The organism is Klebsiella sp. GB_Kp047 (assembly GCF_040065235.1).
Lineage (GTDB): Bacteria > Pseudomonadota > Gammaproteobacteria > Enterobacterales > Enterobacteriaceae > Klebsiella > Klebsiella quasipneumoniae.
In genome coordinates, this window is record NZ_JBEAJG010000039.1 from 1 (window position 1) to 112,896 (window position 112,896).

General features: G+C 57.1%; 103 protein-coding genes, 1 tRNA gene, 4 pseudogenes and 1 other annotated feature (1 of these 109 only partly in view). Of the genes and pseudogenes, 47 read left to right on the forward strand and 61 right to left on the reverse strand.

Translation table 11 applies throughout. The annotated features are described in order from the left end of the window. Positions 1-370: 370 nt before the first annotated feature. From ABLV76_RS17390 to ABLV76_RS17400, 3 genes are all read right to left on the reverse strand, one after another. The gene (locus ABLV76_RS17390; protein ID WP_004202435.1) at positions 371-1,324 is read right to left on the reverse strand and encodes an aldo/keto reductase; all 954 of its coding nucleotides are present in this window, start codon (positions 1,322-1,324) and stop codon (positions 371-373) included. A gap of 128 nt (positions 1,325-1,452) precedes the next feature. Continuing rightward, entirely contained in the window at positions 1,453-2,229 is a 777-nt protein-coding gene (locus tag ABLV76_RS17395; protein ID WP_004202434.1) for an ABC transporter substrate-binding protein, read from the reverse strand. A 19-nt stretch (positions 2,230-2,248) separates the two neighbouring features. Then, positions 2,249-3,427 (reverse strand): M20 aminoacylase family protein, encoded by a 1,179-nt coding sequence (locus ABLV76_RS17400; protein WP_043519414.1) that lies wholly within the window; start codon positions 3,425-3,427, stop codon positions 2,249-2,251. Positions 3,428-3,660: 233 nt separating this feature from the next. Between ABLV76_RS17400 and ABLV76_RS17405 the strand changes: the two genes are divergently transcribed. Next, complete coding sequence (locus tag ABLV76_RS17405; protein ID WP_017898792.1) at positions 3,661-4,248, forward strand: YSC84-related protein; 588 nt, start codon at positions 3,661-3,663, stop codon at positions 4,246-4,248. A 60-nt stretch (positions 4,249-4,308) separates the two neighbouring features. Here ABLV76_RS17405 and ABLV76_RS17410 read toward each other — a convergent pair whose 3' ends face one another. Further along, a complete protein-coding gene (locus tag ABLV76_RS17410; protein WP_023319887.1) occupies positions 4,309-4,764 on the reverse strand; it encodes an RcnB family protein in 456 nt (151 codons plus the stop codon). 178 nt (positions 4,765-4,942) lie between these two features. Further along, positions 4,943-5,332: a hypothetical protein gene (locus tag ABLV76_RS17415; protein WP_002892699.1), complete on the reverse strand. Its 390-nt coding sequence runs from the start codon at positions 5,330-5,332 to the stop codon at positions 4,943-4,945. A 269-nt stretch (positions 5,333-5,601) separates the two neighbouring features. Here ABLV76_RS17415 and ABLV76_RS17420 point away from each other — a divergent pair, with 269 nt between their 5' ends. The 3 genes from ABLV76_RS17420 to ABLV76_RS17430 are packed head-to-tail and all read left to right on the forward strand — an operon-like array spanning position 5,602 to position 8,603. Next, positions 5,602-6,720 (forward strand): ABC transporter substrate-binding protein, encoded by a 1,119-nt coding sequence (locus ABLV76_RS17420; protein WP_017898794.1) that lies wholly within the window; start codon positions 5,602-5,604, stop codon positions 6,718-6,720. A 60-nt stretch (positions 6,721-6,780) separates the two neighbouring features. After that, the gene (locus ABLV76_RS17425; protein WP_074194124.1) at positions 6,781-7,809 is read left to right on the forward strand and encodes an iron ABC transporter permease; all 1,029 of its coding nucleotides are present in this window, start codon (positions 6,781-6,783) and stop codon (positions 7,807-7,809) included. Beyond that, entirely contained in the window at positions 7,806-8,603 is a 798-nt protein-coding gene (locus ABLV76_RS17430) for an ABC transporter ATP-binding protein (RefSeq protein WP_348878402.1), read from the forward strand. Before ABLV76_RS17425 ends, ABLV76_RS17430 begins: the two co-directional genes overlap by 4 nt. Positions 8,604-8,644: 41 nt before the next feature. Here ABLV76_RS17430 and ABLV76_RS17435 read toward each other — a convergent pair whose 3' ends face one another. The 3 genes from ABLV76_RS17435 to ABLV76_RS17445 all read right to left on the reverse strand — a co-directional run bounded on the left by ABLV76_RS17435 (position 8,645) and on the right by ABLV76_RS17445 (position 10,910). Beyond that, positions 8,645-9,787, reverse strand: a complete 1,143-nt coding sequence (locus tag ABLV76_RS17435) for an HlyD family secretion protein (RefSeq protein WP_348878403.1) — start codon at positions 9,785-9,787, stop codon at positions 8,645-8,647. Then, on the reverse strand, positions 9,787-10,131 hold the full coding sequence (locus ABLV76_RS17440) for a DUF3302 domain-containing protein (protein ID WP_004202413.1): 345 nt from the start codon (positions 10,129-10,131) through the stop codon (positions 9,787-9,789). Before ABLV76_RS17440 ends, ABLV76_RS17435 begins: the two co-directional genes overlap by 1 nt. Before the next feature lie 137 nt (positions 10,132-10,268). Further along, positions 10,269-10,910 (reverse strand): Crp/Fnr family transcriptional regulator, encoded by a 642-nt coding sequence (locus ABLV76_RS17445; protein ID WP_004202412.1) that lies wholly within the window; start codon positions 10,908-10,910, stop codon positions 10,269-10,271. A gap of 238 nt (positions 10,911-11,148) precedes the next feature. Between ABLV76_RS17445 and ABLV76_RS17450 the strand changes: the two genes are divergently transcribed. The 5 genes from ABLV76_RS17450 (at position 11,149) to ABLV76_RS17470 (ending at position 17,663) form a co-directional block, all read left to right on the forward strand. Further along, positions 11,149-12,072 carry an aminoimidazole riboside kinase gene (locus ABLV76_RS17450; RefSeq protein WP_065696681.1) on the forward strand — a complete coding sequence of 308 codons (924 nt, stop codon included), beginning with the start codon at positions 11,149-11,151 and terminating at the stop codon, positions 12,070-12,072. Positions 12,073-12,236: 164 nt separating this feature from the next. Continuing rightward, the gene (locus tag ABLV76_RS17455; protein WP_004202408.1) at positions 12,237-13,754 is read left to right on the forward strand and encodes a carbohydrate porin; all 1,518 of its coding nucleotides are present in this window, start codon (positions 12,237-12,239) and stop codon (positions 13,752-13,754) included. 104 nt (positions 13,755-13,858) lie between these two features. Next, the gene (locus ABLV76_RS17460; protein ID WP_004202407.1) at positions 13,859-15,229 is read left to right on the forward strand and encodes a sucrose-specific PTS transporter subunit IIBC; all 1,371 of its coding nucleotides are present in this window, start codon (positions 13,859-13,861) and stop codon (positions 15,227-15,229) included. Continuing rightward, entirely contained in the window at positions 15,229-16,629 is a 1,401-nt protein-coding gene (locus ABLV76_RS17465) for a sucrose-6-phosphate hydrolase (RefSeq protein WP_049117075.1), read from the forward strand. The genes ABLV76_RS17460 and ABLV76_RS17465 overlap by 1 nt, the downstream gene beginning before the upstream one ends. A gap of 23 nt (positions 16,630-16,652) precedes the next feature. Continuing rightward, the gene (locus ABLV76_RS17470) at positions 16,653-17,663 is read left to right on the forward strand and encodes a LacI family DNA-binding transcriptional regulator (protein WP_243813541.1); all 1,011 of its coding nucleotides are present in this window, start codon (positions 16,653-16,655) and stop codon (positions 17,661-17,663) included. 53 nt (positions 17,664-17,716) lie between these two features. On the opposite strand, the pseudogene ABLV76_RS17475 reads toward ABLV76_RS17470, so the two are convergent. From ABLV76_RS17475 to ABLV76_RS17495, 5 genes and pseudogenes are all read right to left on the reverse strand, one after another. Beyond that, positions 17,717-18,320 (reverse strand): annotated as a pseudogene (locus tag ABLV76_RS17475) (hypothetical protein). Between the two features lie 184 nt (positions 18,321-18,504). Further along, the gene (locus tag ABLV76_RS17480) at positions 18,505-19,527 is read right to left on the reverse strand and encodes an ABC transporter permease (RefSeq protein ID WP_025999105.1); all 1,023 of its coding nucleotides are present in this window, start codon (positions 19,525-19,527) and stop codon (positions 18,505-18,507) included. 19 nt (positions 19,528-19,546) lie between these two features. Continuing rightward, positions 19,547-21,031: a sugar ABC transporter ATP-binding protein gene (locus ABLV76_RS17485; RefSeq protein WP_004202401.1), complete on the reverse strand. Its 1,485-nt coding sequence runs from the start codon at positions 21,029-21,031 to the stop codon at positions 19,547-19,549. Between the two features lie 32 nt (positions 21,032-21,063). Beyond that, the gene (locus tag ABLV76_RS17490; protein ID WP_002892597.1) at positions 21,064-21,987 is read right to left on the reverse strand and encodes a sugar ABC transporter substrate-binding protein; all 924 of its coding nucleotides are present in this window, start codon (positions 21,985-21,987) and stop codon (positions 21,064-21,066) included. Positions 21,988-22,416: 429 nt separating this feature from the next. Further along, positions 22,417-23,436, reverse strand: a complete 1,020-nt coding sequence (locus tag ABLV76_RS17495; protein WP_048294337.1) for a LacI family DNA-binding transcriptional regulator — start codon at positions 23,434-23,436, stop codon at positions 22,417-22,419. A gap of 103 nt (positions 23,437-23,539) precedes the next feature. On the opposite strand from ABLV76_RS17495, the gene ABLV76_RS17500 reads away from it, so the two are divergent. Further along, entirely contained in the window at positions 23,540-24,547 is a 1,008-nt protein-coding gene (locus ABLV76_RS17500; protein WP_064178028.1) for a Gfo/Idh/MocA family oxidoreductase, read from the forward strand. Positions 24,548-24,789: 242 nt separating this feature from the next. Here ABLV76_RS17500 and ABLV76_RS17505 read toward each other — a convergent pair whose 3' ends face one another. From ABLV76_RS17505 to iolE, 3 genes are read right to left on the reverse strand one after another with little or no spacing between them, the layout of a single operon-like run. Further along, on the reverse strand, positions 24,790-25,821 hold the full coding sequence (locus ABLV76_RS17505; RefSeq protein ID WP_064794518.1) for a Gfo/Idh/MocA family oxidoreductase: 1,032 nt from the start codon (positions 25,819-25,821) through the stop codon (positions 24,790-24,792). Between the two features lie 9 nt (positions 25,822-25,830). Further along, positions 25,831-27,003, reverse strand: coding sequence for a Gfo/Idh/MocA family oxidoreductase (locus ABLV76_RS17510; RefSeq protein ID WP_004202397.1), 1,173 nt, complete (start codon positions 27,001-27,003; stop codon positions 25,831-25,833). Then, positions 27,000-27,920: a myo-inosose-2 dehydratase gene (gene iolE / locus ABLV76_RS17515; protein WP_023319878.1), complete on the reverse strand. Its 921-nt coding sequence runs from the start codon at positions 27,918-27,920 to the stop codon at positions 27,000-27,002. The genes ABLV76_RS17510 and iolE overlap by 4 nt, the downstream gene beginning before the upstream one ends. 573 nt (positions 27,921-28,493) lie before the next feature. On the opposite strand from iolE, the gene ABLV76_RS17520 reads away from it, so the two are divergent. Next, positions 28,494-28,919, forward strand: coding sequence for a hypothetical protein (locus tag ABLV76_RS17520; protein ID WP_025999107.1), 426 nt, complete (start codon positions 28,494-28,496; stop codon positions 28,917-28,919). A gap of 131 nt (positions 28,920-29,050) precedes the next feature. Here the strand turns inward: ABLV76_RS17520 and lysS are convergent, their stop codons facing one another. The 7 genes from lysS to ABLV76_RS17555 form a co-directional block, all read right to left on the reverse strand. Continuing rightward, positions 29,051-30,568, reverse strand: a complete 1,518-nt coding sequence (gene lysS, locus ABLV76_RS17525) for a lysine--tRNA ligase (RefSeq protein ID WP_004202393.1) — start codon at positions 30,566-30,568, stop codon at positions 29,051-29,053. 319 nt (positions 30,569-30,887) lie between these two features. Beyond that, positions 30,888-32,363, reverse strand: a complete 1,476-nt coding sequence (gene dtpD, locus ABLV76_RS17530; RefSeq protein WP_004202391.1) for a dipeptide permease DtpD — start codon at positions 32,361-32,363, stop codon at positions 30,888-30,890. A 59-nt stretch (positions 32,364-32,422) separates the two neighbouring features. After that, positions 32,423-34,570 (reverse strand): lysine decarboxylase CadA, encoded by a 2,148-nt coding sequence (gene cadA / locus ABLV76_RS17535; RefSeq protein ID WP_002892486.1) that lies wholly within the window; start codon positions 34,568-34,570, stop codon positions 32,423-32,425. An 82-nt stretch (positions 34,571-34,652) separates the two neighbouring features. Next, the gene (cadB, locus tag ABLV76_RS17540; protein ID WP_004202389.1) at positions 34,653-35,987 is read right to left on the reverse strand and encodes a cadaverine/lysine antiporter; all 1,335 of its coding nucleotides are present in this window, start codon (positions 35,985-35,987) and stop codon (positions 34,653-34,655) included. A gap of 365 nt (positions 35,988-36,352) precedes the next feature. Beyond that, the gene (gene cadC / locus ABLV76_RS17545) at positions 36,353-37,921 is read right to left on the reverse strand and encodes a lysine decarboxylation/transport transcriptional activator CadC (protein ID WP_017898812.1); all 1,569 of its coding nucleotides are present in this window, start codon (positions 37,919-37,921) and stop codon (positions 36,353-36,355) included. Between the two features lie 289 nt (positions 37,922-38,210). Next, the gene (locus tag ABLV76_RS17550) at positions 38,211-38,483 is read right to left on the reverse strand and encodes a DUF1471 domain-containing protein (RefSeq protein WP_004202387.1); all 273 of its coding nucleotides are present in this window, start codon (positions 38,481-38,483) and stop codon (positions 38,211-38,213) included. A gap of 100 nt (positions 38,484-38,583) precedes the next feature. Continuing rightward, complete coding sequence (locus ABLV76_RS17555; RefSeq protein WP_017898813.1) at positions 38,584-39,504, reverse strand: Kdo(2)-lipid IV(A) acyltransferase; 921 nt, start codon at positions 39,502-39,504, stop codon at positions 38,584-38,586. A gap of 508 nt (positions 39,505-40,012) precedes the next feature. Here ABLV76_RS17555 and ABLV76_RS17560 point away from each other — a divergent pair. After that, complete coding sequence (locus tag ABLV76_RS17560) at positions 40,013-40,879, forward strand: GNAT family N-acetyltransferase (protein WP_064794521.1); 867 nt, start codon at positions 40,013-40,015, stop codon at positions 40,877-40,879. A 72-nt stretch (positions 40,880-40,951) separates the two neighbouring features. Here ABLV76_RS17560 and ABLV76_RS17565 read toward each other — a convergent pair whose 3' ends face one another. Together ABLV76_RS17565 and ABLV76_RS17570 are read right to left on the reverse strand one after the other, a co-directional pair. After that, the gene (locus ABLV76_RS17565) at positions 40,952-42,256 is read right to left on the reverse strand and encodes a citrate synthase (RefSeq protein ID WP_049004659.1); all 1,305 of its coding nucleotides are present in this window, start codon (positions 42,254-42,256) and stop codon (positions 40,952-40,954) included. Between the two features lie 45 nt (positions 42,257-42,301). Continuing rightward, a complete protein-coding gene (locus ABLV76_RS17570; RefSeq protein WP_165453490.1) occupies positions 42,302-42,442 on the reverse strand; it encodes a hypothetical protein in 141 nt (46 codons plus the stop codon). Positions 42,443-42,744: 302 nt separating this feature from the next. On the opposite strand from ABLV76_RS17570, the gene ABLV76_RS17575 reads away from it, so the two are divergent. Further along, positions 42,745-42,915 (forward strand): hypothetical protein, encoded by a 171-nt coding sequence (locus ABLV76_RS17575; RefSeq protein WP_023319874.1) that lies wholly within the window; start codon positions 42,745-42,747, stop codon positions 42,913-42,915. 78 nt (positions 42,916-42,993) lie between these two features. Here the strand turns inward: ABLV76_RS17575 and uraH are convergent, their stop codons facing one another. Both uraH and ABLV76_RS17585 read right to left on the reverse strand, forming a co-directional pair. Further along, the gene (uraH, locus tag ABLV76_RS17580) at positions 42,994-43,395 is read right to left on the reverse strand and encodes a hydroxyisourate hydrolase (RefSeq protein WP_002892366.1); all 402 of its coding nucleotides are present in this window, start codon (positions 43,393-43,395) and stop codon (positions 42,994-42,996) included. 392 nt (positions 43,396-43,787) lie between these two features. Further along, positions 43,788-44,081, reverse strand: a complete 294-nt coding sequence (locus ABLV76_RS17585; protein ID WP_004202381.1) for a hypothetical protein — start codon at positions 44,079-44,081, stop codon at positions 43,788-43,790. Between the two features lie 737 nt (positions 44,082-44,818). Between ABLV76_RS17585 and ABLV76_RS17590 the strand changes: the two genes are divergently transcribed. Beyond that, entirely contained in the window at positions 44,819-45,259 is a 441-nt protein-coding gene (locus tag ABLV76_RS17590; RefSeq protein ID WP_049004660.1) for a hypothetical protein, read from the forward strand. 359 nt (positions 45,260-45,618) lie between these two features. Here the strand turns inward: ABLV76_RS17590 and ABLV76_RS17595 are convergent, their stop codons facing one another. The 3 genes and pseudogenes from ABLV76_RS17595 to ABLV76_RS17605 all read right to left on the reverse strand — a co-directional run bounded on the left by ABLV76_RS17595 (position 45,619) and on the right by ABLV76_RS17605 (position 48,650). Continuing rightward, the gene (locus ABLV76_RS17595; RefSeq protein WP_049004661.1) at positions 45,619-46,800 is read right to left on the reverse strand and encodes a restriction endonuclease; all 1,182 of its coding nucleotides are present in this window, start codon (positions 46,798-46,800) and stop codon (positions 45,619-45,621) included. A 1,049-nt stretch (positions 46,801-47,849) separates the two neighbouring features. Continuing rightward, positions 47,850-48,038: pseudogene (locus ABLV76_RS17600) on the reverse strand (hypothetical protein); the annotation flags it as partial. A gap of 291 nt (positions 48,039-48,329) precedes the next feature. Further along, positions 48,330-48,650, reverse strand: coding sequence for a GrlR family regulatory protein (locus tag ABLV76_RS17605; RefSeq protein WP_040224720.1), 321 nt, complete (start codon positions 48,648-48,650; stop codon positions 48,330-48,332). Positions 48,651-48,852: 202 nt separating this feature from the next. Between ABLV76_RS17605 and ABLV76_RS17610 the strand changes: the two genes are divergently transcribed. The 3 genes and pseudogenes from ABLV76_RS17610 to ABLV76_RS17620 all read left to right on the forward strand — a co-directional run bounded on the left by ABLV76_RS17610 (position 48,853) and on the right by ABLV76_RS17620 (position 50,719). Beyond that, positions 48,853-49,101, forward strand: a complete 249-nt coding sequence (locus ABLV76_RS17610; protein ID WP_075201746.1) for an AlpA family phage regulatory protein — start codon at positions 48,853-48,855, stop codon at positions 49,099-49,101. A 13-nt stretch (positions 49,102-49,114) separates the two neighbouring features. Further along, positions 49,115-49,499, forward strand: a pseudogene (locus tag ABLV76_RS17615) (hypothetical protein); the annotation flags it as partial. A 356-nt stretch (positions 49,500-49,855) separates the two neighbouring features. Then, a complete protein-coding gene (locus ABLV76_RS17620) occupies positions 49,856-50,719 on the forward strand; it encodes a hypothetical protein (protein WP_049004663.1) in 864 nt (287 codons plus the stop codon). 209 nt (positions 50,720-50,928) lie between these two features. Here ABLV76_RS17620 and ABLV76_RS17625 read toward each other — a convergent pair. Both ABLV76_RS17625 and ABLV76_RS17630 read right to left on the reverse strand, forming a co-directional pair. After that, positions 50,929-51,887: pseudogene (locus tag ABLV76_RS17625) on the reverse strand (integrase arm-type DNA-binding domain-containing protein); the annotation flags it as partial. 153 nt (positions 51,888-52,040) lie between these two features. After that, a tRNA-Arg gene (locus tag ABLV76_RS17630) sits at positions 52,041-52,117 on the reverse strand. Between the two features lie 339 nt (positions 52,118-52,456). Between ABLV76_RS17630 and folD the strand changes: the two genes are divergently transcribed. Together folD and ybcJ are read left to right on the forward strand one after the other, a co-directional pair. After that, a complete protein-coding gene (gene folD, locus ABLV76_RS17635; RefSeq protein WP_004143017.1) occupies positions 52,457-53,323 on the forward strand; it encodes a bifunctional methylenetetrahydrofolate dehydrogenase/methenyltetrahydrofolate cyclohydrolase FolD in 867 nt (288 codons plus the stop codon). 1 nt (position 53,324) lies between these two features. After that, a complete protein-coding gene (gene ybcJ / locus ABLV76_RS17640; protein WP_004143016.1) occupies positions 53,325-53,537 on the forward strand; it encodes a ribosome-associated protein YbcJ in 213 nt (70 codons plus the stop codon). Between the two features lie 45 nt (positions 53,538-53,582). On the opposite strand, the gene cysS is transcribed toward ybcJ, so the two are convergent. Continuing rightward, the gene (gene cysS / locus ABLV76_RS17645) at positions 53,583-54,968 is read right to left on the reverse strand and encodes a cysteine--tRNA ligase (RefSeq protein WP_004204706.1); all 1,386 of its coding nucleotides are present in this window, start codon (positions 54,966-54,968) and stop codon (positions 53,583-53,585) included. Between the two features lie 175 nt (positions 54,969-55,143). Between cysS and ppiB the strand changes: the two genes are divergently transcribed. From ppiB to mnmH, 6 genes are all read left to right on the forward strand, one after another. Then, positions 55,144-55,638 (forward strand): peptidylprolyl isomerase B, encoded by a 495-nt coding sequence (gene ppiB, locus ABLV76_RS17650; protein WP_004151319.1) that lies wholly within the window; start codon positions 55,144-55,146, stop codon positions 55,636-55,638. Between the two features lie 3 nt (positions 55,639-55,641). Next, positions 55,642-56,364: a UDP-2,3-diacylglucosamine diphosphatase gene (lpxH, locus tag ABLV76_RS17655; RefSeq protein ID WP_004204708.1), complete on the forward strand. Its 723-nt coding sequence runs from the start codon at positions 55,642-55,644 to the stop codon at positions 56,362-56,364. 107 nt (positions 56,365-56,471) lie between these two features. Then, complete coding sequence (locus ABLV76_RS17660; RefSeq protein ID WP_004204709.1) at positions 56,472-56,810, forward strand: hypothetical protein; 339 nt, start codon at positions 56,472-56,474, stop codon at positions 56,808-56,810. A 96-nt stretch (positions 56,811-56,906) separates the two neighbouring features. Then, positions 56,907-57,416, forward strand: coding sequence for a 5-(carboxyamino)imidazole ribonucleotide mutase (gene purE / locus ABLV76_RS17665; protein WP_004204711.1), 510 nt, complete (start codon positions 56,907-56,909; stop codon positions 57,414-57,416). Beyond that, positions 57,413-58,480 carry a 5-(carboxyamino)imidazole ribonucleotide synthase gene (gene purK, locus ABLV76_RS17670; protein WP_004204712.1) on the forward strand — a complete coding sequence of 356 codons (1,068 nt, stop codon included), beginning with the start codon at positions 57,413-57,415 and terminating at the stop codon, positions 58,478-58,480. Before purE ends, purK begins: the two co-directional genes overlap by 4 nt. A gap of 111 nt (positions 58,481-58,591) precedes the next feature. Next, positions 58,592-59,668, forward strand: a complete 1,077-nt coding sequence (gene mnmH / locus ABLV76_RS17675; RefSeq protein WP_048294276.1) for a tRNA 2-selenouridine(34) synthase MnmH — start codon at positions 58,592-58,594, stop codon at positions 59,666-59,668. Positions 59,669-59,776: 108 nt separating this feature from the next. Here the strand turns inward: mnmH and ABLV76_RS17680 are convergent, their stop codons facing one another. Further along, the gene (locus ABLV76_RS17680) at positions 59,777-60,922 is read right to left on the reverse strand and encodes a porin (RefSeq protein ID WP_348878404.1); all 1,146 of its coding nucleotides are present in this window, start codon (positions 60,920-60,922) and stop codon (positions 59,777-59,779) included. Between the two features lie 91 nt (positions 60,923-61,013). Here ABLV76_RS17680 and ABLV76_RS17685 point away from each other — a divergent pair, with 91 nt between their 5' ends. Further along, positions 61,014-61,142 (forward strand): hypothetical protein, encoded by a 129-nt coding sequence (locus tag ABLV76_RS17685; RefSeq protein WP_032431199.1) that lies wholly within the window; start codon positions 61,014-61,016, stop codon positions 61,140-61,142. On the opposite strand, the gene ybbP is transcribed toward ABLV76_RS17685, so the two are convergent. Together ybbP and ybbA are read right to left on the reverse strand one after the other, a co-directional pair. Beyond that, complete coding sequence (ybbP, locus tag ABLV76_RS17690; RefSeq protein WP_114465105.1) at positions 61,104-63,518, reverse strand: putative ABC transporter permease subunit YbbP; 2,415 nt, start codon at positions 63,516-63,518, stop codon at positions 61,104-61,106. The genes ABLV76_RS17685 and ybbP overlap by 39 nt on opposite strands. Then, positions 63,515-64,201, reverse strand: a complete 687-nt coding sequence (ybbA, locus tag ABLV76_RS17695) for a putative ABC transporter ATP-binding protein YbbA (protein WP_004146399.1) — start codon at positions 64,199-64,201, stop codon at positions 63,515-63,517. Before ybbA ends, ybbP begins: the two co-directional genes overlap by 4 nt. Between ybbA and tesA the strand changes: the two genes are divergently transcribed. Genes tesA through ABLV76_RS17710 form a run of 3 tightly spaced genes read left to right on the forward strand, consistent with a single transcriptional unit; the run spans position 64,172 to position 66,507 of the window. Next, positions 64,172-64,795: a multifunctional acyl-CoA thioesterase I/protease I/lysophospholipase L1 gene (gene tesA, locus ABLV76_RS17700; RefSeq protein WP_025999119.1), complete on the forward strand. Its 624-nt coding sequence runs from the start codon at positions 64,172-64,174 to the stop codon at positions 64,793-64,795. The genes ybbA and tesA overlap by 30 nt on opposite strands. Then, the gene (locus ABLV76_RS17705; protein ID WP_072140396.1) at positions 64,785-65,594 is read left to right on the forward strand and encodes an SDR family oxidoreductase; all 810 of its coding nucleotides are present in this window, start codon (positions 64,785-64,787) and stop codon (positions 65,592-65,594) included. Before tesA ends, ABLV76_RS17705 begins: the two co-directional genes overlap by 11 nt. Positions 65,595-65,652: 58 nt before the next feature. Continuing rightward, entirely contained in the window at positions 65,653-66,507 is an 855-nt protein-coding gene (locus ABLV76_RS17710) for a co-chaperone YbbN (protein WP_004204720.1), read from the forward strand. A gap of 107 nt (positions 66,508-66,614) precedes the next feature. Here the strand turns inward: ABLV76_RS17710 and fetB are convergent, their stop codons facing one another. Beyond that, a complete protein-coding gene (gene fetB / locus ABLV76_RS17715; RefSeq protein ID WP_004204721.1) occupies positions 66,615-67,397 on the reverse strand; it encodes an iron export ABC transporter permease subunit FetB in 783 nt (260 codons plus the stop codon). Beyond that, positions 67,384-68,061: an iron ABC transporter ATP-binding protein FetA gene (gene fetA, locus ABLV76_RS17720; protein ID WP_032455649.1), complete on the reverse strand. Its 678-nt coding sequence runs from the start codon at positions 68,059-68,061 to the stop codon at positions 67,384-67,386. The genes fetB and fetA overlap by 14 nt, the downstream gene beginning before the upstream one ends. 140 nt (positions 68,062-68,201) lie before the next feature. Between fetA and ABLV76_RS17725 the strand changes: the two genes are divergently transcribed. Both ABLV76_RS17725 and ABLV76_RS17730 read left to right on the forward strand, forming a co-directional pair. Next, entirely contained in the window at positions 68,202-69,119 is a 918-nt protein-coding gene (locus tag ABLV76_RS17725; protein WP_004204723.1) for an SPFH domain-containing protein, read from the forward strand. Further along, positions 69,116-69,574 (forward strand): NfeD family protein, encoded by a 459-nt coding sequence (locus ABLV76_RS17730; protein ID WP_017898886.1) that lies wholly within the window; start codon positions 69,116-69,118, stop codon positions 69,572-69,574. Before ABLV76_RS17725 ends, ABLV76_RS17730 begins: the two co-directional genes overlap by 4 nt. Here the strand turns inward: ABLV76_RS17730 and cueR are convergent. Further along, positions 69,571-69,981 (reverse strand): Cu(I)-responsive transcriptional regulator, encoded by a 411-nt coding sequence (gene cueR / locus ABLV76_RS17735; protein WP_004204725.1) that lies wholly within the window; start codon positions 69,979-69,981, stop codon positions 69,571-69,573. The genes ABLV76_RS17730 and cueR overlap by 4 nt on opposite strands. Before the next feature lie 106 nt (positions 69,982-70,087). Here cueR and copA point away from each other — a divergent pair, with 106 nt between their 5' ends. From copA to ybaK, 3 genes are all read left to right on the forward strand, one after another. Beyond that, positions 70,088-72,589 (forward strand): copper-exporting P-type ATPase CopA, encoded by a 2,502-nt coding sequence (copA, locus tag ABLV76_RS17740; protein WP_032455685.1) that lies wholly within the window; start codon positions 70,088-70,090, stop codon positions 72,587-72,589. Between the two features lie 131 nt (positions 72,590-72,720). Next, positions 72,721-73,515: a TraB/GumN family protein gene (locus tag ABLV76_RS17745; RefSeq protein WP_023319864.1), complete on the forward strand. Its 795-nt coding sequence runs from the start codon at positions 72,721-72,723 to the stop codon at positions 73,513-73,515. 201 nt (positions 73,516-73,716) lie between these two features. Continuing rightward, on the forward strand, positions 73,717-74,196 hold the full coding sequence (ybaK, locus tag ABLV76_RS17750; RefSeq protein ID WP_004204728.1) for a Cys-tRNA(Pro)/Cys-tRNA(Cys) deacylase YbaK: 480 nt from the start codon (positions 73,717-73,719) through the stop codon (positions 74,194-74,196). Positions 74,197-74,301: 105 nt separating this feature from the next. Here ybaK and ushA read toward each other — a convergent pair whose 3' ends face one another. Further along, on the reverse strand, positions 74,302-75,954 hold the full coding sequence (gene ushA, locus ABLV76_RS17755; protein WP_004204729.1) for a bifunctional UDP-sugar hydrolase/5'-nucleotidase UshA: 1,653 nt from the start codon (positions 75,952-75,954) through the stop codon (positions 74,302-74,304). 268 nt (positions 75,955-76,222) lie between these two features. On the opposite strand from ushA, the gene ABLV76_RS17760 reads away from it, so the two are divergent. Then, a complete protein-coding gene (locus ABLV76_RS17760) occupies positions 76,223-77,443 on the forward strand; it encodes an MFS transporter (RefSeq protein ID WP_043521436.1) in 1,221 nt (406 codons plus the stop codon). A 225-nt stretch (positions 77,444-77,668) separates the two neighbouring features. Further along, positions 77,669-79,345 (forward strand): YbaL family putative K(+) efflux transporter, encoded by a 1,677-nt coding sequence (ybaL, locus tag ABLV76_RS17765; RefSeq protein WP_004204732.1) that lies wholly within the window; start codon positions 77,669-77,671, stop codon positions 79,343-79,345. Positions 79,346-79,379: 34 nt separating this feature from the next. On the opposite strand, the gene ABLV76_RS17770 is transcribed toward ybaL, so the two are convergent. From ABLV76_RS17770 to ABLV76_RS17810, 9 genes are all read right to left on the reverse strand, one after another. Beyond that, positions 79,380-80,684: an inosine/guanosine kinase gene (locus tag ABLV76_RS17770; protein ID WP_004204733.1), complete on the reverse strand. Its 1,305-nt coding sequence runs from the start codon at positions 80,682-80,684 to the stop codon at positions 79,380-79,382. A gap of 63 nt (positions 80,685-80,747) precedes the next feature. After that, the gene (gene hemH, locus ABLV76_RS17775) at positions 80,748-81,710 is read right to left on the reverse strand and encodes a ferrochelatase (RefSeq protein WP_017898889.1); all 963 of its coding nucleotides are present in this window, start codon (positions 81,708-81,710) and stop codon (positions 80,748-80,750) included. A 128-nt stretch (positions 81,711-81,838) separates the two neighbouring features. Then, positions 81,839-82,483, reverse strand: coding sequence for an adenylate kinase (adk, locus tag ABLV76_RS17780; RefSeq protein WP_002892184.1), 645 nt, complete (start codon positions 82,481-82,483; stop codon positions 81,839-81,841). Positions 82,484-82,705: 222 nt separating this feature from the next. Next, positions 82,706-84,580: a molecular chaperone HtpG gene (htpG, locus tag ABLV76_RS17785; protein ID WP_004177228.1), complete on the reverse strand. Its 1,875-nt coding sequence runs from the start codon at positions 84,578-84,580 to the stop codon at positions 82,706-82,708. 111 nt (positions 84,581-84,691) lie between these two features. Further along, on the reverse strand, positions 84,692-85,297 hold the full coding sequence (gene recR, locus ABLV76_RS17790) for a recombination mediator RecR (RefSeq protein ID WP_002892177.1): 606 nt from the start codon (positions 85,295-85,297) through the stop codon (positions 84,692-84,694). Beyond that, positions 85,297-85,629, reverse strand: a complete 333-nt coding sequence (locus ABLV76_RS17795) for a YbaB/EbfC family nucleoid-associated protein (RefSeq protein WP_002892173.1) — start codon at positions 85,627-85,629, stop codon at positions 85,297-85,299. Before ABLV76_RS17795 ends, recR begins: the two co-directional genes overlap by 1 nt. Positions 85,630-85,686: 57 nt before the next feature. Beyond that, complete coding sequence (dnaX, locus tag ABLV76_RS17800) at positions 85,687-87,594, reverse strand: DNA polymerase III subunit gamma/tau (protein WP_023319861.1); 1,908 nt, start codon at positions 87,592-87,594, stop codon at positions 85,687-85,689. Continuing rightward, positions 86,290-86,354, reverse strand: a sequence feature (DnaX frameshifting element). (Overlaps the previous gene by 65 nt.) A 92-nt stretch (positions 87,595-87,686) precedes the next feature. Further along, on the reverse strand, positions 87,687-88,238 hold the full coding sequence (apt, locus tag ABLV76_RS17805) for an adenine phosphoribosyltransferase (RefSeq protein WP_004204738.1): 552 nt from the start codon (positions 88,236-88,238) through the stop codon (positions 87,687-87,689). A gap of 150 nt (positions 88,239-88,388) precedes the next feature. Further along, entirely contained in the window at positions 88,389-88,766 is a 378-nt protein-coding gene (locus ABLV76_RS17810) for a DUF454 family protein (RefSeq protein WP_004204740.1), read from the reverse strand. A gap of 69 nt (positions 88,767-88,835) precedes the next feature. Between ABLV76_RS17810 and priC the strand changes: the two genes are divergently transcribed. From priC to ABLV76_RS17825, 3 genes are all read left to right on the forward strand, one after another. Beyond that, positions 88,836-89,363 (forward strand): primosomal replication protein N'', encoded by a 528-nt coding sequence (gene priC / locus ABLV76_RS17815; RefSeq protein WP_049093331.1) that lies wholly within the window; start codon positions 88,836-88,838, stop codon positions 89,361-89,363. 12 nt (positions 89,364-89,375) lie between these two features. Next, on the forward strand, positions 89,376-89,549 hold the full coding sequence (gene rsmS, locus ABLV76_RS17820; protein WP_004204742.1) for a pleiotropic regulatory protein RsmS: 174 nt from the start codon (positions 89,376-89,378) through the stop codon (positions 89,547-89,549). A 67-nt stretch (positions 89,550-89,616) separates the two neighbouring features. Then, the gene (locus tag ABLV76_RS17825; RefSeq protein ID WP_049093332.1) at positions 89,617-90,528 is read left to right on the forward strand and encodes an Rpn family recombination-promoting nuclease/putative transposase; all 912 of its coding nucleotides are present in this window, start codon (positions 89,617-89,619) and stop codon (positions 90,526-90,528) included. 35 nt (positions 90,529-90,563) lie between these two features. Here ABLV76_RS17825 and mscK read toward each other — a convergent pair whose 3' ends face one another. Further along, positions 90,564-93,911: a mechanosensitive channel MscK gene (gene mscK / locus ABLV76_RS17830; protein ID WP_004204744.1), complete on the reverse strand. Its 3,348-nt coding sequence runs from the start codon at positions 93,909-93,911 to the stop codon at positions 90,564-90,566. Between the two features lie 128 nt (positions 93,912-94,039). Next, positions 94,040-94,690, reverse strand: coding sequence for a multidrug efflux transporter transcriptional repressor AcrR (acrR, locus tag ABLV76_RS17835; RefSeq protein WP_004204746.1), 651 nt, complete (start codon positions 94,688-94,690; stop codon positions 94,040-94,042). 142 nt (positions 94,691-94,832) lie between these two features. Here acrR and acrA point away from each other — a divergent pair, with 142 nt between their 5' ends. From acrA to maa, 5 genes are all read left to right on the forward strand, one after another. Further along, entirely contained in the window at positions 94,833-96,026 is a 1,194-nt protein-coding gene (acrA, locus tag ABLV76_RS17840; protein WP_004204747.1) for a multidrug efflux RND transporter periplasmic adaptor subunit AcrA, read from the forward strand. Positions 96,027-96,048: 22 nt separating this feature from the next. Next, positions 96,049-99,195: a multidrug efflux RND transporter permease subunit AcrB gene (gene acrB / locus ABLV76_RS17845; RefSeq protein WP_004204748.1), complete on the forward strand. Its 3,147-nt coding sequence runs from the start codon at positions 96,049-96,051 to the stop codon at positions 99,193-99,195. Between the two features lie 484 nt (positions 99,196-99,679). Beyond that, the gene (gene tomB / locus ABLV76_RS17850; protein WP_002892066.1) at positions 99,680-100,054 is read left to right on the forward strand and encodes an Hha toxicity modulator TomB; all 375 of its coding nucleotides are present in this window, start codon (positions 99,680-99,682) and stop codon (positions 100,052-100,054) included. 26 nt (positions 100,055-100,080) lie between these two features. Continuing rightward, the gene (locus tag ABLV76_RS17855) at positions 100,081-100,299 is read left to right on the forward strand and encodes an HHA domain-containing protein (protein WP_002892050.1); all 219 of its coding nucleotides are present in this window, start codon (positions 100,081-100,083) and stop codon (positions 100,297-100,299) included. 158 nt (positions 100,300-100,457) lie between these two features. Further along, positions 100,458-101,024 carry a maltose O-acetyltransferase gene (maa, locus tag ABLV76_RS17860; RefSeq protein ID WP_348878405.1) on the forward strand — a complete coding sequence of 189 codons (567 nt, stop codon included), beginning with the start codon at positions 100,458-100,460 and terminating at the stop codon, positions 101,022-101,024. On the opposite strand, the gene ABLV76_RS17865 is transcribed toward maa, so the two are convergent. Then, positions 100,996-101,118 (reverse strand): hypothetical protein, encoded by a 123-nt coding sequence (locus tag ABLV76_RS17865; RefSeq protein WP_032426076.1) that lies wholly within the window; start codon positions 101,116-101,118, stop codon positions 100,996-100,998. The two genes, maa and ABLV76_RS17865, sit on opposite strands and share 29 nt — an antisense overlap. Before the next feature lie 42 nt (positions 101,119-101,160). On the opposite strand from ABLV76_RS17865, the gene ABLV76_RS17870 reads away from it, so the two are divergent. Beyond that, positions 101,161-101,631: a YlaC family protein gene (locus ABLV76_RS17870; protein WP_004204751.1), complete on the forward strand. Its 471-nt coding sequence runs from the start codon at positions 101,161-101,163 to the stop codon at positions 101,629-101,631. On the opposite strand, the gene ABLV76_RS17875 is transcribed toward ABLV76_RS17870, so the two are convergent. Further along, positions 101,600-103,057, reverse strand: coding sequence for a PLP-dependent aminotransferase family protein (locus tag ABLV76_RS17875; RefSeq protein WP_094309518.1), 1,458 nt, complete (start codon positions 103,055-103,057; stop codon positions 101,600-101,602). The genes ABLV76_RS17870 and ABLV76_RS17875 overlap by 32 nt on opposite strands. 100 nt (positions 103,058-103,157) lie before the next feature. Here ABLV76_RS17875 and ABLV76_RS17880 point away from each other — a divergent pair, with 100 nt between their 5' ends. Further along, positions 103,158-103,856: a GNAT family protein gene (locus tag ABLV76_RS17880; RefSeq protein WP_004204753.1), complete on the forward strand. Its 699-nt coding sequence runs from the start codon at positions 103,158-103,160 to the stop codon at positions 103,854-103,856. On the opposite strand, the gene ykgO is transcribed toward ABLV76_RS17880, so the two are convergent. The 3 genes from ykgO to ABLV76_RS17895 form a co-directional block, all read right to left on the reverse strand. Then, positions 103,853-103,993, reverse strand: coding sequence for a type B 50S ribosomal protein L36 (gene ykgO, locus ABLV76_RS17885; RefSeq protein WP_002892018.1), 141 nt, complete (start codon positions 103,991-103,993; stop codon positions 103,853-103,855). The two genes, ABLV76_RS17880 and ykgO, sit on opposite strands and share 4 nt — an antisense overlap. Then, positions 103,993-104,256 (reverse strand): type B 50S ribosomal protein L31, encoded by a 264-nt coding sequence (locus tag ABLV76_RS17890; RefSeq protein WP_004204754.1) that lies wholly within the window; start codon positions 104,254-104,256, stop codon positions 103,993-103,995. The genes ykgO and ABLV76_RS17890 overlap by 1 nt, the downstream gene beginning before the upstream one ends. Before the next feature lie 116 nt (positions 104,257-104,372). Continuing rightward, a complete protein-coding gene (locus ABLV76_RS17895) occupies positions 104,373-105,443 on the reverse strand; it encodes a LacI family DNA-binding transcriptional regulator (protein WP_004204755.1) in 1,071 nt (356 codons plus the stop codon). A gap of 270 nt (positions 105,444-105,713) precedes the next feature. On the opposite strand from ABLV76_RS17895, the gene ABLV76_RS17900 reads away from it, so the two are divergent. Beyond that, a complete protein-coding gene (locus ABLV76_RS17900; RefSeq protein ID WP_004204756.1) occupies positions 105,714-106,985 on the forward strand; it encodes a maltoporin in 1,272 nt (423 codons plus the stop codon). 136 nt (positions 106,986-107,121) lie between these two features. On the opposite strand, the gene ABLV76_RS17905 is transcribed toward ABLV76_RS17900, so the two are convergent. From ABLV76_RS17905 to ABLV76_RS17925, 5 genes are all read right to left on the reverse strand, one after another. After that, positions 107,122-107,436 carry a glucose PTS transporter subunit EIIB gene (locus tag ABLV76_RS17905; RefSeq protein ID WP_004204757.1) on the reverse strand — a complete coding sequence of 105 codons (315 nt, stop codon included), beginning with the start codon at positions 107,434-107,436 and terminating at the stop codon, positions 107,122-107,124. Between the two features lie 65 nt (positions 107,437-107,501). After that, positions 107,502-109,559 carry a beta-galactosidase gene (locus ABLV76_RS17910; protein WP_049093339.1) on the reverse strand — a complete coding sequence of 686 codons (2,058 nt, stop codon included), beginning with the start codon at positions 109,557-109,559 and terminating at the stop codon, positions 107,502-107,504. 30 nt (positions 109,560-109,589) lie between these two features. After that, positions 109,590-110,792, reverse strand: a complete 1,203-nt coding sequence (locus ABLV76_RS17915; protein WP_156234445.1) for an arabinogalactan endo-beta-1,4-galactanase — start codon at positions 110,790-110,792, stop codon at positions 109,590-109,592. A gap of 4 nt (positions 110,793-110,796) precedes the next feature. After that, a complete protein-coding gene (locus ABLV76_RS17920) occupies positions 110,797-111,648 on the reverse strand; it encodes a sugar ABC transporter permease (protein WP_004204761.1) in 852 nt (283 codons plus the stop codon). A gap of 10 nt (positions 111,649-111,658) precedes the next feature. Continuing rightward, positions 111,659-112,896, reverse strand: the 3' portion of a protein-coding gene (locus ABLV76_RS17925) for a sugar ABC transporter permease (RefSeq protein WP_080841333.1). The gene runs 70 nt beyond the window's last position; only the last 1,238 of its 1,308 coding nucleotides appear in the window; its start codon lies off the right edge, out of view; it ends in the stop codon at positions 111,659-111,661.

Consider the following 112,896-nt stretch of genomic DNA (forward strand, 5'->3'; position numbering starts at 1 on the left):
GCCCGGCAAGCGCAGCGCCGCCGGGCGATGGCAGCGGGTACGGAGCCGCTTTTATTCCGGGTGGCGGCTGGCGCCTTACCCGGCCTACAGGTCCCTGTCACAGGCTGACACATCGTAGGCCCGGTAAGCGCAGCGCCGCCGGGCGATGGCAGCGGGTACGGAGCCGCTTTATGCCGGGTGGCGGCTGCGCCTTACCCGGCCTACAGGTCCCTGTCACAGGCTGACACATCGTAGGCCCGGCAAGCGCAGCGCCGCCGGGCGATGGCAGCGGGTACGGAGCCGCTTTTATGCCGGGTGGCGGCTGGCGCCTTACCCGACCTGCGGTCCGCGCCATTTGTCCACCCTCTCCCCGCCGGGAAGAGGGCGTGACTCAGGCGCTAGCGCTGTCCAGTCGCGCCACCTGCTCCGCGCTCAGGCTCAGCGCCACCGCGCGGGCAAAACTTTCCACCTGGGCCACGCTGGTGGCGCTGGCGATCGGCGCAGTCACCCCTTCGCGGCCGATCAGCCACGCGAGGGCCACTTCCGCCGGCTTCGCCCCCTGCTCATCCGCGACCGCCACCAGGGTATCGATAATCCGCATCCCGCGCGGATTCAGGTACTTACCAATCCCCCCTCCGCGCTGGCTCTGCGCCAGGTCCGACGGCTGACGGTACTTACCGGTTAAGAATCCCGAGGCCAGGCTGTAGTAGGTCACCACCCCGATATCGCGGCTGACGCAGAGATCGCACAGCGCGCCTTCAAACGCGGAGCGGTGATAGAGGTTATATTCCGGCTGCAGCACCTGCCAGGCAGGCAAGCCGCCCTTGCGCGCTACCTCCAGCGCCCCCGCCAGCTGCATTGCATCGAGGTTAGAGGCCCCCATCGCGCGAATTTTCCCCGCCTGTTGCAGGCTGTGGAAAGCCTCCAGCGTTTCCGCTACCGGGGTTTGCGGATCCGGCCAGTGGGAAAAATAGAGGTCGATATAGTCGGTATTGAGGCGGCGCAGGGAGTCGTCTACCGCCTGCTGGATCCAGGCTTTGCTGAGTCCCTTATGGCCGGGAAGGCCGAGATCGGAGCCGACTTTGGTGAAAATTTTGACCTTATCGCGCATGCCGGGACGCGCCTGCAGCCAGCGGCCAATAATGGTTTCGGATTCGCCGCCCTGGTTGCCCTCTGCCCAGCGGGAATAAACATCCGCCGTATCGATAGCGTCAAAGCCGTGGTCAACAAAAGCATCAAGAAGGGCAAAACTGGTTTTTTCATCAATGGTCCAGCCAAAGACGTTACCGCCAAACACTAACGGGGCGATGGAAAATCCGGTTTTGCCCAAGGGACGTGTCATCATGCCGAGTACTCCTTAGCTTATATTCTGCTTCCCTCAGGTAACCACAGGGGTCAGGAGAGGAGGTCGATTGGATAATCAGAAAAGGAATCTTACGGCGGGCGATCCATGCCCGCGGGTACACTCAGACATTATGTCCCGGAATAAACATCAAAGCTAAAATATTTGCTGGCTAATTTTTTATAGGTGCCGTCGGCAAGGATCTTAGCAATCGCGCCGTTTATTTCCTGACGCAGCGCCTCATCGTCTTTACGTAAGCCGATAGCCGCCCCGGCGCCAAACAGCGTATCATCCTGCAGATGGCCGCCGACAAAGGCGAATTCCTTACCCTGCGGCTGCTGCAGGAAGCTGTAGTCGGCCATCATGCCGGAGAGTACCGCGCCGTCGATACGCCCGGACTCCAGATCGCGCACCACGCTATCGGCCCCCTGGTAGGCCACAATGTTGATCCCCTGCGGACGCCAGTGCTGATTAACGTAAGTCTCCTGCGCCGAGCCCTGCTCGACGCCAATGGTTTTGCCCTTCAGCTGCTCCGGCGTATTGCCTTTCAGGGTATTTTTACGCGCCACGAGGAACACCGGCCCGTTATACAGCTTGTCGCTAAAGGCAATCTGCGCTTTACGCTTCTCGGTCATGTACATCCCGGAAAGGATGGCGTCGAATTTCCGCGCCTTCAGCGCCGGGATAATGCCGTCGAAATTGCTTTCCACCCACACGCATTTCGCCTGCAGCTGCTGGCAAATGGCGTTGCCTAAATCGATATCAAACCCCGCCAGCTTGCCCTGCGGATCCTTCCATTCAAACGGCGCGAAGGTCGGGTCGACGCCAAAGCGGATCGCCTTTCCCCCTTCGGCCAGCGCCGACGTCGACGCCATTAACGCCAGCCATAGCAGTAGTGATTTTTTCATTTCAGTTCTTCTCCAGAGGTTAACGGCAGTGCTTTTCCACCAGACGGGCGAACAGCGTCGCGCCGGTGGTGATAATGTCATCGTTGAAGTCGTAGCCGGGGTTATGCACCATGCAGCCGCCTTTCTCCCCCTTCTCGCCGTTGCCCAGCAGGAAGTAGCAGCCCGGACGTTCGCGCAGCATAAAAGCGAAATCCTCACTGGCGTTCATCGGCGAGACCGACTCCAGCACCCCTTCGTGGCCAAACACCTCCAGAGCCAGCGCTCGGGCGAAGTCAGTCTCTTCAGGGCTGTTGGTTAATACCGGGTAGGAGTCGTAAACCTCCACCGCGCTGCTGGCGCCATAGCTTTTAGCGGTAAATTCGCTGAGCTCGTGAATACGTTTGATCAGCAGGTCGCGGATTTCCGGCTTCATCGCCCGCACGCTGAGCTCCATCACCGCGCTCTCCGGAATGACGTTGGAGGCGATACCGGCCTGGAAGGTGCCGACGCTGACCACCGCCGTTTCGCCCGGCGGCACGTTGCGCGCCACGATGCTCTGCAGGGCCATCACCAGCGCCGCGCCGGCGACGATCGGGTCGACGGTGCGCTCCGGATGGGCGCCGTGACCGCCGTAGCCGGTAAGGGTGATTTTGACGGTATCCGCCGAGGCCATAAAGTTGCCGGCGTAGAAGCCCAGCTTGCCCACCGGCAACCCCGGCATGTTGTGCAGACCGAAAATGCGTTCGCAGGGGAACTGCTCAAACAGGCCGTCTTTAATCATTAAATCGGCGCCGCCGATAGCCTCTTCCGCCGGCTGAAAAATCAGATGCACCGTGCCATTGAACTGACAGGCCGGCGAGGCGATGTATTTCGCCGCCGCCAGCAGAATGGTGGTATGGCCGTCATGACCGCAGGCGTGCATTTTCCCCGACACCGTACTGGCCCAGGGTAAACCGGTGGTTTCCTCGATCGGCAGTGCGTCCATATCGGCGCGCAGGCCGATGGTGCGCGGCGAATCGCCTTTGCTCAGGCTGCCGACCACCCCGGTCTTGCCGAGGCCGCGCGTCACCTGATAGCCCCACTCGGTCAGCTTGCTGGCGACCAGTTCGCTGGTATTAAACTCTTCCAGACTTAATTCCGGATTGGCATGTAAATAATGACGCAGAGAAATCATTTCCGCTTCCGTCGCTTTAATTTCTGGAATTACATAATCACTCATGCCGCTCTCCGGGAAATATCGTAAGGACTTAACACGGTATCGTGGTGAAAACTTTATGCAAGCAGGATTTCTAATATCGGAAATGACGGCATCTTATTTAATAATGCGTTCACGGCAGTGTAAAAATCATTCGAAACGGTGAAATTTAAAAATAAATGTTTATTTTATGGAGGATTAACCGTTATTTACCCTACTATTTCCGGCCGTATTCAGATTTAAATAAAAAGACTTCTATGAGATTACAGACGCTTTTCCTCGTCGCCATGACCGCGCTGGCGGGCTGCAGCGCGCAGGGGGATACCGCCAGCCAGCAGCGGGCCAGTATTCAGAAGATGCGCAACGAAACCCTCAATAAACTTTACACCCTGCAGCCCGAGGCCCGCAGCGATATTCAGCATGCGAAGGGTTATGCGGTCTTCGCCAACAACAGCAGCAAGATCCTGCTGTTCGGATTTGGCAGCGGCTACGGCGTGGTGCGGGATAAGGCCACCGGGAAGGACACCTATATGAAAATGGCCCAGGGCGGCGCCGGCCTGGGGATGGGGATTAAACAGCAACGCACGGTGCTGGTTTTCCATGATAAAGCGGCCCTGGAGACCTTTATCCGCCAGGGATATATGGTCGGCGCCGATGCGAACGCCGCGGCGAAATATGATGACAAAGGCATCGCGCCGATCGCCGCCTCCGCGAACGGCGTAGCGAAGGACACCTCCTCGCTGCCGTCAAAAGTGAACGTCTATGAAATCACCGACAAGGGGCTGGCCGCCCAGGCGATGGTCAATGGCTATAAATACTGGCCGGATGACGAACTGAACCCGTAGCCCCGGCGGTGATCCATCGCCGGGTCAGGTGTTCCCTGCCCGGCGTTGGGAGACGTGCATTTAGTGGCCGAGGGCGCCGCTCACCAGAATCGAGGTGATGATCCCGGTCGCCGCGGCGATCAGCACATAGTTACCGTCGATATAGGACCAGTGATGGCCCTCCGGCGGGGGCGGCAGGCCGCGGTCGCTCCAGTCACGGACGCGATACTCATCGCCACGGAACGGCGCCGGAGCCGGGTGGCCTTTGCGGAAATCGTTACCGCGCCAGGCGAAATGGTCCTGCTCATGCCGTGCCTGATCGCGCTTGTCATGCCCGTCACGATCCGGGCCACGCTGGTCATGGTCACCCTGATGATGCGCGTCAGGTCCGCCCTGCGGCGCATGCCCATGATGATCCGAACCGTTCTGCCACACCGTTGGCTGCCCCGGACGATGGCCGTCGTTTGGGCCATCGGCAAAGGCCTGGACGCTCAGCACAGTGGATAATATTACCGCCAGAGAAATCATCTTTTTCATCGTACACCTCCTGATTGAAGTTCTTTGTAACGGGAAAATGTGAAGAAAGAGTGAGTATCCGCTTAACCAGGACGATTCCTGGCATCTGGGGTTTCTGCTGTCGGGGAAGGCATTATGGGGGAGTACGAGTAATAAAAAAGGCCGCTCTCGCGACCTTTATTCAGACTGATATCAGGACTTACTCAGTCACTTTATTTTTTAACTCTTCAGCCCCGGTTTTGGTTTTATCCCAGCCCTTTTCTGCGCCGGATTTGGTGGCGTTCCAGCCTTTTTCGCTGACCTCTTTGGTCTTATCCCAACCTTTCTCAGTCCCTTCTTTGGTCTTGTTCCAGGTCTTCTGCGCGCCTTCGCTCACCTGGCTGCCGACGCTATCCTGTTTGCCTTCGGCCGCATGTTTCGCCTTCAGCTGCTGCTCTTCACCTTCGTGCTGGGCCTGATGCAGCTTCTCTTTGGCGGTGTTGGCATTGGCATTGGCCGCCGCGACGGTATCATCTGTTGCATGTGTTGTCGCAGCAAAAACCGGAGCCGCAACCAGAATAGCCGATAACGCAATCATTGCTTTTTTCATAATATCCTCTCTCACGTGTCGTGTTATGAGTCGTATTCAGGATGGCACAACGAACCGGGGATGACATTAGGAATTAGCCTGAAAAACGTCTTCGACCTGCAACCATGGCAGAAAATGCTGCCGCTGTGCGCCCTGTCGGCGTTGGCATAATTTCCAACATGTTTGTTACATTTCGTGAAATTTGCGCTTGATATACTTGCCGTTGACGTTTACTCGAGAATAATTCTCAGAATCATTATATTTATAAATTGGCAAACGGAACTCATTTTATGGCAAGAAAATCAGTAAGATCGCTGTTGCTTACTGCGCTGATCGCGACTCCCTTCTTCAGCTATGCAACCCAATATCCTCTGACGGTTACTGACCTCGACGGCCGGCAGGTCACCCTGGCTAAAGAGCCGCAGCGTATTATTTTGCAGGATGGCCGCGACATTATGACCCTCGCCCTGCTGGACCGGGACAATCCGTTTAAGCGGCTGGTGGCATGGAATAATCTGGCGAAAAAGCAGGACGTTGCCACCTGGCAGATGCTGAAAACGACGTGGCCGCAGTCGGCTACGATCCTAGACATGGGCTTCAGCGACAAAGGGAACGTCGATCTTGAAAGCGTCATCGCCCGCCAGCCGGATCTGATGATCGCCCAGCTGCGCGCCAGGCCAGCGCTGATGGAGAGCGGCGTCATCGACAAGCTCAGCGCCCTGCACGTTCCGGTGCTGTTTGTCGACTATGAGATCGACCCGGCGAAAGATACCGCTCCCAGCATCGACCTGCTGGGCAAAGTCCTCAACCGCGAGAGCCAGGCCAAAGCCTTTACCGATTACTATCGTCAGCAGCTGCAGTCGATTCGCCAGAAAACCGCGACCATCACGCCGAAGGCCAACGTCTTCGTGGAAGCGCTGGCCGGCAACAGCGACGCCTGCTGCTTTACTCACGGCCACAGCGGCTGGGGCGGGCTGGTGGAGGCGGTCGGGGCGAACAATATCGGTTCGCAGCTGCTGCCGGGCGCCTCCGGGTTCGTCTCGCTGGAGAAAATCATCAGCATGAAGCCCGACGCCTGGATAATGACCGGCTCGAAGCGCGGAAACAGCCAGGTGCTGCCCCTCGGCTATGAGGTTAAGCCGGAGGCGGTGAAAGCCCAGGCGCAGACGCTGCTGGCGCGACCGGGGGTCAGCCAGATCCCGGCGGTGCAGGAAAAGCGGGCCTATGGCGTCTATCACCACTTCTATAACCATCCGTGGAATATTGTCGGCATGGAATATCTGGCGAAAGATATCTATCCGCAGGCCTTCCGCGATCTCAACCCCGATGAGACTTACCATTATATCGTGCGTCACTTCACCGACCTGCCGGACCAGCCGTTCGTCTTTTCCTGGCAGCAGAGCGAGTAATCCGGCATGCGTTTAACCTCCGACTCCGTGCTCGACGAGCTGCCCGCCGGGACTTCTGGCGTGATGGATCATTATCGCCATATCGTGCGTCGCCGCCTGCTGCTGTTGCTGCTGCTGGCGCTGTTGATTGTCGCTTCACTGCTGTTCGATTTTATGCTCGGCCCTTCCGGACTGCCGCTGCAGAGCCTGTGGCAGACGTTAACCGATCCGGCCAGCGCCGATCCGGGCATTCGCGCCATCGTCTGGGATATCCGCCTACCCTATGCGGTGATGGCGATTATCGTCGGTCTGGCGCTGGGACTGGCTGGTGCCGAAATGCAGACCATCCTCAATAACCCGCTGGCCAGCCCGTTTACCCTGGGCGTCTCCTCGGCTGCGGCGTTTGGCGCCGCGCTGGCGATTGTGCTGGGTATTGGTCTGCCCGGTATTCCCGGCCAGTGGTTTATCTCGGCCAACGCCTTTATCTTCGCCCTGCTGGCGGCACTGCTGCTGGATGGCATTACCCGCTGGACCCAGGTGGCTACCTCCGGCGTCATTCTGTTCGGCATCGCGCTGGTCTTTACCTTTAACGCCCTGGTCTCGATGCTGCAGTTCATCGCCAATGAAGACACTCTGCAGGGGCTGGTGTTCTGGACCATGGGCAGCATCGACCGCGCCTCCTGGAGCAAAGTCGCCATCCTGCTGGTCGCCCTGGCGCTGGTGATGCCCCTGTCGCTGCGCAGCGCGTGGGCGCTGACCGCCCTAAGGCTGGGCGAGGACCGGGCCATCAGCTTTGGCATTAACGTTCGCCGTCTGCGCCTGAGCACGCTGCTGCGGATCAGCATTCTGTCGGCGCTTTCGGTGGCCTTTGTCGGGCCAATCGGCTTTATCGGCCTGGTGGCGCCGCATATTGCGCGGATGCTCTTCGGCGAAGATCATCGCTTTTACCTGCCCGCCAGCGCGCTGATCGGCGCCCTGGTGCTCTCCCTGGCCTCCATCGCCTCGAAGAACCTGATACCGGGGGCCATTATTCCGGTGGGGATCGTCACTTCCCTGGTAGGGGTCCCGTTCTTTTTGAGCATTATTTTACGTCACCGGGGGCAAGTATGAGCGACCAGACGTTATCCGGGCTGTCGCTGTCTCACTTCAGCGCTGGCTACCCCAGACGCAAGGTGATCGAGAACCTGACGGTTCCCCATCTGCCGCGGGGGAAAATCACCGCGCTGCTGGGGCCAAACGGCAGCGGTAAATCGACGTTAATGCGAGCGATGGCGGGACTGGGCCCCTGCCGCGGCGAGCTGCGCCTGGAGGGAGAAAATCTGCTGACGCAGCCGTTCTCACGTCGCGCAGAACAGGTGGTCTATCTTCCGCAGACGCTCCCCGCCGGCGTGCATCTGCATGTGCTGGAGTCGATTATCGTGGCCCAGCGCGCCGCCGGGGGATGCCACAGCGCCCAGCAGCAGGAAGAGGTGATGGCGTTGCTGCGACAGCTGGGAATTGCCCACCTGGCGATGAGCTACCTCGATCAGCTCTCCGGCGGGCAAAAACAGTTGGTGGGTCTCGCCCAGTCGCTGATTCGCCAGCCGCGCCTGCTACTACTCGATGAACCGCTCAGCGCGCTTGACCTCAACTACCAGTTTCACGTGATGGATCTGGTGCGCCGGGAGACCCGGCGGCGCAACATCGTGACTCTGGTGGTGGTGCACGACATCAATATTGCCCTGCGTCACGCCGACCACGTGCTGATGCTCAAAGCGGGCCAGTTGCTTGGCGACGGCACCCCGGCCACGGTCATCACCCCTGAGACCCTGGCGGCCGTCTATGGCGTGCGCGGCCGTATTGAACCCTGTTCGCAGGGGGTGCGGCAGGTGATTATTGACGGGCTGGTGGACCGCGAGGCCTGACCGCGGCGCGGGGATGGTTGGTCCTCCCCGCGCCCGCCGGCTTAGTGATCGAGATAGATGTAGTTTTCCCAGCTCTTCATGCGGATCAGGATCTTCCTGATCAGCGACAGCTCTTTCAGGTGATCTGAGTAGACCGCCGCCTCGAGGGTAGCACCCTGCGGCAGGGCGTATTCGGCAAAACGTGGATCGGTCACCTTTAGTACCACCAGCGCCCGGCCATGGGTATTGAGCGCGTCCGTAGTCAGCAGTTTGCCCTGGCCCTGAAACTGACTCTCGCCAATCGCCGGCAGCACATCGGCCACTTCCCCGCGGAAGACGGTGCCCGGGATGGCCGGAAACATCAGCTCCGCGGGCTCGCCTTTGTACAGACGCTGCAGGGCGTTCTGGCGAAATGCCGCGACATACTCCCGCGAGGCGTCGCCCTCCACCGGCACAAAGGTCATCAGCGGCAGCATTCCCAGCGCGGTGGACATGGTACCAGGGCGTAAGCCGACGGTGCTGACATAGCCGTCTTCCGGGACGCGGACGACGGTGTTATCCAGCTGAAACTGCGCCTTCTGCAACTGCGCCAGCAGGGAGGCCACGGTGGTATTTTTGCCCTTCACCACCGAGTCCAGCGCGTTACGCGCCTGAACCACTTTCGCCTGAGCCGCGCTGACGCTGGCTTCATCGGCTTTCCACGTCTGCAGACGGGTATCGACCATTTGATCGGAGAAGGCGCCCTGGGCATGCCCCTCCCGAAAGCGGGCATACTCCCGCCGCGACTGGTCGCGCTGAGCCACCGCTCTGCTCAGCTCGGCCTCCGCCTGGCTTAACGCGGCGTTGAGGGAGAGCGCATCCTGGCTGGCCGCTTTAATCTGCGCCTGCAGATCGTCCACCTTTGCCTGGAACGGCGTCGGGTCGAGAGTAAACAGCACATCGCCCTTATGCAGCCTCTGGTTAGGCCTCACCGGTACGCTCTGCACCCGACCGCGCACCTGCGACACAATCGGTACGGTGCGAAACACCTGATTACCGACGTCGGTATAGGGGAAGTTGTAATTCATCCCGAAAATCACCGCGCCAATCAGGGCGATACCGCCGAGCACCGCCGTCGGCACGGTCCACTTATTGAGCGGGATGCGGAAGACTTTAAACACCACGATGCATAGCGCGGCGTAGGTCAGCAACATTAACGTTTCCATTATTTTGCCTCCTTCGCTTTCAGAAGGTCCACTTCGCGCTGCACCTGCTCCAGCCGCTGGACCACCGTTTCCAGACGCTGATGCAGCACCTGCTGGTCGTCGGCGATGCGGCGCATCCCCCATCCGCGATCTTCGCGCCACAGCGTCGCCCAGATCCACAACAAGGGCCACAGGGCATGCAGGGTAAATAAGCTGACCCAGCCGGCATAATGAATCGCATCCTGATGAGGATGGCGCCGCTCTTTGGCGATTTCATAAGGAATATCGTGAATAACAATCACGCCATAAAAAAGTATTAAGGCCACGGCGATCAGAATCGCCAGCGCCACATAGTCCAGGGTCATAAAATAACTCCAGAGTGCAAGGTTAAATAAATAAAACGGCCAGATTCAGGCGTAGCAGGGCCGGGAGAAAACGCGCGCTTAGCGCTTTCCCCGGGCGGATTTTAGCGACGTTATGTCGGGGAGCCGACGAATCTGAATCAGAATTTCTCAGGAATAGAGCGGTCGATGGAAATCAGTTTGCCTTTTTTCACCGTGATATATCCCCCCTCGCGCAGGGCGGCCAGCACCTGATAAACATAGCTGCGCGAGAGATTGGTCCGTTTAATAATAAATGCCGACAGACTTTCATGTTGCCCGCCATCGATTTCACCGCGATATAAATAGCGCGACAGCATCGACTTAATAGTCTGAAAGCTAGTCTGGCTGCCGCGTTCATAGTGGGCATCAAGGGCAAATATACCCATATAGGCCAGGATCGTGGTCAGCTCTTGCATATAGCCCGGCGACGAATGAAAGAATATCCGTTCAAAATCGCTGGCAGATATTTTCGCCAGCTGGCATTCGCCCAGACACTGATAATAGAGCGCCACCGACGGACAATAATGTTCCAGCAACCCTAACGGCATATGCGCGATAACAATCCCGATCAGGTTCTGCTCGTCACCAAAGGCCAGCGTCATTTGCCCCTGCAGCAAAAAATAGAGATAGCCCGGCTGCGGCAGAAACGGCTGGTCTTTACTCAGGCTCAGGGTTTCACTGCAGGCGATCACCGCCGGCAGGTGCGTGGTCAGCGTCAGCTTCTGGTACCGATCGTAAATATCGCCAAAACTGGGGTTCATCGCGCTACGCACTCCTTCACCTTTTATCACCGCGGCGGGGCTAACCGCGGCCTGTGGAACTATACCTAAGCGGGTCAGGAAGGAAAAGTCCAGATCTGGAGTGGCGAAATATTCCGCCTGGCTCACATTTTTCACCCTCGCCCCGCCCTTTCGTCCGCCGATCGTTCCGCTTGCCGCCAGGCTGTGCTTTAATTAGCTAAAACGGTTTAACAAAGTTTAGCTAAGAGGAACTAGTCCTATGAATGGTAAAATCTGGGTACTCGGCGATGCGGTCGTCGATCTCCTGCCCGACGGAGAGGGCCGCCTGCTGCAATGCCCCGGCGGCGCGCCGGCCAACGTCGCGGTCGGCGTGGCGCGGCTCGGCGGCGATAGCGGGTTTATCGGCCGCGTCGGCGACGATCCCTTCGGCCGCTTTATGCGTCACACCCTGGCGCAGGAGAAGGTGGATGTGAACTATATGCGCCTCGATGCGGCGCAGCGCACCTCCACGGTGGTGGTCGATCTCGATCGCCACGGGGAGCGCACCTTTACCTTTATGGTCCGCCCGAGCGCCGACCTGTTTCTTGCGCCTGAGGATCTTCCGCCGTTTGCCGCCGGTCAGTGGCTGCACGTTTGCTCTATCGCTCTCAGCGCGGAGCCGAGCCGCAGCACGGCATTCGCGGCGATGGAGGCGATAAAGCGCGCCGGGGGCTATGTCAGCTTCGACCCCAATATCCGCAGCGACCTGTGGCAGGATCCGCAGGAACTGCGCGACTGTCTCGACCGGGCGCTGGCCCTCGCCGACGCCATAAAACTCTCGGAAGAGGAGCTGGCTTTTATCAGCGGCAGCGACGACATCGTCAGCGGCATCGCCCGGCTGAACGCCCGCTTGCAGCCGACGCTGTTGCTGGTGACCCAGGGCAAAGCGGGGGTTCAGGCCGCGCTGCGCGGGCAGGTTAGCCACTTCCCTGCCCGCCCGGTGGTCGCCGTCGATACCACCGGCGCCGGCGATGCCTTTGTCGCCGGGCTGCTCGCCGGACTCGCCGCCCATGGTATCCCTGACAACCTCGCCGCCCTGGCTCCCGACCTCACGCTGGCGCAAACCTGCGGCGCGCTGGCCACCACCGCCAAAGGCGCCATGACCGCCCTGCCCTACAGGGACGATCTTCAGCGCTCGCTGTGATCCCGTTGGGCCGGCTAACGGCCCACTTTGCTGGCGACATCACAATTCTTAAACCGGTTTAGCAATTTTTATTTTCACCGCATTACCGACATGTTTACCATATTAACTAAACCGGTTTAGCAAACGTTAGCACACTCACTGATTTACCTTTGGATGTCACCAACATGTATAAAAAACGGAAGTTAGCCATTCTTATTGCTTTGCTAACCGGCGCCGCCGCCGCCCATGGGCAGACAGACCTGAACAGCATTGAAGCGCGTCTCGCCGCCCTGGAAAAACGTCTGCAGGATGCCGAGACTCGCGCCAGCACTGCCGAAAGCCGCGCCGCCTCGGCGGAGCAGAAAGTTCAGCAGCTAACCCAGCAGCAGCAACAAACCCAGGCCACCACCCAGCAGGTGGCCAAACGCACCACCCAACTGGAAGAAAAAGCCGAACGACCCGGCGGCTTTGAGTTCCACGGCTACGCCCGCTCCGGGGTGATCATGAACGACTCCGCCGCCAGCACGAAATCCGGGGCCTATATGACCCCCGCCGGAGAAACCGGCGGCGCCATTGGTCGTCTGGGCAACCAGGCCGACACCTATGTGGAAATGAACCTCGAACATAAGCAGACCCTGGACAACGGGGCGACCACCCGGTTCAAAGTGATGGTGGCCGACGGGCAAACCACCTATAACGACTGGACGGCGAGCAGCAGCGACCTGAACGTGCGCCAGGCGTTCGTCGAGCTGGGCAACCTGCCGACCTTCGAGGGTCCGTTCAAAGGCTCGACCCTGTGGGCCGGGAAGCGCTTTGACCGCGACAACTTCGATATCCACTGGATTGACTCGGATGTGGTGTTCCTCGCCGGGACCGGCGGCGGGATCTACGACGTGAAGTGGAACGACAGCCTGCGCAGCAACTTCTCGTTATACGGCCGCAACTTTGGCGATATCGCCGACAGCAGCAACAGCGTGCAGAACTATATCGTCAGCATGAATAACTTTGCCGGCCCGGTGCAGATGATGGTCAGCGGGATGCGGGCGAAAGATAATGACGACCGCCAGGACGCAAACGGCAATCTGGTGAAAGGCGATGCCGCTAACACCGGGGTTCATGCCCTGCTGGGTCTGCACAATGAGAGCTTCTATGGCCTGCGCGACGGGACCAGCAAAACGGCCCTGCTGTACGGTCACGGCCTGGGCGCCGAGGTCAAAGGCATCGGCTCCGACGGCGCGCTGCGTCCGGGAGCCAACACCTGGCGTTTCGCCAGCTACGGCACCACCCCGCTGAGCGATCGCTGGTTTATTGCCCCGGCCGTGCTGGCGCAGAGCAGTAAAGATCGCTATGTCGATGGCGACAGCTATCAGTGGGCCACTCTCAACCTGCGTCTGATTCAGGAAGTGACGCAGAACTTCGCCCTCGCCTGGGAGGGCAGCTATCAGTACATGGATCTGCAGCCTGAAGGCTACAACGATCGCCATGCGGTCAATGGCAGCTTCTACAAGCTGACCTTCGCCCCAACCTTCAAGGTCGGCAGCATCGGCGACTTCTTCTCGCGCCCGGAGATCCGCTTCTATACATCGTGGATGGACTGGAGCAAAAAGCTGGATAACTACGCCAACGACGACGCGTTAGGCAGCAACGGGTTCAAATCGGGCGGCGAATGGTCGTTCGGTATGCAAATGGAGACCTGGTTCTGACGTGAACCCGGGCGACAGGGTAAGTAAAACATAAATATAAGGTTCGCGGTGCCAGCCATGGCCGGCGCCGCCCACGCCATATCATCATGCATTCAGAGGGTACTATGGATTTTGAACAGATTTCCCGCTCACTGCTTCCCCTGCTGGGCGGCAAGGAAAATATCGCCAGCGCCGCGCACTGCGCCACCCGGCTGCGGCTGGTGCTGGTCGACGACGCGCTCGCCGACCAGCAGGCGATTGGCAAAATCGACGGCGTGAAAGGCTGCTTTCGTAATGCCGGACAGATGCAGATCATCTTCGGCACCGGGGTGGTCAATAAAGTCTATGCTGCCTTTATCCAGGCGGCGGGCATCAGCGAATCGAGCAAATCCGAAGCCGCCGACCTGGCGGCGAAAAAGCTGAACCCGTTCCAGCGCATTGCCCGCCTGCTGTCCAACATCTTTGTGCCGATTATTCCCGCCATCGTCGCCTCCGGCCTGCTGATGGGCCTGCTGGGGATGGTGAAAACCTACGGCTGGGTCGACCCGGGCAACGCTATCTATATCATGCTGGATATGTGCAGCTCGGCGGCGTTTATTATTCTGCCGATCCTGATCGGCTTTACCGCCGCCCGCGAATTTGGCGGCAACCCTTATCTGGGCGCGACCCTCGGCGGGATCCTCACCCACCCGGCGTTGACCAACGCCTGGGGCGTAGCCGCCGGCTTCCACACCATGAATTTCTTCGGCATCGAAGTGGCGATGATCGGCTATCAGGGCACGGTCTTCCCGGTGCTTCTGGCGGTGTGGTTTATGAGCCTTGTCGAAAAACGGCTGCGCCGCGTTATTCCTGACGCGCTGGATCTGATCCTCACGCCGTTCCTGACGGTGATTATCTCTGGCTTTATCGCCCTGCTGCTGATCGGCCCGGCCGGGCGCGCGCTCGGCGACGGCATTTCGTTTATCCTCAGCACGCTTATCAGCCATGCCGGCTGGCTGGCGGGCCTGCTGTTCGGCGGCCTCTATTCGGTGATCGTCATTACCGGTATCCATCACAGCTTCCATGCCATTGAGGCGGGTCTGCTCGGCAATCCGTCGATCGGCGTCAACTTCCTGCTGCCTATCTGGGCGATGGCCAACGTCGCTCAGGGCGGCGCCTGCTTTGCCGTGTGGTTTAAAACCAAAGATGCCAAAATCAAAGCCATTACCTTGCCGTCGGCGTTTTCGGCGATGCTGGGGATCACCGAGGCGGCGATCTTCGGGATTAACCTGCGCTTTGTGAAACCGTTCATCGCCGCACTGGTGGGCGGTGCCGCCGGCGGCGCCTGGGTGGTGTCGATGCACGTCTACATGACCGCGGTGGGCCTGACGGCGATCCCGGGAATGGCCATCGTGCAGGCCAGTTCGCTGCTGAACTACATTATCGGGATGGCGATCGCCTTCGCCGTGGCATTCGTACTCTCTCTGACGCTGAAATACAAAACGGACGCTGAATAATGTCATTACCGTCACGCCTGCCTGCGATCCTGCAGGCCGTTATGCAGGGCCAGCCGCAGGCGCTGGCCGACGACCATTACCCGCAATGGCATCTGGCGCCGGTCAGCGGACTGCTGAACGATCCCAACGGCTTTTGCCAGGTCGCCGGGCGTTATCACCTGTTTTATCAGTGGAACCCGCTCGCCTGCGACCACACCTATAAGTGCTGGGGACACTGGAGCTCAGCCGACCTGCTGCACTGGCGGCATGAACCTATCGCCCTGATGCCGGATGAAGAGTATGACCGCAACGGCTGCTACTCCGGCAGCGCAGTCGAGTTCGAGGGTACCCTGACCCTGTGCTACACCGGCAACGTGAAGTTCCCCGACGGCGGGCGCACCGCCTGGCAATGTCTGGCGACGGAAAATGCCGATGGCACCTTCAGCAAGCTGGGGCCGGTACTGCCGCTGCCGGAAGGCTATACCGGCCATGTACGCGACCCTAAGGTGTGGCGCCAGGACGGGCGCTGGTACATGGTCCTCGGGGCGCAGGATGTGCAACAGCGCGGCAAAGTGCTGCTGTTTACCGCCAGCGACCTGCGGGATTGGCGCCTGGTGGGCGAGATAGCCGGGCATGACGTTAACGGCCTGGCGAACGGTGGCTACATGTGGGAGTGCCCGGACCTGTTTCCGCTGGCGGACACCCACCTGCTGATCTGCTGCCCGCAGGGGCTGGCCCGCGAAGCACAGCGTTTTCTCAATACTTATCCTGCGGTGTGGATGGCAGGCCGTTTCGACGCCGAACGCGGCGCCTTCGACCATGGCCCGCTGCACGAGCTGGACAGCGGATTTGAGTTCTACGCGCCGCAGACCATGCTGGCCGAAGATGGCCGCCGCCTGCTGGTCGGCTGGATGGGCGTCCCGGACGGGGAAGAGATGCATCAGCCCACCCGCGCGCAGGGATGGATCCACCAGATGACCTGCGTGCGCGAACTGGCCTGGCAGTCGGGTGCCCTGTATCAGCGTCCGCTGCGCGAACTGACCGCCCTGCGCGGGGAAGCCCAGGGCTGGCGCGGGCAGACCCTGCCCCTCGCCCCGATGGAGCTGGCCTTTGACATCGCCCCCAACAGCACGCTGGGGCTGGATTTTGCCGGCGCCCTGCAGCTCACCGTCAACCGCGACGGCCTGCGCCTGTCGCGCCGCGGCCTGCAGACGGCGGAGATGCATCATCGCTACTGGCGCGGCGAGGCGCGGCGGCTGCAGATCTTTATCGACCGCTCCAGTGTGGAAATTTTCATCAACGATGGCGAAGGGGTAATGAGCAGCCGCTTCTTCCCGGGCTATCCGGGGCAGCTCATCTTCAGCGGTGCGACGCCGGTGGCATTCTGCCGCTGGCTGCTGCGGCCATGCATGGTAGAATAAGCGTTTTGCTTTCAGGCTCCCGGGTGCTGATGAAAACCAAACGCGTAACTATCAAAGATATCGCCGAACTGGCGGGCGTCTCCAAAGCGACCGCCAGCCTGGTACTCAACGGTCGTGGCAAAGAGCTGCGCGTGGCGCAGGAGACGCGCGAGCGCGTGCTGGCCATCGCCCGCGAGCAGCACTATCAGCCGAGCATTCACGCGCGCTCGCTGCGTGATAACCGCAGCCATACCATTGGCCTGGTGGTGCCGGAAATCACCAACTACGGGTTTGCCGTTTTCTCCCATGAGCTTGAGACGCTCTGCCGGGAAGCCGGCGTGCAGCTGCTTATCTCCTGCACCGACGAAAACCCCGGCCAGGAGAGCGTGGTGGTCAATAACATGATTGCCCGCCAGGTCGACGGCCTGATCGTCGCCTCGTGCATGCACAGCGATGCCGACTACCTGAAGCTCAGCGAACAGCTGCCGGTGGTGCTGTTTGACCGCTCCCCCAGCGACAGCGCCCTGCCGCTGGTGATGACTGACTCGGTCACCCCAACGGCCGAACTGATCTCCCGCATCGCCCCTCAGCATGCGGACGAGTTCTGGTTTCTCGGCGGCCAGCCGCGGCTATCGCCTTCGCGCGACCGGCTGGCGGGATTCACCCAGGGCCTGGCTCAGGCGGGGGTTACGCTGCGTCCCGAATGGGTGATCAACGGCAACTATCACCCCAGCTCCGGCTACGAGATGTTCGCCGCGCTCTGCGCGCGGCTGGGACGGCCGCCGAAGGCGCTGTTCACCGCGGCCTGCGGCCTGCTGGAAGGGGTCCTGCGCTATATGAGCCAGCACCATCTGCTGGACTCCAATATTCATCTCGCCAGCTTCGACGATCACTATCTGTACGATTCACTTTCCCTGCGCATTGATACCGTGCAGCAGGATAATCGCCAGCTGGCCTGGCACTGCTACGATCTGCTCAGCCAGCTGATCGACGGCCAGGCGCCGGAGCCGCTCCAGCGCTATCTGCCCGCTACCCTGCAGTTTCGCCATGTCTGACGACGCCGGCGGCGATTAGCGTTTTCGCCGGGCGCGCGCCGCCTGCCTCAGCGTCAGCAGCACGCTGGCGAGCACCACGCCGAGGCCAATTGTTACCTGCCAGCGGTAAGCCATCAGCAGCGAGGGCAATCCGCCGTCCGGCGCCAGCATCACGAGATTCCAGCCCGCCAGGCCGGCATTGCCGTTCAGCGCCCGGCTTAACATCCGCTGATGCGGGGCGAAGGGCTGAATGGTCTGGTAATGGCTGCCGAACAGCGGCGGCTGCATCTCCCGCGGGAATTGTGCCTGCACCTGGGCCAGCACGCTGGCCGGCAACGCATGCGATGCCGCCAGCAGATGCCCGTCGCCATTCACCAGCAGTAGCCGATAATGCCGCTGCCGGGCCAGGGTATGCAGATCGGCGCGCATCACCGCCAGCGGCCAGGTCGCTTCCCGCTGCGGAGCGGGGGTGTTCATCCGCTGTTCAAGGCGTTCCGCCACCCACCGCGCATCCTCCTCCAGCTGCCGGGTATGCATCTCACGGTAAACCTCTCTGGCCGGCAGGTTCACGCCCCGACTGAGGATCAGGATCGCCAGTCCCGCCAGCAGGCTGACGATAATGCCCTTTCTCCCCGGTCGCGAGAGCGGCGAGGATTTGATTAAGGATGGTGTATTCATACGACTCCAGAAACAGGGGGCAAGGCGTGGCCCCCTGGCGAATGGACAACAAAAGTCGCGAAACTGTACAGGATGCGCAGCGCGGGAAAAATAGACAGCCGGCGCCTGGCGGGACGTATTTTGTTTATTTCTGGACAGGGCTGGCGGCAACGACGCGCTTCGCCGTTGCCGCCAGTTGATAAGATTAGCGTTTTTTCCGGTTGCGGCGCATGTCGATGGTCACCGCCGCGACGATAATGATCCCTTTAATAATATCCTGCACGTAGGCATCGACGCCGACAAAGGTAAAGCCGCTCTTGATCAGGCCAAGGATCATCGCGCCAATCAGGGTGCCAGTAATGCGCCCCACCCCGCCCATTAAGCTGCTGCCGCCGATCACCGCCGCGGCAATCGCGTCCAGCTCGTAGGACATCCCCATGCTGGACTGGCCACTGCTGACGCGCGCCGCCAGCACTACCCCAGCCAGCCCGGAGAGCGCCCCGGCGATGGTGTAGACGATCACCAGGTATTTATTCACGTTGATGCCGGACACTTTGGCCGAGGTCATGTTGCCGCCGATGGCATACACATATTTGCCATACCGGGTATGCTTCAGCGCAATGTGAAACACTGCGGCAATCACGAAGAAGATGATCACCGGCATCGCCCCCTGGCCTATCGCCGTAAAGCTGTCGGAGAGGAAGCTTATCGGATTGCCCTGGGTGTAATACTGCGCCAGACCGCGCGCCGAGACCATCATCCCGAGGGTGGCGATAAATGGCGGGATGCCGGTTCGCGTCACCAGGAAACCGTTGGTCAGCCCGCACAACAGGCCGACGCCGATCCCCGCGCAAATCGGGATCACCGCCGGCAGGTTGACCAGCGCCGGGAACATTGGCGACAGGCTGTCGGAGGTTTGCGCCAGGCTCGCCGCCACCACCGCTGCGAGGGCGATAACCGAGCCGGAGGAGAGGTCAATCCCGGTGGTGATGATCACCTGGGTGACGCCGACGGCGATGATGCCGATGATCGCCACCTGCAGCACAATCAGCACCAGGCGGTTGGTATTGAGCAGGAACGACTGGTCGCGAACATACCAGCCGGCGATTTCAAAGGTCAGGGCAATCACCAGCATCACCACAAAGATGCCGGTATCTTTCGGCATTTTATGCCGCAAATTAGCGAAGAAGGAGGAACCCTCGCTGGCCGGAGCCGCCGTTAATTTCATATTACTCATTCTCTGTGCCTCAATGGGATGCCAACGACAAAATGGTTTCCTGGTCGGCTTCGTCTTTTTCCAGGATGCCGGTGATACGGCCTTCATGCATCACCATGACCCGGTCACTCATGCCAAGGATTTCCGGCAGCTCAGAGGAGACCATAATGACCGCCACCCCCCGGTTCGCCAGTTCACTGATAAGATGATAAATTTCCGCCTTCGCCCCGACGTCGATGCCGCGGGTCGGCTCATCGAGAATTAAGATTTTCGGTTGCGCTAACAGCCAGCGCGCAATCAGAACTTTTTGCTGATTCCCCCCGCTGAGGTTATTAATAATTTGATCCATCGTCGGCGTTTTAATATTGAGCCGACGGATTTGCTCCATGCAGTCTTCGGCCATTTTCACGTGCTGGACAAAACCGCTCTTGCCGATATATTCCGGCATTTTGACGATACTCATATTTTCCAGCACCGACAGCACCAGAAACAGGCCCGACTTTTTACGGTCTTCGGTTAATAACGCCATTCCCTTTTCAATCGCCACGGAGGGGGAATCAATGGTCACCGGCGCCCCGTCGATCAGCACTTCGCCGCTGTCGAAGCGTTCCATGCCAAACAGGCTTTCCATCACCTCGCTGCGCCCGGCGCCCACCAGCCCGGCCACGCCGAGGATCTCACCGCGACGCACGGTAAAGCTGACATCATGGAACACGCCCTGGCGCGTCAGATTGCGTACCGTCAGCACCTCTTCGCCGATGGTGTTATTAAATTTCGGGAACAGCTGGGTTAATTCGCGGCCCACCATCTGGGTAATCAGCGACTGGCGGGTAAATTCGGTGGTGTTTTTGCTCCCCACCCAGGTCCCATCGCGAAAGACGCTGATCTCATCGGTGATAGCGAAGATCTCATCCATTTTATGGCTGATATAGATGATCGCTTTGCCCTGAGCCCGCAGGTCGCGGATGATGGTGAACAGGTGAGCTACCTCGCCTTCGGTCAGCGCCGAAGTGGGCTCATCCATGATCACAATATCCGCGTTCCATGAGACCGCTTTGGCAATCTCCACCATCTGCTGGGCGGCGATGCTCAGGTCGCCCACCAGCCGGTCGGCGGTTAAGCGAATATTCAGCTTATCCAGCAGCGCCTGGGTCTGGCGGGTCAGCTGGCCGTGGTCGACAAAGCCGTACTTCATCGGCTCGCGCCCCAGCCAGATATTCTCCGCCACCGTCATATGCGGCACCAGATTCAGCTCCTGGTGGATCATCGATATCCCCGAGCGCAGCGCATCCATGGTGTCGGTAAACTCCACCGGCTCACCTTTCACGCGAATCGATCCTTTATCCGGGCGATAGATACCGATCAGGCACTTCATCAGCGTGGATTTACCGGCGCCGTTCTCACCCATCAGGGCGTGCACCGTTCCCGGGCGCACGCGTAATGAGACATTATCGAGCGCCTTCACGCCGGGGAAGAACTTACTGATACCTTCGGCTTCAAGGGCAAAAGCGTTCATACATCCACCTCCGTACAGCGGGTTGGCCAGGATTATTTCTGATTACGATTGGTAAATTCAGCCATGTTCTCTTTGGTGATCAGCTGATACGGCACGTCGATGATTTTCTCCACTTTCTCACCGTTCGCCAGCTTGATGGCCGCGTCTACGGCGCCCTCACCCTGGCCTTTCGCATCCTGGAAGATGGTGGCGATCATCTTGCCGCTCTTCAGCATCTGCAGCGCATCCGGGGTGCCATCCACGCCGGCGATAAGAATATGGTTCGGGTTTTTACCCAGCGCCTGCAGGGCGCCGATCGCCATTTCATCGTTGTTGGAGGCGATGGCCTGGATATCCTCGCCGCTGGTCATCCAGTTGCTGACCACGTCCACGGCGTCATTGCGGGTGAATTTCGCGGTCTGCTTCTGCACGATTTTGATGTTCGGGTATTTGGCGACAACCTCTTCCACCCCTTTGGTGCGGTCGCGAGTGGATTCATTCGCCAGGTCGCCGAGCAGGATCGCCACATTGCCCTTACCGTTCATCGCTTTCGCCAGCGCTTCCATCTGCAGACGGCCGGCGAGAATCGAGTCCGACCCCACATAGGCCATCTTGTCGGTCAGCTCCGCCTGCGGGCGACGGTTCACAAATACCAGCGGGATCCCGGCCTTGGTGGCCTGATCCATGATCGGTTTCACCGCATTGGTATCCACCGGGTTAACGATAATGGCGTCCACCCCCTGGCCGATAAAGTTCTGCACCTGCTGCAGCTGCTGGGAGACATCCCCTTTCGCGTCCTCGATCTGCGATTTCACCCCATCTTTTTTCATCTCTTTTTGCATCGAGGTACGCAGGATCGTCAGGAAGTTATCGTCAAACAGCGCCATCGAGACGCCAATGGAGACATCTTTTGCCATAACCACCGCAGGCAGCATGCAGGCTAACAAAGAGGCAACAATCGTTTTCTTAATATTCATAGTTGATCCTTGATTTTGTAGGTACGCCGGTGAATGAAACAAAATGAAAAATTAATTTCAGTCAGGTTGCGACAAATGTCTGTTGTGACGGCGACGGCGCTGCGGGGTTTTCCGCATTTCGTCGTGATCGGAATCACAAATAATGGCTGTTTTATCACCACTTTTTTGAAACATCAGTCCATTTATGCCACACCATGAATTCCAGACCATTTATTTCATTAACAAGACATTTGAAACTTTTATAAGTAAATAACTGAAATGAAAATTTTAAAACTATGCAGTAACAGAATTTTGACAGACATCTAACATTGCTGCATAAATGAGCGAAAAATGAGAGGCAGACAACGCTTTAAAGCGATTGCCCCCGGCGGGGTTGGCATTTACCCGCCGGGGAAATCAGTGTTGTCAGGAAGGGAGGCGCCGCACGCCTTAGTCCACGTTCTCGGCGCTGTAGAGGATAAAGTCGACTTTCCCGTCGGCATAGGTTTGCGGCTGATAGCCGGACTCCAGATGGCGCAGCATCAGGTCGATCGCCAGCTGGGCGTGCTGGCGGGTGTTCTGATCGAGCGTTAACGCCAGGCTGCCCCGGGCCAGCTGCTGGCGGGTGGTATTGTAGCGCTCATGGGTGATCCAGCAGACGTCGCTTTCGCGGCGGTGGCGAGCCAGCGCCTCGGCTATCTGAGTATTGCCAAGCCCGGTGTTATAGATCCCGACAATATGCCGGCTGCGGCACAGAGCCTGCTCCAGCAGGCGGGTGATCTGCTCCCGCCGCTCCTCGCCCGCCAGCACCTCATTAAGCTGCAGGTGGGGAAAGCGCTGGCTCAGCACCTCGCGGAACCCCTGGATGCGCAGGCGATGCGCGCTGTAATCCTCCCGGCCGCTCACCATCAGCACCTCCCCGGGCCGCGGCGTCATTCTCCCCATCATTAACCCCGCGGTGCGGCCAGCCTGCAGCTGATTGATCCCGACGTGGCAGAGCCGGTCGGCGCCGGGCAGATCCGTCGCCAGGGTGATGGCGGGGACGCCCGCTTCCCGGCAGCGGCGCAGCGCGTCATGCACCACAGGGTGGTCATTGCCGAAGACGATGATCCCCTGACGCTGCTGGCAGCTGCGCATAATGCGCCGGGCCAGGGTCGCCGGCTGCGACTCCGGGACAAAGGTGCGGTGCAGGGTCAGACGGCGATAGCCGAGGCTATCCGCGACGGCGGCGAAATCCTGCGCCAGCTGCGGAAAAAAGAACGAGTCATTGCTGCTGAGAAAGAGCTCAATCTGCCACGGAAAGCGGTGCTCCTCCGGCAGGATCCGCTTCAGCCCCGCCTCCCGCGCCGCCTGCAGCACTTTGCGCGTGGTCTGCGGCGATACGCCGCCGCGTTCGTTCAGCACCCGGTCCACAGTGGCCACGCCGACGCCAATCTGTCTGGCCAGCATCGCCAGTGACATGTTTTTCATCGCCCCTCTCTTCAATGATGGAAATACATCAAAACGGCAGTGTCAGTGAGTTTAGCAAACCGATTATGGTGGCACCGTCCCTTCGCCATTCTGGAGAAAAATAATGAATTGCAAACGTTTTGCCCTGGTAGGCAGTGGTTTTATCGGTCAGGTTCATGCCGCCAGCCTCGCCCGTCATGACGGGAGCGAGTTGACGATGGTAGCCGATGTCGCGCCGGAGCGCGCCCAGGCGCTGGCCGCCCGCTATGGCGCCCGGGCGGTGACAGTGAGCGAGGCTCTCCGTAGCGACGCCATCGACGCTGTGCTGATCGCCAGCTCGACCCCGTCGCATGCCGAACTGCTGGAAGCCGCCGCCCGGGCGGGCAAGGCGGTCTATTGCGAAAAACCGATCGACCTCTCCCTGGCGCGCGCCCGCGAGGTGGTGGAGCGGGTGCTTCCCCTGAACGTGCCGGTCACCGTCGGCTTTAACCGGCGCTTCGACAGCAGCCATCAGCAGCTCCGCCGCCAGCTGGAGCAGGGCGCGATCGGTCGGGTGGAGCTGGTGCAGATGGTCTGCCGCGCCTCCAGCATGCCGCCGCTCGACTATCTGCGCAGCTCCGGCGGTCAGATGCGCGATCAGGCGATTCACTTCTTCGACCTTCTGCGCTTTCTCACCGGCGATGAAGTGCATACCGTGGCGGCGATGGGCGCGGCGCTGGCCCTGCCGGAAATCGCCGAATTTGGCGATGTTGACACCTCCATCCTGATGATGCAGATGCGCGGCGGCGCGCTGGCGCAGCTGGACAACACCCGCCGCACCGGCCACGGGTATGATGAACGGATCACCCTGCTGGGCGCAGAGGGCGCGCTGGAGTCCGGCAGCCAGTCGCCGGCGGGCCCTACCCTGTGGCGCGGCAATCAGCGCATTGAACCAGGCCTGTGGCCGGACTGGTTCAGCCGGGTGCAAGGATCTTATTACCAGCATCTTGACGCCTTTATCCGCGCTCTGAATGGCGAAACCGTGGCCGACCTGCCCGGCCTGGTGGACGGCCTGCAGGCGCAGGCGATTGCCGAAGCGGCGGTTCAGTCTCTGCAGCGCGGCCAGTTTGTCGCCGTCGACGACTGTCGATGAGGGGTTGCGTGGCACCAGCTATCAGGCTCTGAACCTGCCTTTATGCCGGGCGGCGGCAACGCCTTGCCCGGCCTACATAGCACAGGCATTAATCCGCTTTAATATCAAACGGTTGCATAGATATCCCAGGCCCGCGCAAGCGCAGCGCCGCCGGGCAAGGACAGCCGGCACCGTGCGCGTCCCGCTGCCGGGCAATGGCGGACACGCTCGCGCTGCCTGCAAACCAAAGCCCGGCCGGCCCCTTAGCGTTCTTCGTTAAACACCGCGCCCACCTGGCGCCGCACCTCATCCATCACCTGCAGATTCTGCAGCACCCGACTGAGCGGCCGCAGCGGCGAGTCCTGCAGCCCCTGACCGACGCACCAGGCAAAATGCTCCGCCTGCCAGAACAGCTGGTCGTAGCGATTGCGCGGCTCTTCCCAGCGCAGCGCCTGCCCGCCCTGGCTGGCAGCGAGGGTGAACCCGCCGGGGGCGTAAAACTGACCGTCGATCGTCAGGGTCGCCTGGCGTCCGGCCACCACCGCCCCGCCCGGCGTGTTGCTGAACAACGTCGTGTTTAACAGCCCCTGCATCCCGTTCCGCCAGCTGAACAGCATCGACGTCTGACCGTTAAGCCCCTCTGCCGTCGCGCTGCCGCGGGCGACTATCTCCTGCGGCATACCGCCCACCATTAGCGCAAACGAGGTCAGATAGCTGCCGAGATCCATCATCGGCCCGCCGGCAAGGTCGGCATTAAAGATGCGGTGGTCGGTAGTAAAATACTCGCCGTGATCGGCCAGCAGGGTATGCAGGTCGCCGAGCACCCCATCCTCCAGCAGCTGGCGGATCACATCATACTTCGGCGCGTAATCGCACCACATCGCCTCCAGCGTCAGTTTTCCCTGGCGGGCGGCTTCGGCCTGCAGTTCACGTCCTTCGCCAAGGTTGAGCGCGAAGGGCTTCTCAATCAGCACGTGTTTGCCCGCCTTCAGCGCCTGCATGCCGTCGGGAAAGTGATGGTTGTGCGGCGTCGCAATATACACCGCATCAATATCCGGACGCGCCAGCATCTCCGCCACATGGCCGTAAGCCTGGGGGATCCCCCATTCCGCGGCTACCCGGTCGGCCTTCGCCTGGCTGCGGGAGGCAACGGCCACCACCTGCTGCCGGCTCTGGGTTTTCAATGAGTGCACAAAACGCTCGGCGATCCAGCCTGGACCGATAATGCCCCAGCGCAGGGAGGGAATGCTCTGCGCCGCCGGGCGGCGCGGGGTCGGTAATTGTGAGGGAAACATAGCGGCTCCTTAATCCTTAACCACGTTAACCCAGCGACGGCTGACCATCGAGGCTTCAATCGCCGACAGCACGCGCTGATTCTGTAAACCAAATTCAAAGCTGGGATAGCAGTCGTCGTCCCCGCAAATCCCCTGCACCAGGTCATGCACTTCAATCACCTTGACGTCAAAATAGCCCAGCCCGCCGCCGCCAAAATCGAAGCCGAAGAAGCCGGCATAGGCCGGGATCTGGCTCCCGGCATACAGCGTTTTAAAGCCGCGGTCGTGTTTGTCATCGCGGAAGCGATAGACCTGCAGTTCGTTAAAGCGCTCCCCGTCCATATACAGCGTGCCTTCGGTGCCGGAGACCTCCCAGAACACGCCGAAGATGCGCCCGGCGGCGATGCGCGAGGCCTCAATCACCCCCGCGGCGCCGCTGTCGAAATTGACCAGACACTGAACCTGATCGTCATTTTCCACTTCCCGCCACTCGGCATCGGCCGCGACCCGGCTGGCATACCCGGCATCGGTCTGCGGTACCGGACGCTGGCGCAGACAGGTTTGCGCGCTGGCGGTTACTTCACGGATCCCGCCCATCAAAAACTGGGCGACGGACAGGGTATGGGCGCCGAGGTCGCCAAGCGCCCCGCTGCCGCCGAGGGTTTTCGAGCAGCGCCAGGACCAGGGCAGGTTCGGGTCGTTATAAAACCCCTGATCAAAGGTGCCGCGAAAGCGCACCGGTTCGCCAATATCGCCCCGGGCGATAATCTGCTTTGCCAGCAGCGCCGCCGGGGTTTTGATGTTGTTAAAGGCCACCATGGTCTTCACCCCCGCGCGCCGGGCCGCCTGCGCCATCTCCTGCGCCTGCTGCTCGTTAACCGCCAGCGGCTTCTCGCAATAGACATGTTTACCCGCCGCGATCGCCGCCATCGCCATCGTGTAGTGCAGATGGTTCGGCGAGGTAATATCCACCACGTCCACCAGCGGATCGTTCACCAGTTCGCGCCAGTCACCGTAAGCCTTCTCCGCCCCCAGCTTCACCGCATGACGTTCGGCCAGCGCCTGATCCTGATCCGCCAGCGCGTAAAGATAGGGGCGCTTCGGCAGATCGGGATAGAACATGGCCGCGCGACGGTAAGCGTCGGCGTGCGCCTGGCCCATAAAACCGGAGCCGATGAGACCAATATTTAACCGCGCGCTCATGATGCGTGCTCCTCTGATGATGAAGGGGACGAGAAATGGTGTGCCAGCCAGGCGAAGGCGCGGCGGGCGGTGGCCAACGGCGGCGCCATCGCCGGGTCCTGCTCGGCTTCGATAATCAGCCAGCCGCGGTAGTCGCTGTCGCGGGCAAAGTCGAGGATCGGCGCATAGTCGATGCAGCCGTCGCCTGGGATGGTAAACAGCCCGGCGCGCACCGCCTCGTTAAAGCTCAGGTTTTCGCGATACAGGCGCCCCAGCACCTGCGGACGGACGTCTTTCAGATGCAGATGGCGTATACGGTGACCATATTTTTCCAGCACGCGCGGGATATCGACCCCGGCGACGAAGGCGTGTCCGGTATCAAACGCCAGCCCGACGTTGTCATGGGTCTGTGACAGAAACCGCTCCAGCTCATCGTCGTGCTCCACCAGCATCATCAGGTGATGGTGATAGGCCAGCCGCAGACCGTAGTCCCGCAGCAGCAGGTCGGCAAAGGTATTCAGCTTATGGCAATACGCCGTCAGACTGACGCGGCTTAACGGCGGTGAGAGCGAGATCGGCTCATCAAGCGGCGTTTCACCGGGCAGTTGCCCGCACTCGCCATAGACCATGACCCTGGCGCCGAGCTGCTGGAGGAGCTGCGCGTGGCCCCGCACCGCCTCCAGCTCCGCTTCCACGCTGCGGTCAGCCAGTAAGCCGCTGTACCAGCCGGACGCCAGCCGCAGGTCAGCCGCCGCCAGCAGAGGCCCCAGCGTCTCCGCCTGGCGGGGAAACTTGCGCCCTAACTCAATGCCCTGAAATCCCGCCTCCCGCGCCTCGCGCAGACAGGTGTCGAGAGGGATATCGCCGCCTAAATCCTCCAGCACATCGTTGGTCCAGCACAGGGGGCTAATGCCCCACTGCAGGTGCTCTGTCGCCATGTTTATCTCCTTTTCAGCCAGTCGTCTGGTGTGCCGTCACTATAAGCAGGCGACGACCAGCGATGAAAACGGAGAAATGATGTAAATCCATCATTGCCGCGGGCGGAATATCCGTTGTCGCCAGTAGCCCTGAAAAATTAATGGAAATAATGCTTGCCGCAGGCTTATTTTGCAGATAAAAATTACTGGCTTAATAACCCGTTTCAGAGGTTATCCCTTTCATTCGAAATATGATGATAGCAATATGAAAAAAACTCAATACCGCACCAGCGCGGGCTTTAGCCCTGCGCCCAGGTCTGGCCTGCTGTTATTTGCGTAAGTGACAAATAATCGCTTTTAAAACATCAATTACTTAACATTCTCTCTGCAATAATATGACAAGCAGCGGGAAGATACGGTGATAAATAAAATCAGGGTAATGATGTTTTTACAAATAAATAACCCTTCGCCTTTCTGCTCATTATTTGTCAGGAATGGCTGCGGTTATATTTATTCTGACGCCCCCGGAGAATACACCAATGTGTATCAACCTTTATGACAATGCGCGCCGCTATCGCAATGAGAAACAATAAGATGAATAAGACCTGGCTTTTCACCACCCTCACCCTGGCGCTGGTCGCCGCCGCGCCGGCCCACGCCATTAGCGCGAAATACCGGGAGCAGCTTGAACGCTCCGGCTGTACGCAGATGACCGACGGGACCACCTGCGATATTCATAAAACCAAAGCCGAGAATGCCGCCGCCGCGCAGCAGGCCAGCAGCGGCTTCGGCCCCTGGCTGGGCACCTGGTATGTTTATACTGAATATGGCGATAAAATTGATGAGATTACCGTCACCGCTAAAACGGTGAAAACTCATGGTCATCTGGTGGAGGACGCAAAAGCGAGCCAGGGTAAGCTGACTTTCCGGGTGAAAAACTCAACCTTTACTCTCAACGATGCCTTTAACGGCAACTGGACAAACGGCAGCCAGCGCGGCACGTTGCAAAAAATAGAGTAAACTCTCTGCTCCCCGGCGGGGGCACACCATGCCGATAGACTGCGGTGACCGGTTCATCCGGCCAGGCAAGCAATGTGATGTGACGCATGCGGGGAGACCTCCCGGCGCGGGCCGGGAGGGAGTGCAACAGATTACTTCTGCGGACGCATGGCCGGGAAGAGGATTACGTCGCGGATGGTATGGCTGTTGGTAAACAGCATCACCATGCGGTCGATACCGATGCCCAGACCGGCGGTCGGCGGCAGGCCGTACTCCAGCGCGGTGACGTAGTCTTCGTCATAGAACATCGCTTCGTCATCGCCCGCCGCTTTGGCGTTGACCTGATCCTGGAAACGCTGCGCCTGATCTTCCGCATCGTTCAGCTCGCTGAAACCGTTACCGATTTCGCGGCCGCCGATGAAGAACTCGAAGCGGTCGGTGATTTCCGGGTTCACGTCGTTGCGGCGCGCCAGCGGGGAGACTTCCGCCGGGTATTCGGTAATGAAGGTCGGCTGGATGAGGTGCGCTTCCGCCACTTCATCGAAGATTTCGGTGACGATGCGCCCCAGACCCCAGCTTTTCTCTACCTGAATGCCGAGAGATTCCGCCAGCGCTTTCGCCGCGTCGAAGTTATCCAGATCCGCCATGTTGGTTTCCGGACGATGTTTTTTGATCGCCTCGCGCATGGTCAGTTTTTCAAACGGCTTGCCGAAGTCAAACACCTGGTCGCCATACGGCACTTCGGTTTTGCCCAGCACCGTCTGCGCCAGGGTGCGGAACAGCGACTCGGTCAGTTCGATCAGGTCTTTGTAGTCCGCGTACGCCATGTACAGTTCCATCATGGTGAACTCTGGGTTATGACGTACCGAGATCCCTTCGTTGCGGAAGTTACGGTTGATTTCAAACACGCGTTCGAAACCGCCGACCACCAGACGTTTCAGATACAGTTCCGGCGCGATGCGCAGGTACATATCGAGATCGAGCGCGTTGTGATGAGTGATAAACGGACGGGCGGACGCGCCGCCAGGGATCACCTGCATCATCGGGGTTTCCACTTCCATAAAGCCGCGAGCCACCATGAACTGACGCATGGTCGCGAGGATCTGCGAGCGGATGCGGAACGTATGGCGCGACTCTTCGTTAGCGATCAGATCCAGATAGCGCTGGCGATAGCGGACTTCCTGATCCTGCAGGCCGTGGAATTTATCCGGCAGCGGGCGCAGGGCTTTGGTCAGCAGGCGCAGCTCGGTGCAGTGGATGGAGAGTTCGCCGGTTTGCGTTTTGAACAGCTTGCCGCGGGCGGCAATGATGTCGCCGAGATCCCATTTCTTAAACTGTTCGTTGTAGACGCCTTCCGGCAGGTCATCGCGGGCCACGTACAGCTGGATACGGCCGCCGACGTCCTGGAGGGTGACGAAGGAGGCTTTGCCCATCACGCGGCGGGTCATCATCCGGCCGGCCACCGCAACTTCAACGTTCAGGGAAGCGAGTTCATCGTTATCCTTCGCATCGAATTCAGCGTGCAATTGGTCAGAGGTATGATCGCGACGGAAATCGTTGGGGAAAGCTACGCCCTGCTCACGCAGCGCAGCCAGTTTTTCGCGACGAGTTTTCAGTTCATTATTAAGGTCAATGGCCTCATCGGCACCTTGTGCTTGTTGTTCAGACATATGGGTTCCTCATAACCTTGCTTTCAAACTAGCTTCGATAAATTGAACCAGGTCACCCTTCCGCGCGGCCTGTCTCCGGCTTTACACCGAAGAACAAGAGTAACGAATCTGGCTTCACTTCAAGCTGATCTCACTCAGCTATGCCTTCACTAACGGTATTTTTTATCGTTGGCTTCCGCGCCTGCCAGAATATCCTCCTCCTGTTCACTACGCTGTGCAAGGAGCGGCTTTGCGCTCCGCTGTTGATGGAATACCCCCGGTCGCGCTGCGCTTACCGGGGCGATAAATCGCGCTGGCCGATAGCCCGCCGGGACGCGCATCAGGCGCCGCCGCCGGGAAGTTCGCCAGCCGCCGCGCGGCGTTTGCCGACGCTACAGGCTGCGGCAAAGGCGATAATCACCATCACCGCCACGCAGCCGAGGGTCCATTCCCCCATCTGCGAGAAGAAATGCTGATAGGCGGCAATCGCCGTATCGCTGATTTGCGATTCGGTGGTCTGCTGGGCGACCACGCCCGCCAGCCAGTTGGCCACCGCGCCGGTGGCCAGCATGTAGATCCCGGTCAACACCCCGGTGACGCCGGGCATGTTCAGGCGGGTGATTTGCGCCATCGCCACCGGGTCGATAAACAGTTCGGCAAAGCCCATCATCGCCAGCCCGGCGACCATCATGCCCATCGAGGCCTGACCGTCAGCGGCGCCGTGGCGGGCATTAAGCGCCAGCAGCATAAAGCCGCCGCCCATCAGCAGCAGGCCGAAAGCGAATTTCAACCAGACGCGCAGCACCGAACGTACGCTGCCTTCCGGGCGCATCAGCCACGCCAGTACCACGCCGGCCGCCATCACCGCCACCGCATTAACCGACTGGAACAGCGCCGTCGGCACCTCCCAGTTCAGCAGGCGGCGGTTAACAAAGTGGTCGATAAACAGGCTAATCGAGCTCCCGCCTTGCTGAGCCAGCACCCAGAACAGCGTCCCGGCAAGCATCAGCAGGACGATCTGCCATAGCGCGCGACGATGCTCGGGCGCTTTGATCATGATCCGCGCCACCATCTGGGCGGCAAACAAGCAGACGATCGCCAGCAGATAGCCGGACCAGTTGTTTTGCAGTAGCAGTGTGAAGAACACCGGCGCAAGGCACAGCATCACCAGCAGCCAACCCCAGGTCGGCAGCACGAATTTCACCGCCCGCAGCGCCGGTTTATCGACGCCGCGGGTATGCCGGAAATGGCGGCTGCCGCTTAAGAAAATCATCAGTCCGATGAACATACCGATTCCCGCCAGGGCGAAGCCGATATGCCAGCCGTACCACTGGGCCGCCAGCCCGCAGGCGATGGGCGCGGCGATGGAGCCGACATTGCCGGCGGCGTACAGCAGCGAAAAGCCGCCGTCGCGACGCGGATCGTCGTGGGCGTAGAGTTCGCCAAGCAGGCAGCTGATATTGGATTTGAACAGGCCATAGCCGCAGATAATGATCGCCAGCGCGACGTACAGGCTCCATGCGGAGGTCGACTCAACGCCCAGCACCACGTGGCCGAGAGTCATCAACAGCGCCCCGGCAATCACCGCCGTGCGGTTGCCGAGCAGGCGGTCGGCAAGCCAGCCGCCGAGAATAGGGGTAACGTAAACCAGAGATGCGTAAGCGCTGAACAGGCTGATGGCGTGGCTGTCGTCAAAGCCAAGCTGGTGGGTGAGGTAGAGGATGAGTAAGGCGCGCATGCCGTAAAAGCTGAAGTACTCCCAGATCTGGATCGCAACGATGTAGTAAATCGCGCGCGGCTGTGAGGGTGTTTTCATGTGTTCTCCTTGCAGCGTGAAAAAGGGAAGTGGCAAGCCACTTCCCTGGTGTGCGTCTATTACTTGTTATTCTCTTCTTTCAGCACTTTAACGGTGTAACGACCATCCGCCTGACGATAGGCGCCGTGGATATCGGTTTCGAAGCCCGGGTAGTGGGCGCCGATTTCGCACAGCATCTGCAGGAACTCCAGCACCGGACGGCTCTCTTCGGTGATCATTTCACCCGGCATCACCAGCGGCACTCCCGGAGGATACGGCAGGATCATGTTGGCGTTGACGCGGCCGACCATCTCTTCGAGGTACACTTCTTCCGTCTGACCGTGCAGCTCTTTCTGGAACGCGGCATACGGGGTCATCACCATCGATGGCAGCACTTCGAAGGCGCGGAACATCAGATCCGGCAGGTTGTGGTGCTCAATCAGTTTGTGAATGTTCTGCGCCAGGTCCTGAATACGCATGTTCTCATAGAATTCAGGATCTTCACGGTACAGCGACGGCAGCATGTTTTTCACCCGCAGGTTCAGGTCGAACGCGCGTTTGAAGTCGGTCAGCGCACGCAGCAGGCTCAGCGCTTTGGTTTTGTCGATACCGATGCTGAACAGGAACAGCAGGTTGTACGGACCGGTTTTCTCCACCACGATGCCGTGTTCGTCGAGATATTTCGCCACGATGCTTGCCGGAATACCGAAGTCATCCATGGTGCCGTCTTTCTTCATCCCCGGGGTCAGCAGCGTGACTTTGATCGGGTCGAGGTACATGTGTTCGTTATCGATGTTTTTGAAACCGTGCCATGCGCTGTCGGAGCGCAGCGGCCAGCATTCAGGGCCGTCGATATGTTCCGGCTGCCATACGTCGAAGAACCAGCCGTCAGACTCGCCTTTCAGACGTTTGATCTCTTTACGGAACTTGATGGAACGTTCGATAGAGCCGTCGATCAGGCGCTTACCGGCGTTGCCTTTCATCATCGCTGCCGCGGTTTCGGTGGACGCCACGATCCCGTAGTGCGGAGAGGTGGTGGTGTGCATCATGTAGGCTTCGTTAAAGGTCTCTTCGTTAACGTCGCCTTTCACGTGGATCATCGACGCCTGAGAGAACGCCGCCAGCAGTTTGTGCGTGGACTGGGTTTCGTAAATCACTTTCCCTTCGACGCGGCCGCCGCTCATCCCGCATTTGCCTTCATAGATCGGCGAGAAGTTGGTGTAAGGCACCCACGCGGAGTCAAAGTGGATGGATTTCACATCCAGGGTTTTCTTGATGAAGTCAGTGTTGTACAGCAGACCATCGTAAGTCGAGTTGGTGATCACCGCATGTACCGGCCAGGTCGCGTTCGGCGTCTCTTTCACACGCTTGGCGATAGTCGCGTGCTGGAATTCGCTCTGCGGGATACCGCCGAGGATGCCGTAGGCGTTACGGGTCGGACGGAAGTAGATCGGCGTAATGTCGCTCATCATCATCAGGTGAGTCAGCGATTTGTGGCAGTTACGGTCAATCAACACGGTGCTGCCGGCCGGCGCGGAGTACATACCGACGATTTTGTTGGCGGTAGAGGTGCCGTTGGTCACCATATAGCTGCGTTCAGCGTTGAATACGCGAGCGATATACTCTTCCGCTTCTTTGTGCGGGCCGCTGTGGTCCAGCAGGGAACCCAGTTCAGAAACCGAAATCGAGATATCGGATTTCATGGTGTTGGAGCCAAAGAAATCGTAGAAGATGCTGCCTACCGGGCTTTTCTGGAAGGCGGTACCGCCCATGTGGCCCGGGGTACAGAAGGTGTATTTGCCTTCACGCACATATTTGAACAGCGCTTTGGTCAGCGGCGGCAGAATGGTGTCGATATATTCGTCAGTGTTCTGTTTGATTTTGTTCGCGATATCTTCCGCAGCGCCCAGCGCATATTCGAAGAAGCGAACCTGCATGCGCAGATCGTTCAGGCTAACGTCCAGCGTGGAGTAGGTGTTAGCGAACGCATACAGCGGCATGTACTCGTTCATTTTGCTGATTTCTTCGCACAGCTCGAGATTGTATTTATCCCAGTCGAAGATCACGCCGCACAGACGAGAGTTGTTTTCGATCAGTTTTAATAAGTCGTCACGGTCGTTCGGGTAGACAATGCGGAAGTCCAGGCGTTCGAGAGCACGATGCAGTTCACGGATGGGTTCTTCTTTGAAGTAAACCCCCATGTGATTCATGATTGCAATAACGTTCATAGTCAAATCTCCAGATGTAGAAAGCCCCTCCCGTCGCGCTATGACAGGTGATGGAAGGAGCCTCAGGAAAAAGGGTTACTGATTAGTGCGCGTTAGCGGGGCTGTTGCTATCCGATGTGTTGTTCTGGCGCTGGTGCATTTTGCGACCGTAGAACATCAGGATAATCAGGCTAACGATAAAGGTGCCGGCCAGTTCGAAGGAGCTTGCGCCCATCAGCGCGATGAAGCAGAACACGCAACCCAGTACCGAACAAATCAGGCTGACAAAGTTACGGATGTTGATGCCTTCAAAACGAATCAGGTCAACACAGGAGTAGAAGTAAGGCAGCATGGTCAGCAGTACCGCGATACCGGTCAGTTCGCCGAACAGGTCAGAGGCTTTACCACCGGCGGAGTTCATCAGGGTAATCAGTACCATCAGCGCGGTCATTTTCACTGCGGCCAGCAGCAGGCCTTTTTTCGGGATACCGTTGCTATCAACTTCGCCATACACTTTCGGGAAGTTACCGTCGTTGGCGGCGCGGACACCGGCCTGGCCAACCAGCATCATCCACGAGCCCAGAGAAGTCAGGCAGGCAAAGGCGGTGAAAGCGGATACCATCGGCGCAGCCCAGCCGCCGAGAATAGTAGAGGCGCTAATCGCGAACGGCGCACCCGACGCGGCCATCTGAGAAGCAGGATACATACCGGCGATAACCTGAGTCGCGGCGATATAGACGATACCGGCCATCGCAGTACCCAGCATGGTAGCCAGCGGTACGGTACGTTTCGGGTTTTTCACCATCCCGGTACTCACGGCGGCGGATTCTACGCCAACGAAGGCCCACAGGCAGAGCAGGATACTTTTAATGACCGCGTGGCTATCGGTGGTGCTGGAGGTGTTCCAGTTCGCCTGATAGGTAGCGACATCAAACCAGTGCCAGCCGACGACCGCGGTCATCACCACTGGAATAAGCACCAGCACCAGACCAATGGTGGTCAGACGGCTGACCCAGGTCCCGCCGAGCATATTAACGAAAGTAAAGATCCACACGATGGCAATACAGGCAATCCCTGCTGGCACCGGGTTATTTAAAATGGGGAAGAACGTAGACAGATAAGAAACCGCGGTAATCCCGATAGCCAGGTTACCAATCCAGTTTGCATGATAATAAAGCACACCGGTCTGGAAACCGAATGCCGGAGATATTTCCCCTGCGTAAGCAATTGGGCCACCCTGCTGCGGGTTTTTAGTGGCCAGTCGGGCATAAACATAAGCCAGAGACATCGCACCAATAATTGAAATTACCCAGCCCCAAATGGCAATACCACCGATGCTGGCCAGGTTCGCAGGTAATAATGCAATACCGCTCCCCATCATATTACCGGCGACAACACCGGTACAGGCAAATAGCCCGATCTTCTTGGCAGAACTCATGGTTGTTTTTCTCCTAAGTTTATTTGGGAGGTACAGATCATGATACAGAACCATTAATTGACCCGACCAACTGCCAACAAGATTACTGATTTGTACGAGATAAGTCCTAAAGATAAAGTGAAATAACAACAAACATCAGACAAATGATATTTTGACCTTTTTCGCTTAACATATAAACATGACAACAGGGTGTCAGAAAAAGATAAACATTATTGTTTTACATGCACTTAAACCAGATGCGGCGTGTTGCCGAACTGTTATTTAAAGCCTCCTGAATGCTAAATACAAATAACAACAAGAGGCTTCATGAGAAACATAAATTTAACCTCATCATGCCCAAAACCTTGCACACGATGAGGGTTTACTTATTCTGAAGAGAGGAAATTATCGAGATACGGAACCACCCGGTTGACCGACGTCTGGAAAACCCCGTTTTCAATCCAGTACAATGTGTCTCCCCCGGGGCGTAAATTAAACGCCGTAATGTAAGAATCTGCTGCCAGCCGGTTCTCACCTTTCATCTCATAGACTTTGCCTAACAGCACATAATTCAGCCACGACATCTCTAAATCGATCGCACTGTTAATCGCGGTATTCGCTTCATCGACTTTGCCCTTCCCCAGCAAATCCACCGCTTTTATTTGATAATAAATCGCCATGTCTTTAATACCCGGCATCTCCCCTACCCGCTCAACTTCGCTATAGAGGGCTGCCAGCTGTTTATCATCCAGCGGCTGTTGCGAATGGCGTAATACATCCACCAGCGTCTTTTCGGCATACGCATAAATAAAATCAGGTGCCCGTTTAATCACATCATCCAGCAGGCTGCTGGCCTTACTTAATGAGTCAACATCGCCCTTCATTAACAGCTGATGCGACTGGTAGAAATAGGTTAACGCCACGCTTTGCGACGGCTGATACTGCCTGAGCATCGCCTGCATCCGCGCCGGCCACGGCTGCGTCAGGGCATCCGACAGGCTGTTCATCAGATCGTTCTGGATGGTGAGCTGGTTGTCATTGGTCACAAAGTAGCGCTTATCGAGCATCGTCGAGCTGTCGGCATTATCCACCAACTGGACCGACATAAAGCACTGCTGCGCCCGGTAGTGGCGCTGATTGACGAACTCAATGGTTAGCGTTTTACCGGAACTGCTCGGCTCATTGATGTTGTAGTCCGTTTTGTCATGCACCATAAAGGTCGAGAAGGTGTTCAGCGAGGTGGTGATCAGGCTGGCCAGGCCGACCGCGTAGGAGTGCTGCGACGACCAGTTGGTACAGGAGTTACCATTCACCAGGTGGATATCGATATCGCGCGGATTAAGCAACAGGCGCGCCTTGTTGACCGGCGGCCGCGATTCCATGCTCGACAGCGCCACCAGCGCCACGCAGGTGCCCAGCGCCAACAGGAACAGTCCCCACACCAGGGCGGTGGTGAGCCGTTTACGCACTGACGGCGCGCTGGCCACTGTCGGAGCGGGAGCTGGCACGGCGGGATCGGCGGCGGAGACGGGCGCATCGGGCGGCGCACCGGCAGCCGGCGGCGCGGTCGCGGCGACCGAAGGCGAAGGCGTCAGCGCCTCCATCTGTGGGGCGAGTTCCTCCCCTTCTTCGGTGCACCAGATCACCGGCACCGTGAGCTTATACCCCCGTTTGGGTACCGTCGCGATGTACTCAAGGCTAACGTCGTCGCCGTCTTTGAGCGACTTGCGCAGTTCAGAAATACTCTGCGTGACGACGTGGCTGGTCACAACGTTCCGGGTCCAGACGTTTTCGATAAGCTCGTCCCGACTAAGCACTTCCCCCGGATGGCGAGCGAAAAAGACCAGAAGGTCGATTAAACGCGGTTCAAGGGTAAGCTGGCGCCCCTTCCTGCTGATTTGGTTTACAGAGGGGGTTACCAGCCATTCACCGACGCGAACAACAGGTTGTAGCATACAAGAAAGCCCCAGACAAAAAGGGAAAGGCGCGATGATAACACATTTGTCCTACCTATTTTTGCCAGGGGTCACTCCCTCAGGCATTAGGTTGGAATTCGCCTTTTAGCGACAATAAAAAGCAATATTTCATTAACATCGTGATCATCAAATTCATATATAGCGATAAAAAACGTTTTCGCTTCCGCTTAGCCGTCGGAACGTGGGCAGCGGAAAAAAATAAGCCCGGAGGCGTAATGCGCTCCAGGCTCAGTCAGTGGCGTGCCGTTATGGCACGCGGAAGAATCGATTATTTATACACTTCCGCTGTGGCTTCAAAGTTAGGACCATGCTCACGCGCAGCAGTAATCACGTAGTACTTTCCGCCTTTCTCATCGGCCAGCTTGGAGAGCTGATCGTGCAGATCGGAAGGTGAAGAGAACTGCCCACCTGACGGCCCCACCGAGATCGGTCCGACCTTGGTCAGTTTAAAGTGTTTAGCTTCTTCTTTGGTGATCAACTGCGCGGCGGACGCGCCAAACGCAACGGCGGAAAGGGCTAACGCGACTATCACTTTTTTCATCCTGCAATCTCCTTGGAATGGGCCTTAGATCAGGCTCTTTCAGTATAGACGGCGATTTAATAAGCGTGCTACCGGTGCGCTGATTTTTTGGCCGCAGCGTTCAGTAACGCGGCGGCACCCCTTCCGGGCGGGTCTTAAAGCGCCGGTGCAGCCACATATATTGTTCAGGCGCCATCAGGATGCACTGTTCGATAATCTGGTTCATCCACGCCGCGGTAACCTCGGCGCTGGCCAGCGGCGGCGTGCGCTCCGGCGTCAGGGAGATCAGCTCATATCCCATACCGTTGGGTTTGCGTCGCGGAACAAACGGTACAATCGTCGCCCCGGACATCTTCGCCAGCATCCAGGTGCCGGTGGTGGTCGCCGCCTGCTCGACAGCAAACAGCGGCGCAAAAACGCTGCTGGCCGGCCCGTAATCATGATCCGGCGCGTACCAGAGGATCTCTCCCTCTTTCAGCGCCCTGACCATGCCTTTCAGATTTTTTCGATCCAGCATGGTCTTGTTCGAGCGCAAGCGTCCCCAGGTCTGCAGCCAGTCAATCAGCGGGTTATCATTGGGCCGGTAGACGCCGATCCCCGGGGTAAACATGCCATACATTCTCGCCCCCATTTCGAGGGTCAGAAAATGGATACCGATCAGTAAGATGCCCTGCTTTTGTTCCAGAAGTTCGACCACCTCGTTTACGCCGCTGGTCTCGGTCCAGCGCGCCACCCGGTGCGTCGGCCAGAACCAGGCCATGCCGGTCTCCATCAGCCCCATGCCCAGCGATTCAAAGTTTTTCACCAGCAGTGCCTCACGCTCGGCGACGCTCATCGCGGGAAAGCAGAGTTCGAGATTACGTCTGGCAATCCGTGCGCGGCTTTTCATCACCCGCATTGCCAGCCGCCCGAGCGCAGTGCCCAGTCGGTAGATCACCGGATACGGTAATTGCACCAGCAGCCATAAGAGGCCAATTCCCAGCCATAACAGCCAGTAACGCGGGTGCAACAGCGCGCGGGAAAATTTGGGTAAATTTGACATAGTAATCCTGTTAATTCACTCAATAATAGCTGAGCAAAAACCGCGAAATAAAGTAGCGGATCCTGCCGGTTGTATTTTTCCAATTCGTGCGGTAACACTAAGACACAAAGCACGATATTATACGTTGTTCAATCACTAATTTCAGTCTTGTGATTGCGGCTACTCTATTATTAGCCACTTCGCGTAAAACTTCCTTTTTTATGCATAAAAAAATAAACCAGACCTCTACAGCGCGACTGGTTGCCCAAAAAACAAACAGCATATTTTCTCATCGCCTGTTGCATTGGCCCCGTGGTTGCTCTGCAGCACGGAGATAACGTGCTGCGCGGCGGGATGTTCAACGTCATTTGTGACGCCTTCATGCGGTTATTTGTGACTCGGGCAAAGGTTAAGCATCGACATTGCGGATCCTTTTCCCAGATATGCTACGTTTACAGCGCTCATTCGACGCAAGTGCCTTTGCCGACGTCGTCGCTTTCAGAAGCCATAGTGAGAAGGAACTATGACAATGAATTATCAATTAGTGAAGCAAGTCAGAGAAAATAACATATTAAGAAAAAGCTTCATTGACCTTGCCGTTAAGACTTTCGACCTGTCTTTTGAAGAGTGGTATCAGCAAGGTTACTGGACCGACGCCTATATCCCCTACGCCTTTGTCGAACGTAATAAAATTATCGCTAACGCCTCGGCCAACATCATCGATCTGCGCTGGCAGGGCGAGCCCCGGCGGTATATTCAGATTGGTACCGTGATGACCGAACCGGACCACCGCAATAAGGGATTAGCCGGCCAGCTTATCCACCATATTCTGCAGGACTGGCAGCAGAAGGCGGACGCCTTCTTTTTATTTGCCAATCCCACCACGGTGGATTTTTACCCCAAATTTGGTTTCACCCGCAGCGAAGAGCATCAATATATTATGCCGGTCGCTCCGCGCGCTGGTGATTTTCGCAAACTGGATATGGACAGCGCTGACGATGTCGCCCTGCTCCGCCATTACTATGAAAAATCCAACCCGTTCTCACCGCTGCGGGTGGAGCACAACTTTGGCCTGCTGATGTTTTACTGCTCAGCCTTTATGAAGCATTTCGTTTACTATTCGGCAAAAAATGAGGCGGTGGTTATCGCCATGCAAAACGGTCCGGTGCTGATCTGCTTTGACCTGTTCTGCGATGCGGGCAAAAGCCTGTCGACGCTGGTCAACGAGCTGGCCGATGACCATGTTTACCAGGCTATCCTCGGCTTTACCCCCAATGAAGACCGGCTCGGCGAGTACGAGAAGATTGAGGGAGAAGATATCCTCTTTGTCTATGACCAGAAGGAAAACTTGTTTAAAGACAGGAAGTTGATGTTTCCTTTGCTGGCGCATGCCTGACGGCGCCGCGCCGTCAGGCCGATCAGTTATAGGTCACCACGAAGGTCGCGCTGGCGTTCGCCTCACCCGCTGTCACTGCGGGCCCGTTGACCGCTCGCCGCGTCGGGAGACGTAATCCCGATAGCCCTCGCCAACGTAAATCTGCCGTGGCCGGTAGATGGTCAGCGGCGCCTGGTGCATCTCGTTCCAGTGCGCCACCCAGCCGACCGTCCGACCGACCGCGGTGACCACCGCAAACATCGACGAAGGCAGATTCATCGCCTTGAGGATCACCGCGGTATAAAAATCCACGCTCGGCGACAGGCCATTTTCCACAAAGTAGGGATCGGTCAGCGCCACGTCCTCAAGGGCCATCGCCACCTGCAGCAGACGGTCGGACATGCCTACCTCCGCCAGGACCCGATGGCTGGTTTCACGCAGGATATCGGCGCGCGGGTCACGGTGACGGTAGCGTGAGTTGCCAAAACCGAGGCGGCGAAATGCCTGCGGGTCGCGCTTTGCCTGACGCAGAAACGCCGGAACCTGATCGACGCTTTCAATTTCCTCCAGCATCCGCATGCTCGACTCATTGGCGCCGCCGTGCATCGGTCCCCATAATGATGCCAGCCCGGCGGCGACGCAGGCGAATAAGTTCGCTCCGGAGGAGCCCGCCGCGCGCACCGTGGTGGTGGAGGCGCACTGCCCGTGATCGGCATGCAGGACCAGGATCTGGTTCATCGCCTGCTCGATAACCGGATTGAGGACGTACTTTTCGGCCGGGATAGCAAACAGCATCTGCAGGAAATTTCCGGCATAGGAGAGATCGTTGCGCGGATAGGCGGCGGGTTGTTCAATGGTGTACTTGTAGCTCATGGCGGCGATAGTGGGCATTTTCGACAGCAGCCGCGTGGCGGCCAGCGCCCGGTGCTGCGGATTTTCCACGTCCAGAACATCATGATAGAACGCCGCCAGCGCCCCCACCAGAGCACACATCAGCGCCATCGGGTGCGAATCGCGGCGAAAGCCGCTGCACATGCGGGCTATCTGCTCGTGCACCAGGGTATGGCGGGTGATGGTCTCGCGAAACGTTTGATAGCTGGCCTCATCCGGCGCGTCGCCCCGCAGCATGATGTACGCCACCTCGAGAAAATCGCACTGGCGAGCCAGCTGATCCACCGGATAGCCGCGGTGCAATAGCACGCTGTTTTCCGTATCGATCCACGAGATCGCCGACTGGCATCCGGCGGTGTTGGCGAAGCCGGGGTCGTAGCTGCAGAATCCGGAGTGATTCAGCTCGCGTATGTCGACTCCCACATGGCCCCGGGTTCCCGGCACCTGCGGCAGGGTGATGGGCGTCGGTTGCCCGGCAATAGAAAGCGTTAACGGTGTGGTGCTCATCCTGTCAGTTCCCCCAGCAGCTTATCAGCGACCTGAAGTCATTCTTCAGGCGGAAAGACCAACATAACCAATGTGATGCAGCTTATTCATTGATGTCATCACTATGACTCTGACAAAGAGGATATTTTGCTGGCCTTTCCGGGGAAACAGGCCATCTTTCCCCATCCCATCGTCGGATAGCGGCACAAATCGCCAAGGATAAAGGCGATCAGCGCTGTCAAAATTTACGCTGAGTACAGAAAGGATGAAGAGGAGCTACCATGAATTTTGTGCTGTCGATGACGCTTATCTGCATCGCCATCGCCTGGCTGATGATGAGCCTCCTGCCGGTCTAACCGCCCCACAGTGGCCTGGATAACGCCCCCCTTCCGCCGTGGTCTTCACCGCTGAGGTTTCACCAGAGCCAGACAAGAAGCACTGGTTGCATATCAGGCTGTTGCGTTTTTCCGCCCAGGGGTAGGCTAAAGGCCCACTGTTAAGGAGGTGATATGTCTGGACTGATCAACCCACATGCGGCCCCGGAAGAAGCAGCCTATGCGCTGCTGATTGAGCTGGTTCGCGCCCAGCGCGTGCCGCAATATGAAGGCGATATTTCCGGCCTGCTGGCGATATACGACGAAGCCGTTAAACACTTTAAAGAGAAAGAGCCCGAGCGTTAGGCATGGAGGTCGTTGTGCGGGGAGAGGGTGACGCCTGCGGGAGACGCGCAGGCGTTGGCTGGATAGCGGCTTGGGTCATCAGCTGCCGCGGTAGGTAGAGTATCCGTACTGACTGAGCAGCAGCGGGATATGCAGTTTTTGATTTTGCTTTGTGACATTGAAAATAACCGGAATCACCGGGAAGAACGTATTCATGTTTTGGCTTTTAAAATAGTCACCGGTTTTAAACGTCACTTTATAAACCCCCGGCTCCATATTCTCCGCCTGCGGATAGAGCGATTTAATCCGCCCATCGGCATCCGTTTTGCCGGTGGCGATATGCTGCCAGCTCTCCCCTTGCTGCTTATCCAGCTCAATCTGCACACCCGGCGAAGGGAGCCCGGTTTGCTGATTAAGAATGTGTACGCTGAGCGTGCCCTCTGGCGCCGCCAGCGCGCTGAAGCTGAGAAGGGAAATTACGGAGGCGATAACTAATTTCATAATCGTGACCTTTTGGGCAAGTGAAAGTGCCCTAACTATAGTCAGGGCGGCGGGGAAAAAAATTAAACTTTTTGTTATCAGATTGAGTTGATGGGTACTGTCTCCACACACAACACGCTGAACCGGTTTTGTCGTGAGAAGAGGGAGTGTCTTATGTGTGAGTAACCCCGTGCTCTTCGTAACAGGATACGTGGCACTTAATCCGCCAGAGAGGGAAAAAGATTAGCTGGGGTCAAATATCACAAGGTTAAATAATATATGCCGTGGCCTCTGCCGCCTCTAACAGAACAGTGCTTACTGCAAATGGCCTGCCGTATTCGAAATAATCATTTAATATTATTTAACCTACAATTCCAGTGTAAGTAATCACCTGGTTCAGATAATGATTATTATCATTGATTCTCTTGTCGCCACGCCTTCACCATTTCCTTTGTTACCTCTTTCTTGTAGCAAATAGGTGAGTACCCACCAGCTTTGCTCCAGGCACTGCGGCCACCGCACGAGCTGCCGTTCCGGGCGGTATTGAAGGGACAGGCACAGGTACCGGGATAGGATGCGACAGAGTCATCAATAATTCTTTGCCTGACCTGATCATCGCTTAAGGAATTCGATTTGGCGATGGAAATATCTGATGCAAAGACACACACAACAGCGAATACGGAGATGGCGACGAATTTGATGTTCATTTGGATCTTTCCAGGCAGTGGATGAACATCGAGGGTATGCTTTCAAATAGTGTTCAATATTGATCTTTAACAACTGTACTTCACGCCAGCTTAAAATGCGATACTTAACCCAGTCAGACATAACCTAAAGCTATAATGACTATTAGCCTGTTACCGTCAACATATTTTCACATTCCTGCAGAGCGCTTATTCTGCACTCAGCTATAACCAGCATTAACCATTCTGTTCGATATTACAGAGCCGTAATGCCGCCAGTCTGGCTATTACTATATTCATACCTTTTTCCATCGTCCGGGTTTCAGGCTCGGACGCCAGGCGGGCGTATCCTGGAAATTGAGCTGTCATCAGTGTGATTTTCTCTTCATATGCCCCGTTCCAAATCCAATGCTGGTTTAAAAAGTCGTTTGTTGCCTCAATGATGGTTCATTATCCAAATATGAATCCTGATGAAACAAGACACAGATAACTGCTGAGGCAACGGAACCAACACCTAAACGACTCACCTGGTAGAATGCTGTACTCTGACTGGCCATCGTCTGGCAAATACTGCAGAACATAAGAAGCATCGAGATGGTTCGTCGTGAGGACAAAATTTGTCTATGGTCGTGGGGTAAGTCCAACTATAGTGTAGAATCGTCTACCGGGCTGGGTCAGTCCAAACATCTACCGCGCCTGGCTAACAATGCTCAAAAGCTATCGATGGCGCTACAATCAAAAACTGTTTCGGAGGGTTGATCATGGAAGAAATAACTAGACGCTCCAGCAAAAATGCTGGCGATGCGGGTGAATATTACGTTGCCTATATGCTTTCTCGACTGGGTATCAGCGCAGCACTAACCACCAGCGGAACAAGTGCTGTCGATATAATTGCGACGATCAACGGCTCAAAAAGCATTAGCATTCAGGTTAAAGGATCTTGGGCAAGGAGTCAGCCGCGGCAATGGATGGTAGGCAAGCATATGCCTGTAGTATCGTCTGATTTATTTTACGTTTTCTGTAATATATCAGAAGACATCAACATGGAGAGTACGCCTGAGGTATTCATCGTTCCTAGCGAAATAGTGAAAGCCGTTTCTACCTGGCAACATAGCGTACCGTTGTTCAAAATAGCGAAAGGCCACGATAAAGAATTTCTTAATCGCTGGGATTATATTATAGACGCACTCACAGCAATGTAATGCTGTGGCCTTGACGTTTTTGCTACGGAGACTCATTTATCAGTTCGACTATCTTAACCTCTGCGATTTTTGCCACTGGTGGCTGGTACTACCATCCTGTGCCGGTGACGTTCTTTGACCTGGAGAGTCTGTGCCAGTCCGTTGCGGATGGTGTAACGAGCGTTCCTCGCTACTCAACTAGCAGTGAGCGAATGACAACACCTTCCCTCTGGACTGGCATAAGAAAAGCCTTAGCTCTTATGGCCAACTATGCCTCCACATGCAATGAATAAATAGATCCTTTACAAATGATTCTGGTCTATTATCATTGGCATAGCTCAAGCTGGATCAATGCCATGCTTGTTTCTATCGAAAGATAACTATGGATTTGATTGAAAGTCCTCAATTATTTTTTGATTGTAATCATCCAGATATTTTTGCAGTTCATTCCTGTCGATCAAACGAACTCGCGCAGAATCAGCTAATTCCATTGCTGACTTGGTATAATAAGAGTTAGTGACCACCATCGCTTCATCACAACCATAAAATGCTTTAGCGGAGATCGCTTGCTGCACAGCCGAATTACCTACAGAACCAGAATAATTCTTTGCCTGAATGACCATATTTTTACCAAATCGTGTAACAAATAAATCCGCTCCTTGGTCCTGAGTTTTCTTAGTTTCCTTAACGTCGTACCCCAGAGTTTGGAATATTTCGACGAGGAAATTTTCAAACTGGTATCCATCCATTGCGTCGATAAGATACATAGTTACAAACTTACTCGGATTAAAATGTTCAAGGCGCGTAGCCAATCTTTCCACTAGAATATCAAAATAAATACCCTCGCATATAGACAAATACTTTTTAATATTTTCAAATGAAACCAATGGTAATCCTGGGGTATTTTTTGCATTATCATTGAATTCTATTTCTGAAAAAGTAACTTTATTATCCCAAAGGTGAAACAAGAACAAAGAAAGATCTGCTCGAAAGGTTGTCCCAGCTTCTTCTATCCATGATTTAAACGATTCGCTAACTGTTGGTTTAATATGCCTTTTGACCTCTTTAGCAAAACCATAATAAAGAGCGTTAAAAGATGTTGTGAGTAGTAGCTTATCTAACAAGATGGGCAATTGTTCTAGTTCGCTAAAACCTTTTCGTACAAGCACTTCTCTGAACAATCTGACATCTGAATAAACTCCATTATATTCTGAATACTCAACTTCGGTAGTTTGATTGTTAGAAAACCTGGATGTATATATGAAGTTTGTAAAATAAGGATCTTTAAATTTAGAGTACTTTTCCAGAACATTTTCAAGCAATTGGTTTAGTTGCGATTGCTCTTTCTTTTTCCCAAATAAATCTTTTAACATACCCTTTGACTGGTACTGAAACTCCGGGTAGAAGGATGGATCCAGGGGAATCATCTCTTGTAAATCAGATGATTTAGCAGATGAGCTTCTGCTGCCCCAGGGTGAGGATGTTATTGGTATGGTACCTGAACACCACGGGCATATAATTTCGAAAGATGTCTTATTACATGAATAACATTGGTAAATCATCAAAATCCCCCTTATACTTCATTGAAGTTTTTTATGGTAACCTTGCTGTAATATTGTTGGTTTGTTGTGTGCGTATTCCGCCCCAAACCAATCGTTGATTCCGATTTGTTCCAGTCAAATCTCGCCATCCGTCGGAATCCACGCCCCTGGCGCAGGACTCAAAAGGATAGGCCCTTCAAGATCATGAGTGGTTTCTTACTCTGCTACTTTCAAACTGAATCCGCAGCTTAAAAATGCGACGAGTATGGTTTGTGAGATCGGAGTCGAAATCCTGGCTAGGTATAACATAGAAGTTTGGAATGTGAGATGCTTCCCTTCAGAACTTTTGGTGCGTGGCGATTGCGCCTTTTGACGACCCGTGCGGAGGTGGATTGAGTAGACTTCAGGAGACGTTAAGAGAAGTAAGTATGGCCCCTACAGGATTCGATATAAACGCATAACAAAATGATTTAATTAAATTATTCAGGTTGCAAAAACTATACATACCCCCAAATGTACCCCCATATTTCTTTTGCCATTCTTGTTAGACTAAAATTCAACCATTCGCAATCAGTTCTAATGGCATTCAGTCATTCGAGCACAATAGCGATTGGCACATTCAATCGAGCAGTGACCATAGAGGCAAAAAATGGACAGACATCTCACCCCGACATCTTTAATCGACATGGCCTACATGACCAATGACTCCGGTTTTACTGCGAAATATTTCTATGGGCAAATCAAGTTGGGTAAGCTGCCACCACCGATAAAATTTGGCCGCTCTTCACGTTGGCTACTAGGTGACTACATGCAGTGGAGAAATTCACATCAACGAATTTATCTATAATACATACAGGGAGTGTTGGTTCGGTTGGTTCAGTTGCCTCAAAATTTAAAGATCTCTGTTTTATTTGAATATTTTTCAAAAAAGTGAACCAACACCACACGGTTTTGAACCAACAAAGAGAGGCCGTGAACCAACACACTGACGAATAGTCACTATGGATGGGAGTAGTATGGATGAAATCCACCAGCACTGGACTTGTCTGATGTTGGGATGTTGTTAATCGCTTAGCACGCAGCGGCGAGGGTTTGTTCCAGCGGTATGCAGGGCCGATCATCATTTCACGGTACCGCCTGGCTATCACTGGTCCCTCTGCCAACAGGCGTTTCAGTTCCCGCAGTTCTGCTGGGCTGAGCTGGTGGCCGCCATGCTCCAGCTTGGCAATGGTCAGCAACTCGATTTCGCGTGATGTCATGGACTCTCCATCTGATGGTGATCGGCATTATATTGATATTGCCAGCCAGGGTAATACTTCACTGGCCGGAGCCGTTATGCGTGAAACCCATCGGCTATGGGTTAAGTTACCACCCGGTTATCGGCCTGGTGACCAACAGCAGGCATCCATCACATCCCCCCATTCTGGTGGATACCTCCCATCTGGACAGTGTAAAGCAGATTTGCGCAGTTCTGTGCGCAGTTTGAGCGATAGGAATCGTTAGACAGTAACAAAAAAACCGCCCGAAGGCGGTTTTGCAAGATACGAATTTTAAATTAAACTGCCGATATATTTTGCTTGTACAGCTAAGCTGGCGCCTGGCACACCTGCAATATTACCCTCAAGGTAATATCCGTCACCAATATCTCTCACAGACAAATCCATCAAATAGTCATTAAGACCTGCAATGACGTTTTGTGCTGAAGGATTATGACGTGACACGTGAAGGCTCAATCTCCCATCCTGAATGCGCCCCTGATAGGTAAACCCAAAATCACCGCCATTGACCGCGCCATCCTTTACAACGACTGTTCCGTTTCCAACATCATTCTGACCGCTTCTAAACACGACAAAATAAATACCGTCTTTCATGTGTGTAATCCCTTCAAATGAAAACACCTAAATCAGGTGCTTTGTATTTATTGGGCCACTACGCTCTAATTCAACCAAAAAAAAATTGGGACATCTTTTTTTTTGCATTGTGTGATCACGCTCAAGTTGAATCATTCCGATGTAATCTTATTGGTACTGCATTGATGAGAAGTGGTCCTATGTATTAATAATTAGGGGGGGTATGAAACGAGCTATTGGAAAAAAAGAGTTAATGCAAATAGTTCCGCTGTCTATGAGTACGATCGACAGACTGGAACACAAAGGACAATTTCCAAGACGCTTTTATATTACCGACGGACGCTGTGCCTGGGATGGAGATGAAATCGAACAGTGGCTTGACGAAAGAAAGGCCGCGAACACCGGTAATTTTGGTGGAAAAAAGCCACCTGTTAACAAAAGAGTTTCTCGCCCGGTAAGTAAAGCAACGTGATGCAATTGGAGTAGTCCTACCTCAGATCCTCAAGACTGGCCGCTACGTCCAGGAAGAACACACCCAGGCCGATAAAGTTCGCACGCTGGCACCGAGGATGACCAGCAGTATGTTACCGGCGATCATGGGGATACGTTGCAGGTCGAGCTGAAGCATTACACCTTCCCTCCTAACCGTAGCTATCAGGATCATATTCATTCATCTGAAGGCGTGCTCAGCCGGGCTGAGAAGGACTACTGATGAACCTGCTGCAGCAACTTGATGAAGATGGCCACGACGTCGCCGGCGCCGCGGCAGAATTCACAACTATGGTGAGCTACATTGTTGGTGTTAGCCGATGCCTGCAGGACATACGCAGCCACGCGCAGTACATCAACAATACCTCCTCTGAGTTCTGATGCTGGGCGCAGGGAAGCGCCTTTATATCTGTTCGTCAGAGTTCGTCCAAGTTCGCCTTAGTTCGTATGCATTCATTGCGTCCTTGCTCAAATTTGATTAAGATTACCCCAAGGGTAAACACAATGTTTACTAAGGAGGATGGTATGGGATTTTGGTTCGCTCGCAACAAAACGAGAGATAACGCACCCAGTCCTCAGGCTAGTAGCGCAGATGTTACTGCGTCAGCACAGGTTGACAAGCGAGGGGGGGTTTACATCTCATCTCAGCAAATATCTGAACTTCCTGAGGTAAAGGAAATGCGCCGTCTTGCTGCCGCAATTGTACAACAGGATCTTGCCACTGTAAGGAAGTAGCATTGCTAGCTCTGTTAATCATTCCTATTCTGGTTAGCGGTTACATAATGATAACTGCTAACCAATATCATTATTTCCGTTTATATCGTCATGAAGGCCAACTTCTTTATATGAAGGTTGCGGCTCTTGGGACTTACTGTTTAGTTGCCTCCGCAGTTATTGCAGCATGCATTAAATATGCTTATCCTGATTTTCACCTTGTTTTTGACATGTTAAAAACGTTTAAAGTGACATCAAAACAAGAAACAGACAGAATTTACATGTGGTTAATTCTCCTGTCTGCAACCTCTATTAGTTTCTCATTGTGTTATGTCACCATAGTATGGATAAAGGATTTTTTGTTTGGTTGCGTTTATAAGCGCAATGTTTATGACGAGATAATGCAGGCAATGAGAGCAAGGGTATTACGTAAAACATACTCACAAGGCTCTTTAGATTTACTTTTGCTGGATGCAATTGAATCAGACCCCAAAAGGCCAATGCTGATCACCCTTTCATCAAACAAGGTGTATGTAGGCGTAATAAATGGTTCAGGTGAACCAACTGAGAATCAGGGACCACACCAGCATATTTCATTTGTACCATTGATGTCAGGATACAGAAATAAAGAAAATTTATCAGTTACATTCACTAATGCATATCCTGGAGAGATACAGGTTAAGCGAAATGCTGCTGTTATGGGCGTTAGTAAAAAGAAAGTGCAAGGTCTGGAAATTATGGTATCCATTGATGAGATAAGCTACATATCATGGTTTGATTTTCAGGTATACCAGGCCACCAATAACAAGGTTGAAAGCAGGGGGCACGTTATTGGCGTTACAAGAAATGGAAGAAATATTTATCGCAAAGCTAGAAGTAAAGAATAAGCCCGTGTAGCGGGCTTTTTGTTGTCAGTACCCTTTAGCCTTCCTGTTGAATTCTTCTACAACATCGTTAGCTTTTTGGATAGCATCCTGCTGTGCCTCTTGAATCCTTTTCATGTCAGAGTTTGAGCCCTCAAGGTACTGTTTTGCCTTCTCTGCATACTCAGCCACTTCACGCCGGTAACTGTCCCAGGCGTACTGATCATCAGGATTCGTTTAATCACCTGGTTGATGCTGGCCTCACTCATTGGCTTACCGGCATCATTCCGTCCAGGGAAAACATACTTCCCTCGCCCGGTAAGCTGGTGGATTTCTTCAAGCAGTTCGCGAACCTGAGTTGAGATAGGAACGAGATGTGGCCGCCGCATCTTCATTCGCTCTGCAGGGATATTCCAAATCCCCTTATCGAAGTCTATATCAACCCATTCAGAAGCACGGAGCTCAATTGTCCTGAGCCCAGTAAGCATAAGCAGGCGGGTAGCATTTCGAGTCACCACGCTGCCGCTATAGTCGTTCAGAGCTCGCAGAAAGTCAGGTATTTGTTCAACCGATAAATGAGGGAAATGTTTTTGCTTTGGTGCTTTTAGAGTACTGGCGAGATCGACCACGGGATTATGTTCTGCTCTGCCGGTGATAACAGCATAGGTGAAGATCTGCCGGCAGGCTTGACGTGTCTTTTTGAGCTTATCAAGTACTCCACGTTGTTCCATCTTGCGAAGAACAACCAACATATCAACGGGCTTAATATCAGTGATCGACCGGGAGCCAATATAAGGAAAAATATCTTTTCTCAGATACTCCAGTATGTCGCTGGCATAGCCTGCTGACCAATTCATCGATTTATGTTCATGCCATTCCAGCGCCAGCCTCTCAAAGCTGTTTGATACGGCCATCGCCCTAGCATGTTTTTTTTCCTGCTTTTCCTGCCCCGGGTCACCACCAGCAGCCAGTACTTTTTTAGCCTCTGCTCGTTTTTGACGTGCATCGGCCAGCGAGACTTCAGGGTATACACCTAAAGCCAACGACTTTTCTTTACCGACGACCCGGTACTTCAGCGCCAGTATCGAGCGCCGTTGGGGTTCACCAAGAGGTAAAGGCCACCGCCATCAGACAGTTTATAGGGTTTGTCCTTAGCTTTAGATGTATCGACCTGGCGGGCTGTGAGCTTCACTTGGGGGTATCTCATTTCATTGAACATGAATCTACCCCCACATGAATGTGGATTTCAATAAACCATAGTAGACATTGAGATAATGAAATATTGGATAATGCCGCTTATATGCTGGGTTGAGTAGACTTCAGGAGACGTTAAGAGAAGTGAGTATGGCACGCCCTACAGGATTCGAACCTGTGACCTACGGCTTAGAAGGCCGTTGCTCTATCCAGCTGAGCTAAGGGCGCCCTGAGAAGCGAGTGCTTCGCGGAGTGAAACGCCTGGAATTATACGGTCCACGTCGGTTGAGTCAATCCATTTTGCCAGGAAACTGCGGGGCTTATACGACGCTGGCGAAATATCCTCCACCAACTGTACAAGAAGCATACCGCCGGGCCTAATGCGCGCGTAAATCGACTCAGTGGCCAGGCGCAACGCACCTATAACCATGTAATAACCAGGGTCATAACAGGCTAAATTAGCCTCAGACAGGATAAAACAGCAAACGAGGACTGACAGCGAGGCCGGCTTCTGACAAAATATCCTCATCCCCCTTTCGTAAAGATACAGATGGAATCCTCTCTCTGATGGCAGCAAAAATTATTGACGGTAAAACGATTGCGCAGCAGGTACGCTCTGAGGTTGCGGAAAAAGTGAAGGCTCGCGTTGCGGCCGGAAAACGCGCCCCTGGGCTGGCCGTCGTGCTGGTCGGCAGCAACCCGGCCTCGCAGATTTATGTCGGCAGCAAGCGCAAAGCATGTGAAGAAGTGGGCTTCGTCTCCCGCTCTTACGATCTCCCGGAAACCACCAGCGAAGCCGAGCTGCTGGAGCTTATCGACACCCTGAATGCCGATAAGACCATCGACGGTATTCTGGTTCAGCTGCCCCTGCCTGCAGGGATAGATAACGTCAAAGTTCTTGAGCGCATCGCGCCGGATAAAGACGTTGACGGCTTCCATCCTTACAACGTTGGCCGCCTGTGCCAGCGGGCGCCGCGCCTGCGTCCGTGCACCCCACGCGGTATCGTGACGCTGCTGGAACGCTACAATATCGACACCTACGGCCTGAATGCGGTGGTCATTGGCGCCTCCAATATCGTCGGCCGCCCGATGAGCATGGAGCTGCTGCTGGCCGGCTGCACCACCACCGTCACCCACCGCTTTACCAAAAACCTGCGCCATCATGTCGAAAACGCCGACCTGCTGATCGTCGCGGTGGGTAAACCGGGCTTTATTCCTGGCGAATGGATCAAAGAAGGGGCGATTGTGGTCGATGTCGGCATTAACCGTCTGGAAAGCGGCAAAGTGGTCGGCGACGTGGTGTATGAAGATGCCGCTGAACGCGCCTCCTACATCACCCCGGTTCCCGGCGGCGTTGGCCCGATGACCGTCGCCACTCTGATTCAGAACACGCTGCAGGCGTGCGAAGAGTACCACGACGTTGAGGAGGCCTGAGATGGCGACATTTTCCTTAGGAAAACACCCGCACGTTGAGCTGTGCGATCTGCTGAAACTCGAAGGCTGGAGCGAAAGCGGCGCCCAGGCGAAGATCGCCATCGCCGACGGGCTGGTAAAAGTCGACGGTGCGGTGGAAACTCGCAAACGCTGCAAAATCGTCGCCGGTCAGACGGTGAGCTTTGAAGGCCAGAGCGTGACCGTCACGGCCTGACCGCGAAAAGGAAAACGCCCGCTTAAGCGGGCGTTTTTTTATGGCTTACTTCCGGCGCCAGGTGGTGCCCTGCGGGCCATCTTCCAGCACGATACCCATCTCGTTAAGACGATCGCGCGCCGCATCCGCCGCCGCCCAGTCTTTCGCTTTACGCGCGTCCAGACGCTGCTGGATAAGCGATTCAATTTCCGCCACTTCCGCGTCGTCAGCCTGCGCACCGCTCTGCAGGAAGGCGTCCGGCTCCTGCTCCAGCAGCCCCAGCACCGACGCAAGCTTACGCAGGTGGGCCGCCATGGCGTTCGCCGCAGCCGCGTCCTCGGTTTTCAGACGGTTCACTTCGCGAGCCATATCGAACAGCACCGAGTAGGCTTCCGGGGTGTTGAAGTCATCGTCCATCGCCTCGATAAAGCGTGCTTCGAAGGCTTCGCCGCCCGCCGCATCGACGGATTTGTCGGTACCGCGCAGCGCAGTATACAGACGCTCCAGCGCCGAACGCGCCTGCTTGAGGTTCTCTTCGCTATAGTTCAGCTGGCTGCGATAGTGGCCGGACATCAGGAAGTAGCGAATGGTCTCGGCATCGTAATACTTCAGCACGTCGCGGACGGTAAAGAAGTTGCCCAGCGATTTCGACATCTTCTCGCGGTCGACCATCACCATGCCGGAGTGCATCCAGTAGTTAACGTACTCGCCGTCATGGGCGCAGGTGGACTGAGCGATTTCGTTTTCGTGATGCGGGAACATCAGATCGGAACCGCCGCCGTGAATGTCAAAATGGTTGCCCAGCTGTTTGCAGTTCATCGCCGAGCACTCGATATGCCATCCCGGACGGCCTGCGCCCCACGGCGACGGCCAGCTTGGCTCGCCCTCTTTCGACATCTTCCACAGGACGAAGTCCATCGGATTACGCTTGACGTCAACCACGTCGACGCGCGCCCCCGCCTGCAGCTGATCGAGATCCTGACGCGACAGCAAACCGTAGTTCGGGTCTGTCGGCACATCGAACATTACGTCGCCGTTATCCGCCACATAGGCATGGCCTTTGGCGATCAGTTGCTCGGTAATCTCGATGATCTCCGCAATATGATGCGTCGCGCGCGGCTCGCTGTCGGGACGCAAAATATTCAGGGCGTCAAAATCCTTGTGCATTTCGGCGATCATCCGATCGACCAGCGCGACAAAGCTTTCGCCGTTTTCATTAGCGCGCTTAATGATTTTGTCGTCGATATCGGTGATATTGCGCACGTACTTCAGCTTATAGCCGAGAAAACGCAGATAACGCGCCACAACGTCAAAGGAGACGAAGGTACGCCCATGGCCGATGTGACAGAGATCGTAAACGGTAATACCACACACGTACATGCCGACTTCCCCGGCATGGATAGGTTTAAATTCCTCTTTCTGGCGCGTCAGTGTATTAAAAATTTTTAACATCGAAGATTCCGTGTAGACGTGTGTGGGTGATGAAGCCTCTATAATACCCATAATTCAGACAGGACGCAGCACACATTGCAAGGTGCATCGACCCCCGCGGTTATGCTATAACACCCCCCTATATCTCACCCGACACCGGGTGCTGGCACCACACTCATCGGAACAGGATGCAAAAATGGTTACTTTCCACACCAATCATGGCGATATCGTAATCAAAACGTTTGACGACAAAGCGCCGGAAACAGTTAAAAACTTCCTGGACTACTGCCGCGAAGGTTTCTACGACAACACCATTTTCCACCGTGTTATCAACGGCTTCATGATTCAGGGCGGCGGTTTTGAACCTGGCATGAAACAAAAAGCGACCAAATCTCCGATTCAGAACGAAGCAAACAACGGTCTGAAAAACACCCGCGGCACGCTGGCGATGGCCCGTACTCAGGCGCCGCACTCTGCCACCGCGCAGTTCTTCATCAACGTGGTTGACAACGACTTCCTGAACTTCTCCGGCGAAAGCCTGCAGGGCTGGGGCTACTGCGTCTTCGCGGAAGTGGTTGAAGGCATGGACGTGGTTGACAAAATCAAAGCGGTTGCCACCGGCCGCAGCGGCATGCACCAGGATGTGCCGAAAGACGATGTGATCATCAAAAGCGTCACCGTCAGCGAGTAATTCGTGGCGACACTTTTTATTGCAGATTTGCACCTGCAAACAGAAGAACCGGCGATCACCGCCGGTTTTCTGCGTTTTTTACAGGGGGAAGCCCGTCAGGCGGACGCCCTGTATATCCTTGGCGATCTGTTTGAGGCGTGGATCGGCGATGACGATCCCAACCCGTTGCATCAGCAAATCGCTACGGCAATCAAAGCCGTCGTCGACGCCGGCGTGCCCTGCTACTTCATTCACGGCAACCGTGATTTTCTCGTCGGCCAGCGCTTCGCCCGTCAGAGCGGGATGATCCTGCTCGCCGAAGAAGAGCGACTGGACCTCTATGGCCGTGACGTCTTGATTATGCATGGCGACACGCTGTGCACCGATGACCAAGGCTATCTGGCGTTTCGCGCGAAAGTCCACACCCCGTGGATCCAGCGTCTGTTCCTGGCTCTGCCGCTGTTTGTCCGCCGCCGCATCGCCGCCCGCATGCGCGCCGACAGCAAAGCCGCCAACAGCAGCAAATCAATGGAAATTATGGATGTGAATCCACAGGCGGTGGTTAACGCCATGGAGCGGCATCACGTGCAGTGGCTGATCCACGGCCATACCCATCGCCCGGCGGTCCATGACCTGCAGGCCAACGGCCAGCCCGCATGGCGCGTGGTACTCGGCGCCTGGCACAGCGAAGGTTCGATGGTGAAGGTGACGCCGGACGACGTCGAACTGATCCATTTCCCGTTCTAATTCCTGCGCGAGCACAATTCTGAAATCCCCTCTTGCCTGGACGGAGGTATGCTCCTGCCGGCATTGCGCATGCTAGTCTTCCACAACATCACTCTCAAGGAACGAGCATGAGCAGGAAAAAGTGGAGCCAGCCGCTGATCTGGGGAATGATCATCACGATCCTCAATCCGTTAGGGATAAGTTATATCGCCTTAATCGGCGTCGCTCTCGGCAACACGCTGACGTTTGTCTGGTGTGCGATGCTGGCGTGGGCTATTTATTTCTATGCCATTTATTTGCTCTGTACCCGCCCTCACGAGAGCCGACTGGTACAAATCTATTTACTGATGATGGGTACCCTGATGCTCCCCTGGGGGTTAGTACTGCTTATCACTTGTTGCATGAATGAGATCAAGGCCAATAAGCCGCGATCGTCGTCATCGCAGAGCGAGACAAAAGACGGCTAACCATGCACACGCAACCGTTTTCCTTGCCGGCAGTTCATGCTATTCTCTGTGGCCTCTAAAGCAGTGTGAAACACACCCACAGGAGTTTTAAGACGCATGTCTTCCCGCAATAATTCGGCGCGTATCGCCATCGTGATGGGGTCCAAAAGCGACTGGGCTACCATGCAATTTACCGCAGAAATTCTTGATGCCCTGAACGTTCCGTACCATGTCGAAGTGGTCTCCGCCCATCGCACGCCCGATAAGCTGTTCAGCTTCGCTGAAAGCGCCGAAAGTAATGGCTATCAGGTGATTATTGCTGGGGCAGGCGGCGCGGCGCATCTGCCGGGCATGATTGCGGCGAAAACCCTGGTGCCAGTGCTCGGCGTACCGGTTCAGAGCGCAGCCTTAAGCGGTGTCGACAGCCTTTACTCCATTGTTCAGATGCCGCGCGGTATTCCGGTCGGCACACTGGCCATCGGCAAAGCCGGCGCCGCGAACGCCGGTCTGCTTGCCGCGCAGATCCTCGCCCAGCATGATGCTGAACTCCACCAGCGCCTGAGCGCCTGGCGCCAGGCGCAAACCGATGAAGTGCTGGATAACCCGGACCCGCGGGGTGCGGCATGAAACAGGTATGCGTACTCGGCAACGGCCAGTTAGGCCGCATGCTGCGCCAGGCCGGCGAGCCGCTGGGTATCGCCGTCTGGCCGGTGGGGCTGGAAGCCGATCCGGAAGCGGTGCCATTCCAGCAGAGCGTCATCACGGCAGAAATTGAACGCTGGCCGGAAACCGCCCTCACCCGCGAGCTGGCCCGCCACCCGGCGTTCGTCAACCGCGACGTCTTCCCGATTATCGCCGATCGCCTGACGCAAAAGCAGCTGTTTGACAAGCTTGGTCTCGCCACTGCCCCGTGGCAGCTGCTGGCGGATAAAAGCGAGTGGCCGGCGGTGTTTGCCCGCCTTGGCGAACTGGCGATCGTTAAGCGTCGCGTTGGCGGTTACGACGGCCGCGGCCAGTGGCGTCTGCGGGAAAACGAGATCGATCAGCTACCGGCCGATAACTACGGCGAGTGCATCGTCGAGCAGGGGATTAACTTCTCCGGCGAAGTGTCGCTGGTGGGTGCCCGCGCCCATGACGGCAGCACCGTCTTCTACCCGCTGACCCGCAACCTGCATCAGGACGGTATTCTGCGCGCCAGCGTCGCCTTCCCGCAGGCCAATGTCCGCCAGCAGGAGCAAGCGGAAAGCATGCTGACGGCGATCATGAACGAGCTGAACTACGTCGGCGTGATGGCGATGGAGTGCTTCGTCACTGCCGAGGGACTGCTGATCAACGAGCTGGCGCCGCGCGTGCACAACAGCGGCCACTGGACGCAAAATGGCGCCTCCATCAGCCAGTTTGAGCTGCATCTGCGAGCGATTACCGGCCTGCCGCTGCCGCCGCCAGTGGTTAACAGCCCGTCGGTAATGATCAACCTGATCGGCACCGATCTCAATTACGACTGGCTGAAGCTGCCGCTAGTCCACCTGCACTGGTACGATAAAGAGGTGCGCCCGGGTCGTAAAGTCGGCCACCTGAACCTGACCGACAGCGATACTGACCGTCTGAGCGCGACGCTGGAAGCGATCAAGCCGCTGCTGCCAGCGGAGTACACCAGCGGTCTGTTCTGGGCGCAATCGCAGCTCAGCTAAACTCTTCGTGCCGGGGATTTGATCTATCCCCTTCCCCGGCACACCTTGAGGCGCGTACAATCCCCCCCTTGCTGTAAAGCCCATTTCTGTTTTGACTTCAGAGGATACCCCATGACCAATGGGACGGATTATCGCGCCATTCTCGCCAGCGATACGCCACTGATTGACGTACGCGCCCCGGTGGAGTTTAGCCAAAGCGCGATGCCGGCGGCGATCAACCTGCCGCTGATGAATGATGAAGAACGCGCCGCGGTCGGCACCTGCTACAAGCGCCAGGGGCCGGAAGCGGCGCTGGCGCTCGGCCATAAGCTGGTTCAGGGCGATCTGCGCGCCAGCCGGATCCGGGCATGGCTGGAAGCATGCGCCCGTTACCCGCACGGTTACCTGTGCTGCGCCCGCGGCGGCCAGCGCTCGCATATTGTCCAGCAGTGGCTGAAAGAAGCTGGCGTGGATTACCCCCTGATCGTCGGCGGCTATAAAGCGCTGCGCCAGGCGGCGATCCAGGCTACCGACGCGTTGGTACAGCGGCCGATCGTGCTGATTGGCGGCTGCACCGGCAACGGCAAAACCCAGCTGGTTTGCTCGCGACCGGACGGTATCGATTTGGAGGGCCATGCCCACCACCGCGGCTCTTCGTTTGGCCGCACGCTACAGCCGCAGCATCCGCAAGCCACCTTTGAAAACCACCTGGCGGTCAGCCTGCTCAAAAAAGCCGAACAGCAGACGCGCTGGGTGCTGGAAGATGAAGGCCATATGATCGGCGCCAACCATCTGCCGGAGTGCCTGCGCATCCGCATGGCGCAATCGCCGCTGGCGGTGGTGGAAGATCCGTTTGACGTTCGCCTCGAACGGCTGCGCGAGGAGTATTTCGATCGCATGTATCGCGACTTTATCGCCGCCTATGGCGAAGAGAAAGGCTGGCAGGCATACGGCGAGTATCTGCATCACGGCCTGTTTGCCATCCGCCGTCGCCTGGGGCTGCAGCGTTTTGCCCAGCTCACTGAACGCCTCGATGAGGCGCTGGCGCAGCAGCAGCGCACCGCCAGCACCGAGGCGCACTTCGCCTGGCTGGTGCCGCTACTGGAAGAATACTACGACCCGATGTATCGCTATCAGTTGGGGAAAAAAGCCGGGAAGATTATTTTTCGCGGCAGCTGGCAGGAGGTCGCCGCCTGGCTGGAGAAGTAATCGCATGCTCGATTGTCCCGGCTTGCGGCGTAAACGCCTTAGCCGGGCTACCGGTCGGCACGATTTGTAGCCCCGGTGAGCGCATCGCGACCGGGGAGATGTGATCGCTTAGAAGTCGTAGCGCAGACGCACCAGGTTCATATCGCCCAGGTTGTCGGTGCTGGAGGTAAACACGTGCTCGTAGTCAACGCGGAAACCATAATCCAGCTGGAAGCTAATCCCCAGACCGTTATCGATACGCTGGTAGTTGCGGCCATTCACGTACTGCAGGCGGTCGCCCATAAAGTACGGCTGAATAGATTTAACGGCATACTGATTGATCGGGAATTTATAGCCCGCAAAATATTCAATCCCCCAGGCGTCGCCGGCGAAGTAATTATGCACATCGGTTTTTTTGGTGGTGAGGAAGTTCTGATACCAGCCGCCGCCGAAGGAGAAGGTCCAGTTATCCGGGGTCCAGCTCAGCGCGGTACCGACGATGTTCTGGTCATAGGTTTTGCTGTCGGAAGTTGACGGGTCGCGCATTTCGGCGCGGGTGTAGTTCCATGCGGTCCCCCAGGTCAGATCCTTCATGATGTGGTAGTCCGCGCCAACAGAACCGCCGCCTTTACGTTTATAGCGCAGACCGTTACCCGGCAGGTATTCGCTGTCTTCGAAAAGATAAGAGCCGTAAAGATCGACATCGCCAACGGTTTTCTTATATTTCAGCATATTACGTGAACGATAAGAACCATCGTAATCGCCGTTAATGCCGTTGCCCGGCGCCTGGGCAATCATATCGTAGTCCCAGATATCGGTTTTCACCCCGACCACATCATAGTAAATACTGTTTTGCTGACCGTAGGTTAACGTCCCCCAGGTATCTCTTTTCAGGCCGGTATACAGCATGCGGCGGGTAGTATTGTTCGCCCCTTCCGCGTAGTGGTTATCCCAGTCGAACAGCGCCGGAATGTTCACCCCCAGTTCGTAGTAGCTGATCCAGCTAATATCATCGAACAGGTAGTAATCCGCCGCGAAGCGGAAACGGGTGCCGCCGTCGAAACCGTTACGCTTATAGGAGCCTTTATCGCCATCGCCGGTCATCATGTTGAATTGCGGACGAATACTCCCGCCGACGGTAAAGTTAAGCCGGCTTAACGGATCGCCCGCCTGCGGATCTTGTTTCAGCAGCGTGATCTCCGCGTGAGAAGCAAATGAAGTGAACACCAGTGTTGCGCCGATCGAGATCGCCAGCGCTTTTATTTTATGTGCCATAGTTTTTCCTTGATTAATAAGCAACCTTATATTTACCAGCTGAATATTAACCGCGAATCAGTACAGCGTGTTGTCGGTTTTTTAATGTTTTGTGCGCTTAAAAATCAACGAGTTATCAATTTGTGCGCTTAAAATAAAAGCGCCGCCAAAAACGGCGGCGCATCATCAAAATGCAATAATCTTACTGGTTAAACTGACGGAACAACGCTTTCCCTTTTAACAAACGCAGCCCCAGCCCGCCGCCGCACAGGGATAACAACACCGCCCCCGTCAGCGGCAGCATCACCCACAGCCGCCAGTCCGGCGTCCAGGGGAAATCAAAGACTTTCGTCTGCAGCATCGCCAGCGCCACTTCGGCGCCTATCGCCGCCACCAGGCCGGAGACCAGCCCCAGCAGGGCAAACTCCGCCCACAGCGTGGCGCGCAGCAGCGATTTTCCGGCCCCCAGCGTGCGCCAGACCACCAGCTCCTGATGCCGCTGGCGCATACCGACCTGGACCTGCGCCAGCAACAGCAGCACGCCGCAGGCCGTGACCAGGCCCACCATCACCTCCAGCGCCCGGCTGACCTGGGAGAGCACCTGGCCGACCTGACGCAGGATGGCGCCGATATCCAGCAGGCTGACTGTAGGAAACTCGCGGTTCAACTGGGTCAACATCGCGGGACCGTTATCCCAGCGGAAGCTGGTGAGCCAGCTCTGCGGCTGCCCGTCCAGCGCCCCGGAGGGGAAAATAAAGAAGAAGTTGGGCCGCAGGCTCTCCCAGTCAACTTTGCGCACGCTGCTCACCTTCGCGCTGAAGTCCTGAGTATCGCCGGTAAAGGTCACCGTATCGCCGATCTTCACCCCCAGCCGCTGCGCCAGCCCCTCCTCAATCGATACCTCGCCCGGCTTCGGCGGCCAGCTGCCGGCCACCAGCGGATTATGATCCGGACGCTGTTCGCTCCAGGTGAGATTAAGCTCGCGATTCAGCGCTTCGTCTTTGTTCCCGTCCGTGGAGTGGCCGTTGATCTGCGTCAGACGAGCCCGGACGATCGGATAAAATTCCGCCGCCCGCGTCTGGTGTTCGGCGAGGAAGGTCTTCACCGGCATTATCTGCTCAGGGGCGATATTGATCAGGAAGTAGTTTGGGCTCTCCGGGGGCAGCTGCTGCTGCCAGCGGTCGAGCAGATCGCCGCGCAGCACCAGCAGCAGCGCCAGCAGCATAAACGACAGGGAAAACGCCGCCAGCTGGCTGAGGGTCGACCACGGCTGGCGCAGCAGGCGGTTCACCGCCAGACGCAGCGGCAAGGCGCTGAGCGTCAGGCGTTTGAGCAGCCATAGCAATCCCCAGCCCACCAGGCCGCACAGCAGCGCCAGCACCACCGCCCCGGCCAGCACCGACCACAGCAGGGGGCTGCCGCCCATCAGCCACGCCAGCAGGCCCACCACCACGGCGCTGACCGTCGGGATCCAGATTTTCAGCGGCCAGACGTTAGCCACCACGTCCTGGCGCAGCACCCGCAGCGGCAGGGTCGCCAGCAGCAGCCGATAGGGGCGCAGGCCCACCAGCAGGGAAATCACGCCGGTCGCGCCCACCGCCCACAGCCACGGCCAGCCGCTGGCCGGCGGGAGCGCGGCGGGCAGAACCGGTTTGAGCATCAGCAACAGCAGGCGCTCCAGCGCTAGCCCTGCTGCCCCGCCGGTTATCAGCGACAGCGTCAACAGCAGCAGCCATTGGCCGACAATCAGCTTGCGCAGCTGCGCCCGTCCGGCGCCCAGCGTCTTGAGTATGGCGACCAGATCGTAGCGGCTGCGGCAGTAGTGGCCCATCGCCACGGCCACCGCCGCGACGGCCAACAGCAGCGTCAGCAGCGCGGATAACAACAGGAATTGCTGCGAGCGTTCGAGGGATTTGCCCAGCGCGCTGTCGTCCTGGTCAAGACCAATCCAGCGATGCTCCGGGCCGAGTTTCGGCAGCAGCCACTGCTCATAATTGGCCAGCTGTTCAGCGTCGCCGGCGAACTTATAGCGCCATGCGACGCGACTCCCGGGCTGCACGGCGCCGGTCTTTGCCACGTCGGCCATATTCATCATCAGCCGCGGCGCCATCTGGAAGGGGTTGAACCCCGCATCCGGCTCCTGAATCACTTCCCCGGCAATGCGCAGCGTGGCGTCGCCAACGTCAATCGTATCGCCGGTTTTCAGGTTCAGCAGCGCCATCAACCTTGGCGCCAGCAGCACGCTGCCCGCCTGGGGCTTCAGCCCCGGCGGCTGCGTCTCGAGAGTGCCATACAGCGGATAGCGGTCATCCACCGCCTTGACGTCCGCCAGCTGCGGCGTATCGCCCGCAAAGGTCATAGTGGCGAAGCTCAGCTGTTCGCTGACGCTCAGCCCTGACTGGCGCGCATGCGCGATCCACTCAGCGGGCACCTCGCGCGAACTGCGCAGCGTGCGGTCGCCTGCCATAAACTCACGGCTTTGCTGGCTGAGGCCTTTCTCCATCCGATCGCTTATCGACCCCAGGGCCAGCACGCAGGCCACGGCGAGGCTTAACGCCAGCCAGACGATCAGCAGCGACGGCGAGCGCCATTCGCGCCAGAACCAGCGGGCGATCATGCTTCCTCCCGCAGCTGGCCATCCACCAGGCGCAGACGACGGTCGCAGCGCGCCGCCAGCAGCGGATCGTGAGTGACGAGGATCAGGGTGGTGCCGTGTTCGCGATTAAGCGAGAACAGCAGATCGGCAATTTTATCCCCGGTCTGGCGATCGAGGTTGCCGGTGGGCTCATCGGCGAACAGAATGGCCGGACGACCATTGAAGGCCCGGGCCAGCGCGACCCGCTGCTGTTCACCGCCGGAGAGCTGTGCCGGCAGGTGGTGCAGGCGTTTGCCAAGCCCCAGCTGCTCAAGTAGCGCGCGGGCATCGCCCCGGCTCTGGCTGTCGCTGGCGCCACGCAGCAGCGCCGGCAGCTCGACGTTCTCCAGGGCGTTGAGCGTCGGGATCAGCATAAACGACTGAAAGACAAAACCGACGTGCTGCGCCCGCAGCGCCGCCCGCGCCTCCTCATCCATCCGATGCAGCGGTTTGCCCAGCATCGATACTTCCCCACTGCTGCCATCGTCCAGGCCGGCGAGGATCGCCAACAGGGTCGATTTACCGGAGCCCGACTCGCCGATCAGGGCGATGGTCTGCCGCGGTTTGACAACCAGCTCAACTCCGGTAAGGATGGAGAGCTGATGCTCCCCCTGACCGACGGACTTCTTAAGATGATGAACTTCAAGTATGTTTTCCGCTGGCATGTGCCTTTCCTGTTTTTGTTCCTGTTTACCTGCCGCGCGATGGCGGCGGATACGCTGCTGATCCTCGGCGACAGCCTGAGCGCTGGCTATCGGATGGCGGCCAACGCCGCGTGGCCTGCGCTGCTCAATGAGAAGTGGCAGGCGAAAACGCCAGTGGTGAACGCCAGCATCAGCGGCGATACCTCCCAGCAAGGGCTGGCCCGTCTGCCTGCGCTGCTTAAACAGCATCAGCCGCGCTGGGTGCTGGTTGAGCTCGGCGGCAATGACGGGCTACGCGGCTTTCCGCCGCAGCAGACCGAGCAGACGCTGCGCACCATTATTAAGGATATCAAAGCGGCCAACGCCGAGCCGCTGCTGATGCAAATTCACCTGCCGGCGAACTATGGCCGCCGCTATAATGAAGCCTTCGGCGCGATTTACCCGGCCCTGGCCAAAGAGTTCGCTATTCCTCTCCTGCCCTTTTTTATGGAGGAGGTGTATCTGAAACCCCAGTGGATGCAGGACGACGGCATTCACCCGAATCGCGACGCGCAGCCGTTTATCGCCGAGTGGATGGCGAACCGGCTGGCTCCCTTAGTTAATCATGACTCCTGAACGCCAGGGGTCGCTGACAGGTAAAGTTATGCAAAAAACGGTTTTAGTGACAGGCTGTTCCAGCGGAATTGGTCTGGAAAGCGCACTGGATTTAACCCGCCAGGGCTTTCGCGTGCTGGCGGCCTGCCGCAAGGCAGAGGACGTGGCGCGGATGCAGGAGCTGGGGCTAACCGGTATTTTGCTCGATCTGGACGACCCGCAGAGCGTGGAGCGCGCGGCGGCGGAGGTGCTTGCGCTGACCGATAATCGTCTCTACGGCCTGTTCAATAACGCCGGATACGGCGTCTATGGCCCGCTGAACACCATCAGCCGCCAGCAGATGGAACAGCAGTTTTCCGCTAACTTTTTCGGCGTCCATCAGCTCACCATGCTGCTGCTGCCAGCGATGACGCCGCACGGCGAAGGTCGCATCGTAATGACCTCGTCGGTGATGGGGCTTATCGCCAGCCCCGGCCGCGGCGCCTACGCCGCCAGTAAATACGCCCTCGAGGCATGGTCCGACGCACTGCGCATGGAGCTGCGTCACAGCGGTATCAAGGTCAGCCTGATTGAGCCGGGCCCGATCCGCACCCGCTTTACCGATAACGTCAACCAGACGCAAAGCGACAAGCCCGTTGAAAACCCGGGCATCGCCGCCCGTTTTACCCTCGGGCCGGAGGCGGTAGTGGAAAAAGTGCGCCACGCTTTTATCAGCGATAAGCCGAAGCTGCGCTACCCGGTTACCCTGGTCACCCACGCGGTGGCGCTGCTCAAACGCCTGCTGCCAGCCCGCGCGATGGACAAAATTATCCACGGCTGAGTTGAAGCGCGGCATGCCGCCCCCATGTAAAACAGAAATCGACTAACGAGAAATGCCCATGTCCGAACAGAATATTGTCAACATTAGCGAAGCGAACCTGCAGCAGACGCTACAGCAGTCCATGAACGTCCCGGTGCTGTTTTACTTCTGGTCTGCCCGCAGTCAGCACTGCGAACAGCTGACCCCGGTTCTTGAACGCCTGGCCGCTCAATACAACGGCCAGTTTACGCTGGCGAAGGTCGATTGCGACGCCGAGCAGATGCTCGCTTCACAGTTTGGTCTGCGCGCCATCCCTACGGTTTATCTGTTCCAGAACGGCCAACCAGTGGACGGTTTTGAAGGCCCGCAGCCGGAAGAAGCGATCCGCGCCCTGCTGGATAAAGTCCTGCCCCGCGAAGAGGAGCTGAAAGCGCAGCAGGCCCTGGCCCTGATGCAGGAAGAAAAATACGCCGATGCCCTGCCGCTGCTGAAGGAAGCCTGGCAGCTGTCGAATCAGGACAGCCAGATTGGCCTGCTGCTGGCGGAAACGCTGATTGCTCTGCACCGTTCCGATGAAGCGGAAAACGTACTGAAGACTATTCCGCTGCAGGATCAGGATACCCACTATCAGGGGCTGGTGGCGCAGATTGAGCTACTCAAACAGGCCGCCGACACGCCGGAAATCCAGCAGCTGCAGCAGCAGGTGGAACAGAATCCGGAGGACGCGCAGCTGGCCTCCCAGCTGGCGCTACAGCTGCATCAGGTCGGGCGTAACGAAGAAGCGCTGGCGCTGCTGTTCAGCCATCTGCAGAAGGATTTAGGCGCTGGCGACGGCCAGGCGCGCAAGATGCTGCAGGAGATCCTCGCCGCCCTCGGTACCGGCGATGCGCTGGCCGCCAAATACCGCCGTCAGCTCTATTCGCTGCTGTACTAATCCGTTGCCAGCCCCGGATAGCGCTGCGCTTATCCGGGCTACGCGAACGATGCGGAACCTAGCCTTAGTCGCCCGGGTGAGGCGTGAACGCCGCAACCCGGGATCGTTCACGGGCGCTTTTTCAGCTGCGTCACCACCAGCTGATGGCGGGCGTTGAAGAACTTCCGGTAGGTCAGATAGCCGGCGATAATCGTCGACAGGCTGGCGGTCGACAGCAGCATAAAGGTCACCATGATCTGGTACTTAATCGCCTTTACCGGGTCAATACCGGCAAAAATTAGCCCCGACATCATCCCTGGCAAGCTCACCAGGCCGACCGTTTTCGCTGAATCGACGGTGGGTATCAATGACGCGCGAATGCTGTCGCGAATCAGCCGCGCCGAGGCCATTTTCGGCGTCGCGCCGAGGCTCAGCTTCTCCTGAATCTGCTGCTGCTCGCTGCTGAAGCGCTGGCCCATATTGTTGTAGCACAGTCCCACCGCTACCATGGCGTTCCCGGCCACCATCCCGGCAATCGGGATCACCTGCATCGGGACAAAGGCTATCGAGCCAGAGAACACCAGCACCGCCAGCGTCAGCCCGGCGCCGGTGGTGATGGCGATAAATGACGAGACAAAAGCCTTATCGATATACTTGCTGCGCTTTTTGGCATTCCACGCCGCGTTAAAGCAGATAAACAGCACCATCAACAGCGTCAGAACCGCATGATTGACGTTAAAGATATATTTCAATACATAGCCGACGATAATCAGCTGCACGATCGCCCGGCAGATGCTCCAGAGAATATCTTTTTCCAGCGCCAGCTTTTCCCGATAGCTCACCAGAATAGCGATCAGCACCAGCACCATCGACAGCGCCAGCGATTCGTTCGTAATGTTATGCCCGTTCATGCCGTACCTCCTGCATGTTTCCGCCGGCAGGCTGCAAGGTAATCACTTCATCGGCATGCGAAATTTCGTTGCGATCGTGGGTGACCCACAGAACAGCGACCTGCTTTTCCGTCGCATAGCCATGAATAATGTCATTCACATTCTGTTTATTACTGTCATCCAGCGCGCTGGTAATTTCGTCCAGCAGCAGCACGCGCGGCAGAAATTGTAAATTGCGGATCAGCGAGACGCGCTGCTTTTCCCCGCCGGATAGTTCATTAATCGATTTTTCCAGCATATTTTCGCCAAGACCAAAGCGCTGCAGGTCGGCCACCAGCGCCTGCGGATCCGGTTGTTTATTGCGGATCTGCCACGGAAAAATCAGGTTATCGTAAACCGAATCCCCGAACAGCGCCGGCGTCTGCGCACAGTAAGAGACCTGCTGGCGATACCTTTCCGGCGACAGCGTCGCGACATCGGCATTGTCGAAAAACAGGCGTCCGGAGGTCGGACTGAGCAGCGAGGCGATAATTTTCAGCAAGGTGCTTTTCCCGCAGCCGGAAGGCCCGGTAATCAACTTAAATTCCCCGGGTCTGAGCTCAAGATTGATATTGTGTAAAATAACTGCGTCGTCGGTCTTAAATCCCACATCCTCGAGACGCAAAAGCGCGTTATTTTCCTTCATGAGGCTTCCTGATTATTTTCTGAAACACCGCTAGTTTACCGCACTTTCCTTTCTCCCGGTGGTGGAGAAAGATATACTCAGTTTAAACACGCGCTATTTCTTTGTAGCGCTTCACCAGGCAACAAGACAGGAGGTTTTTGATGCTGATTTTTATTCCTATCCTTATTTTCGTCGCGCTGGTCATTGTGGCCGCGGCGGTGAAAATCGTCCCGCAGGGCTACCAGTGGACGGTGGAGCGCTTCGGGCGTTTTACCCAGACGCTGCAGCCGGGATTAAGCTTAGTCGTGCCGTTTATGGACCGCATCGGCCGCAAAGTGAACATGATGGAGCAGGTGCTCGACATCCCCTCACAGGAGGTTATCTCCAGAGATAACGCCAACGTCACCATCGACGCCGTTTGCTTTATTCAGGTGGTTGACGCGCCAAAGGCCGCCTACGAGGTCAGCAATCTTGAGCAGGCGATCGTCAACCTGACGATGACCAACATTCGTACCGTGCTCGGCTCGATGGAGCTGGACGAAATGCTCTCCCAGCGCGACAGCATTAACACCCGCCTGCTGCATATCGTTGACGACGCCACCAACCCGTGGGGGGTGAAAATCACCCGCGTCGAAATTCGCGACGTTCGCCCACCGGCGGAGCTTATCGCCTCGATGAACGCCCAGATGAAAGCCGAACGTACCAAACGCGCCTATATCCTTGAGGCCGAAGGGGTGCGTCAGGCGGAAATTCTGAAAGCGGAAGGGGAAAAGCAGTCGCAGATCCTCAAGGCGGAGGGCGAGCGGCAGTCCGCCTTCCTGCAGGCGGAGGCCCGCGAGCGTTCCGCTGAAGCGGAAGCCCGCGCCACCCAGATGGTCTCCTCAGCGATCGCCTCAGGCGATATTCAGGCGATCAACTACTTCGTGGCGCAGAAATACACCGATGCGCTGCAGCAGATTGGCGCCGCCAACAACAGTAAAGTGGTGCTGATGCCGCTGGATGCCAGCAGCCTGATGGGATCGATCGCCGGGATCAGCGAGCTGATCAAAGAAGGCGCTGGCGATCGGAAAAAATCATGATCGACATGATCCTCGCCCACCCTCATCTGTTCTGGCTAAGCCTCGGCGGGCTGCTGCTGGCGGCCGAGATGCTGGGCGGCAGCGGATACCTGCTGTGGAGCGGCGTCGCCGGCGTGGTGACCGGCGCCCTGACCTGGCTCCTGCCGCTGAGCTGGGAATGGCAAGGCACGCTGTTTGCCGTCCTCACTCTGCTGGCGGCGTGGCTGTGGTCGAAGTGGCTGCGCAAGCGCGTCAAACTGCAGCGTCCTGCCGATGCTCAACTCAACCAGCGCGGGCAGCAGCTGATAGGCCGCCGTCTGACGCTGGATGCCCCGCTGGTAAACGGCCGCGGCCACGTGCGCGTGGGCGACAGCTCATGGCCGGTGATGGCTGACGAGGACCTCGCCCCAGGCAGTCAAGTCGAAGTGGTCGCCGTGGAAGGGATTACGCTACGGATCAGACCCGTCGTTCGTTAAGCCTGCGCCTTGCGATGACAGCAGCCGGAAAGATTATCGATAATCGGGCATTCCGCGCTGTCGTCGCCGGGACAGGATTCGGCCAGCGCCAGCAGGTGCGCGCGCATATTTTGTAGCTCGCGAATGTGGTTCTCAATATCCGCCACTTTCTCCAGCGTGCGTTTTTTCACATCGGCGCTGTGGCGTGACGGGTCGTTGAATAACGCCACCAGCTCGCGGCACTCTTCCAGATTAAACCCCACCTGCCGCGCCTGGCGCAGCAGCGTCAGTTCATCGAGATGCTGCTGACCGTAGGTGCGGTAGCCGTTTTCGCTGCGCAACGGCGGCGTCACCAGCCCCTTTTCTTCGTAAAAACGAATCGCTTTGCTGGTTAAGCCGGTTTTTTTCGCCACATCGCTGATATTCATTTTTTCTCCTTGACCTTCCCCTTGCTGGAAGGTTTAACCTTCTTAATACTCGATGAAAGAGTGGTTCTGGTCAATCGTTGACCGGAAAATTATTCAGGAGTTATTTATGTCTAACACTATCGACCTGACGCTGGATGGCCTCTCCTGCGGCCACTGCGTCAAACGCGTGAAAGAGAGTCTGGAGCAGCGTCCTGACGTTGAGCAAGCGGAAGTCACCCTCACTGAAGCCCATGTGACGGGCAGCGCCAGCGCACAAGCGCTGATTGAAACCGTTAAACAAGCCGGATACGGCGCGGAGCTCAGCCACCCAAAGGCTAAACCGCTGGCAGAATCATCAATCCCGTCGGAAGCACTGACAGCGGCCACTCCTGAGCTTCCGGCAGCCCATGACGAAGATGACAGTCAACAGCTGCTGATCAACGGCATGAGCTGCGCCAGCTGCGTCTCCCGGGTACAGAACGCGCTTGCCGCGGTGCCGGGCGTCTCACAGGCGCGGGTTAACCTGGCGGAACGCACGGCGCTGGTGATGGGCAGTGCGTCCGCCGCAGAATTAGTGCAGGCGGTGGAGAAAGCGGGCTACGGCGCGGAGGCGATCGAGGACGATCTGGAACGCCGCGAACGTCAGCAGGAAACCGCCATCGCCACCATGAAACGTTTTCGCTGGCAGGCGATTGTCGCCCTGCTGGTCGGCGTGCCGGTGATGGTCTGGGGCATGATCGGCGATAACATGATGGTCAGCGACGACAACCGTTCGCTGTGGCTGGTCATCGGCCTCGTCACCCTTGCGGTGATGGTCTTCGCCGGTGGGCACTTCTACCGCAGCGCGTGGAAAAGCCTGAAAAACGGCACCGCCACCATGGATACGCTGGTGGCCCTCGGTACCGGCGTCGCCTGGCTGTACTCGATGAGCGTCAACCTGTGGCCACAGTGGTTCCCGATGGAAGCCCGCCATCTCTATTACGAAGCCAGCGCAATGATTATCGGCCTGATTAACCTCGGCCATATGCTGGAGGCCCGCGCCCGCCAGCGCTCCTCAAAAGCGCTGGAAAAACTGCTCGACCTGACGCCGCCTTCAGCCCGCGTGGTGACCCCTGAGGGAGAAAAGGATCTGCCGCTCGCTGAAGTTCAGGCCGGCATGACGCTGCGCCTGACCACTGGCGATCGCGTTCCGGTTGACGGCGTGATAAGCCAGGGCGAAGCCTGGTTTGATGAAGCGATGCTCACCGGCGAACCGGTACCACAGCAAAAAGGCGATGGCGATGCCATTCACGCCGGCACCGTGGTGCAGGACGGCAGCGTGCTGTTCACCGCCAGCGCCGTCGGCAGCCAGACCACGCTGGCACGTATTATCCGCATGGTGCGCCAGGCGCAGAGCAGCAAGCCGGAGATCGGCCAGCTGGCGGATAAAATCTCCGCGGTGTTTGTCCCGGCGGTGGTCGCCATTGCGCTGATTAGCGCGGCGATCTGGTACTTCTTCGGCCCGGCGCCGCAGATCGTCTATACCCTGGTGATCGCCACCACGGTGCTGATTATCGCCTGTCCGTGCGCCTTAGGGCTGGCGACGCCAATGTCGATCATCTCCGGCGTTGGCCGGGCGGCGGAATACGGCGTACTGGTGCGCGACGCCGATGCGCTGCAGCGCGCCAGTGAACTCGACACCCTGGTGTTCGATAAAACCGGCACCCTGACCGAAGGTAAGCCGCAGGTGGTGGCGGTGAAAACTTTCGCTGGCGTTGATGAGATTACCGCGCTGCGTCTTGCCGCCGCGCTCGAGCAGGGCTCAAGCCATCCGCTGGCGCGAGCGATCCTCGATAAAGCCGGAGACAGCCCGTTGCCGGAAGTGAGCGGCTTCCGCACCCTGCGCGGCCTTGGCGTCAGCGGTGAGGCGGAAGGTCATCGCCTGCTGCTCGGCAACCAGGCGCTGCTCAACGAGCAGCATATCGCCACCAGCGATATAGAAAGCGAGATGATGGCGCAGGCCTCGCGCGGCGCTACGCCGGTGCTGCTGGCGGTGGATGGTCAGGCGGCCGCGCTGTTCGCCATCCGTGACCCGCTGCGCGAAGACAGCGTCGACGCCCTGGCGCGCCTGCATCGTCAGGGCTACCGCCTGGTGATGCTCACCGGGGATAACCCCACTACCGCGAATGCCATCGCCAAAGAAGCCGGCATTGATGAAGTGATTGCCGGCGTGCTGCCGGACGGTAAAGCCGACGCCATTAAGCGTCTGCAGAGCCAGGGGCACAAAGTGGCGATGGTTGGCGATGGGATTAACGATGCCCCCGCGCTGGCGCAGGCGGATGTCGGGATCGCCATGGGCGGCGGCAGCGATGTCGCTATTGAAACCGCGGCGATCACCCTGATGCGCCATAGTCTTCACGGCGTGGCCGATGCGCTGGCGATTTCGAAGGCGACCTTACGCAATATGAAGCAGAACCTGCTGGGGGCCTTTGTCTACAACTCGCTGGGCATCCCGATTGCCGCCGGGATCCTCTGGCCGCTGACCGGCACGCTGCTCAATCCGGTGGTCGCCGGCGCGGCGATGGCGCTATCGTCGATCACCGTGGTGAGTAACGCTAACCGCCTGTTGCGCTTTAAACCAAAAGAGTAAACGCTGCTGCAGGAAAGCGGACGCTGACAGGATCGGCGCCCGCTTTTTTTCCGGGACAAGAAAAGCCCGCCGGAAGGGTGACGTGTATCACCATATGCGCTAGCATGAATGCCTCACACTTCGGAGCGCGTATGGGCCTGTTAAACCGGATAAAAATGCTGTGGCGAGCCGCCGTCGGCTCGTCTTATTCCTGGCCTGCGATGGATATCGTCCTGCCCGGCGAACGCTATCTGCACCTCGTCGGCAGCATCCATATGGGCACCCGCGACATGGCGCCGCCGCCAGCGAAACTGCTGAAAAAAATACGCCAGGCCGATGCGTTAATCGTCGAGGCCGATATCAGCGGCAATGAAACCCCGTTTAGCAATCTCCCCGCTTATCCGCCGCTGGCGGAGCGCCTGAGCGACGCGCAGCTGAGCGAGCTACAAGCGCGAGCCGGCGAGCTGGGCCTGTCGGTCGAGCTGTTCGACAGCCAGCCGCTGTGGCAGGTGGCGATGGTTCTGCAGGCCACCCAGGCGCAGAAGCTGGGGCTGCGGCCGGATTACGGTATCGATTATCAGTTGCTGATGGCCGCCCGCGAGAGCAACATAGCGGTGATGGAGCTGGAAGGCGCCGACAGCCAGATCGCGCTGCTGCGCGACCTGCCCGATGGCGGAATGGCGCTGCTGGAAGATACGCTGACCCACTGGCGCACCAACGCCCGTTTACTGCAGGTCATGATCGGCTGGTGGCTGGAGCAACCGCCGTCGCGCGGTGCGGTATCGCTGCCGACGACCTTCAGCCAGTCTTTATATGATGTGCTGATGCATCAGCGCAATCTCGCCTGGCGCGAGACGCTGCTGGCCTTGCCGCCGGGGCGCTACGTGGTCGCCGTCGGCGCGCTGCATCTGTATGGCGAAGGGAATCTGCCGGATATGCTGACATAAAAAAATGGCCAATATTGCTATTGGCCCGTCAAAGAGGAATTTCATCATTATTATTATCCCGGGATTTGTATCCCGGATCGTCTGATTGTCGCTCAAAGTGACCATCACTGCCAACACTATTGCGCAAGATGGTACTATTTTTTAGACAACCTGCGGGCGTATTCTGACGTCACGCAAAACCGGTTGGTAAGAAGGATAGCTATGACTCCCGCCGTTAAATTACTCGAAAAAAACAAAATTCCCTTTCAGATCCACAGTTACGATCACGATCCCAATGAGACCAACTTCGGTGATGAAGTGGTGCGCAAGCTCGGCCTCAATGCCGATCAGGTTTACAAGACCCTGCTGGTCGCCGTTAATGGCGATATGAAGCATCTGGCGGTCGCCGTCACCCCGGTCGCCGGGCAACTGGATTTGAAGAAAGTGGCGAAAGCGCTGGGCGCCAAGAAAGTCGACATGGCCGACCCGATGGTGGCGCAGCGTATCACCGGCTATCTGGTGGGCGGTATCAGTCCGCTGGGGCAGAAGAAGCGCCTGCCGACGGTGATTGACGCCCCGGCGCAGGAATTTGCCACTATCTATATTTCCGGCGGCAAACGCGGGCTGGATATTGAGCTGGCGGCCAGCGATCTGGCGCAGCTTCTGGATGCGAAGTTCGCCGATATCGCCCGCCGCGATTGATAACACTATCCCGGATAGCGGCGCACGCGCCTTATCCGGGCTCCCCAACTCATAGCCACGGTAAGCGTAGCGCCACCGTGGAAATAGCTCACCCGAAACCCAGGCTTACTGCCAGCTCACCTCGCCTTTCGGCTCATAGGCGGCGGCATCCAGCGGCGAGTTCTTCTCGATATACTCTTTTAGCACTTCGGCATCGATAAAGCCGGTATTCACATACCCGGGTTTATCGGCGATGTTCGGGTAACCATCGCCGCCGGTGGCGTTAAAGCTCAGCGTCGCCATCCGATAGGTCTTCGACGGATCCACCGGTTCGCCTTTGATTTTCAGATCGTTCAACTTGCCGTCTTTGGCCACAAAGCTGACGTTGGCAAACTGCGGATAGGCGCCGGAATCCGGCTTCATCTGCGCGACGGCGGTCAGGTAATCCACCACCTCCTTGCCGCTCATATCGACATAGGTCAGCACATTGCCAAACGGCTGGACCTTCATCACATCCTTGTAGGTGATATCGCCCGCCTCAATGGAGTCGCGGATCCCGCCGCCGCTCATCACCGCGAAATCCGCATTACTGCGCGCCATCTGCGCCGCCAGCAGCAGGTGGCCCATATTGGTCTGCACGAAACGCACTTTACTGCGATCGCCCTCCAGATGACCATTCACGCTGCCGATCTTGACCTGCAGTTGCGCCTTACCTTTGTTCTGGAACGGCGTCAGCAGCGACATCATCTGCGGGTTCTCCGCGATCTGCGGCGTATACAGCACCCGCTCGCTTTGGCCGTTATCGTAAGTCACTTTTTTCTTCAGGTTGACCGGGATCAGCTGATAGTGCACCAGCTTCATCTCGCCGTTGCGGAACTCAAAATCGGCGCGGCCGACGTATTTGCCCCACTCATGCGCCTGGACGATCCAGATGCCGTTCTGACGATCCGGGGCGCACGGCGTCCCTGGCACATAGTCGACCTGCTTTTTATTTTCCGACGCCATGCACACCGGATCCTGCGAGTGACCGCCGACGATCATCGCCAGCGAGCCCGCGGGTAAACTCCGCGCCATCTCGACATCCCCCGGCGCGTTAGAGCCGTGGTTGCCGTTGTCATAGTGGCCCATATGGGTGGTGGCCAGGATCACGTCCGGCTTTTCATTCTGCTGCAGCTCCTGGATCACCAGCTTCGCCTCTTCCGCCGGTTTGCGGAATTCGATATCGGTGAAATATTCTGGATTGCCAATCTTGGCCGTATCGTCAGTGGTTAAGCCAATCACCGCGATTTTTAACCCGCCGCGCTTAAACAGCGCCCAGGGTTTGAACAGCCGTTCGCCGGTGCTTTTCTGATAAATATTGGCCGACAGGAACGGGAACTTCGCCCACTTTTCCTGCTGGCGCAGCACGCTCAGCGGATTATCAAACTCGTGGTTCCCCACCGCCATCGCGTCGTAGCCGATCAGGTTCATGCCGCGAAAATCGGGCTCTGCATCCTGTAAATCAGACTCCGGCACCCCGGTATTGATATCCCCGCCGGACAGCAGCAGAACGCTACCGCCTTCAGCCGCCACCTCTTTACGAATACCGTCCACCAGCGTTTTCTGCGCCGCGAGGCCATATTCGCCGTAGTCATTGCGCCAGAAATGGCCGTGGTGATCGTTGGTGTGCAGGATGGTAATTTTATAGGTTTTATCCTGCTCATAGGCCTGCGCGGACAGGCTGCCCAGCGATAACGCGGCGAATAACGCCAGCGCCACGCTGTGTTTTAAACAATGCATGCTTCACTCCCTGACTTAATCCCAAGTGCCGAAAGTATAGCGAGTTAGCCGCATTGACAAATATGTTTTCAGAATTGCGACTTCCTTCAAACCTTGTCAGCAGGTATGTTAGTTGGATAATAATTCCACCTGCATCCTCTATACGCCTTCGCGTTGTATGGCAGTGCGTTAGCCCGTTCGTCATATTTCCCATGCAGTAGCCGGGAAAATCAGGGCAGTCGCATGGCGTACAAATAACGAAAGCTATATAAAAAAGTGACGTGAACCTATGGCAATCAATCAGACCGCTCAACCCATGTCCGGCCCCGCTGCGCCGCCGCAAAAAGCGCGCACCTCGTTTGGCATCTTAGGCGCGATCAGCCTGTCCCATTTGCTTAACGATATGATCCAGTCGCTCATTCTCGCGATCTACCCGCTGCTGCAGGCCGAGTTCTCCCTTACCTTTGTGCAGATCGGGATGATCACTCTCACCTTCCAGCTCACCTCATCGCTGTTCCAGCCGGTGATTGGCTATATTACCGATAAACGATCGATGCCGTGGTCGCTGCCGGTGGGCATGTGCTTTACCCTCTGCGGTTTGATCCTCCTGGCGCTGGCTGGTAGCTTCGGTATGGTGCTGCTGGCCGCCGCGCTGGTGGGTACCGGCTCCTCGGTTTTCCATCCGGAATCGTCCCGCGTAGCGCGGATGGCCTCCGGCGGCCGTCACGGCCTGGCCCAGTCGCTGTTCCAGGTCGGCGGCAACTTCGGCAGTTCGCTTGGTCCGCTGCTGGCGGCGGTGATCATCGCCCCGTATGGTAAAGGCAACGTCGCCTGGTTCGTACTGGCCGCCCTGCTGGCTATCGTCGTGCTGTCGCAAATCAGCCGCTGGTACGCCGCACAGCACCGGATGAATAAGGGCAAACCGAAGCCGGCGATCGTCAATCCGCTGCCGCGCAATAAGGTGATTCTGGCGGTAGGTATTCTGCTGATGCTGATTTTCTCGAAATATTTCTATATGGCGAGCATCAGCAGCTATTACACGTTTTATCTGATGCATAAATTCGGCTTATCGGTGCAAAATGCCCAGCTGCATCTGTTTGCCTTCCTGTTCGCGGTGGCCGCCGGGACGGTGATTGGCGGGCCCGTTGGCGATAAGATTGGGCGAAAATATGTTATTTGGGGCTCTATCCTCGGCGTGGCGCCCTTCACCCTTGTTTTACCCTACGCCAGCCTTGAATGGACCGGGATTTTAACGGTGATCATTGGTTTTATCCTCGCCTCGGCCTTCTCCGCTATCCTGGTCTATGCCCAGGAGCTGCTGCCGGGACGTATCGGTATGGTTTCTGGTCTGTTTTTCGGCTTCGCCTTTGGCATGGGCGGCCTTGGCGCCGCGGTGCTGGGCCTGCTGGCGGACCATACCAGTATCGACCTGGTGTATAAAATCTGCGCCTTCCTGCCGCTGCTGGGATTCCTGACGATATTTCTTCCTGATAACCGGCAAAAAGCCTGATTATCCGGCGGCCAAAGTGTAACGTTGGCCGCCGTTACCCCTTGCGCCATCGGCCTGATGCGCGCATTCCTCCCTCGATTTTCCCTTCTGTGCCTTTTCATCCCCTAATTGCATTTTTTTGCACAATTCAAGAATTATTCATAAACAAAGTGAACGTTTTTGTCATAAACTATTACGCGGACAGGGTAGCAAAATGGACCGATTCACCACTGGAAAGGAGACGGAATGCACCACGCAACACCGCTAATCACCACCATTGTCGGCGGCCTCGTGCTCGCCTTTATTCTCGGCATGATTGCCAATAAGCTACGTATTTCTCCTCTGGTGGGATATCTCTTAGCGGGCGTGCTGGCCGGACCTTTCACCCCTGGCTTTGTTGCTGACACCAAACTGGCTCCGGAACTGGCGGAACTCGGCGTGATCCTGCTGATGTTCGGCGTCGGGCTGCATTTTTCCCTCAAGGATCTGATGGCGGTAAAGTCGATCGCCATTCCCGGGGCCATCGCCCAGATAGCTGTGGCGACGCTGTTGGGTATGGCGCTCTCCGCCGCCCTTGGCTGGTCGCTGATGACCGGCATCGTCTTTGGCCTGTGTCTCTCCACCGCCAGTACCGTGGTGCTGCTGCGCGCCCTGGAGGAACGACAGCTGATTGACAGTCAGCGCGGGCAGATCGCCATCGGCTGGCTGATTGTGGAAGACCTGGTGATGGTCCTGACGCTGGTCCTGCTGCCGGCAGTGGCCGGTATGGCGGAGAAAGGCAACGTCGGCTTCGCTTCCCTCGCCCTCGACCTCGGGATCACCATTGGCAAAGTGGTGGCCTTTATCGCCATCATGATGCTGGTCGGCCGTCGGCTGGTGCCGTGGATCATGTCGCGCAGCGCGGCCACCGGCTCGCGCGAGCTGTTCACCCTGTCGGTGCTGGCCCTGGCGCTGGGCATCGCCTTCGGCGCCGTGGAGCTGTTTGATGTCTCCTTCGCCCTCGGCGCCTTCTTTGCCGGCATGGTGCTTAATGAATCCGAGCTGAGCCACCGCGCCGCCCATGACACCCTGCCGCTGCGCGACGCCTTCGCGGTGCTGTTCTTTGTCTCCGTCGGCATGCTGTTTGACCCAATGGTGCTGGTCCAGCAGCCGCTGGCGGTGCTGGCGACGCTGGCGATCATTATCTTTGGTAAATCCGCAGCCGCCTTTTTCCTCGTGCGTATGTTTGGCCACTCGCCGCGTACCGCACTGACGATTGCCGCCAGCCTGGCGCAGATTGGTGAATTTGCCTTTATTCTCGCCGGCCTGGGGATGGCGCTTAACCTGCTGCCGCAGGCCGGGCAAAACCTGGTGCTGGCCGGGGCGATCATCTCGATTATGCTCAACCCGGTGCTGTTTACCCTGCTGGAGAAATATCTCGATAAAACCGAAACCCTCGACGAGCAGACCCTGGAAGAGGTGCTGGAAGACGAGAAGCAGGTGCCGGTCGATATCTGCAACCACGCGCTGCTGGTCGGCTTCGGCCGCGTCGGCAGCCTGCTGGGCGAGAAGCTGATGGCCCAGGGGATCCCGCTGGTGGTGGTTGAAACCTCGCGCACCCGCGTGGATGAGCTACGCGAGCGCGGGATCAGCGCGGTGCTGGGCAATGCCGCCAATGAAGAGATCATGGAGCTGGCGCATCTCGACTGCGCTCGCTGGCTGCTGCTGACCATTCCCAACGGCTATGAGGCCGGCGAGATTGTCGCCTCCGCACGGGAAAAATGTCCGAATATCGAGATTATCGCCCGCGCCCATTACGATGATGAAGTGGATTACATTATCGACCGTGGGGCCAATCAGGTGGTGATGGGCGAGCGGGAAATTGCCCGCGCCATGCTGCAGCTTCTGGAAACGCCACCCGCCGGTGAAGTGGTCACTGGCTGATGTACAGCCCTCTCCCGTCGGGAGAGGGACTCGCTTATCGATCCCAGTACGCCTCTTCCAGGCTGTCCTCACGTTCCGGCAGGCCGCGGGTTAAACGCGGCGAGTGCTGGTTCAGCACCTGATAGCTCACGCGGTTGGCATATTTACACACCTGCGCCAGCGAGGAGTAGGTCAGCCATTTGCATTTGTGTTTGCTGGAGTTGGGTACGTTATTGCGATGGTAGTTATTGGCGGTGATGTCATGCAGCAGCGCCGCCAGCGCGCCGTCGCCTGCGCCGTTGGTGTTCATGATCTTCTCCGGGCCGCCCATATACGGCGCGATGTGCGAATAAATACGCAGCGGATTGACGCAGTCCTGGTGACGCATCGCGCGACTGAATTCAAACTGGTTAAATTCCGGGATCGCCCCCGGCAGCAGCGGATGCTGGGTTTTACGCTTCGCCTCTTCTTCGGTGAAGCCCGCCATATATAGCCCCGCCGGTCCGGCGGTGCACAGCACCAGGTCGACCCAGTCCAGCGCTTTGTCCGCCGCCGACAGCGGATCGGCAAAACCGGTCAGCGCTTCCCCTTCCTCTTCATTCATCGCCAGAATCGAGACATGATCCTGCAGGAACTGCTGCCACCACGCCGGGTTATCGGCAATCACGTATTTGGTACCAAGAGTTAACACCACCGGCACATCATGCTTTTTGGCATACTCGATGGCTTTCATCGTCGCGTCCGGCATCGGCTCGCCCGGCTTGCAGCGTACCAGGTAGGAGGTCAGCACCAGCGCCGAGGCGCCAGCGATCACCGCTTCCGGAATGCTTTCCGGGCGCAGTTTGTTCATATGACCCGGGCTAATGGCGAAGGTGCGCTCGCCGCTATCGCCGATCAGGGTGAAGCAGCGGCCAATGGCGCCGTCAACGCCCTGCAGATAGTTCAGATCGGTACGGCTGGAGGTATTGCACAGGTAGCGATAGGCATAGCCGCCGATTTCGATATTACTGCACATGACGCCAAGCAGCACCGAGCGATCGTCCGCCAGCACCGAGTAGTTGTGCATGGTATTGCCGATCGTGCCGCCGGCAAACTGATGAGTAATAAGATTATTGCGCACCAGCTCCTGGTACAGCGCCTCGGCGACATCATCTTCAATCACCAGAGAGTGGCCCGCGCTCAGGCCGTAGCGCACGATAAACGCCTCATCCACTTTCGCTTCGATATCCACCAGCGTCTGGTCGATACCCACCACCCAGGAGACGCTGGATTCATTCTCCGGCTGAATTTGCTGTAGCAGCGGGTCGCGGGCGTTAACGGGAAAATAGTGTTTGGATTTGCGTTTACCGGGAAATTTCATAGTGGCGCTTAAATAACAGGGAACAAGCGGGAAATAGTAGCATATTCCCCGCCCTGCGCGCGATCAGCGATAAGGCGCGGTCAGATTGACCATCATCTCAATATGCGCGGCGTCCGCGTTAAGCGCCGGAATGTATTCATATTGCTTGCCACCCGCTTCGAGGAAGATTTCCCGGTTCTGGACGGCGATCTCTTCCAGCGTTTCGAGACAGTCGGCGGCAAAGCCCGGGCACAGCACCTGAATATGCTTCGTCCCTTTCTCGCCGAGCATCTTCAGCGTCTCATCGGTGTACGGCGTCAGCCAGGGTTCCCGGCCAAAGCGCGACTGGAAGGTCATCATCACCCGCTCCGGTGGCAGCCCCAGCGCGGAGACCAGTTCCCGCGTGGTATCACGACAGCGCTGAGGATAATCATCTCCCTGGTTGGCATAGCGCTGCGGGATCCCATGATAGGAAAGCAGCAGCAGATCCGGTTCCCCATGAACGGCAAACGAGGCGCGCACGCTGGCCGCCAGAGCATGGATATAGTCCGGGTGCCCGGCGTAATCGCGAATAAACGAGATACCGGGAATGGCGCGTTTTTTCGCGAGGATCCGCGCCAGCTCATCCCAGACGGCAGCCACCGTCGAGCAGGAATATTGCGGATACAGCGGCAGCACCACGATGTGCCCCACCCCTTGCGCCAGTAAATCATCCACCGCGCTGGCCAGCGACGGCGTTCCATAGCTCATGCCCAGCGCCACCGGGGTATCCGGCAGTCTGGCGGCCAGCGCCTGCTGCTGGCGACGGCTGTATACCATCAGCGGCGACCCCTCTTCCATCCAGACGGACTGATAGAGTTTAGCCACGCGGGGAGAGCGAATCGGCAGTATGACGCCGCGCAGCAGCGGCCACCATAGCAGACGAGACGTATCCACCACCCGTTTGTCGCTGAGGAATTGTCGCAGATAACGCTTCACCGCACCGGGGGTGGGCGCATCGGGAGTGCCTAAATTGGCCAGCAAGATACCTGTTTTCGTCTGATGCATTACCGCCTCTTAACCATTTGAATCGCAGCCAATTGTAGCTGAAATGGCGCTAAACGGAACCAATCATAGCAAAAGGTAGGAATGAGAGGAGTTCTCATCCTGCCGCAGCAGGATGAGAAAAGGCTTTATCAGCCGAGGATTTTTTCCAGTTCGGCGCGCACGTCAGCCACCGCTTTGGTGCCGTCAACTTTGGCGTATTTGGTGTTGCCCGCCTGCGCTTCTTTGGTGTAGTAGCCGATCAGCGGCGCCGTCATCTGATGATATTCCACCAGACGCTTACGCACGGTCTCTTCCTGGTCGTCTTTACGGGTGGTCAGCTCTTCGCCGGTCACGTCGTCTTTGCCTTCCACCTTCGGCGGATTGAATTTGATGTGGTATACGCGACCGGATGCCGCGTGAACGCGACGGCCAACGATACGGTCGACAATCAGTTCGTCCGGCACGTCGAATTCCAGCACGTAATCAACGGTAATGCCCGCTTCTTTCATGGCGTCAGCCTGCGGAATAGTGCGCGGGAAACCGTCCAGCAGGAAGCCGTTACGGCAATCTTCCTGGGCGATACGCTCTTTAACCAGCGCGATAACCAGCTCATCGGTCACCAGCTTGCCGGCGTCCATGATGTCTTTCGCCTGCTTACCGAGCTCAGAGCCGGATTTTACCGCAGCGCGCAGCATATCGCCGGTGGAGATTTGCGGAATACCGTATTTCTCCATGATGAACTGAGCCTGAGTTCCTTTACCCGCGCCCGGAGCGCCAAGCAGAATAATACGCATTACGAAAATCCCCTCAAAAGTCGATTCAATTTTTCAAAAACGCTAAACCATACCACCAGAACGGCGATGGCTCAAGGAAGGCGGTGCGGCTGAAACGGTTAATGGTGAGATATTTTATGCAATCCAATGTGAAATGCCCCGTCTGAGCAAATCGCTCAGACGGGGCATTTATCCCGTTCCCGGCGTCGCGTCGCTCGGCCGGGCTACTCGTTCAGGTTCGCGTCAGGAAGCCAGCAGCTGGTTCATACGGCGGATAAACTGGTTCGGATCTTCCAGCGTGCCGCGCTCGGCCAGCAGCGCCTGATCCAGCAGCAGTTCCACCCATTCGCCGAACTGCGCGTCATCCTGGGTATCGGCTGCGCGTTTCACCAGCTGATGCGCCGGGTTCAGTTCGAAGATGTATTTCACTTCCGGCGCCGCCTGGCCCGCAGCCGCGAAAAGCTTCGCCATCTGGGTGCTCATCTCGTCGGCATCGGTGGTGACAATCGCCGGGGTATCGGTCAGACGATGGGTCAGACGCACCTCTTTGACCCGGTCGCCAAGCAGGTTTTTCACACGCTCAACGAACGGCTCCAGCGCTTTTTCGGCTTCTTTGGTGGACTCGTCCACTTCATCCGCCAGCTTGTCCAGCGACTCGTCGGCTTTAGCGACAGACTGGAACGCTTTACCGTCGAACTCGGTCAGGTAGCTCATCATCCACTCGTCGATGCGATCGGAGAGCAGCAGCACTTCGATCCCTTTCTTACGCAGCAGCTCGAGGTGCGGGCTGCTCTTCGCCGCCGCATAGCTGTCGGCAGTGATGTAGTAGATCTTCTCCTGACCTTCTTTCATGCGCGAGACGTACTCTTCCAGCGACACGGTCTGCGCGGAGGAGTCAGTATGGGTGGTCGCGAAGCGCAGCAGTTTGGCGATCGCCTCCTGGTTGCTCGGATCTTCCGCCGGCCCCTCTTTCAGCACCAGGCCGAACTGTTTCCAGAAGGTCTGATATTTTTCGGCGTCGTCTTTCGCCAGCTTATCCAGCATCTGCAGCGCGCGTTTGGTCAGCGCGGTGCGCAGGTTGCGGGTCACGCTGCTGTCCTGCAGAATTTCACGGGAGACGTTCAGCGGCAGATCGTTGGAGTCTATCAGGCCGCGTACGAAGCGCAGGTAGTTCGGCATAAACTGCTCGGCGTCGTCCATGATGAACACACGCTGGACGTACAGCTTCAGGCCGTGTTTATGATCGCGGTTCCACATATCCCACGGCGCCTGCGACGGGATATACAGCAGGCTGGTGTACTCCTGCTTACCTTCCACGCGGTTGTGGCTCCAGGTCAGCGGGTCGCTGTAGTCATGGGCAATGTGCTTGTAGAATTCTTTGTATTCGTCGTCGTTAACTTCAGACTTGCTGCGAGTCCACAGGGCCTGCGCCTTGTTGATTTTTTCCCAACTGATAACGGTTTCGCCGTCTTTCTCTTCCCGTTTCTCAATCTCAACCGGCAGCGCGATATGGTCGGAATACTTGCTGATGATGGAGCGCACGCGCCAGTCGTTGAGGAAATCGTCCTCACCTTCGCGCAGATGCAGGGTGATTTCGGTCCCGCGATCGGCTTTGGTGATGTCGGCCACGGTATATTCCCCTTCGCCGGCGGATTCCCAGAACACGCCGTTCTCAGGTTTATCGCCTGCCGCACGGGTACGGACGGTCACTTTATCCGCCACGATGAAGGCCGAATAGAAGCCGACACCGAACTGGCCAATCAGCTGGCTATCTTTTGCCTGGTCGGAACCCATCGATTCGAGGAACGCTTTGGTGCCGGATTTGGCGATGGTGCCGAGATGGTCGATAACCTCTTCCCGGTTCATACCGATACCGTTATCGGCAATGGTCAGGGTGCGGTTGTCTTTATCAAACGAAACCCGCACGCGCAGCTCGCCGTCTCCCTCATACAAATCCGGCTGCGACAGCGCGCGGAAACGCAGCTTATCGGCCGCATCAGAGGCGTTGGAAATCAGCTCACGCAGAAAGATTTCTTTGTTGGAATAGAGGGAATGGATCATCAGGTGCAGAAGCTGTTTTACTTCTGACTGAAAACCACGAGTTTCTTGTCCTTTCATCTGATTCAACCTCAACAATGCCATTTTAAATGGGTAAAAAACCGTTGAGTGGGAGATGGGGACAGCGGGGAAATTTTTCAAGCGGAGGCGGCGATAGCCGCCTCCATTTGTTCAGAAAGTAATCTTGTGGCGACCGGCCAGCGAGTGGGACAGCGTGGTGCCGTCGACCATCTCCAGCTCGCCGCCCACCGGCACGCCGTGGGCGATTCGGCTGGCGTCGACGCCATACTGCGCGCACAGCTCCGCGATATAGTTGGCTGTCGCCTCGCCCTCAACGGTCGGGTTGGTGGCAAGGATCACCTCGGTGATCGACTCCGCCTCCAGCCGTTGCTCCAGGCGATCGAGCCCGATGTCATCAGGCCCGATGCCGTCGAGCGGCGACAGGTGCCCCATCAGCACGAAGTAGCGGCCGGAATACTGCCCGGTCTGCTCAATGGCGTAGATGTCCGCCGGACTCTCCACCACGCAGATCTGGCCGTTTTCCTGGCGACGCGGGTTGCTGCAGATATTGCACACCTCCTGCTCGGTGAAAGTGCGGCAATCGGCACAGTGGCCGATCTCCGACATCGCGCGCGTCAGCGCCTGCGCCAGACGCATCCCGCCGCTGCGATCGCGCTGCAGCAGGGTAAACGCCATGCGCTGCGCCGACTTCGGGCCGACGCCCGGCAGACAGCGCAGTGCTTCCATAAGCTGAGTTAACAGCGGGCTGGTTTGCATCAGAACGGCATCTTGAAGCCTGGCGGCAGCTGCATACCGGCAGAGACGGAAGCCATCTTCTCTTTCTGAGTCTCTTCGATACGGCGCGCAGCGTCGTTGAACGCGGCAGCCACCAGATCTTCCAGCATCTCTTTGTCATCTTCCAGCAGGCTTGGGTCGATCTCCACGCGGCGGCAGTTGTGCGCGCCGTTAATGGTCACTTTCACCAGACCCGCGCCGGATTCGCCGGTCACTTCCAGCTGAGCGATCTCTTCCTGCATCTTCTGCATTTTTTCTTGCATCTGCTGGGCCTGCTTCATCAGGTTACCCAGGCCGCCTTTTCCACCAAACATAGGCTTCTCTCTCAGTCAGTCATCATTAAAGGTACTGACTGCAAGTCAAACTTGCAGTCAAATGGGGCGAATACTCTCTTCATCCAGATCGGCGTCAAAGAAACGACGCAGGGTCTGAATGTTATTATCCGCAATAATCGCTTCGCGCGCCTGCGCGAGCTTCTCTTCATAAATAGCCTGCCGCCACTCCAGCGGCGTGCGCATCGCGGGATTATCGTCTTCCACGATGGTCAATTCAACGGGCGTACCGTACAACACCCCCAGCGCTTCAGCCAGCTTTTGCTGTGCGCCGGCGGAATTGAGGTGGCGCTGGCTGGAGCGCAGATGCAGACAGACGCGATTGCCCTCCTGCTCTTTCCACGCGTTGAGCGCCACCTGCTCGACCAGCTTCGGTACTGCCAACTGGCTCACTTCCGCCGCCCAGCTGTCGCGCTCGACCGCTTCAACGGCAAGCTTGGCCGCCAGCTCAGGCGTTTTTTCATGCTCCAGCGCTTTTTTCAGCGCTTTAGGCGTGGCGACTTCGACTTTGGTCTCTTCAACCACCGTCGTCGCCTTCCAGCGATAAGCCTCTTTCTTCGCCGGGGCCTGCTCCAGCGCCGCCGCGGCCGGACGAGCCTGGACGCGCTCGGTAATCGAACTCAGTCGCTCCAGCGCAGCGTTATTCACCGGCCGCGCGCGGGAAGCGGCTGCCGGTTCACTCTTTTTTGGGGTGGTTGCTCCCTGGCTGCGCTGTAGGTGGCTGCGGGCCGCCAGCACCTGGCTGGTGGTCGGCGGCAAACTCTGCGGCGGCTGTGGCGGCGGCGCTGCGGGGGAAACCGGCTGGCGCGGCGCGGGCGCGGCGGCCTGCGCCGGCTGCACCTCGGGCTCCGGCAGCGGCTTACGCGGATGAAACGCCAGGGCGCGCAGCAGCGTCATTTCGACGCCCATCCGCCGGTCCGGGGCATAGGGTAGCTCTTTGCGGCCAATCAGCAGCGTTTGGTAGTAGAGCTGAACGTCGCCCGGCGGTACGGTGCGCGCCAGTTCGCGCATCCGCACTTCGACCGCGGCCATGTCGGCGCCCAGCGCCGAAGGGGACAGCTGAACCATGGCGATGCGGTGCAGCAGGCTCTGCATCTCCACCAGCAGCGCCTCCCATTCAACGCCGCGCGCGGCGGCGTCATTGACGCCCGCCATGACTCGCTCGCCATCGGCGGCGACCAGGGCTTCAATCAACGACAGTGCCTGATCGTCATCGAGGGTGCCGAGCATGGTGCTCACCGACGCCGCCGTCAGTTGCCCTTCTCCACTCGCAATCGCCTGATCGGTCAGGCTTAAGGCATCGCGCAGGCTGCCGTCGGCGGCGCGCGACAACAGCTGCAGCGCGCGGGGCTCGAAGGCAATCTGCTCTTCGCCAAGAATATGCTCCAGCTGATGGCGGATCTGTTCAACGTCCAGCGCCTTCAGGTGGAACTGCAGGCAGCGGGATAAGATCGTCACCGGCAGCTTCTGCGGATCCGTCGTCGCCAGCAGGAATTTGACGTGCGCCGGCGGCTCCTCCAGCGTTTTTAATAACGCATTGAAACTGTGGCGCGACAGCATATGAACTTCGTCGATGAGATAGACCTTGAAGCGGCCGCGGGCCGGCGCGTACTGGACGTTATCCAGCAGGTCGCGGGTATCTTCGACTTTGGTGCGTGAGGCGGCGTCAATCTCAATCAGATCGACAAAGCGCCCCTGTTCAATTTCCCGGCAGTTATCGCACACGCCGCAGGGGGTGGCGGTGATGCCGGTTTCACAGTTTAACCCTTTCGCCAGCAGGCGGGCGATGGAGGTCTTACCGACTCCGCGGGTACCGGAAAAGAGATAAGCGTGATGAATGCGCCCTAACGACAAGCCGTTCGCCAGTGCGGTCAGCACATGTTCCTGGCCGACGACGTCAGCAAAGGTTTGTGGGCGCCATTTACGGGCTAAGACCTGATAACTCATGGGCTGGCTCTGAAACGCTGGAAGGTGAAATCACGAAGGGGTCATGCTATCACAGCCCCGCCCGATCGGCGAGGCTATGTGGAGGGATTTGCTTAGTGGCCCGGGAACGGCACCAGACTGAAGCAGTGGATCCCCAGCTTCTCCAGGCGCTGTTCGCCGCCCAGATCGAAGAGATTGATAATGAAAGCGGCATCCTGCACTTCGCCGCCGAGACGGCGGATCAGTTTGACCGTCGCGTCGATGGTTCCGCCGGTCGCCAGCAGATCGTCCACCACCAGCACTTTGTCGCCCGGTTTGATGGCGTCAACGTGGATCTCCAGCTGATCGGTGCCGTATTCCAGCTCATAGCTCTCAGCGATGGTTTCACGCGGCAACTTACGCGGCTTGCGTACCGGAACAAAGCCCACGCCCAGCGCCAGCGCAACCGGTGCGCCGAAAAGGAAGCCACGCGCCTCAGTCCCTACCACTTTGGTAATTCCCGCGTCTTTGTAGCGCTCGGTCAGCAGTTCAATGCTGAGCGCGTAAGCTTTCGGGTCTTCCAGTAAACTGGTGACATCGCGGAAAAGAATGCCCGGTTTTGGATAATCCTCGATACTCTGGATGCTGTTCTTCAGATATTCAAGCTGCTGTGCAGTTGCGGTCATAAGTGTATGCCTGATTGAAACGGTGTTACCCACGGGCGTGCAAAAGGGGCCAAAGAAACATTTGTTTAACCTTTGACCAGGCTTACCCGCGCTCGAAAACGCCAGAATTTACTGGCTGTCAGCAACAATTGCAACAGGCATTATTGCGCATCAGTGCTTTTGTTGCTTTGCGTCAACCACCGGAATGCGCCACATAAAGATCAGCAGACAGGCCAGAATGACCAACAGCATGATGCGCACCCACGTAAGCTTAACCAGCCACAGCGAAATAGCAAAAGTCGCCACGATCATGGCAATGGCGCGCGGTTTGGCGCCGCGAGGCATGGCGCGGTACTGTTGCCAGTGGCGAAGATAGCCGCCGAACCATGAGCGATACAGCAGCCACTGGTGAAAGCGCGGCGATGAGCGGGCAAAGCACCAGGCGGCGAGCAGAATAAACGGCGTCGTCGGCAGCAACGGTAAGAAGACGCCCAGCGTACCCAGCGCTACCGCCAGCCAGCCGATAATGGTTAAAATAACAGGTGGCATAATGCGAATCGTTATCAAACAGATACGGCTACTGTAGCACAGTTGGCTGATGGAGAATGGAGGGGGTTGGTGAAAACAGCTCAACTTTTACAAACGCTGAACAATCAGCTTAGCGAGCTGGCCGCGCAGGTGGCGCCGCTGGCGGAGCACGCGACCCTCAGCCCGCGCTTTGACCGCCAGCTCTTCCACACCCGCAGCACGCTGATGCAGGCCTATCTGGCGGAAGCCCAACACAACTTTCACCAGCTCCGCCAGGCCGTCGAGCGCCAGCAGTTGCCGCAGGTAGCCTGGATCGCCGAGCGTCTGGCGGCGCAAATCGCTGCGCTGCGTCGCGAAACCGCCACCTGGTCGCTGCGCAGTTGGGACCATGCCTCGCCAACGCTGAGCCGCTGGCAGCGCCGTCGCCTACAGCATCAGGAGTATGAGCGCCGCCTGCTGGCGATGCGCGACCAACGCCAGCGCCAGCAGACGCAGGCTACCAGCCTCGACGAGCAGCAGCGGCTGGCCAGGGAAGTCGAGGTCTACAGTGGACGGCTGGCGCGCTGCCGACAGGCGCTGGATAAGATTGAAAACGTACTGGCGCGGCTGACGCGCTAACAGGAGAGTCCGATGTCGCTGGAAAATGCCCCCGATGAGGTCAAACTGGCCGTCGATTTAATCATGTTGCTGGAATCACATCAGATCCCGGCGCAAACCGTGCTGGACGCGCTGGAAATTGTCAGGCGGGATTATGCAAACAAGTTAAAAAACGCGGAAAGCGCCTCGCAAACGCCGCAGAAGTAAGATGTTGCCCACGGCGGAGTGCTGGCAGAGTGGTCCTCTGCGCATGACGCCGATGGAGGCAATATTGATGGAAAAGGTCAGTCAAACCCCGCAAGATGCGGTTTTTCGCCAGATGCTGATGCATCAGGCGGTGGCGAAGGATTTCCTGCAGCTGTATCTGCCCGCGCCGTTTCTGGCAATCTGCGAGCTGGATTCGCTGCAGCTGGTCTCCGGTAGCTTTGTTGAAGAGGACCTGCGCGCCAGCTATTCCGATATCCTTTACTCACTGCGCACCCGCCACGGACCGGGCTATGTTTACGCGCTGATTGAGCACCAGAGTACCCCGGACAAGCTGATGGCGTTTCGCCTGCTGCGCTACGCGCTGGCCGCCATGCAGCGTCATCTGGACGCTGGCCACGACACGCTGCCGCTGGTGGTGCCGATTCTGTTTTATCACGGCAAGGTCAGCCCCTGGCCCTGGCCCCGCAACTGGCAACAGCTATTCGCCGAACCGGCGCTGGCGAAGGCGCTCTATAGCGGTGATTTTCCGCTGGTGGACCTCACCGTTATGCCAGATAATCAGATAGTCCGTCATCGGCGAATGGCCATGCTGGAGCTGTTGCAAAAGCATATCCGCCATCGCGATCTGGCCGAGCTGCAGGTGCCGCTGATCGCGCTGATGACGCAAGGCTATCTGACAGAAGCGCAGTTGAATACGCTGCTGCGCTATATGTTGCAGGCGGGTACAACGGAACATCCGGGGGCGCTGATCCGCGCGCTGGCGGCGCAGTCGCCCAGGCATAAGGAGCTGATGATGACCATTGCCGAATGGCTGGAAGAGAAAGGCCGTAAACAGGGGCAGCAGGAGGGCGAGCAGGAAGGTCGAGAAGCCGCCACTCGCAGCATCGCCGCCAGAATGCTGGCGCGCGGCCTCGAACGACAAATCGTGCGGGAACTCACCGGGCTTAGCGACGAGGAGCTCGCCGCGCTGGCGCCCTGATGCAGCAGGGGCGGCGTTGCGCCGCCCCTCTTCAGTTAAGACGCGACGGACGGAGCTAAATCGTCGCCCTTTCCATCCCGCTTCACTTCCGTGACTTCATCACCCTTTTCATTTCGCAGATGGACTTCCAGCTGGTTAAAGGCAATGTTGATGTCATTCTCCCGGCACAGACGGTCGATGGCGCGGTTGAGCTCATCCACCGTGTAGCTGCGATCGCGCAGTTCACGGACATACAGACGTAGTTCATGATCCAGCGTACTGGGGCCGAAGGTGGTGAAGAAGACCGCCGGCGCTGGCTCCTGCATCACTTTCGGATGATCGTGCGCCACCTTCAGCAGCACCTCCTTCACCTTATCCAGGTCGGAACCGTAGGCGACGCCGAGGCGGATCACCACGCGGGTCACGGTGTCGGAGAGCGACCAGTTGATCAAGCGCTCGGTAACGAACGCCTTGTTCGGGATGATCACCTCTTTGCGATCGAAGTCGGTAATGGTGGTGGCGCGAATACGGATTTTGCTTACCGTACCGGAGAAGGTGCCGATAGTCACCGTATCCCCGATGCGCACCGGACGTTCGAACAGAATAATCAGGCCGGAGACAAAGTTACCGAAGATCTCCTGCAGACCAAAACCCAAACCAACCGACAGCGCGGCCGCCAGCCATTGCAGTTTGTCCCAGGAGACGCCCAGCGACCCGAATACCGTCATCGCCCCAATGGCGATAATCGCATAGTTAAGAATGGTGGTGATGGCGTAGGAAGTCCCCTGACGCATATTGAGCCGCGACAGGACCAGCACCTCCAGCAGCCCCGGCAGGTTGCGGATTAGCGCCCAGGCAACCATCGACGCCACAATGGCAAACAGCAGGCTGCCCATCGTCACGCTGCGCACCACGCTGGCCCCCGCCTCGGTGCCGTTGTAATGCCAGAGGGTGATGCTGTCGAGATAGGCGAAAACGGTGATCAAATCCGACCAAATCGCCCAGAACATGACCGCGAACAGCGCGATCATCACCAGCATGGTGATGCGCAACGTCTGCTGGTTAACCTGCTCGAGGGCGATAGTCGGCTCCTCCTGCGGCTCGGCGCCTTCCGCGCCCTCCTTCACCAGATGCTGACGGCGCGCCAGCGCCCGGCGCCAGGCGATACGCCGCGCCGCCACGCTCAGGCCGCGCAGCACGGTCTGGTACAGCAGGTTCCAGATCATTACCAGATAAACCGTCTCGATCCAGCGTCCCGCCAGGCGCAGCGTGGTGTAGAAGTAGCCGGTCGCCGTCAGCACCATCAGGGCCACCGGAACGATAGACAGCACCGTGATCGTCAGCAGGCGCAGGCTGTGCGACTCTTTATCGCGCCAGCTTTCCCGGCACATCGGCCAGACCAGCACCGCGATCAGCAGTAAGTTGAAGAAAATCACCAGCTGCCCCAGCACATCGTCCATCAGGTTCAGCGGCGACAGCTCGGAAATCACCGACCAGAAATTCAGCGGCAGCAGCGCCAGGCTGACGCGGACAATCTGCCGCCGCCAGTGGCTGGTCAACTGCGCCGGCATATTAAAGTGGCTGACCGCCACGCCGTTCTTTTCCAGCACTTTCCAGCACAGGCCAAACACCAGCCAGAACATCGCCAGTTTTTTACTGTACGCCCACAGCAGTCCGCTGATATTTAACTGCATGGTGAGTAAGATCAGGCCAATCGCCAGAATCACCAGCACCACCGGTAAGGCGCGGATCAGGTCGATAAAGATCGCCTTCGGCGTATGCAGTTGGGTATCATTGCGTAGTTGGCCTACCTGAGAAGCCAGCTTCGCCTGATAATCCTTGAGCCACTGCAAACGCCAGCGGATCAGGCCGGCAATTAGCAGCAGCGGTAATCCGGCGAGGAAAGCGATAAATACCGCCGGCCACGCTTTTTCCCAGTTCACGGTGATTTTCATCGCCTTAAACTGACCTTTCAGCGCTTCCGGGAAGGCCTTAATCCACTCCCAGTCCATCGGTTTATTGCTGTTCACCCAGAAAATTTGCTGGGTCAGGATTTCTTTCAGGCTGCTGGAGACGCTCATCAGCTGCTGCTGGTTGATCTGCAGGTTGATGGCCATCATCAGCTGGTTCCCCAGCTGTTTATTGAACTGGTCAAGCAGCTCGCGACGCATGTCGATCACTTCCAGCAGCGCGGCGTGCACTTCATCGGTTACTTCAGCGCTGTGCCCCTCTTCCAGCTTAGCGACATAGGCATCGCTCTGGAACAGGGCGTCGCGCTGCTGGTTAACTTCAAACTGTTCAAGCCGCAGGTCGGCTATGCGATTAGTCATATCCTGCAGCTCATCCGCCGACGGCAGCGTCTGCTGCTGCTGATAAAGAATGCGCGACAGCAGCAGGCTGCCCTTGAGCACGGAAATTTGCTCTTTAATATCCCGCTCAGACTGCAGGGCGCGGTCGAGCCAGTTCTTTACCTGGATATTGCGCTGCACCAGCTGGTTGCCATTCTCCGTCGCCTGGATCAGCTTCTCGCTCAACTGGTGGTTAACATCCAGCTCCTGCTTGACCAGCGGGTTGGCCTGAATACGCGTGGTTTCATCCGGCGTGACCGCCTCCTGGGCGGTTTTCTCAGTCAGCGTCAGCCGCTTGCTGTTCACCGCCTCCTGCAGCAGCTGCAGCTGATGCTCCAGCCGGTTGCTCCAGGCGGTTACATAGTCACGCTGCTTCTGCAGGGTATCCTGCAGGATAGTGTTGCCTTCGAGGCTCTTACGCTGCTGCTCGATCTGCGCGTTGAGCAACGCCTGCTGGGCCTGCAGCAACACCTGCTGGGTCGGACGCAGAGTCTCATCGCCCACCGAGGTGCCATTCAGACGATTACGGATCTGCTGCAGCTGCTGGGAGGCGTTGTACATCGCATTTTGCACCCGTTCCGGCTGCGTTTGCAGGGAAACCAGCTGGCTGTTGTAGGTTGCCAGATCGTTTTGCGCATTCTGCAGATCGTCCAGCGTTTGGGTGACGCGTGATTCCAGCTGACGCAGGGAGAGCGTGCTCAGCGTCTTGCGCGTCGCGTCGTCGTTCGGGACATCGCTCAGGTTGTTAAGGTTATCCACCGCCTGGCGCAGCTTCGCCGGGGCTTGCTCGACCTGCTGGCGGAGCTGCGTCGTCTCGCTCTTGATGCGATCGATTTTATCCAGCGTTTCCAGGGTCTGGGTCAAATCCTGCTGGACCAGTTTATCCTGCGGAGTCAGTTCCTTTTGCTTGTTTAATGTGTTGAGCTGACTCTGCACCTCCGCCCGGTCAGGGAGGTCTGCGGCGCGGCCCTGAACTGGACTGAAAAGGCCAATAAAACAGAGCAGCATAATGGTAAAGATGAACGTGGCGCGTTGCCTGGAGATCGTGTGCAGCATAGTTAATATGAATGAATGCAAATGCCGGAGAATACCGGGGGTCGTCGCAAGCGCGCAGAATAGCACTTCTCATCGCTGGCGAATAGCGGCGGACCGCGCTAAAAATTCACGCTCATCCGCACGCTTCGTTAAGCTGGCAGGCTCTCCGGGCCGCGAAGCGTGGGGCAGAATTGATACATCTCCAGCAGGATGGCGACGTAGTCACGCGCTTCCGCATGCAGGTCGAACGAGTCGGGAGCAAACAGCCAATTCTCCATCAGGCCTGAAAGGTAGCTGCGCATTAAAATCGCCGCTCGCCGGGTGAGTAAATTGGCAGGCAACAGCTTCGCCGCGATACACTCTTTTAAGGTTTGCTCGATACGCTCGTAGCTCGCCAGGGAGAGCTGCCGCTGGGCCTGCTGCACTACGGTCATTTCTCCGACGAATTCGCACTTATGGAAGATAATCTCCATCATCAACCGACGACGCTCTTCTGTCACTGTCGCTTCAAGAACATAGACTAATATCTCCCTGATAACTGAGAGTGGATCGTTGGGGAATTTTGCCCGATACTCAATTTCGAGATCGCTAATACTGGCGTCTGACAGCTCCCAAATTTCGTTGAATAAATCTGATTTATTCTTGAAATGCCAGTAGATAGCCCCCCTCGTTACACCCGCAGCTTTTGCAATTGTTGCCAACGAGGTAGATGATACGCCTTGCTGCGAAAACAGACGCAGAGCAACATCCAGAATCAGTTGCCGGGTTTCACGTGCCTGTTGTTTGGTTTTTCGTGCCATAGGTTAATGACTTTACAGAGGTTACGTTTACATACATTTGTGAATGTATGTACCATAGCACGACCATAATAGAAAGACTGTAGTGGGTTTGTGGTTGTTTGAGCCACTGAACATTTTGAAATTGGACACTCGAGGTTTACATATGAACAAAAACAGAGGGTTAACGCCTCTGGCGGTCGTTCTGATGCTCTCAGGCAGCTTAGCGCTAACAGGATGTGACGATAAACCGGCTCAACAAGGAGCCCAGCACATGCCGGAAGTCGGTATTGTGACGCTCAAATCCGCACCTCTACAAATAACCACCGAACTGCCAGGCCGCACCAGCGCCTATCGCATTGCGGAAGTTCGTCCTCAGGTCAGTGGCATTATTTTAAAACGTAACTTCGTGGAAGGTAGCGATATCCAGGCCGGCGTTTCCCTGTATCAGATCGATCCAGCCACCTATCAGGCCAGCTATGACAGCGCCAAAGGCGACCTGGCAAAAGCCCAGGCGGCGGCAAACATGGATCAACTGACGGTCAAGCGTTATCAGAAACTGTTAGGCACTAAATATATCAGTCAACAAGACTACGATACCGCCGTCGCGACGGCGCAGCAGAGCAATGCGGCCGTGGTCGCGGCGAAAGCAGCCGTTGAAACCGCGCGCATCAATCTGGCCTACACCAAAGTCACCTCGCCGATTAGCGGCCGCATTGGTAAATCCGCGGTGACCGAAGGGGCGCTGGTGCAAAATGGTCAAACAACCGCCCTGGCAACCGTTCAGCAGTTGGATCCGATCTATGTCGACGTCACCCAGTCGAGCAATGATTTCCTGCGCCTGAAACAGGAGCTGGCCGATGGCCGTCTGAAACAGGAAAACGGGAAAGCGAAAGTGGAGCTGGTGACTAACGACGGTCTTAAGTATCCGCAGGCCGGCACGCTGGAATTCTCGGATGTCACCGTCGATCAGACCACCGGCTCTATCACGCTGCGCGCTATTTTCCCTAACCCGGATCACACCCTGCTACCGGGGATGTTTGTCCGTGCCCGTCTGGAAGAAGGGGTTAACCCTGACGCCCTGCTGGTGCCGCAACAGGGTGTCACCCGTACGCCGCGCGGCGATGCCAGCGTCATGGTAGTGGGTGAAGGCGATAAGGTCGAAGTCCGCCAGGTCACTGCTTCTCAAGCGATTGGCGATAAATGGCTGGTCACTGACGGTCTGAAATCCGGCGATCGCGTTATCGTCACCGGCCTGCAAAAAATCAAACCAGGCGTGCAGGTAAAAGCGCAGGAAGTAGCTTCTGATGATAAACAGCAAGCCGCAGGCAACGCGCCATCAGAACAAACCAAGTCTTAACTTAAACAGGAGCCGTTAAGACATGCCTAATTTCTTTATCGATCGCCCCATATTTGCATGGGTGATCGCCATCATCATCATGCTGGCTGGGGGATTATCGATCCTCAAATTGCCGGTGGCGCAATATCCGACGATTGCGCCGCCAGCAATTTCCATTACCGCCATGTACCCCGGTGCTGACGCCGAAACCGTGCAAAACACCGTGACTCAGGTTATCGAACAGAATATGAACGGTATCGATCACCTGATGTACATGTCCTCGAATGGCGACTCCACCGGTACGGCGACCATCACCCTGACCTTCGAATCCGGTACCGATCCGGACATCGCCCAGGTTCAGGTTCAGAACAAGCTGGCCCTGGCCACCCCTCTGCTGCCGCAAGAAGTACAGCAGCAAGGGATCAGCGTTGAGAAAGCGTCCAGCAGCTTCCTGATGGTTGTCGGCGTTATTAACACCAACGGCACCATGAACCAGGACGATATTTCGGACTACGTGGCGGCCAACATGAAGGACCCGATCAGCCGTACCAGCGGCGTCGGCGACGTTCAGCTTTTCGGTTCCCAGTACGCGATGCGTATCTGGATGGATCCGAATAAACTGAATAACTTCCAGCTCACGCCGGTGGACGTGATCAGCGCTCTGAAAGCGCAGAACGCCCAGGTAGCCGCTGGTCAGTTAGGCGGTACGCCGCCGGTGAAAGGCCAGCAGCTCAACGCGTCCATCGTCGCACAGACGCGTCTGACCAATACGGAAGAGTTTGGCAACATCCTGCTGAAGGTGAACCAGGATGGTTCCCAGGTTCGTCTGCGTGATGTCGCCAAAATTGAGCTGGGTGGCGAAAGCTATGACGTGGTGGCGAAGTATAACGGCCAGCCAGCGTCCGGTCTGGGTATTAAACTGGCTACCGGCGCGAACGCGCTGGATACCGCCAACGCGATCCGCGCTGAACTGGCGAAGATGGAGCCGTTTTTCCCGTCGGGGATGAAAATCGTTTACCCGTATGACACCACCCCGTTCGTGAAAATCTCTATTCACGAAGTGGTTAAAACGCTGGTGGAAGCGATCATCCTGGTCTTCCTGGTGATGTATCTGTTCCTGCAGAACTTCCGCGCCACGCTGATCCCGACCATCGCGGTGCCGGTGGTCCTGTTAGGGACCTTCGCGGTGCTGGCGGCGTTTGGCTTCTCGATAAACACCCTGACGATGTTCGGGATGGTGCTCGCCATCGGCCTGCTGGTGGATGACGCCATCGTGGTGGTCGAGAACGTCGAGCGCGTCATGGCCGAAGAAGGCCTGCCGCCGAAAGAAGCGACGCGTAAATCGATGGGGCAGATTCAGGGCGCGCTGGTAGGTATCGCCATGGTGCTGTCGGCGGTATTTATCCCGATGGCATTCTTCGGCGGTTCAACCGGCGCCATCTATCGCCAGTTCTCCATCACCATTGTTTCCGCAATGGCGCTATCGGTACTGGTCGCGCTGATCCTGACGCCGGCGCTGTGCGCCACGATGCTGAAGCCGATTCAGAAAGGCAGCCACGGCGCGACCACCGGTTTCTTCGGCTGGTTTAACCGCATGTTCGATAAGAGCACGCACCATTACACCGACAGCGTAGGCAACATTCTGCGCAGCACCGGTCGCTATCTGGTGCTGTATCTGATCATCGTGGTGGGCATGGCGTGGCTGTTCGTTCGTCTGCCGAGCTCGTTCCTGCCGGACGAAGACCAGGGGGTATTCCTGAGTATGGCCCAGCTGCCTGCCGGCGCCACCCAGGAGCGCACGCAGAAAGTGCTGGATGAGATGACGAATTACTATCTCACCAAAGAGAAGGACAACGTGGAATCCGTGTTTGCGGTTAACGGCTTCGGCTTCGCCGGCCGCGGCCAGAACACCGGTATCGCGTTCGTCTCGCTGAAAGACTGGAGCCAACGTCCGGGCGAAGAAAACAAAGTTGAAGCGATCACCGGTCGGGCGATGGGCTACTTCTCGCAGATTAAAGACGCGATGGTCTTCGCCTTTAACCTGCCGGCTATCGTTGAACTGGGTACCGCGACCGGCTTTGACTTCCAGCTGATTGATCAGGGCGGCCTGGGACACGAAAAACTGACCCAGGCACGTAATCAGCTGTTTGGCATGGTGGCGCAGCATCCTGACGTGCTGACCGGCGTGCGTCCTAACGGTCTGGAAGATACACCGCAGTTCAAAGTCGATATCGATCAGGAAAAAGCCCAGGCGCTGGGCGTCTCCATCAGCGACATTAACACCACGCTAGGCGCTGCCTGGGGCGGAAGCTATGTCAACGACTTTATCGACCGCGGCCGCGTGAAGAAAGTGTACATCATGTCCGAAGCGAAATACCGTATGCTGCCGGAGGACATCGGCAAGTGGTATGTTCGCGGCAGCGATGGCCAGATGGTGCCGTTCTCCGCCTTCTCCACCTCGCGTTGGGAATACGGTTCGCCGCGTCTGGAACGCTACAACGGTCTGCCATCGATGGAAATTCTTGGCCAGGCAGCGCCAGGCAAGAGTACCGGTGAGGCGATGAGCCTGATGGAAGAGCTGGCGGGTAAACTGCCGTCGGGTATTGGCTACGACTGGACCGGGATGTCTTATCAGGAGCGGCTGTCCGGTAACCAGGCCCCTGCCCTGTATGCCATCTCGCTGATTGTCGTCTTCCTGTGTCTGGCAGCGCTGTATGAGAGCTGGTCGATTCCGTTCTCGGTCATGCTGGTCGTACCGTTAGGTGTGGTCGGCGCGCTGTTAGCCGCCACCCTCCGCGGTTTAACCAATGACGTTTACTTCCAGGTTGGCCTGTTGACCACCATCGGCCTGTCGGCGAAGAACGCGATACTGATCGTTGAATTCGCCAAAGACCTGATGGAGAAAGAGGGCAAAGGGCTGATTGAGGCGACGCTTGAAGCGGTGCGTATGCGTCTGCGTCCGATCCTGATGACCTCTCTGGCGTTTATCCTTGGGGTTATGCCGCTGGTTATCAGCTCCGGTGCTGGCTCCGGTGCGCAGAACGCCGTCGGTACAGGCGTAATGGGCGGGATGGTGACCGCGACGATCCTGGCTATCTTCTTCGTGCCGGTGTTCTTTGTGGTGGTTCGTCGCCGCTTTAGTAAGAAAACGGAAGATATTGAGCACAGCCATCAGGTTGAGCATCATTAATCTGCACTACTGAACAAAGGGCCGCCACCGCGGCCCTTTTTTTGTTCATTACCGACAGGGCACATATTGCCATTGTTTATTTTTCGCGCTGCATTTAATATCTATTGATGTGTTGCAGACTATATCTATCGCGCTGTTTAGCCCTTAGGATCTTCTTACGCTCATTTACCAGGAATAATCCTAATATCATCATTCACGGCCGGCGGTTTCTGAACGCGACGACTGCCTGTCTTAAACCAATGATTGATAAGACATCTCTATTTTTCAGGCTGCGCGCCCGGGCCGCAGAAATTAATTCGTCTATTTTTAAGATAATTTCTCTCTGATAATTGTAATTTTTCGTAATAGCACGATGAAATCTCCTGGAGAGTGGATTATAGTTAAATCAGCAGGATTACTCAGTTAGTGTCAGGTCAGTTAGTCGTGTTCATCCCACAACGGTGTTTGTTAGTCGTCGTTTAAACCACTCAAAAGGGGATGCGTTATGGACGAATACTCGCCAAAAAGACATGATATCGCACAACTACGCTTTCTCTGCGAAACGCTGTATCATGACTGCCTTGCAAACCTGGAAGAGAGCAACCATGGCTGGGTCAACGACCCGACATCGGCTGTCAATCTCCAGTTAAATGAACTGATCGAGCACATTGCCACATTCGCCCTTAATTATAAAATTAAGTACGCTGAGGATAATAAGCTGATCGCTCAGGTTGACGAATATCTGGACGACACATTTACGTTGTTCAGTAACTACGGCATTAACTCTACGGATTTGCAAAAGTGGAAAAAATCCGGTAATCGGTTATTTCGTTGTTTTGTCAACGCCAGCCGGGAAAATCCGGCCAGTCTTTCGTGTTAGGATTATTACAATCAAAAGGTGGAATTATGTCTGATAAGCCATTAACTAAAACAGACTATTTGATGCGCTTACGTCGTTGCCAGACAATTGACACGCTGGAGCGCGTCATTGAAAAAAACAAATATGAACTTTCTGATAATGAGCTGGCGGTATTTTACTCAGCCGCCGATCATCGTCTGGCTGAACTGACTATGAATAAGCTGTACGATAAAATCCCGACGTCCGTCTGGAAATTTATCCGCTAATTAGTGCGCCCGACGCGGTCTGCTGACCGGATGGTAATCGCCAGCCTCAGCAGGACATCTTTGTGATAGTCATCACAGCATTCAGCCAACAGCAAACTTGTAACCGGTTTCTTTTTTATACTGTTGCGACCCTCTAACGTCAGGTATAAGGAAGACCAATGAGTGAAGAAAAACGCAAAATGATCGCCGGTGAGCTCTATTTATCTGGCGACCCAACGCTTCGCGCCGATCGCCTGCGCGCCAGACAGCTGCTGCACCGTTATAATCATTCCGCCCCGAATGCGCAGGAAGAGCGTCAGCATATTCTGGCCGAGCTGTTCGGTCGCGCTGGCGATGCGTATATCGAGCCAAGCTTTCGCTGCGACTACGGCTACAATATCTTTCTCGGCGCCGGTTTTTACGCCAATTTCGACTGTGTGATGCTGGACGTCTGCCCTATCCATATTGGCGATAACTGCATGCTGGCGCCGGGCGTCCATATCTATACCGCCACCCATCCGCTGGATGCTGAGGCCCGAAACAGCGGCCAGGAATATGGCAAACCGGTGACCGTTGGCCACAATGTGTGGATTGGTGGTCGGGCGGTGATCAATCCCGGGGTGACCATTGGCGATAATGCGGTCATCGCCTCCGGAGCGGTGGTCACTAAAGACGTTCCCGCCAGTACCGTTGTCGGCGGCAACCCGGCGCAGATCATCAAGCGCCTTCCGCCGCCGAATGCGTAACTGTTATGCTTTTCTGTAACTGATCTGTTACTTTCTCCGCAGAATACTGCAACATAAAATAACCTTCAGGCTGAGCCTGCCGCACCTGATCCATCGGGCGCACGGGGCGGGCTTATTGCAGAATTCGGGGACCAAGATGACAGAAATACAACGCCTGCTGACTCACACCATTGACGAACTTAACGTGCAGGAAAAACGCGATAATCGCCCGCGTTTTAGCATCAGTTTTATCCGCAACCATCCGGGCCTGTTTGTTGCCATGTATGCCGCGTTTCTGGCGACGCTGGTGGTCATGCTGCGCTCTGAAACGCTGGTGGATTCGGTCTGGTTGTTGGTGGTGCTGTTCATCCTGTTCAACGCTTTTTTCTTCTTTGATGTCTATCCACGCTATCGTTACGAAGATATCGATGTCCTCGACTTTCGCGTGTGTTACAACGGCGAATGGTACAACACCCGCTTTGTCCCCCGACAGCTGATCGACCGTATCCTGCAGTCGCCGGACGTCGATAGCGAGCAGAAGGCACAGCTTAAAAAAATGGTCGACACCAAAGGCGAGCTCTCCTTTTACGATGTCTTTACGCTGACCCGCGCCGGTACTGCGCAATAAGACGATTCAGCGTCCGCAGCGCCAGCGGATAGCGGGAAGCCGAAGTATTGCCATACCCCAGCACCAGGCCGCTCCGCCCCCGCCGCGGGTCGAGATAGAAATGACTTAGCGCAGCGGGCGCCAGCTGAAACTGACGCGCCTGCTGCGCAATCGTTCGATCGTCGATCCCCTCTATGGCCAACGTCAGATGGAGTCCCCCTTCCCCACCGAGGACTTCGCACGGCACGGTAATCTCTTGTGCCAGCGCCTCGCGCAGCTGTTGCTGACGTTTGCGGTACAGACGACGCATCGCTGCCAGATGACGCGCATAGTGTCCCATCTCGATAAAGCTGGCCAGCGCACGCTGTTCAGCGCGGTGCCCGCCGCGCAGCAGCGCGCCAATGGCCTCCTGAGCGGCATCCGCCAGCGCGGACGGCATGACCATAAAACCGATACGCAGCGCCGGAAACAGGGTTTTGCTGAAGGTGCCGAGATAGACCACCGGGGCATCCGGGACCATCCCCAGCATCGCCGGGATCGGCTCTCCGCTGTGGCGAAACTCGCTGTCGTAGTCATCCTCCACAATCCACGCGCCGTGCCGATGGGCATACTCCACCAGCGCCAGACGCCGCGCGGCGCTCATGACGCTCCCAAGGGGATACTGATGAGAGGGAGAGGTGAAAATCAGCCGGGGTGGCTCTGCCACGCCGTTGGCAATACACATCCCTTCACCATCGACGGCCATCCCACAGACCCGCAGCCCCGCTCGCTGGAAACCACTCCTGGCGCCCAGGTACCCCGGCTCTTCCAGCCACACGCTGTCGCCCGGGTTGGTCAACAGCGAGGCGCATAAGTTGACCCCTTCCAGCGCCCCCTCGGTGATGACGATCTGCCGGATATCGCACCGGATGCCCCGGGAGAGCGCCAGATGGCGGGCGATAGCCTCCCGCAGTTGGGGATCGCCCGCGGCCTCACCGTAGCCCAGCAGCGTGCTGCCTTCGTCGCGCAATGCCTTATCGATTAACCGCCGCCATAGCGGCAGCGGGAAATAGTTCACCGCCGGCATGCCAGGCGTAAACGGCAGCGCCGGCGAGTCACGGCGCATAGCGGCTGGCAGCCCCTGCAGCCGCTCAGACAGCACAACGGGTGGCGCGATTACCTCCTGCCGACGGCTAGCGGCGAGCGGCACCACCTGCGTCCCCTGACGGCTTCGCGTCAGGTATCCCTCCAGCGTCAGCTGCTCCAGTGCGGCATTCACCGTATTACGCGACAGATGCAGTCGACCGGCAATCACGCGCGATCCTGGCAAACGGCAGCTGGCCGCCAGGGTTCCCTGCAGGATGGCATGGCGCAAAGTGTGGTAAAGGGCGCGCTGCAGGGTTTCGTCCGTTCGCTGCCGCATCCCCTGCGTCACCAACCCATAAAACGCATCGTCCGGTATATTCATGTCGCCTCCTCGTGGATCCATAAAAACATACTCTAATGGCACTTTTTATGGAACCAGCCAGCGCGTACGCTGCCTGTACATCCCCAATAAGGAAACCGCAATGTGTGAATACAATCAGTTTGGACAGGCGCTCGGCGCCGCGCTGCCCGACTGGCAACCCCGCCCCTGGCCGACCCGGCAGGTACTTCAGGGCAGCCGCTGTCGGCTCGAACCACTCACCCTCGCCCACGCCAGCGATCTGTTTGCTGCCCATCAGCTGGCGCCCGACGCCCGCAGCTGGACGTGGCTGCTGCGCGAACCGGAAACCAGCCTGGCTGAATTTAGCGCCTGGGTGGCGCAGGTTGCGACGCTGGCCGATCCGATCCATTTCGCCGTCGTTGACCAGCAGCGTGGAACGGCGGTCGGCTCGCTGGCGTTAATGCGCATCGATGCCACCCATGGCGTGGTCGAGGTGGGGCATGTCCATTTCTCTCCGCTGCTGAGCCGAACGGCTATGGCCACCGAAGCGCACTGGCTGTTGATGCAGTATGTGTTCGAGACGCTCGGCTACCGTCGCTATGAATGGAAATGCAATAGCCTCAATACGCCGTCAGGCCGGGCGGCAAGGCGACTGGGATTTCAGTACGAAGGACGTTTTCGTCAGGCACTGGTGAGCAAAGGACACAACCGGGACACGGACTGGTTTTCAGTGATTGATGGCGAATGGCCGCAGCTGGATAGCGCCATGCGCCAATGGCTGGCCGCCGACAATTTTACCGCCGACGGCCAGCAGCGCCGTCCCCTGGAAAGCTTCCGTTAACGACGTTTTTTGCGCCCCTGCACTGCTTTGAAGCGGGGGTTGCTCTTACAGATCACGTACAGCCGCCCTTTGCGTTTGACCAGCTGACAATCCGGGTGGCGCTGTTTGGCGCTGCGTAATGAGTTAACGACCTGCATCATGCCTTCCTTTTTGCATCAATGAAGCCGCCAAAGCGCTGGCGGAAACGGGCCGCGCTACCCTCGCTGGCGAACGTTTTTTGTTTGCCGGTGTAGTACGGATGCGATTTCGAGGAGACGTCGATCGTCACATACGGATACGTCTCACCGTCGAGCTCAATCACGCGTTCGGTGCGGATGGTTGAGCCAACTTTAAAATATTCATTGGCGCTGGTGTCGTGAAACACCACCGTGCGATAGGGAGGATGGATATGGGCTTTCATGATGACCTCGTAATTATGTTATAACATAACAATTAAGGTACGCCGTTCCACGACAAAGATCAACCATGGTCATATCAGGGGTAATAACAAAGAGGCGAGTTTCCTCGCCTTTGGCTTCAGGGCGCCAGACGGTGGGCGATAGCGCGAAGTTGCTCCGCGATAGCCTGCAGATCTTTCCCCTGCTCGACTCTGGCGCCGCTGGAATGGCGAATCACCAGGCGCGCCGGCAGGATGGATGAGGTATGCGCCGCGCCGCTGGTACTGGCGAGGATCCGCCGTACCGCCTCTTTCCCCTGCAGGTCGAGGTCCAGCGAGACCGTACTCAATGCCGGATAGAAAAAGGAGCTTTCGTAGGTATCGTCATAGCCAATCACCGACTTCTCTCCCGGCACCGCCACCTGATGCTGATGGAAGGCGCTGAGCACCCCCAGCGCCATCTGGTCATTGCCCACCAGCACGGCGCTGAAATTAGGCGTTTCCCGCAGCATCTGCAGCGCGCCGGCGTAGCCGCTCTGCGCATCCCAGTTGCCGCGCAGGACAGTCACCGGCTTCAGACCGTAGCCATCCAGGGTCTCGAGCCAGCTTTTCAGCCGCAGTTTCGCCGATACAGAGCTGTCCGGGCCTGCCAGCAACGCAATCTCCCGATGCCCCATCTCATAGAGATATTTGACGCTGGCCCGGGTGCCGTCCGCCGGGTTAAACGAAACGTTAAACACGGAGCTGTAGGGATCAACGTCGAGAAACAGGCAGACGATATCATCATTGTCAGCGGCGATTTTCTGCGCCTGTTCAGTCTCCAGCGGCACGTTGATAATGACCTTATCCACCCGCTGAGACTTCAGCTCATTGATGGAATCCTGGATGCTTTGGTTGACGCTCTCATCAATCATTGAAATCAGGACCTGGTAACCTTCCAGATTGGCATAGCGTTTTACCGCCGCCGCCACCTGGGAGGGGGCATGCCAGGCCAGCGAAATCGTCACCAGTCCGACCGTCTGGCTCTCCTTCCCCACCAGCTGCTGCGCCAGCCGGTTTGGCACATAGCGCAGAGCCTCTATCGATTTCTCCACCTTGCGGCGCGTCGCTTCGGATACATTGGCAGATTTGTTGAGTACCCTGGACACGGTCTGGTAAGAGACGCCCGCATGACGAGCGACGTCTTCCAGAGTAGCGCTTTTAGACTTCATGGTCCGGTTCCTTATGTTGTTATCCCATGATTGTAACAGGGGCCATTTGAAAAAACGCTCACCGCTACCTCTCATCGCAAAATTACACCACAAAAAGTATTACGTTCACAACCAGGTTAATTGTGAATCACCTCACTCATCACAACAAAAACCAGCGTTATTATTTGCACTTAGTCACACAATAATCATATCTCATTTGCCTGAAGTTACATTTAGGCATTTTATGACATCAGTTATGTGAACGTAATACAAAACAATAAGAGGATAGAGATGAATACGACACTGCGCGTCCTTTCCACAGCATTAGCCGCTGCGCTAATCGCCCCTTCCGCCTTTGCGGCTACCGCTGCGATCCCGACCGTTGATTTTCATGGCTATTTGCGTGCCGGGGTTGGGGTCTCCGGCGACGGTAGCGAAGCGGAATGGCAAAAGAACAAGCTGGGCCGGTTGGGGAACGAATCGGATACCTACGGCGAGCTGGAGCTAGGCTCCGAGGTCTACAAAAAAGATGATGTCAGTTTCTATCTCGACAGCATGGTCAGCATGGTCTCCGATGGCTCTAACGATAATGAAACCACGCTGAACGATGACGCGCAGTTCGGCTTACGTCAGCTGAACCTGCAGATCAAAGGGCTGATCCCGGGCGATCCGAATGCGGTGATCTGGGGCGGCAAACGTTACTACCAGCGTCACGACCTGCACATCATCGATACTAAATACTGGAACATTTCCGGCTCCGGGGCCGGGGTGGAAAACTACACCCTTGGCCCGGGCGCCGTCTCGCTGGCGTGGATCCGCGGCGATGCCAACGACGTTGACTATCGCGTCGATGGCGACAGCAACGTCAATATCAACTATATCGATTTACGCTACGCGGGATGGAAGCCGTGGTCCGGGTCGTGGACCGAATTCGGCATCGACTACGCCATGCCGAACACCACCAAAAAACAGGACAGCTACGGCGGGCTGTACGATGCCGAAAATGGCGTGATGCTGACCGGTGAAATCAGTCAGGATATGCTGGGCGGCTATAACAAAACCGTGCTGCAGTATGCCAACAAAGGTCTGGCGCAGAATATGGTCTCCCAGGGCGGCGGCTGGTACGATATGTGGAACTACGTGAACGACGCCACCGGCTATCGCGTGATTAACACCGGTTTGATCCCCATTACCGAGAAATTCTCCATCAACCACGTTCTGACCTGGGGCTCGGCGGATGACATTACCGACTATACCGATAAAACGCGGATGCTGTCGCTGGTCGCCCGCGGGCAGTATCAGTTCACCGACTACGTGCGCCTGATTGGCGAAGTCGGCGGTTTCTATCAGAAAGACAGCTATAACAATGGCACCAGCTACAAACAGGCCGGTGAGAAATATACCATTGCGCTGGGCCTGGCGGACGGGCCGGACTTTATGTCACGCCCGGAATTACGTATTTTCGCGTCGTATCTGAATGATTCCGAAGATGGTAAACCGTTTGAAGACCAGACGGCGAATAATACCTGGAATTTCGGCGTACAGGTTGAAGCCTGGTGGTAATATCGCGCTGGTAAGACAAATACGTTATTTATATCTCCAACTGTAAGGTCATTAATTTCCCTCCGGTAATCATTATTGCCACTGCTGTCTTTGTCTTATTTTCGGGATAACCTGTTTTCAGGTTATCCCGTTTTATTTATTTCCGCGCGGCAAAATGGTCATCCAGCAATTGACGTAGCGCATCGGACTGCTTACCGAAAATAGCATGAACCTGCTGGCCAAGAATAATGACACCCAGCGCGCCCTGCTGCTGTAATGCGTCCGAGTCCACGGCTGCCAGATGACGAACCGTTACCCGCAGACGGGTAATACAGGCGTCCACTTGGGTAATATTCGCTTCACCGCCGAAGGCCTGAACCAACGCCTCGATTTGCTGTTTTTCCGCTTCGCTTAACGGCTGTGCCGGACGTGCAGGAGAGAAATAGTGCAGGAAAGATTTTAAACTCACCATCATAAACTCCAGGGTAATAGATACAAAAAAGCCTGCTCGGCAGAGCAGGCGTGGAGAAAAAAGGATTAGGCGTGGCGACGGAGAATACGGCAATCCCATGCTGACAGGGTCAGCGGGTCCGACACCGCCGCGTCGGTCAGGCAATCCCGATACCCTGACGGCAGGCTCAGGGTATGGCTTTGCGCGCTGTAGTTCTGCAGGAAGACAAACGTGCTCTCACCGTCGGTGCGCGCAGTGGCCACCACGCCGGGCGGTAAATCCGCCGCGATCGCCCGCGGTAGCGCCAGCTCCTTGCTCAGGGCGGCAAAGAAGTCGCGCTGGAAGGCCAAATCGTTGCGGGAGGCCACATGCCAGGCTTTACCTTTCCCGAAGCCGTTCACCGTCACCGCTGGCCTTCCGGCATAAAAATCATCCCGGTAGGTGGCCAGCGTCTGCGCGCTTTCGGTATGGATCAGTTCACAGAGATGGCGCACCTGATACGGGCCCTGCAGACCGCACTGATTCCCGGCCAGGCCCTGCACCAGATTAAACTCGCCGTCATTCAGGCAGTCGATCTCTTCCGCCCAGATGCCCAGCAGATTGCGCAGCGGGCCAGGGAAGCCGCCGAGATAGCAGAGATCGGATTCGTTGACGATGCCGGTCCAGTAAGTGGTCACCAGATGGCCGCCGCTGGCGACAAACGCCTCCGCCCGCGCGGCAAAGCCGTCGCGCACCATGTATAACATCGGGGCAATGACCAGCCGGTACGGCGTTAAATCAGCGTCGGCGTCAATCACATCGACGGCGATGCCCTGCTCCCAGAACGGACGGTAGTGCTCATTGACCGTCTTCTCATACTCCATCCCCAGATTGCGCGGTCCCTGGGCGTCATCGAGCGCCCAGCGATTCTGCTGGTCGAAGATAATCGCCACTTTCGCCTCGGTGCGACAGCCCCGGACCTCCGGTAGCTTGCTCAGTATCTCACCGAGTTTGCTGACTTCACGGCCAATACGGGTATCGATGTGCCCGACATGGTCGACCACCGCGCCGTGAAATTTCTCAACCGAACCGCGACTTTTCCGCCACTGGAAATACTGCACCGAGTCGGCGCCATGCGCCACCGCCTGCAGCGAGGAGAGAATATGCATGCCCGGTTTCTTCAGTTTGCTGGTCGGCTGCCAGTTAGTCGCGCCCGGCGTGGACTCCATCAGCACAAACGGCTGGCCGCCCTTCAGGCTGCGCATCATGTCGTGATACATCGCGGTGTAGCAGGCCAGCGCGGTTTCGTCTTTATCGCGGTGCCACATCGGATAGCTGTCCCACGAGATAAAGTCCAGCACCTCCGCCAGCTGCCAGTAGTCGTAATCGTAGAAATACTCCATAAAGTTGGTGGTCACCGGCAGGGCGGCATTCGCCGCCTTCAGCGGGGCGATTTCATGGCGGCAGAAATCGGTCACCTGGGCGGTATTAAAGCGATGCCAGTCCAGATTCAGACCGTGGATCGACACCTCGCCCTGCGGCGCAGGCGATTCAATCTGCGACCAGTCGCTATAGGTATGGCTCCAGAAGGTGCTCCACCAGGCCTGGTTGAGGTTCTCCAGGGTCTGATACCGCGCCTTCAGCCAGCCGCGAAAGCGGGCCTGGCAGAGATCGCAATGGCATTCGCCGCCATATTCATTGGAAATATGCCAGCCCAGCACCGCCGGGTGCGCAGCATAGCGCTCCGCCAGCAGGCTATTAATTTTCAGGGTCTTCTCACGATAGATCGGCGATGACATACAGTGGTTGTGACGGCCGCCGTGCAGGGCCGGCACCCTATCGCGCCCCACCCGCAGAACCTGCGGATAGCGTTGAGACATCCACGCTGGACGCGCGCCGCTCGGCGTGGCCAGAAATACATGAATGCCGGCGGCATACAGTTTATCGAGAATAGTATCCAGCCAGGCGAAATCAAATACCCCTTCGCGCGGCTCAAGTTTCGCCCAGCTAAATATGCCCACCGACATCACATTGCATTTTGCCTGCTGCATCATGGCAATGTCTTTATCAATAATGTCGGGGTCATTCTCCCATTGTTCCGGATTATAATCCGCGCCATGCAGCAGCGTATTAACCTTTGGATGTAAAGGTGCAAATTTATTCATAATAAACTTCCTGAAAAGAACGACAAATAATTAATTAAATACTTTTACCGACGGCAATACTTTTCCCTGGCAGTCAAATAGCGCCTGATTTTCCCGCGCATTACCCTCTTTCCATTCGTCATGGATATATTTCATCCCCGCCGGGGTGGCCCAGGTATTTCCCGGCACAGCAATCCACGTCGGCTCCCAGTAAAAAATACCTTTGCCGCGCTGGTCGGGAACATCTATTACGGCCTGCATCAGATCGTGAATATAGCGATATTGCCCCTGCACGGAGGCGGGATAGCCTCCGTCCTTTTCCTCTTTGGCCTGAAAACTGTTTTCCGCGTTATCGCAGTTAGCCAGGGTATAGGCATAGGCCGCCTCGACGACAATGACATCTTTGTTATAGCGTTTGCTGATGTCATCCATATTGGCCTTCAGGGCGCTGATCGGCCCGTTCCAGTAGGTGTACATCGACAAACCAATCACGTCATAGGGCACATGACGTTTCTCTATTTCGTCAAACCACCAGCGGAAGGTATCGTTCTTAGTCCCTTCAGCCAGATGCAGCATGATTTTCACCTGCTCGCCATTGCGCAGATTCGCCTTCAGACCATCAATGGCCGCGTTCAGCAGCCCGGCCAGCCGGTCGAACTCGCCGCCCCCCTGCCCCCAGCTTTTCCCTTCCGGCCACAGCATACCGCCGTTGATCTCATTGCCGATCTGCACCATATCCGGCAGGATGCCCGCCTGCTTAAAGCGGGCGATGGTATCCCGGGTATAGTCATGAATCGCCGTTTTCAGCTGCGGATAATCCATCTTTTCCCAGGCCTTCGGTTTGAACTGCTTGCCGGGATCGGTCCAAAAATCGCTGTAATGGAAGTCGAGCAGCAGCTTCATTCCCTGGGCTTTCGCCCGTTTCGCCAGCGCCAGGGTAGTGGCCAGATCGTTATTCCCGCCGCCATAGCCCTCGCCGCTTGCCGATTGCGGATCCACCCACAGGCGGAGGCGAACATAGTTGACGCCGTTCTCTTTCAGAATGGCGATCGGATCCTTACGCTGGTTATTCTGGTCGTAGAAAATTGCCCCGTGCTTTTCGGCATCCAGCAGCGTGGAGATATCCGCGCCTTTAATAAAGTCCGCCGGCATACCCTGAAAGGCGCGGGTTTCAAGCGCGTCCGCTGCCAGCGAAGGGAGGGAAAAACTGCATGCCAGACAAACCGCAAGCCATGCGGGTGTAAATCTTTTCATGTGCTTATCCTTTAGTACTGCCCGAGGTCAGGCCGGAGACGAAGTATTTTTGTAACGCCAGATAGAGGATCGCGACCGGCACGGCAATCAGCACCGCCCCCGCCGCGTAGGTGGTGTAGCTGGCCCCCATTTTTTGCGCCACCAGGTTATACAGACCGATAGGCAGCGTGTATTTATCCGGGGTACGCAGGATGGTGCTGGAGAGGATGAAATCCCCCAGCGGGCCGGTGAAGGAGAACAGCGCCACCACCGCGAGGATCGGCCTCGACAACGGCATGATGATCTCAATAAAGATGCGAAAGCTACTGGCGCCGTCCATGCGGGCGGACTCATCCAGATCTTTAGGGATCGCGTCGAGATACCCCTTCATCAGCCAGGTGTTCATCGGGATCATTCCCCCGACGTAGATCAGCACCAGCGCCAGATGGCTGTTTATCAGGCCAAGCAGTTGCGACAGCACAAAGATGGCAATCAGCGCGGAAAACTGCGGGATCATCTGCAGCAGCAGGAACAGCATCAGCCCGTTCTGCCGCCCTTTAAAGCGGAAGCGGGAGAAGGCGTAAGCGGTAAAGCTGACGCTAATCAGGGTCAGCACCATGGTCAGAAAGCTGATTTTCATCGAGTTCCAGTACCAGGTGAGGTAATTCACATTGCCATTGAACAGATCGGCATAGTGCTGGAACGACAGGTTTTCCGGAATGATCGAGGTACTGAGCAGGCTATTGCCGGCGTTCAGCGACGCCCCGACGGTCCAGACCAGCGGGTAGATAATCACCACCGAGACCAGGATAACCACCAGCCAGGTGAGAGAGAGTCGGATCCACTTTTCGCGTTTAATACTGGGTGATTGAGCCATGTTGCTTCCCTTACGCCATGTCGTCATTTTTGAAGGATTTGGTGGCGCGGAACTGCCACAGCGCCAGGCCGACGACGAAGATCGACAGCAGGATAGTGATGGTCGCCGCGATGGCGTACTGCGACGAGGACATCGTCAGCTTATAGATCCACGACACCAGAATATCCGTCCCGCCGGCGTTAGATCCCGCCACCGCAGGGCCGCCGTTGTTAAACAGATAAATAATGTTGAAATTATTAAAGTTGAAGGTGTACTGGGTGATGATGATCGGCGCGATCGCGTACAGCACCAGCGGCAGGGTGATGGTGCGCAGGCGGGTAAAGGCGCTGGCGCCGTCCATCGTCGCCGCTTCATACAGATCGTCCGGGATCGCCTGCAGCACGCCGGTGGTCATGGCAAAGACAAACGGAAAGCCAAGCCAGGTCTGCATCATGATCAGCGCGGTTTTGGTCCAGAACGGGTCGGTTAGCCATGCCTTCGGGCTGATGCCGAAGAATGACAGGATCGCGTTGTTAATCACCCCGAAGGAGTCATTGAACATCCCGGCAAAGACGAGGATAGTGACAAACCCCGGCACCGCCCACGGCAAAATAAAGATGGTGCGGATCAGCGGCTTAAAGCGCAGATCTTTTTGGTTCACCAGAATCGCCAACAGCACGCCCACCGTACACTGCAGGGTGGTCGCCAGCAGCGTCCACACCACGGTCCACTGCAGCACATCCAGAAAGGTGGAGCGCCAGATGGAGAGGGTGAAAATATTGACGAAGTTTTTCAGCCCCACCCAGTCCACCAGCTTCGCCGGCGGCGTGTGGTACAGGTTGTAGTTGGTGAAGGCGATGGCGAAACCAAACAGAATGGGAAAGATCACCACAAAGACCAGCAGAATAAAGCCCGGGGTGATCATCAGGTACGGGAAGCCGTCGCTCAGCAGCATCTGGTACTGCTTACGCACGCTGTTCAGCGCGACCCCTTCATCGCGTTTTTTGCCGTTCAGCCACGCGTCCCGCAGCGAGAGAAAATAGATCAGCACGCCAAAAGCGACGATCAGCACGCTGATAATCCCCTCCGCTAACAGGAAGATAGAGTTATCCCGGGGCACCTCTTCACCCAGGGTATAGAGCCCCCACAGCCCCTCGCGCAGGAAATCGTAAAAAATACCCAAAAAGCTGCTCAGCAGCACCAGGAAGACCAGCCCCTTCAGCCACTGGCGATGATAAAACTGGCCGCAACCCGGCACGATTGCCAGCA

What these genes read in the sequence shown, in the direction of transcription:
- ABLV76_RS17680 (WP_348878404.1), bottom strand. Translation starts at nt 60,922, where the DNA reads ATGGCACATAAAATAAAAGCGCTGGCGATCTCGATCGGCGCAACACTG.
- hemH (WP_017898889.1), bottom strand. Translation starts at nt 81,710, where the DNA reads ATGCATCAGACGAAAACAGGTATCTTGCTGGCCAATTTAGGCACTCCC.
- ABLV76_RS17465 (WP_049117075.1), top strand. Translation starts at nt 15,229, where the DNA reads ATGTCATTACCGTCACGCCTGCCTGCGATCCTGCAGGCCGTTATGCAG.
- ABLV76_RS17875 (WP_094309518.1), bottom strand. Translation starts at nt 103,057, where the DNA reads ATGAATATACCGGACGATGCGTTTTATGGGTTGGTGACGCAGGGGATG.
- ABLV76_RS17760 (WP_043521436.1), top strand. Translation starts at nt 76,223, where the DNA reads ATGGCAATCAATCAGACCGCTCAACCCATGTCCGGCCCCGCTGCGCCG.
- cysS (WP_004204706.1), bottom strand. Translation starts at nt 54,968, where the DNA reads ATGTTAAAAATTTTTAATACACTGACGCGCCAGAAAGAGGAATTTAAA.
- ykgO (WP_002892018.1), bottom strand. Translation starts at nt 103,993, where the DNA reads ATGCAGGTCGTTAACTCATTACGCAGCGCCAAACAGCGCCACCCGGAT.
- ABLV76_RS17495 (WP_048294337.1), bottom strand. Translation starts at nt 23,436, where the DNA reads ATGAAAAACATGTCACTGGCGATGCTGGCCAGACAGATTGGCGTCGGC.
- ABLV76_RS17910 (WP_049093339.1), bottom strand. Translation starts at nt 109,559, where the DNA reads ATGAATAAATTTGCACCTTTACATCCAAAGGTTAATACGCTGCTGCAT.
- ABLV76_RS17705 (WP_072140396.1), top strand. Translation starts at nt 64,785, where the DNA reads ATGACTCCTGAACGCCAGGGGTCGCTGACAGGTAAAGTTATGCAAAAA.
- ABLV76_RS17865 (WP_032426076.1), bottom strand. Translation starts at nt 101,118, where the DNA reads ATGGATCAGGTGCGGCAGGCTCAGCCTGAAGGTTATTTTATGTTGCAG.
- dnaX (WP_023319861.1), bottom strand. Translation starts at nt 87,594, where the DNA reads ATGAGTTATCAGGTCTTAGCCCGTAAATGGCGCCCACAAACCTTTGCT.
- apt (WP_004204738.1), bottom strand. Translation starts at nt 88,238, where the DNA reads ATGACCGCAACTGCACAGCAGCTTGAATATCTGAAGAACAGCATCCAG.
- ABLV76_RS17710 (WP_004204720.1), top strand. Translation starts at nt 65,653, where the DNA reads ATGTCCGAACAGAATATTGTCAACATTAGCGAAGCGAACCTGCAGCAG.
- ABLV76_RS17400 (WP_043519414.1), bottom strand. Translation starts at nt 3,427, where the DNA reads ATGAGTGATTATGTAATTCCAGAAATTAAAGCGACGGAAGCGGAAATG.
- ybaK (WP_004204728.1), top strand. Translation starts at nt 73,717, where the DNA reads ATGACTCCCGCCGTTAAATTACTCGAAAAAAACAAAATTCCCTTTCAG.
- ABLV76_RS17880 (WP_004204753.1), top strand. Translation starts at nt 103,158, where the DNA reads ATGTGTGAATACAATCAGTTTGGACAGGCGCTCGGCGCCGCGCTGCCC.
- ABLV76_RS17445 (WP_004202412.1), bottom strand. Translation starts at nt 10,910, where the DNA reads ATGAACCCCAGTTTTGGCGATATTTACGATCGGTACCAGAAGCTGACG.
- ABLV76_RS17905 (WP_004204757.1), bottom strand. Translation starts at nt 107,436, where the DNA reads ATGGTGAGTTTAAAATCTTTCCTGCACTATTTCTCTCCTGCACGTCCG.
- ABLV76_RS17795 (WP_002892173.1), bottom strand. Translation starts at nt 85,629, where the DNA reads ATGTTTGGTGGAAAAGGCGGCCTGGGTAACCTGATGAAGCAGGCCCAG.
- acrR (WP_004204746.1), bottom strand. Translation starts at nt 94,690, where the DNA reads ATGGCACGAAAAACCAAACAACAGGCACGTGAAACCCGGCAACTGATT.
- iolE (WP_023319878.1), bottom strand. Translation starts at nt 27,920, where the DNA reads ATGGCGACAGAGCACCTGCAGTGGGGCATTAGCCCCCTGTGCTGGACC.
- ABLV76_RS17405 (WP_017898792.1), top strand. Translation starts at nt 3,661, where the DNA reads ATGAGATTACAGACGCTTTTCCTCGTCGCCATGACCGCGCTGGCGGGC.
- ybbA (WP_004146399.1), bottom strand. Translation starts at nt 64,201, where the DNA reads ATGCCAGCGGAAAACATACTTGAAGTTCATCATCTTAAGAAGTCCGTC.
- purK (WP_004204712.1), top strand. Translation starts at nt 57,413, where the DNA reads ATGAAACAGGTATGCGTACTCGGCAACGGCCAGTTAGGCCGCATGCTG.
- ABLV76_RS17390 (WP_004202435.1), bottom strand. Translation starts at nt 1,324, where the DNA reads ATGATGACACGTCCCTTGGGCAAAACCGGATTTTCCATCGCCCCGTTA.
- ybcJ (WP_004143016.1), top strand. Translation starts at nt 53,325, where the DNA reads ATGGCGACATTTTCCTTAGGAAAACACCCGCACGTTGAGCTGTGCGAT.
- tesA (WP_025999119.1), top strand. Translation starts at nt 64,172, where the DNA reads ATGAACTTCAAGTATGTTTTCCGCTGGCATGTGCCTTTCCTGTTTTTG.
- htpG (WP_004177228.1), bottom strand. Translation starts at nt 84,580, where the DNA reads ATGAAAGGACAAGAAACTCGTGGTTTTCAGTCAGAAGTAAAACAGCTT.
- dtpD (WP_004202391.1), bottom strand. Translation starts at nt 32,363, where the DNA reads ATGAAAACACCCTCACAGCCGCGCGCGATTTACTACATCGTTGCGATC.
- fetB (WP_004204721.1), bottom strand. Translation starts at nt 67,397, where the DNA reads ATGAACGGGCATAACATTACGAACGAATCGCTGGCGCTGTCGATGGTG.
- ABLV76_RS17460 (WP_004202407.1), top strand. Translation starts at nt 13,859, where the DNA reads ATGGATTTTGAACAGATTTCCCGCTCACTGCTTCCCCTGCTGGGCGGC.
- acrA (WP_004204747.1), top strand. Translation starts at nt 94,833, where the DNA reads ATGAACAAAAACAGAGGGTTAACGCCTCTGGCGGTCGTTCTGATGCTC.
- ABLV76_RS17870 (WP_004204751.1), top strand. Translation starts at nt 101,161, where the DNA reads ATGACAGAAATACAACGCCTGCTGACTCACACCATTGACGAACTTAAC.
- ABLV76_RS17920 (WP_004204761.1), bottom strand. Translation starts at nt 111,648, where the DNA reads ATGGCTCAATCACCCAGTATTAAACGCGAAAAGTGGATCCGACTCTCT.
- adk (WP_002892184.1), bottom strand. Translation starts at nt 82,483, where the DNA reads ATGCGTATTATTCTGCTTGGCGCTCCGGGCGCGGGTAAAGGAACTCAG.
- ABLV76_RS17440 (WP_004202413.1), bottom strand. Translation starts at nt 10,131, where the DNA reads ATGACCCTGGACTATGTGGCGCTGGCGATTCTGATCGCCGTGGCCTTA.
- ABLV76_RS17895 (WP_004204755.1), bottom strand. Translation starts at nt 105,443, where the DNA reads ATGAAGTCTAAAAGCGCTACTCTGGAAGACGTCGCTCGTCATGCGGGC.
- fetA (WP_032455649.1), bottom strand. Translation starts at nt 68,061, where the DNA reads ATGAAGGAAAATAACGCGCTTTTGCGTCTCGAGGATGTGGGATTTAAG.
- ABLV76_RS17450 (WP_065696681.1), top strand. Translation starts at nt 11,149, where the DNA reads ATGAATGGTAAAATCTGGGTACTCGGCGATGCGGTCGTCGATCTCCTG.
- ybbP (WP_114465105.1), bottom strand. Translation starts at nt 63,518, where the DNA reads ATGATCGCCCGCTGGTTCTGGCGCGAATGGCGCTCGCCGTCGCTGCTG.
- ABLV76_RS17490 (WP_002892597.1), bottom strand. Translation starts at nt 21,987, where the DNA reads ATGAATATTAAGAAAACGATTGTTGCCTCTTTGTTAGCCTGCATGCTG.
- mnmH (WP_048294276.1), top strand. Translation starts at nt 58,592, where the DNA reads ATGACCAATGGGACGGATTATCGCGCCATTCTCGCCAGCGATACGCCA.
- uraH (WP_002892366.1), bottom strand. Translation starts at nt 43,395, where the DNA reads ATGAAATTAGTTATCGCCTCCGTAATTTCCCTTCTCAGCTTCAGCGCG.
- ABLV76_RS17660 (WP_004204709.1), top strand. Translation starts at nt 56,472, where the DNA reads ATGAGCAGGAAAAAGTGGAGCCAGCCGCTGATCTGGGGAATGATCATC.
- ABLV76_RS17590 (WP_049004660.1), top strand. Translation starts at nt 44,819, where the DNA reads ATGGAAGAAATAACTAGACGCTCCAGCAAAAATGCTGGCGATGCGGGT.
- ABLV76_RS17585 (WP_004202381.1), bottom strand. Translation starts at nt 44,081, where the DNA reads ATGAACATCAAATTCGTCGCCATCTCCGTATTCGCTGTTGTGTGTGTC.
- tomB (WP_002892066.1), top strand. Translation starts at nt 99,680, where the DNA reads ATGGACGAATACTCGCCAAAAAGACATGATATCGCACAACTACGCTTT.
- ABLV76_RS17435 (WP_348878403.1), bottom strand. Translation starts at nt 9,787, where the DNA reads ATGGAAACGTTAATGTTGCTGACCTACGCCGCGCTATGCATCGTGGTG.
- ABLV76_RS17575 (WP_023319874.1), top strand. Translation starts at nt 42,745, where the DNA reads ATGTCTGGACTGATCAACCCACATGCGGCCCCGGAAGAAGCAGCCTAT.
- ABLV76_RS17900 (WP_004204756.1), top strand. Translation starts at nt 105,714, where the DNA reads ATGAATACGACACTGCGCGTCCTTTCCACAGCATTAGCCGCTGCGCTA.
- ABLV76_RS17825 (WP_049093332.1), top strand. Translation starts at nt 89,617, where the DNA reads ATGGAAAAGGTCAGTCAAACCCCGCAAGATGCGGTTTTTCGCCAGATG.
- acrB (WP_004204748.1), top strand. Translation starts at nt 96,049, where the DNA reads ATGCCTAATTTCTTTATCGATCGCCCCATATTTGCATGGGTGATCGCC.
- ABLV76_RS17505 (WP_064794518.1), bottom strand. Translation starts at nt 25,821, where the DNA reads ATGTTTCCCTCACAATTACCGACCCCGCGCCGCCCGGCGGCGCAGAGC.
- ABLV76_RS17455 (WP_004202408.1), top strand. Translation starts at nt 12,237, where the DNA reads ATGTATAAAAAACGGAAGTTAGCCATTCTTATTGCTTTGCTAACCGGC.
- ABLV76_RS17480 (WP_025999105.1), bottom strand. Translation starts at nt 19,527, where the DNA reads ATGAAATTAACGGCGGCTCCGGCCAGCGAGGGTTCCTCCTTCTTCGCT.
- ABLV76_RS17420 (WP_017898794.1), top strand. Translation starts at nt 5,602, where the DNA reads ATGGCAAGAAAATCAGTAAGATCGCTGTTGCTTACTGCGCTGATCGCG.
- purE (WP_004204711.1), top strand. Translation starts at nt 56,907, where the DNA reads ATGTCTTCCCGCAATAATTCGGCGCGTATCGCCATCGTGATGGGGTCC.
- ABLV76_RS17415 (WP_002892699.1), bottom strand. Translation starts at nt 5,332, where the DNA reads ATGAAAAAAGCAATGATTGCGTTATCGGCTATTCTGGTTGCGGCTCCG.
- ABLV76_RS17395 (WP_004202434.1), bottom strand. Translation starts at nt 2,229, where the DNA reads ATGAAAAAATCACTACTGCTATGGCTGGCGTTAATGGCGTCGACGTCG.
- ushA (WP_004204729.1), bottom strand. Translation starts at nt 75,954, where the DNA reads ATGCATTGTTTAAAACACAGCGTGGCGCTGGCGTTATTCGCCGCGTTA.
- ABLV76_RS17500 (WP_064178028.1), top strand. Translation starts at nt 23,540, where the DNA reads ATGAATTGCAAACGTTTTGCCCTGGTAGGCAGTGGTTTTATCGGTCAG.
- ABLV76_RS17810 (WP_004204740.1), bottom strand. Translation starts at nt 88,766, where the DNA reads ATGCCACCTGTTATTTTAACCATTATCGGCTGGCTGGCGGTAGCGCTG.
- cadA (WP_002892486.1), bottom strand. Translation starts at nt 34,570, where the DNA reads ATGAACGTTATTGCAATCATGAATCACATGGGGGTTTACTTCAAAGAA.
- mscK (WP_004204744.1), bottom strand. Translation starts at nt 93,911, where the DNA reads ATGCTGCACACGATCTCCAGGCAACGCGCCACGTTCATCTTTACCATT.
- ABLV76_RS17770 (WP_004204733.1), bottom strand. Translation starts at nt 80,684, where the DNA reads ATGAAATTTCCCGGTAAACGCAAATCCAAACACTATTTTCCCGTTAAC.
- ABLV76_RS17915 (WP_156234445.1), bottom strand. Translation starts at nt 110,792, where the DNA reads ATGAAAAGATTTACACCCGCATGGCTTGCGGTTTGTCTGGCATGCAGT.
- ABLV76_RS17485 (WP_004202401.1), bottom strand. Translation starts at nt 21,031, where the DNA reads ATGAACGCTTTTGCCCTTGAAGCCGAAGGTATCAGTAAGTTCTTCCCC.
- ybaL (WP_004204732.1), top strand. Translation starts at nt 77,669, where the DNA reads ATGCACCACGCAACACCGCTAATCACCACCATTGTCGGCGGCCTCGTG.
- ABLV76_RS17560 (WP_064794521.1), top strand. Translation starts at nt 40,013, where the DNA reads ATGAATTATCAATTAGTGAAGCAAGTCAGAGAAAATAACATATTAAGA.
- lysS (WP_004202393.1), bottom strand. Translation starts at nt 30,568, where the DNA reads ATGTCTGAACAACAAGCACAAGGTGCCGATGAGGCCATTGACCTTAAT.
- ABLV76_RS17565 (WP_049004659.1), bottom strand. Translation starts at nt 42,256, where the DNA reads ATGAGCACCACACCGTTAACGCTTTCTATTGCCGGGCAACCGACGCCC.
- ppiB (WP_004151319.1), top strand. Translation starts at nt 55,144, where the DNA reads ATGGTTACTTTCCACACCAATCATGGCGATATCGTAATCAAAACGTTT.
- ABLV76_RS17745 (WP_023319864.1), top strand. Translation starts at nt 72,721, where the DNA reads ATGGGCCTGTTAAACCGGATAAAAATGCTGTGGCGAGCCGCCGTCGGC.
- ABLV76_RS17430 (WP_348878402.1), top strand. Translation starts at nt 7,806, where the DNA reads ATGAGCGACCAGACGTTATCCGGGCTGTCGCTGTCTCACTTCAGCGCT.
- ABLV76_RS17410 (WP_023319887.1), bottom strand. Translation starts at nt 4,764, where the DNA reads ATGAAAAAGATGATTTCTCTGGCGGTAATATTATCCACTGTGCTGAGC.
- cadB (WP_004202389.1), bottom strand. Translation starts at nt 35,987, where the DNA reads ATGAGTTCTGCCAAGAAGATCGGGCTATTTGCCTGTACCGGTGTTGTC.
- ABLV76_RS17730 (WP_017898886.1), top strand. Translation starts at nt 69,116, where the DNA reads ATGATCGACATGATCCTCGCCCACCCTCATCTGTTCTGGCTAAGCCTC.
- cadC (WP_017898812.1), bottom strand. Translation starts at nt 37,921, where the DNA reads ATGCTACAACCTGTTGTTCGCGTCGGTGAATGGCTGGTAACCCCCTCT.
- rsmS (WP_004204742.1), top strand. Translation starts at nt 89,376, where the DNA reads ATGTCGCTGGAAAATGCCCCCGATGAGGTCAAACTGGCCGTCGATTTA.
- ABLV76_RS17890 (WP_004204754.1), bottom strand. Translation starts at nt 104,256, where the DNA reads ATGAAAGCCCATATCCATCCTCCCTATCGCACGGTGGTGTTTCACGAC.
- ABLV76_RS17555 (WP_017898813.1), bottom strand. Translation starts at nt 39,504, where the DNA reads ATGTCAAATTTACCCAAATTTTCCCGCGCGCTGTTGCACCCGCGTTAC.
- ABLV76_RS17550 (WP_004202387.1), bottom strand. Translation starts at nt 38,483, where the DNA reads ATGAAAAAAGTGATAGTCGCGTTAGCCCTTTCCGCCGTTGCGTTTGGC.
- folD (WP_004143017.1), top strand. Translation starts at nt 52,457, where the DNA reads ATGGCAGCAAAAATTATTGACGGTAAAACGATTGCGCAGCAGGTACGC.
- ABLV76_RS17605 (WP_040224720.1), bottom strand. Translation starts at nt 48,650, where the DNA reads ATGAAAGACGGTATTTATTTTGTCGTGTTTAGAAGCGGTCAGAATGAT.
- cueR (WP_004204725.1), bottom strand. Translation starts at nt 69,981, where the DNA reads ATGAATATCAGCGATGTGGCGAAAAAAACCGGCTTAACCAGCAAAGCG.
- ABLV76_RS17725 (WP_004204723.1), top strand. Translation starts at nt 68,202, where the DNA reads ATGCTGATTTTTATTCCTATCCTTATTTTCGTCGCGCTGGTCATTGTG.
- ABLV76_RS17855 (WP_002892050.1), top strand. Translation starts at nt 100,081, where the DNA reads ATGTCTGATAAGCCATTAACTAAAACAGACTATTTGATGCGCTTACGT.
- maa (WP_348878405.1), top strand. Translation starts at nt 100,458, where the DNA reads ATGAGTGAAGAAAAACGCAAAATGATCGCCGGTGAGCTCTATTTATCT.
- ABLV76_RS17520 (WP_025999107.1), top strand. Translation starts at nt 28,494, where the DNA reads ATGAATAAGACCTGGCTTTTCACCACCCTCACCCTGGCGCTGGTCGCC.
- ABLV76_RS17510 (WP_004202397.1), bottom strand. Translation starts at nt 27,003, where the DNA reads ATGAGCGCGCGGTTAAATATTGGTCTCATCGGCTCCGGTTTTATGGGC.
- recR (WP_002892177.1), bottom strand. Translation starts at nt 85,297, where the DNA reads ATGCAAACCAGCCCGCTGTTAACTCAGCTTATGGAAGCACTGCGCTGT.
- ABLV76_RS17610 (WP_075201746.1), top strand. Translation starts at nt 48,853, where the DNA reads ATGAAACGAGCTATTGGAAAAAAAGAGTTAATGCAAATAGTTCCGCTG.
- ABLV76_RS17595 (WP_049004661.1), bottom strand. Translation starts at nt 46,800, where the DNA reads ATGATTTACCAATGTTATTCATGTAATAAGACATCTTTCGAAATTATA.
- copA (WP_032455685.1), top strand. Translation starts at nt 70,088, where the DNA reads ATGTCTAACACTATCGACCTGACGCTGGATGGCCTCTCCTGCGGCCAC.